Source organism: Niastella vici, assembly GCF_002077945.1.
GTDB classification, from domain to species: Bacteria; Bacteroidota; Bacteroidia; order Chitinophagales; family Chitinophagaceae; genus Niastella; species Niastella vici.
In genome coordinates, this window is sequence record NZ_LVYD01000002.1 from 57672 (window position 1) to 173014 (window position 115343).

Here is a 115343-nt window from a genome sequence, read left to right on the forward strand (position 1 = left end):
CCCTTCCCGCCCGAAAGCCCTGGCCGTAGTTTATATCATTTTGAAGTACTGGTGAACCCGCATCGCTTCGCGGTTAATGATGCCGATAAAGGCGTTTATCTCAGAGCGATGTATAAAACACCTTACCGCACTGATTATACAAAACCAGCACAACCCGGTGGCAATTTTCAATACGGTGATGAGTTGCTGGGACTCATTCAAACCATTCTCGATAATATCGGCAAGAAGCTTACGCAGAAATTGATACCACCACTGGTCACTAAACTGTTTCCCCTGGCATTTGCGGCCAATGAGCAGGCCACCGGTACCATTGGCGAGATCTTTACCAATACAAAATTCAGGGGCAAGGCAGCAAGTGCAGCTACCGCTATTGACACCAGCAATGCCAGCCGCGCCATTGAAGAAATTGTAGCGCTGAATAGGAAGATCCCATTCCCCGGCGCCCTGGCATTACGATTTGTAAAAGGCACCCAGGCCACGCTGGGCTTTACGAAATTCGAAAAGACCTGCGTACTGGAAATGGATGGCGTTGAATCGGCCACCAGCCGGAAGTTCTTTTCCTCCGTATGGGACCGCTTTGAAGCCATTGGCCTCCCCTATACCCTGCACTGGGGCAAGATCAACTTTAACCTAACAGAAGCGCGCATTCGCCAAATGTATGGCGACACGGCCGTGAATAAATGGCTTACTGCAAGACATAAATTGTTAGACAACGAGACGCAGAAAGTGTTTACGAATGAGTTTATGGAGAGAACGGGGCTGATGTAATCCCCCCAGCCCCCTAAAGGGGGAGTAAATACAGGTGCAGGCTAAAAACTAAAAGCCAAAAAACAAAATACGAATGGTATTTGCTTTTGGCTTTATGATTTGTACGACATTTTTATCGTACGATATTATTATCGTATAAACGTAAACCCAGGCAACTTCCTCCCCTTCAGGGGCGGGGGTTTACACTCTTACATAGATCTTCTTCTTATCCATCCAGTACCCCACAGCCCAACATAGTAGCATATAAAGTACCGCCTGCACCAGGGCGCCCACATATGGTGTGGCCAGGTGTACAAAGATGTTATCGTACAACCACCTGAAAACGGTAGTGCCCGAGGGGAACCGGAATACATTCCATAAGATCACCAGCACCTCAGACAGCAGATAAATGAACAATGGATTTTTTCCAAACACCTGGAAGAAGGGTGTCCAGGCTGTTTTTTGCTGAATATCGGCCACATAAACGATAGCAGAAATGATCAAACAATCCAGTCCCACTGTATGCAAGACAAAAGAGCTGGTCCATAATTTTTTATTGATGGGGAACGAATAATCCCAGAAATGCGCCAGCACCAGACAGGCAAAACCAGCCAGCATCAATTTGGTAAGCGCTTCATACGCACCACCTTTCTGCTGCAGGAATTTCCCCACCCAGTAACCACCCACTACATTGGCAATGGCCGGGAAGGTGCTTAAAAAGCCTTCCGGATCAAAAGGCACGCCTTCGCCATGGTATAAATGATCGGGACCAATCAGCAGCAAATCGAGCTTTAAAACGGCATTACCATGCAACGACAGGGGATCGGCCGCATCGCCAAAGAAATACAGCACCGGCCAGTACAATAACAAAATGGCAGCGGTGATAATGATGGTGGCGCGGAACTTCAGGAAATAGAGCATCAGCGAGGCAAAACAATACGCCAGCGCAATGCGTTGCAATACGCCGAAGATGCGCGTTTTTTCAAAGGCCATGAAATGGTATTCCCCGGTTGCTTTATCCATTCGCACAAAGGGAAACCAGTACATTAAATAACCCAGTATAAAGATCAGCAGTGTACGTTTGAAAATTTTAGCCAGTACAGATGCGGTGGAAGCCGTTTCCCATTTGGGCATCACAAAGCTCATGGCGTTTCCTACGGCAAATAAAAAGGAGGGAAACACCAGGTCGGTAGGGGTAAAACCATGCCATTTGGCGTGCAGCAGCGGTGCAAAGGTATGGTCCCCATCGGGCGAGGTATTTACGATGATCATGAAGCAGATCGTCATGCCGCGGAAAACATCCAGCGCCAGGAATCGTTTTTGTTGTTGCATGTCGGTTTTTAGTTGGTGTAGCAGTAGTTTACCTGAACAAACCGAAAGTAAACAATTCAAACGAATACACAAATTCCGGCATTGTTAATACACCTAAAACTTTTATGTACCCGCCTGAATTCGGAAGTAGGAAGTAAGAAGTATGAGGTATGAAGAACCCGATTATCGAAATTGTTGATTATTTATGAAATTTAAACTCTTCTTACTTCTTACCTCTTACTTCCTACCTCTGTATCCCTCACCGGGAGCCGAAGCGCCTGCATTATCTTGTAGAACAATTCCGTATTCTCATAAACGCCCCTGAACCGGAACGACTGTGGGCCGTACGCAAATACCGGAACAGGTATGGCCGTATGGTCATTACTTGCAAAACAGCCGCTTACATATCCATTCTGATAATCACCGGCCAACAACGACAGGCCGCCGGTTTCATGATCGGCGGTTACGATCACCAGGGTTTGCCCGTCGGCATCGGCAAACTGCATTGCTTTGCCAATTACCTGGTCAAAATCCATTACTTCACTCGCTACGTACGACATATTGTTGGCATGACCGCCATAATCGACCTGCGCGCCTTCTGTCATTAAGAAAAACCCTGTTTTATTGACCGACAATGTTTTTACTGCTTTTAAAAAAGCCTGTTCAAGCCAGTTCCCGCGGCCCTTCAGCACAGGCAAACCCGCTTTATTATCAACCACTACCCATTTTTTACCAGTTCCTGCCCCTACGCTGTCGAGACTGTGCGCAACCGTATACTGTGGCGCCAGTTCAAGCAATGCGGCATCGATGGCGCTGCCCTTCCCCTTCTCTTCCAGCAAATCAACATTCGATAAACTCTCTTTTCCGGAGCCTATCAACAGGTCAATGTTCGCTTGTTTGAGATCGCGCAAAATAGCGATGGAATTTTCCCGCTCGGGTTGATGCGCATAAAAATCGGCCGGCGTGGCATCTGTTATATCACCACAGGTGACCAGCCCGGTGCTGATATTCCTTTTCTTCAGGAACACCGGTAACAGCGGAATGGGCGCTCCCGTATGATCAACGCCCACATGCCGGTTATTTGTTTTTTTGCCCGATGAAATAGCCGTAGAACCAGGCGCCGAATCGGTGACGTAATTGTCGTACGAGCTGGTTTTAGAGATCCCGATATTGCGCATATTGAAAACGTTCAGGGCTCCTTTGTTGGCCGTATAGCCGGCATACAGCTGGGCCAGGCCGGTTCCATCGCCAATAAACAACAGGATATTCTTTACCGGTTTATCAACCCCATCGTTTTTAAAAGTGGGCTGGTATAGCTTATAGGCGCTTTTATTTTTCCAGGAACCGGCAGGTAATTTTTGCAGGAAATTTGACAGGGCTTTAATGCTGTCGGTATTGAGATAATCGACCTGCAGCTTCATCAACTGGTACCAGGCATTCGTAAAATCGGGCGTGGCCCAAAAACGCACCGGTTTCTTTAACGCATGGGCACGCGCCACCACGCGTTGCAGGGTATCCCATTCCGGCGCGGGGATATTTCCCTTTCCATTCCACTGGGTATATTTTTTAAGATCGGCGCTCAGCATTACGATACGTGATAGTGCTTCGGCGGAATACTCTTTATTGAGCTCCCCATCAAAACCTATAAAGGAAGGATAAGAAGCATAGGCCGACATTTCGGGCCGGTTACCACTGATGGCTATTTGCAGGGTGCTGCACTGCGTAAGTGCCGGATATTTCTGTAACAGTTCAACCAGCCTGTTCAGGGTAATGACCGAATCTGTTTTTATATCGATCATCAGTTGCAGGCGCCGGGTGCTGTCGGCATAAATATGGCCTTTGTTCTTTTCAACAAATACCTGCAGGGGTTTCAGGTATAATTCTTCCAGCGTGCGGTGCAACGCCAGTTCCTTCTCCGTATGCGCCACCAGTATTTCGCCGTTATGCCAGAAGATATCGGCCTCAATAGAACCGAACGCCTCATAATAGGCCGTAAACAAAGGAACCGGTTGTTCATAATCGTTGTGCGAATGGGCGTTGGCTACTGTATAAGAAACAGGTTGAGCCAATGATTTAGTGCTTAGAATAATCAAAAGAGAAAAAAGTAGCTTATTCAACTGAATAAATTTTCGTCAATGGAGAATGGTGAATGTTGCTGTTACCGGTTACCGGTTTCCGGTTACCAGGCCCTAAATCTCAGCATGCCTGCCAATGTTCAGCCCGTCCTTGATTTATGCCCCGGCAACTGGCGACTGGTAACTGGCAACCGATTTAAAACCCCGACAGGGTAACGCAAAGCTACCGCCGTCAGGGTTTTCACTTAAAATTATCTTAATAATTTAATGATAGCTTAATTACCAGCCGTTGCTTTGCTTTATAACGCCGCCGCTATTACTGATCTCCGTTGTTGGAACGGGCCAAACGTTGTGCACAGCAGGGTTAAAGGTACGGGCAGGCCAGATAACAGCGCCCGAAAAACCATGCAACGGTTGTGCATATACGGTTTGCGCATCGCCCCAGCGTACGAGGTCCCGGTGCCTGTCGGCCCATTCCCCGGCCAGCTCACAACGGCGTTGCTTTTTCAACTCGGCGAGGTTAGCACCGGTCACGGATGTCAATCCAGCGCGGTTACGGATGGCATTGATCTCTGCATCGGCATTCTTACCCTGCATCAATTCGGCTTCCGCTTTTATCAGCAATACCTCTGCATACCGTATTAATGGTGGGTTCAGGGCCGTGGTTGGGTGGTCGCCGTTCGGACTGATATAACTTCCTATTGGACTGGCATAAGAGAACGGTTCCATATATTTCCTGAACTGATAACCGCTTAAACTGTTGTTGGAACCGTATATGGTATCTTTTCCAAAGAATTTGAACGCATCACCGGGCTTCAGGATAGTGACTTCCCGGCGTTTGTCGCCGGTTTCATATGCATCGTACAATTCTTTGGTGGGTGTATAATATCCCCAGCCATTGTATTTGCCCCAGCCTTTGTTCTCGAGCATTACACCGGGCAGAATGCTGCCCCAGCCACCAGTTCCTTTGGGCGTGCTGAGGGCGCTCCAGATATATTCTTTCGTCCAGTTATTGGCAATGGTGAATACATCGGCAAAGTTGGTCAGCAAACCATGTTTATTGCTCTTTATCACCGAATCGGCGTATGATTCGGCACTGGCCCAGCTCTTTGTATACAGGTACATTTTCGACAGGTAAGCCCAGGCCGCTGTTTTATGTGCCCGGCCATAATCTTCGGCTTTATAGGTATCAAAATAAGGCAATAACGAAGCTGCTTTTTTGAAATCACTTTCTACCAGCTTATAATTTTCGCTTACATTGGCAGCCCGCACCACCGCGTCGGCGTTGGTTGAATTGTCTTCAGTTATTATAGGTACACCGGCATTATCATTACCATAGTTATAGGACAATTGAAAATACATCAGTCCGCGCAGGAAATACGCTTCGCCCAGGATCCGGTTCTTCAGCGTGGCATCCATATTAATAGCCGGCACGTGCAGAATGATATCATTGGCGCGCTTGATAACAATATACCGCATCTTCCATTGGTCGGTAAGATACGACACACCTGAAGTGGCGCTGTTGAAATTCTTTACATTCTCGGCCTTGGCATTGGAGCGGCCGGTAACCATATCATCACTGGCGTTGATATACCACATAAAACCACGGCCATAAAATTCTTCCCCGTCAAACTGCTCATACAGGGCATTGGCGCCGCTGACGGCATCGGCGGAAGTTTTCCAGAAGTTACCGGTCACCGGTGAACCTTCCGGTTCAATATCGAGCTTCTTGTCACAACTGTTCAAAACAGTAACAGCCATGCAACCTATAATGATATTATTGAGTATTTTTTTCATTTTTGATTTTCTTATGCTGTTAAAAATTAACATTCACGCCAGCAAATATTGACCGTGCCTGTGGATAGCGGCCGGTATCGATGCCGCCATTACTCATACCCACTTCGGGATCGAGCCCCTTATATTTAGTGATCGTTATCAGGTTATTCCCAGTAACGTACAGGCGCAGGCTATTGATCTTTGCTTTGCTGGTGAGTTTGCCAGGTAACGTATAGCCCAGTGTCACATTCTTTACACGGGCATAGGAACCATTGTCGAGGTACCAGTCGCTGGCGGTACTGAAGTTACCATTGGCATCGCTTAATGAAAGACGCGGAATAGTTGCATTTGGATTGTCAGGCGTCCACGCATTCTTCACATCGTTCAGCATATTGTAATTCTGACCGTTTACACCCGCCTGCATGGCCAGGTATTTAAGGCCGTTGAAGATCTTGTTACCCTGTACGCCCTGTACAAAGATGTTCAGGTCGAAATTTTTGTAGCTGGCATTGAAGCTGAAGCCCCAGGTGAAGTTGGGAAAAGCCCCCTTGCGCACAACGCGGTCGCTGTCATCGATCTTGCCATTACCGCTGACATCTACAAACTTCAGGTCGCCCGGTTTTGCATTGGGCTGAATAAGGCCGCCATTTTTATTTTTATAATTATTCACTTCATCCTGCGACTTGAATAAACCGTCGGTTGGCACTACAAAATAAGAAAGCAACGGATCGCCCACGCGCATCAGCAACGGCATAAGGGTGCTGCGGACATTGAAATCGGTAGTTGGGATGTAGGGAAGGTTATCGAGGTTGCTCAGCTTGTTCGATACTTTGGTCACCGTAGCGTTTATACTATACTGAAAAGCTGCTTTGGGGTCACCTTTATAGTCAATCCCCAGCTCGATACCCTTATCCTGCGCCAGACCCAAATTCATCCATTTGCCATCACTTACCCCATTGAGGCTCGATGGGGGGCGTTTATATAACATGCGCTCCGTCTTTTTGACAAAATAATCAGCAGAAAATGATAAGCGGTTATCCAGTACAGCTACATCTACGCCGCCATTATATTGACGGGAGTTGGCCCATTTCATGTAGGGGTTCGATAAAGCGTTCTCGGCATATCCATACACCTGGGCGGGGTCCTGTCCCAGGTAAGCCGTAGTAGGCGCCATCGGTACATTCACCGAGTTCACCGGCAAGCTGCCGAGGTTACCCAGCAAACCATAGCTGGCACGTAATTTCAGGTTGCTTAACCAGTTAATGCCATGCATAAATTCCTCGCGGCTTACAACCCAACCACCCGAAACCGAATAGTAATTCTCAAACCTGTTCTGTTTGGCCACCAGAGATGAACCATCGCGACGGCCCAAAACAGTAAGCAGGTATTTTTCCTGGTAATCATAGTTCACACGAGCCAGGTAAGATACAAGCGACTGCTCGTTTTTGTAACTGTATGGTTTAAAAATACTGTTGGCATTATCGAAGTACCGGTAAGCTACCCGTTCATCGGTAAAATTCTGCGCTTTGGCATAAGCGCCTTCGCGCTGTATGTCCTGGTAAACATAACCCGCTACAGCTGTAATATGCTGTTCGCCCAACGTTTTATTCCAGGTAAGCGTTTGTTCAGCCAGCACATTCTTGTAATTATCATTGCTGATAGCAAGCTGGTTGTAATCGAAGATCTTTCCTATTTCAAGTACCCGTGCAGTGAACTCTTTGGTGGTGGAAAAGCTTCTCGTCAAAGAGAAATTGCTGCGGAAGGTAAGATTGAGGGGCAGTTTGATCTCTACATATGGATTGATCAAAATACCATTAACAGGGTTCTTGTAATCGAGGCGGTTTAAATAAGCAACCGGGTTGATCACATCACCGTAGCTTCCGGCATAGGTAGCAGGTAAACCGGCATAGGTACCATCGGCATTATAAGGCGCTACGCTCGGGGGGTAAAAGATCGCCGAGAGTATGGCGCCGGTATAAGCGCTTTGCGTATTGGCGCCATTACCGTTGGTAAACGTGTATTGAAGGTTCTCCCCTACTTTTAACCAGGGTTTCACCTGGTGATCTGAATTGAGTCGAAAATTATACCGCTCTGTATAGGTATTCAGCAAAATACCTTCGGCCTTGCGGTAACCAAAACCCATAAAGTATTTCGACTTTTCGGTTCCGCCATTGATGTTGAGGTTATAGTCGCTCATTTGACCGCTCCTGAAGATATCATCCATCCAGTTGGTGCGGGTTATTTGACCATCAGGATAAATACTTGCATCAAAAGCCGGCGACCTTGGTTTGCCGGCATTATCAGCCGCCAGGTTCATTGCATCGGCATATTCTTTCGCATTTAATGGCTTCAGTTTGCGCCAGGCTTTTTGAACGCCATATTTGGCATCGAGCGTTATCGAAGCAGCGCCGTATTTGCCTTTTTTTGTAGTAATAAGAATAACACCACCGGAAGCCCTTGCTCCATAAATGGCAGCCGATGCATCTTTCAGCACAGAGATATTTTCAATTTCATTGGGGTTTACTACCGGCGTTCCTTCATTAACCACCCCATCAACAACATACAATACGTTCTCGCCGTTAATACCGCCCAATCCGCGGATCTTTACACTGGGCAGTGAAGTAGGGTCGCCGCCTTCATTTTGCACAATTACACCAGGCGCTTTACCCTGAATGAGCTCGGTAAAATTGTGCACGGAACGCGAGGCTACTTTATCGAGCTTTACATCTGTTTGCGCGCCTGAAACAGTGGCTCTTTTTTGTGTACCGTAACCAACTACCACAACGGTGTTCATTTGCGTTTCTTCCGGTTCCAGTTTGATCGTATTGGGAACACCAGCTTTAAGGATCACTTCCTTTAAAGTATAGCCAACATAAGATACGGTAACGGTAATGGTTTCGCCATCAGCATCGATCCTGAAAGCACCTTTCGCATCGGTTTGTGTGCCTACAGTGGTTCCTTTAATGGTGAGCGTTACACCTGGTAATGGGCCATTTTCGTCTGATACCGTACCTGTAAACACCTGGCTGCCCGATGAATAACTGATATGGTTGTTATCAGCCTGCAGACCGGTTGCATTTGACGTCAGCTTTGCTTTATCTTCTTTGTTATAGATGACGATGGTATTGGCGTGGCTTTCAAAATCAAGGCTGGTATTCTGTAATACTTTGCGCAGCGCCACTTCAATAGTAACCTCCTTTTTTTCATGGAGTGTTACGGTATACTGCTTTACTTCATTTACATCAAAAGCGAATTTCACCTGCGTTCTGTTGGCAATATCAGCCAGCACCTTTTCAAGCGGCTGTTGTTCCACATCGATCAGGATCATTTTCTTTAGCGGGTTGGCTGTTTGCGCCGGCACAGGTAATATAAATGCCAGCAAACAAAACAACATAGCGGCCCGTGAAAGCAAGACGATTGCTTTCCATCTGTGTGCAGAAGGACTCATAAAATAGTCGTTAAGATTAATTATTGAATGAAGACTGTCTGGTTATGTAACGAAAACTGAATATGATCTTTAGTGCCCAGCAGGTTCAGGATAGCAATCACTTCGGGTAAAGTGATGTCCCGTTTCACCTGCAAATAATAATCGCCTATATAATTGGTGCGCCTGTTTTCGACCTGTACCTTAAAATGATCCTGTAACCATTGTATCACTTCCTGTAAGGTGGCATTTTGCAGGAATTGTTCACCCTGTATCCATGCATTGGCTTCACCGGTTTGTACTTTATCTGTAGTAGCAGTTCCCTGTTGTTTTATATACCGCAACCGTTGACCGGGTAGCAGGTAACCTAATGTATCCTGTTGTTGATGCACCAGTACTTTTCCCGTAACCACCGATACTTTGATATCGCCGGTGTGTGCGATCATTTTTACGGAAAAGGAAGTTCCTTTTACGGTAGTGCTCACGTTATTCGATTGAACCGTGAACGGATGCGATGCATCTTTTTTTACTTCAAAGAAGGCTTCTCCTTTTCTGAGCTCGATATTCCGGTGGCGGGCAAAATTGCTGTAATACGCAATGGATGAATTATCGTTCAGCCAAACAGTACTGCCATCGGGTAAGATCTTTTTCTCCACTTTGCCGGGTGCGGCGGCTACCACTACTTCGTAAGGGCGGGTAAACCAGTAAACGGCACTGCCGCCTGCCAGTAAGAGTACCACAGCGGCGGCGTATTTTATCCAGCGGAACCGGTTCATCTTTTTCACCGGGGCGCCGGGCAGTACAGCAGCAAAAACAGCATCACGCAGGCGGCTCTTTAACAACTGACGAACAGAATCATTCGCAAATAAATAGCTTTCGCCGGCTGCAGATTGCTGATCGAGCCAGTTATACAATTCCTGCAACTCTTCTTTTGAGCAGGCATTCCGGCTGAACTTCTCCAGCAATTGATCGATATGTTCGGGATAATTCAACTTTGTTTTTTTCGAACTTCTCTATAAAGACAGGGAAAAGAGGAGGTCTAACTATTCCGCGGCAAAATATTTTCAAAAAAAGTAGCAGAGGATGAGCGTGAGCAGTTCTGCCTTCCAAACCAGGCTTAATTTTTTGACGGCGGTATTTAACTGGTTGCGCACGGTTTGTTCGGAATTGCCCGTAGCATGTGCAATCTCTGAAACTGATAACCCGTTGAACTGATGCAGTTCATATACCTGTTTCATTTTACGGGGCAGCGTATTCATCAGCGACCGCAAGGTTGATTCGGTATCTTTTTGTTCCAGCGGTGTAGCGGCGGAAAATTCGCTTTCATTATTATATAATGTATCGAGGCTGGTAACGGGGTATTTCTTTTTAGCGAGGTGATTGAGCAGGCGGTTCTTTAAGGCGGTGAACAGGTAGGCGGCCAGTGATTGCAGCTCGGGCAGTTCCTGGCGTTTATTCCAGAAGTGAATGAAGAACTCCTGCACTACTTCTTCAGCATCCTGCCGGTTCTGCAATACTTTAAAAGCGTACTGGAACAATGGTTCCCACCAGGTATCGAATAGAACCTGGAACGATTGCTGATCGTTGCAAGCAATTTTTCGCAGTAACAATTTTTCAGCGTTTCCCACTAGCAGCATTTAGTTATCGAATACCTAAGTTAATAATTGCGGCTGATTTCATGTAAAAAAATCTTATAATAGATTATATGTCCTACTATACATTTTTAGCAAGTACATGAGATCAATCATACCGGGTGCAAATTAAATCTGCTGCGGGATATCTATAATTAAGAAATTATTATCAAGACAAAACAATTGATAATTAGTTAATTTGAAGCAAGAACCCATCCCTGCCATGACAATCAACCGGCTCCTTATTATATTACTTATCACCAGCCTGCTAAGTTATTGTTCCAGCCCTACCAGACCAGGTAAAAAGGACATTATAGGTTATAGCGCAAACAATTATTGTAGGAAGTGTAATGAGAAGTTAGACTAAAGTCATGCCGGACCATGTCAAATTCCCGGGGGCAATTAATTTTAATACCTAGAAATTATAGGCCGCAACGATCACTCTTTTGTAGCTCGCTAATTGTTCGTAGGCATCTGGCGGCGGATTAAGCACTGTAGTGCGTTTGAACCCTACTGCCTTTAACAGCCATAATAAACCAGGCAGGGAAGGAACAATAGTAATGGGTGTAGTATTGGCTTCGGGATTATCAGACTGTAATTCCTGGGTTTCATCAATTATGGCCATACAACCTATAATTTCTTTATTAAACCTGTGTGAACCCCAGTCTATAACGCCTGTCATATTGGGAACGATCTGCGTTTCAATCAAACACACTTTTTCAGTTATAGCATGTGCAAAACGTAGGGCTCCCACAACATTTTCAAGATGGTATAGTATTCCGAAAAGCAGCGTAAAATCAAATTTTCCTATTTCCTGAGGTGTAAGTTTCTGAATGTCTCCTACCTTAAATTGTAAATTTTTATGCCCATACATTTGCCGGATCCAATTTGCATGCTCCACATGATCGGCTCTTGCATCTATACCTGTTACTTCCTTAACACCCTTTTGGATCAGCTGATGGGAGAAATACCCTTCATGACAGGCAAGATCAACACACCTTAAATCTTTCAATTGCCCGCCAAAAGTATCGAGGAATTCGTTCATCATTTGGGTACGCGTTGCATGAATAGGCAACGCATATTCAGGGAGGTAACTTTCTGTAACTTTTCCACCGGGTAGTTTAAACTCATAAAACCATTTGCGCCCTAAGATCTTTTCTTCCAATTGATGCAATTCGCTCATTGAACTATTTTTAAGATTTAACAAACCCCTGTTTTTAAATAAGTTGATCCAAATTACTACTATTTCCAATATGATCCAGACAGAGGCGATAAGCATAGCAACCGGATGAAGGTTCGTCATTGATATGACCTGTAGTGTAATGAGAAGTTGCAGGAGGAGCAGGGAACTGTTTACGAAAATATTATTTGAAATATTAATATCATATTTATACCTTAGCACTGCATCCAGACCTACCATTAATTCCAACCTCTTATTCTTATTCCTTTTAACCATTTTAAGAAAGCATTCCCGCCGGTAATTCTAACAACTAAACTGAAATGACTTTTGGTGTGCATACACGGCAAACCAGAAGGCAGGGTTTTTCATGTTCATACTTATTGTTATGACTACTTGTTACCTGTAACAATATGTCTAAAAGTGTAATTAAGTGAGCGTTTAAAAAACATTTTTTTACCCCCTAAACACCAGTATGAAAATCCTTAAACTCACCGTGGTGGCATCGCTCACCCTGGCAATCGTTTTATTCTTTGCCTGTAAAAAAAACGCAACCGATCCTTCTGTTGTCAGTGCCGGTAAAGTACAGAAGATCACTACCCCTGTCATTACCTGCGGTAATTCCACCCAAGCTTCCATTGAACTCCGGGTTTGCGCACCTTCCGGCGGCACTGGCCTTCCGGCAGGTTTTTCCATTCAATGGATGAGCAAGGCAGCCTATGCAGCCAATGGCAATCAGTGGTATTCTTCTGATGATGACCGGCTATGTAAAGCTTCTTTTTCAGGAAATGCTAATTTATCCAGGTATAATATAGCTGCCGGCGAATGTGTAACAGTAAGGGTTGGAGATTTTCTTTTAGATGAAGGCACTTCTACAAATTGCGGTGATAATTTGAATTGCGGAACCGAATATATATTCAGGGCTTTTGGTCATGCCACCAGTACTCTTAACAAAAGTGATGTTACCAATCCGCCACTTTCCTGTACTACCCTTAGCTGTGGCTCTACTGGCCAATGTACGTATACCCAGGGATACTGGAAAAACCATAACCCCACCATTTGTGTAACCGATGCCACAAGTCCTTTATGCATTCAATGGCCGGCATCCAGCTTTACACTGGGCACAGTGTCGTACAATGTAAATCAACTTTTAAGCATTTTCAACACCTCAGCTTCCGGAAACGGACTGATCGCATTGGCGCATCAGTTAATTGCTGCAAAACTGAATATAGCAAAAGGCGCAAATGGTACAGTTGTAGCCCAGACAATAACGGATGCAGACAATCTTATTGGCGGGTTAGTTATACCGCCGGTAGGTAGCGGCTATTTAGCCCCTTCACAAACAAGTGCATTGATAACTGCGCTTACTAATTTTAATGAGGGCGCTACGGGTCCTGGCCACTGCCAGTAGTAAAGCAACTTTTACGTGAAAAACCCATAAACCCAAAGCGGCGTGTCTTTTCAAACGACGCGCCGTTTTTTCTTCCACCGCGCACAAGCGCCATTTTTTCTTCCACCGCGCGCAAGCGCCATTTTGATAATTATGCTCAGGAAAGTTAGTGTGTATTTGCCGGTTCTTGTTTCACTTCTATTTACAGCGTGCCAGAAAGAATTACCTGTTTCAATCAATGATTACAAAACACTCGGCTCTTCTGCTCACGATCTCCTTTCATCTGCTGTTTATACCGCCCTGCGTATAGAAATAAATTACTTACCTGGCTATGAACCCGACAATGCTTCATTAAACAACCTGAGGATCTTTTTACAGAATTACCTGAACAAACCGGACGGCATAGTTATCGCAACAAACCTTATAGCTGCCAGTGGGAAAACCGCATTGAGCCTGAGTGATATTGTAGCTATAGAGAAGAAAAACCGGCTTGAATTTACTGAAGGCAATACCATTGCGGTTCATATATTAATTGTTGACGCTGATTATACCGACTCAAATGACCTGGGCATCTCTTACTGGAACACCTCTTTTTGTCTTTTTGGTAAAGCTATCTATGCAAATTCGGGGAACAGCGCACAGGTGAGCAGAACAAACTTACTAAGCACCCTACTTGAGCATGAGTTTGGTCATTTATTAGGATTGGTAGGCCAGGGCTCCCCTGAACAAAGCCCGCACCACGATGCATTGAATAGTTTACATTGCAGCAACTCCAATTGCCTGATGTATTCGTTAATAGAAACGAATCCTGTATCTGCCGTTATTCCCTCTTTCGACGCTGATTGCCTTGCTGATCTCAGGGCCAATGGCTCAAAATAATTCACAACGCCCTGTCAAGATGCGTATACCCGCCATCCACGTGGATCAGTTGTCCCGTTGTGTGGCCCGACCTTTCTGATAAAAGAAATACCACCATGGCAGCGATCTCTTCTGTTGTTGTCATTCTTTTTCCCAGGGGTATTTTGTCCTTAATGGATCGCAGTTTTTCTTCGGGATTGGGCAAGGACCTGATCCAGCTTTCATACAGCGGGGTATAACACTCAGCCACAATAACGGCATTTACCCTGATGCCGTAAGGCAATAATTCCACGGCCCATTCCCTGGTCAGCGCATTGCGCCCGCCGTTGGCAGCAGCATAGGCAGAGGTTCCCCCCTGCCCTGTTTCTGCTGTTTTTGAACTTATATTGACTATACTTCCCTTCGACCTTTTTAATTCGGGCAACGCAAAATGCCCCATCAGGTAATAATGCACCAGGTTACGATGCAAGCTTTCCATGAACTTTGTGTAAGAACCATCTTCCAGGCCAACCCCATCGTTCACGCCGGCATTATTGACCAATCCATCAATACAACCAAACTGTTTCACTACCATTTTAATTGCCTGCTCACAATCCTCGGGCCGGGTAAGCTCAGCCACTACCTGGAAGGCCTGTGCGCCCGCAGCTATTATGGCTGAAACAGCATGCTGATTATCCTCTTCATGATGGCCAACGATCACGGGTACAGCACCTTCTGCAGCCAATGTTTTTACAATTCCATTTCCTATTCCTCTTGCACCACCGGTTACGATGATGACCTTATCCTTTAATCCCAGATCCATATATTTTAAACAATAGTCTTTTTGTTGAGAGTATAATTTTTATCGCCCGAAGCACAGGCCACCCCATTTTACAGGACAAGGCGCGCAGGGAGATCGCTGATCTTTTCGCAACAAAGCTGCTCCATTACCTGTTTCAATTGCGTTTTCAGGATCGCAATGGTATGATCGCCGCCTGCCGTCCCCAATGCGGCCACCCCATACATGAACGACCGGCCCATGAAAGTAAATTCTGCACCCGCAGCCATGGCCCTTGCTACATCGGGCCCCGACCGAACGCCACTGTCCATCATGATCTTTATCTTTCCTTTGTATTTTTCTGCAATGGGTTGAAGCGATCTGATGGCCGATTGCCCTGCATCCAATTGCCGGCCGCCATGATTGGATACAATAATTCCATCCAATCCCATTTCAATGGCCATGGCCGTATCTTCTTCGCTGGCCACACCTTTCAATACAATTTTTCCTTTCCACTTATCTCTGATTGTTGCAATCTTCTCTTTGTTTAGCCGGCCTGAAAATGTGCGGTTCATAAACAACCCCAGCTGCTTCATGTTCAACCCTTTTGGCATATAGGGTTGAAGCGTGGCAAACCCGGGTGTTCCATGATATAACGTATTTAATGCCCAGTTGGGTTTACCTGCTATTTGCAACATATTTTTTACCGTCATCCTGGGCGGCATGGCCAACCCATTCCGGATATCCCTTGGCCGAAAACCAAATGAGGGTACATCGCATAGCAACACCAGCACTGAATAATTCGCCACAGCCAGTCTTTTTAAAATATCATCCCGCAATGGGTCTTCTGCCGGATGATACAACTGGTACCATGCTTTTCCTTCAGTGAGCTCACTTATTCGCTCAATGGAAGAAGTAGTAACTGTGCTTAAAATAAAAGGAATGTTATGCTGCAGCGCCGCTTTGGCCAGGATCTCCGGTGAATTGGGCCATATCAGTCCCTGCAATCCTACCGGAGCAATCCCGAACGGGGCATCGTACACATGGCCGAATAATTCTGTTTTAAGATCGGCATTTGCATAACTGTTAAGATAACGGGGAACCAGCTCTACCTGTCTTAACTCATCGGTGTTCTTATAAAGATTTACATCTTCATTACAACCCCCATCCAAATATTCAAAGGCGAATTTAGGTATGCGCTTTGCCGCTTTCTTCCTTAGGTCGTCTATTGAAGGATATTTTGTATTATATGGCCAGTTCATGATCAGTTATTCAGTTTATCAAAGTGAAACGCCCCGCTTCCAGGGAATAAAATCATCCTGCCCCAATTGCACCGCTTTAGGTATTTCTTCGCCACTGGCTGCCCTGATGCAATACTCCAGTATTTCAGCGCCCATTTGTTCAATGGTCTTCTCGCCCCTGATAATACTTCCGGTGTCAATATCAATGATATCGCTCATCCTGGTTGCCAGTGCGGTATTAGTGGCCACTTTAATGGTTGGGCACACCGGATTACCGGTAGGCGTACCTAACCCCGTTGTGAATAAAATGAGGGTAGCACCGGAAGCTGCCTTACCGGTAGTAGCCTCTACATCATTGCCGGGCGTGCATACCAGGTTCAATCCGGCCTTTGTGGCCGGCTCCGTATAATCCAGCACATCTTCAACCGGTGATGTTCCACCTTTTTTCGCTGCACCGGTTGATTTAATGGCATCGGTGATCAAACCATCTTTAATATTTCCCGGCGAAGGATTCATATGAAAGCCGGAACCGAGTTTTTGCGCCAGCTCGTTATAAGACTCCATCAGGTATATGAACCTGCTGGCAATTTCTTTATTTACACACCGGTCAAGCAGCATCTGTTCGGCCCCGCAAAGCTCCGGGAACTCTGCCAGCAATACTTTTCCGCCCAGCGCCGCCAGCAGATCTGAAGTATAACCAACGGCAGGGTTAGCCGAAATGCCACTGAAGCCATCACTGCCGCCACATTTTACGCCAATGGTAAGCGCACTGAGCGGAGCCGGTTTCCTTTCAATTTGATTGATGCGGATCAGTCCTTCAAAAGTTTTTTGAATGGCCTGGGAAATCAACTGTTCCTCACTTTCCATTTTCTGCTGCTCGAATACAAAAAGGGGCTTATCAAATGAAGGATTGCGGTTATGCAGATCGGTTAAAAAATTCTTTACCTGTAAATGCTGGCACCCCAGACTCAACACTGTTACGCCACCTACATTAGGATGGTCGGCATAGGCCGCCAGCAGGGCGCTTAAAGTGGCTGCATCCTGGCGGGTACCGCCACAGCCCCCGGGATGGTTGAGGAATTTAATGCCATCTACATTGGCAAATACCCGATCGGCACTATTGGTATTTACAGGATGAAAGCTGACGGATCCAGGTTCCTGTCCGGTTTTATAGGCTGTTAGCAGCTCTTTGGTGTAACGTTCGTACTTATTGCTTTGCGCATAGCCCAGCTCTTTGAGCATGGCATCTTTAATGATGTCGAGGTTGCGGTTCTCGCAAAAAACCATCGGTACAAACAGCCAGTAATTGGCGGTGCCCACCCGGCCATCGGAACGATGGTAACCCTGGAAGGTCCTGTTCCGGAACTGAGTTACATCCGGCGCCTGCCAGGGCTGTGTGAACCCATTATAAACATAGGCATTGGCCGCATGATGGGTATTGGCAGTTGTCATTAAAGAACCCTGCGCAACCTCGTGTTGTGTTTTACCTACCAGGGTGCCATACATGATCACATCATCTCCATGCTTCATATCATGGATAAAGAATTTATGCTTGGCCGCAATTGCATCAAGGAGCACCAACTCAACTCCATTGTGCTGAACAGCTGCACCTTTCGGCAGGTCTGTAAGCGCTACCAGCACATTATCGCCGGGATGTATTTGCAGAAATGACTGTTGACCGTTTTTATTATTCATACTCTTAACTATGTGATAATTGAACTTTTATATCCTGGGCATCCCTGTTTGCCACCAGGCGAAGCGCAAACCAGGTAACTGCCATAAAGCATACTGCCGGAACGGCATAGGCCATTTTAATGTTGAACAGGTCAGAAACCCTTCCCATCACCAGTGGCAAAACGGCTCCGCCTACAATTGCCATGATCAAAAAAGAAGAAGCCTGTTTTGTTTTTCCACCAAGCCCCGCAAGACTTAAAGAGAATATGGTCGGGAACATAATTGACATAAAAAATTGTAAGGCAACCAGTGCATAAATGCCGGCCATACTTTTATTCATGATCACTACCAACAGCAGGGTTATACCAATGAGGCTATAAGTCAACAACAGGCGGGCGGCGGAAATATATTGCATTAGAAAAGTCCCAATAAACCGGCCACCCATAAATGCAAACAAAGCTGCAGACAAATACATGGCGGCTACTTTTTCATCCATTCCAGTTACATATCCTGCATAGCGAATGAAAAAGCTGCCTACCCCTACCTGTGCGCCTACATAAAAGAACTGAGCCATTACCCCGCGAACAAAATTCTTTTCCTTCCATATACTGCCTTTATTGTCAATTTGGGTATTTTTTGATTCGGCAATTTCGGGGAGCGCCGTTTTCCAGATCAACAAGGCTACCAGTAAAACAACAACGCCTATAATAACATAGGGCAACTGAACAGCGCTGGCTTCTTTCGTAAGGTAACTGTTCAATGCTTCGGCCGGCATGCTTTGTTTCTCACTTTCTGACAGGCTGTTTCCTGATAAAATAAAAGTACCGCCTATCAGTGGCGCCAGGGTAGCCGCCAGCCCATTAAAAGATTGCGCGAAGTTGAGCCGCGAAGTTGCGTTGCTTTCATCGCCCAATGCATTGATATACGGGTTGGCGGCCGTTTCTAAAAAAGTAAGTCCGCTGGCTATTACAAACAATGCCAACAGGAACAGGCTAAAGTTCCGGATGCCTGCGGCCGGATAAAACAAAAAGGCGCCCAACGCAAATAACAAAAGCCCTAACACAATACCACCTTTATAACCATACTTCTTCATGAAAGCACCCGCCGGGTATGCAATAAGAAAATAGGCAATAAAGAAAGAGCTGTCGATCAGTGCCGACTGCATATCGGTAAGCTGACAGGCCTTTTTTAGATGTGGAATTAAAATGGGGTTCAGGTTATGGGCAAAGCCCCATAAAAAGAACAAAGATGTAATTAAAACAATCGGCAGTTTGTACTGGCTGCTTTTTTTCATATAACGTAATCGTTATCCAAAACTAGTCTTAAGTCGCTTTTTATACTACCATCATTTTACCCACTATTTACGCTATGTTATCATGCTGACGGCTGTTTTTGAATGCCGGAAGGTAGAATTATGTAAGTTTAAAAGACGATGGCAACCCCTCAGCCTTCTACCTTCTGATAAAATGCCCGGTATTGCAGCGGGGTCTTTTTAGTGATGAGCTTGAAATGCTTATTGAAATTCGAAAAACTGTTATAGCCGCATTCAAAACAAATTTCCGCAACGGGGGTTTCGCTTTCTGCCAGTAATTTACAGGCATGCCCTATGCGGATCTCAATTAAAAAGTTGGAGAATGATTTTTTGATCCTTGATTTAAAATACCGGCAAAATGCATTGGGACTTAAATGCGCCACTTCGGCAATTTCCTTCAGTGAAAGTTTATGATTAAAATGCCGCATGATATATTGACAAATGGCATTGATCCTTTCACTGTCTGAAGCGCTGAAATTTAAATAGGCATTTTGCCGGCAAATTGTTTTTGTATGCTTTGAATTGGCAATAAGGTCCATGATCTCAATAAGCAGCAGGATCCTTTTTGTTGAGGAGGCAGTCAGCAATTCCTGCATCAAATGCATAATGGCTGATTTTGTATTGCCGCTTATTCTGATGCCCTGTTTTGCCTTTTTAAATAATGTCAGTAAAATTTTATTCTCGGGCAAATTGAAAAAATCTTTACCAAAGCAGTTTTGCGTAAAATGAATAACATACGCTTCACAGGCGGAAGCTGCTTTTTTTGAAAAATATTTCTCATCACTTCGCCAAAGATGCGGCATATTTTCCCCCACCAGGATCATATCGCCGCTTTTGAAATAATGGATTGAATCTCCTATAAACTGTTTTCCGGTGCCTTTAATAATATATACCAGTTCTATTTCGGGATGATAATGCAGTTTGCTGAAAAAATACGGCACTACATCATGCCGGGCGCTGAACGAATGTTCAGGCTGCAGGTTAATTTTTAAGTGTTGTATATTATTGATGACCGTCTTTTTCATGCTTATTGGTGATCTTACATCTATTTACCCATTTTTTGATGCTATGTTAACCGGCTAACGGCGATCCTGCTTCAATCATTTTCCTGTATTCACTTGGTGTAACACCTTTTATTTCTTTAAAGAGCCGGTTAAAGTTTGACAGGCTGTTAAAGCCACAATCATATGCAAGATTTGCGATCTGGGTTTCTCCTTCAGTGATCAGCTTACACGCATGACCAATACGTATACTATTTACAAATTCTATGAAAGTTTTTTGTGTACGGCTTTTAAAAAAACGGCAAAAGGCCTGTTTATTCATACATACCAGCGCACTCACGGCTTCCAGCTGTATATCCTTATTAAAATTGGTGAAAACATATTTAAACACTTTATCTATTCGGTCATTATCTTTTTCCTTATAGGTGTTGATATATCCATCACCGGCAAGCAGTTCATACTCTTTGGTTTCACATAAAACTTCCAATAGTCTGAAAAAAACAGTTAGCTGCGGCATGCCGGTCTTCTCAATCATTTCAAATAACAACCCTTTAATTAAGTTCCTGGCCGCTCCATAAAATTTCATTCCGCGCTTTGCCCTGGCAAGTACAACACCCAGCTTGTTGCCGGGATGAAAACAGGCAAGCACGTCAACCAGTTTATCCGGATTAAAAAATAACGCAATGGAACGTGCGTGTACCTGTGACCTGTCCAGTTCAAAATAATGCTTATCATTATGCCAAACATGCGGAATATCAGAACCTAACAAAATAAGTTCGTCGCTTTGAAAACTTTCGATACTATCGCCTACAATACGTTTTCCCTCACTTTCCACCACATATACCAACTGGCATTCCTGGTGAAAATGAAACTCGGTTGAAAAATACGGCAGTTCAATAACCTTTACAGCAAAAACCGCCGCATCGCTGTTTTCGAATATTTTGGCAAAAACGGGCTTCATATCTCCTTAAAATTAGCAGAAATCCTACATCCAAAGATAGACAATTGCTAATATTCAGTAAGAAATGGTCAACCCAACGTTTGTACAACCGCCCCTGGCAGCAATAACTTTACAGGCATAACGAATTGCTTACGAATACAATTCCATGCTTTCCAACAAAATAATCCTTCTTACGGGAGGCGCTGACGGCATTGGCTGGGAATGCGCAAAAGCATACTCAAAAGCCGGTGCTATAATTTGCATTGCAGATAGAACTTCTTTAAGCGACGAAAAAATAAAGGAGTTGAAAACTGACAATAAATTATTTGTGAAATGCGATGTCAGCGACGAAGAGCAGGTCTGTAAAACAATTGAAACGGTCATTAAAAAATATGGCCGGCTCGATGCGGTACATAATAATGCCGGCATTGTTCATCCTTCCAGGCCCCTGCATGCAACAACGAACGATGAATGGAATGCTTTAATGAATGTAAATCTCAAAAGCATCTTCCTCACAACCAGGTACAGTATTGATCATTTAAAGAACTCAAACGGCTGCATATTAAATACAAGCTCTTTAGCGGGTGTTATAGGGCAGGAAAACCATGCCGCGTATGTAGCTACCAAAGGGGCTGTGAATGCCCTTACGAAAGCGATGGCCCTTGATTATGCACCATTTGGAATACGGGTAAATGCGGTGTGCCCGGCAGCCATAAGCACCCCGGCATTGGAATCGTGGAGTACGGAACAGCCAAACAAAGAACAGGTCCAAAAATATTTAGACCATCTGCAGCCGCTTGGTAAAATGCCTAAAGGCGATGTAATTGCCGATGCCTGTGTTTTTTTGTTAAGCGCTGCTGCCAGGTTTATAACCGGCTGTATAATGCCGGTTAGCGGCGGCGCCGAATTAGGATATAGAACCATAATATAAACAGCTATTTCAGCATGATCAGGAGTGTTACCAACAGGGACCTGCGCTATTCATTGGAAAATGGCGCCGGCAGCGATGCCATACATACCAATCCGCATTACTCGTATGCGGTTACCAATCTTATTAGCGGGGACCACACAGGCACCGGGTTTGCTTTTACCCTGGGCGCCGGCAATGAACTGGTTTGCCAGGCTGCCGCATTTTATGCACAGCAATTAATTGGAAAAGACATCGAAGAGCTAATGCACGGTTATGGAGAGGTATTTAAGAAGTTAGCCAATGAACAGCAATTCCGGTGGCTGGGGCCGCATAAAGGAATAGTGCACCTGGGCCTGGCCTCGGTAACCAATGCCTGTTTTGATCTGTGGGCAAAAAAGAGGAATGTTCCGCTTTGGAAATTATTGACCGGTCTATCGCCTGAAGCGATTGTGAGCCTGCTCGATTTTTCTTACGTAGAAGATGTATTGACCAAAGAGGCTGCATTACAGATGCTGCAAAATGAGGCTGCCGCTAAACAGCAAAGAATGGCTATCCTTGAAAAAGGCTATACCGCTTATGATACGTCTGTTGGCTGGTTTAATTATTCAGATTCAGCAATTGTGCACAATGCAAAAAAAGCGGTTGCCAATGGCTTTAAAGCCCTGAAGCTGAAAGTAGGTTCGGCGGCTGAAGAAAAGGATATCAGGCGGGCAAAATTGATACGGGAAGCCGTTGGTAATGATATTAAAATAATGCTCGATGCCAACCAGCAATGGGACCTGCAAAAAGCTATCCGCATTTGCAATGAATTAAAAAAAATAGATCCTTACTGGATTGAAGAGCCAACGCATCCCGATGACATCCTGGCGCACAAAACCCTCGCTGAAACAATAGCACCGGTTAAGCTTGCCCTGGGCGAGCATGTTCCCAACAGCGTATTGTTTAAAAATTTCCTGCAAACCGGCAGCGCAGGATTTATACAGGTAGATGCAGTACGGGTAGGCGGCGTTAGCGAATTTATTTTGGTGAGCCTGCTTTGTAAAAAATTTGGCGTGCCTGTAGTGCCGCATGTAGGTGATATGGGGCAACTACACCAACACCTTGTTTTGTTCAATCATATTTCGCTTGGGCATGAAGCGTTGTTTTTAGAACATATCCCCCATTTAAAAAAACACTTTGTTCACCCGGTAAAAATTGAGAATGGAGTTTATTTAACTCCACAGGAACCCGGCAGCAGTTGCGATCTAAAGTAATGAAATGATAAGCATAACAGATACTATTATAACGATTGCCTATGTTGTAATTATTGTTACAATTGGCTTATGGACAGGCACCCGCAAAAAAAAGGGAACGGCTGATTCATCGGGCGAATATTTCCTGGCAGGAAAAACATTGCGCTGGCCTATGATCGGACTGGCCTTATTTGCCACCAATATTTCCTGTCTGCATTTGGTAAGTCTTGCACAAAGCGGCTTCGACACCGGATTGCTTAATGGCAATTTTGAATGGATGGCCGCATTTACATTGATCCTGTTAGCCGTATTGTTCATTCCGTTCTATATACGGTCTGGCGTATCGACACTCCCCGATTTCCTGGAGAAAAGATATAACAAAGCCTGCCGCGACTGGCTCGCCATCATCTCTATTCTGTCGGCCATTATTATTCATATTGCCTTTTCATTTTTGGCAGGCGGCATTGTACTGAAAACATTGTTTGGGGTGAATATCTATACCAGCATCATTGTTATTGCCGCATTCACGGGGCTTTATACAGTTGTTGGCGGATTAAGAGCAGTAGTGGTTACAGAAACCATTCAAAGCATCGTCTTAATAACAGGCGCTATTATCATAACTGTTTTTTCCTGGAATAAATTGGGCGGGTGGCAGCCCCTAAAGGAAGTGCTTGCCAAAAACAATGCGCTGGATAAAATAAGCATGCTGCGCCCGATTGGCGATGCGAGCGGCATGAGCTGGCTCGCCGTATTTTTAGGTTACCCGGTTTTAGGCATTTGGTATTGGTGTGCCGATCAAACTATTGTTCAACGCGCCCTGGGAGCAAAAGATGAAAACCATGCAAAAGCAGGCGCTTTGTTTTGCGGTTTTATAAAAATATTACCCGTATTCATTTTTGTGATGCCGGGGTTGTTTGCTTATGCATTGTATCATTCAGGCGCCCTGGACCTCAGCAGCCTGCAACAGACAGGTGCAAACGGAGCACCTTTGCTCAACACAAAAGGAATTTACACCCTGATGATCACACAACTGGTGCCAAAGGGATTGGTGGGCATTCTTGTTGCGGCCTTATTATCGGGGTTGATGAGCCAGATAGCAGGCGCATTAAATTCCATTGCCACTTTAGCAAGCTATGATCTATACAAAAGGTTCAAACCCGGAACTTCCGATAAAAGACTGGTATCCGTTGGCAGGATATCCGCCGGCATAGCTTTAATTTTTTCTATCTGCCTGCTTCCATTGCTCAATCAATACCAAAGCCTCTTTGAAGGCATCAATGATGTAATTGCGCATATTGCGCCACCCATTACCTGCGTATTCTTAGTGGGGGTGTTTTGGGGAAAAGCCTCTGCAAGATCGGCGCAGCTTACGCTATGGCTGGGTTCCGTTGTAGGCGTGGTGGTGTTTATTCTGAACAAGTTAAATCCAGATACTGTAATCGGTAAAATTCCATTTATGATGATGGCTTTTTATCTTTTTTGCACCTGTGTATTCATGCAAATAATTTTCTCTTATGTCTATCCGGCCCGGCACACAGCTCAAAGCAATAAACTGTACTGGAGATCTGTTTGGGAGCCGCTGCACGCAAAAGGCTGGAGTGGTATCGGCAATTATAAAACCTTATCAACCCTGCTGATCGTATTAATGGGTGTATTGTATTGGATCTTCAAATAATTAAAATAATCTAAGAGAATGTATAAAAAATTCGTTTACTCCGCTTTGTTAATATTACTGTTCACAACAGTAAAGGCACAACTAAAAACAAGCGATGCCGTAATGAAAGATTTTATGAGCATGCGTTTTGGTATGTTTATCCATTGGGGGCCTGTTTCGTTAAGAGGCACTGAAATTGGCTGGAGCCGGGATAAACAGGTATCAAAAGAAGAGTATGACAGTTTATACAAAGAATTTGACCCGGTATTGTTTAATGCCGACGCCATTGTAAACACAGCAAAAGCTGCCGGTATGAAATACCTTACCATTACAGCCAGGCACCACGACGGGTTTTGTTTGTGGCCATCAAAGTTTACGGATTACAACATTGCCAATACCCCTTTCAAAAAAGATGTGGTTGGCGCTTTAAACGAAGCCTGCAAAAAGCAGGGAATAAAATTCTGTATCTATTATTCGGTGCTCGACTGGCATCATCCCGATTACCCCATACACTCAGCCCACAACCAAACAATAGATCCCAACGCGAGCATGAGCCGTTATATCACCTACATGAAAGATCAATTGAAGGAATTAATAACAAAGTATGACCCGTATATGCTTTGGTTCGACGGCCAATGGGAAAGCCCCTGGACGGGCGAAATGGGAAAAGACATCTATGCCTATCTTAAAAAATTAAAACCCGATGTAGTTATTAATAACAGGCTGGGAAAAGAATTTGGCGGAGTGGAAAATAAAAATATAGACCTTACAAAAATGGTAGGCGACTATGATACACCTGAACAGGTTGTTGGCCGTTTAAACATGGCAATGCCCTGGGAAAGCTGCTTCACCATTTGCGACCAATGGGCATGGAAGCCAAATGACAAAATGAAATCGCTGAAGACCTGCTTAAGCATCCTTTCAAAAACAGCCGGCGGCAATGGAAACCTCCTGTTAAACGTGGGCCCTATGGCCGACGGCAGAATTGAAGCAAGACAGATAACCCGGTTAAAAGAAATTGGGGATTGGCTGCAATTAAATGGCGCTGCTATTTATAATACATCTGGCGGACCCTATACCCCTACTGACAATTATGCAACAACCAGAAAAGGCAATAAGATCTATCTGCATGTTTTAAATACAGACACCGCGGCTATTGCATTAAAAAACCTCCCTTCACGAAAAATTGTAAAAGCACAAACAATGAAGGGTGAGGCTGTTGCTGTTAAAAACGAAAGTGAATATACTACCATAGCCCTGCCACCCGGCCTTGCCCATACAACAGAATATATTATTGTGCTGGAGCTGGATGGCAATGCGGAAACAATTCCGGTAATTGATTGATGGTATAATCAAATATGGTCTTATTTAGCGGATCACGGTTACGGTTCCTTTTATAACCTGAACCGAACCATCTGCATATTCCAGGGTGGCCAGGTAAACAAAAGTGCCCATATCAACCCGTTTTCCGTTGATGGTTCCATCCCAGCCATATTTGCGATCGTTTGCCGGCGAATTGCGGCTTTCAAATACCTTTTGTCCATACCGGTTAAATACCGACAGGTTCTTCACCTTCTTTATGTCTGAGCCGCCAATTACATAGAAATAATCGTTCTTCCCATCTCCATTTGGCGAAAAGGCATTGGGCATGGCAGTGGAGGCATTCACATAAGTGTAGATATTTATAGAAGCAGTATCTGTGCAATAGTATTCATTGGTAACCGTAACCAGGTACTTCATGGAGGAGGTGGCCATCGTTACCGGCTCTGCACAGGTATCGCAGGAAAGCCCCGATAATGGTTTCCATAAATATTTAGTGGCAATGCCACCGCTGGCGGTGGTTTTCAGGGTTATAGCCGTTTGCCTGGGCACCGTGATCGCTGCCGGGTTTGCCTTTATATCAAAGGGTTCATAATTCAGGTTGCTCCTGTTATTGTTATAATCAGTTTCTTTAAATTTCAGCTCCTCATTTACCACCGCCACCAGCTTACTGGTGCCGGGCGCACTGAATACCTGGGTAAACTCGCGGCAATCGCCAAACACCGGTACCGGCGTATAATACCTGGGCGTTAACAATACCGTTTGCGGATCATCCCGTTCGCCATTGTACAATGTGATGGGTATATTCTGGAAAACCGTATCATATCCATTATTCATACAAACTTTGAACTTTGCCAGGATGTGTTCATTATCGTAACAAACTGCCGACAATAATTTAACGGTCATATCGGGTGGAAAAATATGCACAAACGTCTCCCCTTTTAACTCGCAACCATACTGGTTCGTCATTTTCAGGCCAACCAAACCACTGTCGAGCATGGTGGCTACCGGCGAAGCACAGGTATTACAACTCAATGTATAGGCATTGCTGCTGCTCCACAGGAATGATGTTGGCGTAAGCCCTGTTACGGTATAGTAGAGATTGAACGGAGCTTTCCGGAACACCGTAGTATCTTTTGGAAGAACGGTCAATACCGGCTCAGCATAATTCATTGTATTGGTGTTATTGCTATATACGGTCTCGTTTAAACCGGTTGCCGGTGGGTATGCCAGCTGGTCTTTGTTAATTACCGCAAACAGTTTACCTGTTGCCGGTTTAAGGACGTCCTGTTCATAATTATCGCAAACGCCAGCCGAAGTGGATGGGGTTACAAAAGTGCCCAGTTTTACTGCAGCCGGGTCGCCGGGCGAACGGTCATAGAAATCAAGGGGTAACGAAGACGGAATATTTCCCTGCGGGTACGCGTTGCACAATGAGAACTTCACATGAACATTGCCGTTTCCCGAACAATCGAGGGTGTTCATCGTTACCGTATAATCGTCTACAACCGGGATATGCACCTTTACGGGCAGATCGTTATAACAGCCGTATTGTGTGGAAGCCCGCACTTTAACTGTAGTAACGGTGTCCTGGCGGTACAATGCAGTGAATGTAGTATTGATACAATTGGTGCAATTCAAATAGGGAGAAAGATCCCAGGTTCCACTGGAGATGGTACCGCCACTGACAGCAACCGGTTTCAGCACCGCCTGTTGTGTGGGCGCCAGCGTATACTCATCAGGCGTAATGGACGCCCGAAAACTAAAACCCTTTTTGATATTGATGTTATTATTAAAAGTTACTTCCTGTAACCCTGTATTGGGCAGGGCCAGCGGAATAGTTGTACCGTTATCATTCAACACCATCACCAGCGTATCTAAACCCGCGCGGCCAACATCAACTGTAGTCGAATACAAATACGATGCACATTTCCCGGGCAGGTCATCGGGCAGCAGGAAAGAATTTCCCAGTTTTTTCCCTTTACCCGTGCGGGGATCATCATCATAAAAAGATACCGGGGTGTTCTTGGGAATGGTCACATAGCCCCAGTTCTCAAACCAAAGTTCCACGCGTACTTTATTTTGCTGATAACACTCTACTTTATCCACGTGTATCACGCCGTCGGCAGTAGGATCGTCAACCACAATGGTGACGGGGTTGGTAGTATCTTCACAGGTACCGTTGGTAGCGTACAGGCGCACTTTATAAGTGCCGGGTATTTTAAAGGTGTAATCCAGTTGTTCATTGGTACTAACCACCGTTTCGGCCATTCCTTTATTATTGCTGAACAGCCATTTCCAGGAAGTGGCATTGCGCGATCGGTTGGTAAAAACAATATGATCGGTTTGTATGCCATCTTTTGAAGCGATCTTGCGTTTATCGGGGTAGAACCGCGCCACTACACCGCAGCTCACCTGGAATGCATCGGTGGTGGAAGCGCGGCAGCCGCTTGCGGCATCGGTTATCCGCAATTCAATTTTGTAGGTCTTCTTTTGAGTGACTGTCAGTTGTAATGTTTGTGCAGTACCGGCGGGCACCTCATCTACCAGCCATTGCAACGTTTGCCCGGCGCCGGTGGCAGCGGTAAAAGTGACCACATCGCCGACTACCGGATAATCTTTATCGCGGGTGAAAGCAGCAGTGATCGCAGCACCACAGGGATCATTGCAAAGCGTGCTGTTCAACATCAGTGGTAAAGCGGTGGTAATAAAATTGCGCATTCTGTCTGCCTGTCCCTGGGTAAAACCCAGGATACAGCCTGTTCCTGAACCATAATCCATAAAATTATCGGGCAGATCGGGCACATCAGTGGTAAACGGACCTGAAAGGGAATCGGTATTGCAGGAATTTTGCGGCGCGCTGCAGGCATAACCACCAGTGATCGTTCTTTCAGGCGGCGTATCACATACCATGTCGCCATCGGTTAAACAATTATCATTCTTACAATCCCTGTTGGCAAACGTATGAGCGAGGCTGAGATAATGCCCCATCTCATGAGCAACCAGATCAGTTCCCAATCCGGCCACCACCACATCGCCGCCGGCACCGGCATAGCCACCCATGGTGAGGCGGGTCCAGCTGCCGCAACTAAAGTCCTGCATATATTCAGACCGGATAGCAGATACCACCCAAATGTTTATATAACGGCTGCGGTCCCACGCGCCCAATGCAGTAAGGTCGTCACCCTCCATGTCATAATCAAAATCAGACAAATAGGAATAGGTACGCAAAATACCTGTGGTACGGCCGCCATCGGGAGCGGTTTTGGCTAAACAGAACTGGATCCGGGTGTCGGTGCGGCCACCGGCATAAGCACCCGATGCACTGTACGCTTCATTGAGCGACTGGATCGCCTGAATAACGGCAGCATCAGTATAAGCATTCGGATCTTCATTGATAATATGTACCACAACAGGAAGTGTTATGACAGCGGGGGGCGCCAGGGCGCTGGCCGTCGTATAATGTTTTTGTAGTATAGCCTGATTAATGGCCCGCTCCTTTTCGCGGTAAGCAGGATCTTTTCTCAATTGTTCGGCAAATCTGTCTGAACCACAGGGCCGTACAGTTACAGATATGGGCATACCCTCCTGGGCATAGGAGATAATAGGCAGTACGCAAATCAGGACCCAAAGCAGGATTTGGCTTTTTAACATAGGAACGGTCATATAAAGATTAGAATTGCTATTCTGGCAAAAGACGGGCCAATGATGACCGTATGGGTGATTTCTTCTGTAACTATTTAAACAATACCTGGTTTTATATTATCATGTTGGGCAAATAACGGCCTGTAAAAGCAACCCATCGGTTGAAAATAACGCACCCGTTTGCGCTGCCATTGTTTTATTATTATCGTTAGTATTGGATCATGAAACTGATATTTACCGGATTGTTATTAGCAACTCCGCTTTATTTCTTTGCCCAAACCATACCGTCAGAACTGCAATCACCGGAAATTACTGCTGTCAACCGCCTTCCCATGAAGGCATCTTCCTTTGCCTATGAGAACAGGCAACTGGCAGCCGGTGGTGAAAAAGAAAGCTCCGCTAATTTTCTTTCCCTGAACGGACTCTGGAAATTTAACTGGGTACAGGACCCGTCGAAAAGACCGGTTGATTTTTACCGGACTGATTTCAATGATGCGCAATGGACAAATTTTAAAGTGCCGGCCAACTGGGAAGTAAATGGATATGGATTGCCCATTTATGTAAATCAGCCGTATGAATTTGCAGGCCGCCAAAAGACTGGTGAAGACCTGCAGCCTCCTTTTGATATTCCGGAACATAATAACCCGGTAGGATCTTATCGTAAGCATTTCACCCTGCCTGCCGCCTGGAATGGCCGGCAGGTTTTCATACACCTTGGCGCTGTAAAGTCGGCTTTCTTTATCTGGATCAATGGGGTAAAAGTTGGTTACAGTGAAGACAGTAAGCTGGCAGCTGAGTTCGACATCACCCGGTATGTGCATGCAGGTGAAAACCTCGTAGCACTGCAGGTATATCGCTGGAGCGATGGCAGCTACCTGGAGTGCCAGGACATGTGGCGCATCTCTGGCATTGAACGGGAAGTGTACCTGTACTCCACCTCCATACTGGACGTTTCAGATTATAAAGTGATTGCCGGCCTCTCCAATAATTATACAACCGGCGAACTGCAACTCGATGCTATTGTCAACAGCTATAAAATTGACAAAAACACTTCGCACAGCAAGCCCGATACTTTTTCTGTTGAAACGGAACTCGTCGATGCGCAGGGAAAAACAGTGGCACAATCAGCAAGCCTGGGCGTACAAACCGTACTGGGAAATTATTACCGGGAAGTTCATATTCAGCAGCAGGTACCCAATGTACATCCCTGGTCGGCCGAAATACCATACCTCTATACGTTATACATTACGTTAAAAGACAAAGATGGCAACATACTGGAAGTTGTTCCCCAGCACGTGGGTTTTCGCAACATAAAGATCGAAGACCGGAATTTACTGGTGAATGGTAAAAGAGTATTTTTGAAAGGTGTGAACAGGCACGAGCACAATGCCACCCAGGGGCACACCCTTTCAAGAGCAGATATGGAGAAAGACATGGAGATGATGAAAAAGCTCAATGTAAATGCCGTGCGGCACTCTCACTACCCGCCCGATCCCTACTGGATGGAGCTTTGCGATAAGTATGGTTTGTATGTGATTGATGAAGCCAATATAGAATCGCACGGCAGGTATTATGATCTTGAATGGACCTTTGCCAACGACCGGCAGTGGTTAAAACCTCATCTCGACAGAATTCAGCGCATGTACGAGCGCGATAAAAACCACCCGGCTGTTATTACCTGGTCACTGGGCAATGAAGCAGGCAATGGCGCCAATATGTATACCGCTTACGACTGGCTGAAACAAAAAGACAGCCGGCCTGTACAGTATGAACGGGCCGAACATGATTACAATACAGATATGATCGTTCCGCAATACCCCGACCCCAACTGGCTCGAAAGGTATTCGAAACGTAATCCCGACCGGTTGCTGATCATGAGCGAATATGCGCACATCATGGGTAACAGCCTTGGTAATTTCAAAGAATACTGGGATGCCATCGAAAACAATCCTTACCTGCAGGGCGGCTTTATTTGGGAATGGATAGATCAGTCAATTGACACGGTTAAAAACGGAAAGCGGATCATGGCGTATGGCGGCGATTTCCCGCTGAGTGGGCCGGTTGATGACAACTTCAGCGATAATAATTTCTGCGTGAAGGGCGTGGTTACCGCTTACCGTGGATTAACGCCCATGGCCATCGAAGTAAAAAAAGTATACCAGCATATCAAAACCAGCTGGAATGGCAATAACCAGCTAACGGTTCGTAACAGTTATTTTTTCAAAAGCCTGGACAATATACAGTTGAACTGGGAACTGTTACAGGATGGACGGCCCGTTGAAAAAGGCGCCATAAACAGTCTTGCTGTTGCTGCGGGAAATGCTTCCACCATCAATCTCCCGTTAAAAACAACTTTATCAAAAGCGCACGAATATTTCCTGAACATCGGCTATACACTTAAAGAAGCCGAGCCCTTCCTGGAAAAGGGATATACGATTGCAGCCGACCAGTTCTTACTGAATGAAAAAGCAACGCCGGCAACAACTACACGCGCGAAAAGCGGCACGTTACAGGTAATAGAAAACGGCAAACAATTAACGTTGAAAGGCAACGACGTCAGCATTGAATTTGATCATGAAAAAGGCGTATTGAACAGTTATATGCTGAGGGGACAGCGATTATTGCAGCAGGGACCGCAACCCGCTTTCTGGCGGGCGCCTACCGACAATGATATTGGCGCGGGTTATAACCACTCGCTGCGCAACTGGCGTAATGCCTACGAACAGGGCACTGAATTAAAAGCTTCCTCCCGGAAAATTGACGGCGCATACGAAGTTATTTTTACTAAAAAGATGCTGAATGGCGACGCCCTCGCTGAACAAACATTTACTGTTTATGGAGATGGCGCTATTAAAGTGGAGAACCGGTTCAAGGCGCTGGGCGGAAAACATAAAATATTATACCGCGCCGGGAACGATCTGCAGGTTAACCAGCAATTAAACCAGGTACAATTTTATGGCCGTGGCCCCGGGGAAAATTATTGGGACCGCAAAACAGCTTCTTTTGTTGGCATCTATAAACAATCGGTCGATGAGCAATATTTTCCTTATGCACGCCCGCAGGAAAGCGGCAACAAGACCGATGTGCGCTGGGTTGCACTTACCAACCAGCAAGGCAAAGGATTGCGTTTTGAAATGGCCGACAGTCTCCTGAACTTTTCGGCCCTACCCTATAGCCTGGATGATCTTGATCCTGAAAAAGACAAGAAGCAATACCATTCCGGTGAGCTAGTGAAACGAAAAGAGATCTACATGCACGTTGATTGGCAACAGAGTGGCGTGCAGGGAATGGACAGCTGGGGGGCGCAGCCGTTGATACAATACCGGATACCCTATAAAAATTTTGAATATAGCTACTGGATAAAACCCATACGCTAAACACAAAAAGGAACCCCATGGCAGCGGGCCAATTCAATGGGCGAGGTTTGAAAATAGCGCACCCGTTTGCGTTGCAAAAGATTAATAATTCTTGTTAGTATTGTTGCTGCTTATTACATCAAACTAACTTAAACGAACGATACATGAGTACGAACAGAAGAAAATTCCTGCGTAATATTTCGCTTAGTACCGGTGCGCTGGCCATAGGTTTGCCTTCACAGTCGGCTGCAAAGGAGAACGATAAAAGTTTGTCGCGTGTTTATGAATGGAGCGCCCGGCCGCCACAATTTAACATGTGCGGATACGCCGCACCCAAAATAGACAAAGTACGCATCGGCTTTATTGGTTTGGGTATGCGTGGCCCCGGAGCAGTGGAACGCATGTCGCATATAGAAGGAGTAGAAATTAAAGCCTTATGCGATAAAGATCCGCAACGGGCAACCAAAGCACAGGCCATCCTTGAAAAACAGGGATTGCCCAAAGCCAAAGAATATTCAGGTGAGAACGGCTGGAAGGACATGATCAATAATGAAGAACTTGATCTTGTGTACACCTGCACGCCGTGGAAATTGCACACCCCCATTGCTTTATATGCCATGGAACATGGAAGACACGTGGCCAGTGAAGTGCCTATTGCATTAACACTGGACCAATGCTGGCAGCTGGTTGAAACTTCCGAAAAAACAAGAAAGCATTGTATGATGCTTGAAAATTGTTGTTACGATTTTTTTGAAATGCTCACGCTGAATATGGCCCGCAATGGGATGTTTGGGGAACTGGTGCACGCAGAAGGCGCATACATCCACGACCTGCGCGATCTGAATTTCAGTAAAACAGGTTATGCCGATATGTGGCGGCTCAAAGAAAACTTCCGCAATGGTAACCTGTATCCCACGCACGGGCTCGGTCCCATTGCACAATGCCTTAATATTAACAGGGGCGATAAAATGAGCCATTTGGTGTCCATGTCATCCAACGATTATATGATGGGTGCAATGGCTAAGGAAAAAGCAGCGACTGATCCTTTCTACAACCAGTTTACCGGAAAACCGTTCCGTGGAGATATGAATACCACGCTTATTCATACGGAAAAAGGCAAAACTATTATGGTACAGCATGATGTTACCACTCCACGTCCTTATTCGCGTATTCATTTGATCAGTGGCACCAAGGGTGTCGCCAGTAAATATCCCGAACCGGAGCGCATTGCATTTGGACATGAATGGGTAAAACCTGAAGAATTAAAAGATCTGTACGATAAATATACGCCGGCTATAATAAAACATGTAGGTGAAATAGCTAAAAAGATAGGCGGTCATGGCGGCATGGATTTCATTATGGACTGGCGGTTGATCGATTGTTTGCGTAACGGTTTGCCGCTTGACCAGGACGTATACGATGGCGCTTTATGGAGTTCCATTTCTCCTTTAAGCGAACAATCTGTTGCCAACCGCTCACGCACTGTTGATGTGCCTGATTTTACCCGGGGCGCCTGGAAAAATAATAAACCGGTAAACCTCACACTCGAAAACGGTGGGAATACCGAAATACGGGGAGCAGCCACGAAAACTGAAAGACAATTATAGACACACAAAAGAGGCTGTAACTTCAAGTATGATGCAGCCTCTTTTTATTCGGAACCTGATGGAGCCCGTGGTCGTTTAAGTGGTTCTCAGGTCCTTCGTTTACTTTTGATACATCCTCATACGCACCCTCGCTATAATTGCCATTACTGTGCAGACCATCGCCTGAAAATAACGCACCCGATTGCACTGCCCAGCGCCCAACGAAAAAGATGCTTCACTTTCTAAATTGGAAAAGGTTATGAAGTTATAAGCACACAAAAATAAAAAGGAACCCCTGGCGCCGGGGTTCCTGCTTTTACGACATAACCTCTCCTAAAATGTGCTCCTCACCACCACCATAAAATTTCTTCCCGGCGCAGAGAACCCGGAGGCAAAATAACGATAGTTGTGGTCAAGGATGTTTTCGACGGCTACCTGTAATTCAAGATAGCCTGTAACCCTGACGGCAGTTCTGCAATTGAGGGTCATCCAGGAAGGCATGCCATCGGCAGTGGCATATTGCGCATTGTCTTCCCCGTCGGGATTGTATTCACTCAATCGCTTCCAGCCATTGCCATGCACAAAAACCTCTGCGTTTACTCTTTCACTTCTGTAGTTCACGCTCACCTTACCAAAAACAGGCGGTATATGGTCCAGTGGTTTTTCTTTTACGGCAGCCTGCACTATTGCATAGGTTCCATCAGGCTGCTTCTGATAAATTGCTGTTGTTGCTTTGTCATTCGTTTTAAACCTTCCCTTTGTATAGTTAACAGCGCCTTGTAAAGAAAAATGCGCATTCAATGCAGCAGTTATACCTGCATTGAATCCATATACATAAGCCTTATCACGGTTCTGGTTAGCCACTACCTGGCACATGGCTCCATTATATAACATAGAGTCTTTTGCGTTTAACTGAAACGGAGCCAGCGTAATAGCATTGCGGAACAGGGTATAATAAGCAGTTGCCTCCAGTTTTATTCCTTTAATGGTATGATTTATTCCCGCATCTGCACCATATGTGTATTCCGGTTTTATATCCGGATTTGGCACCACTACCCTTTGCAGACTGCTGCTTGACTCAAACACTCTGGCCAGGTCATCGATATTAGGAGCCCGGAACCCCGATGAGATATTGAGCGATAGTTTTGTGCTGGCGGAAGGTAAATGAACAATGCCTATATTACCGGTGATGGCAACCGGATGCTGTTTAATATCTGTAACCGGCAGGTTGAAAAATGAATTGTCGGCAATGATAGAGTGAAGCTGCACGGCCTGCAACCGGATGCCATCGTTCAGGACCCATTTGTTTGGCTTTATTTTAAACACATGCTGCGCAAAAACACCATAATAATTCATCTGGTTCTTTCCATTGGGATAGCGGCTGTCGAGTTTTGATACGGCGCCTGTTTGCAGGTTGGTTCTGTCGGCCACTGACCGTAATTTATTCCACTGTGCATCGGCGCCAACTGTCAATTCATGCCGGCCGATTATTTTTCTTGCATCTGCAACAGCTCCCCATACTTTAACATGTTCGCGGCGGCTGTCGAAGCGGTCGTACCTTTTGAGCTCCCTGGTTTGCCTGCTTTCTTCTATATCCTGGTAATTGACCGTTGTTCTCAATTCATCTATGATACCATTCAATTTCGTTGCATTGAAGGTATAAGCAAACAGATCTCTTTTCTGCGGGCCATAGTACCACTCCGCGTAGCGAAGCGTGCCGTTCCTCATATCCTGTAACCGGTCATATCTGGGAATATTGCTGCTGTTGGAAAATTGCATATTGAAAGAATGGGACAGCTTATCGCTTTGCTGAAACATTACCTTTTGAAGAATGTCCCATTGCCGGTAGCCCGAATACCGTTGTACCCGGTCATTCTCATTCTTCACCACTGTATCAACAAACGAACCAGGGTCCTGCCTTACATATTGTGCCCTTCTTCCAAAGTCCGGATATTTATCAGGATACCTGTTCCCCATTTTCATGTCGCCGAAATCACTGTACGTAAAAGAAGTAAGCAGCCCCAGGTGCCTGAAACCCAGGTTAACATCACCGTGTGCCGACTTTTCATTATTCACTGTGCTGTGGCGAACGAAGGCATTCCCCGATGCGGTAAAAGCTTCCCCTGGTTTTGACAATTTAACTTCCTTACTGATCAAATGAATAGCGCCGCCCAGCGCATCGCTGCCATAGAGCGTGGAGGAAGGGCCATACATCACTTCGGCCCGCTCCAACATATTTTGATCAACAGAAATAACGTTCTGCAAATGACCTGCACGATAGATCGCATTGTTCATTCTCACCCCATCAACTATCAAAAGCACCCGGCTGGCTTCAAAACCTCTTATCACCGGGCTCGATCCGCCCTGCTGGCTTTTCTGAACAAAGATATTGCCGGTGCTTATCAGGAGGTCGCCGGTGTTCTGGGCATTCACATAGCTGATATACTTTGGTGAGATCACCTCTATCTTCTGCGCAACGTTCTTTTTTTGCTCGTTAAATTTTGTGGCTGATACAACAACCGCGTCATAAGATACGGTATCTGTTAATTGCGCATAACTGTTGCTGCCAGCAACAAAAAATACAGTAATGACTAACATGAAATATTTCATTTTACATTATTTTTTAGTCATTATTATAATTTTACCAGTCGAACCATTTTGCGAATAGCACGCTGCTGTACTTCTACGAAATAAACACCTGCTTTAAGATCCTGCCCAAAATGAAGCACTTTGTTGGCGCTTGTGTTTATTTGTTTTACAAGCTGGCCATCAATATTTCGAACCCGCACCTGCACCTGCTCGTTGCTGCGGCTCTTGAGTTGGATAGAAAAATCTTTATCACTCGGGTTGGGCCAGGCATTAATGTAAAGCGGATCATCATTTTGCAAAGAATCGGTTCCTGAAGGGCCGGTATTTTGGGTCACAAGCGCAGGAACACCATTTACCGTGAGCGTATAACAGTTGCCGGCATTGAAAGACCCGTTTTTGCCAATAACCCTGATGTAATAATTGGTGCCTGCGGTTAAGTTCTTCGTCACAGATTCATTAGTGGTCCCTGAATTGACAGACGAAGCCATCACATTTCCATTGGCCCGGTGCAAATACAGGTCGTAATCGGCCGGCAGCGTTGTGAGGGTAATGGTGACATTACCACTAGCCGAAGGGGTGATCTTATACCAGTCCACATCTGCAGACGTAGCTATTTGCGATGTAATGGCGCCGCTGTTAGCAATCGCAACGGCCGTGGCCTGGGTTTCATTGGGCTCGTAGTTATTAACACATAACGCATTCACTGTGATGTTCACCACTGAAGAAGCAGTAACGGCTCCGGCATTGTCAGTAGCTTTTGCAGTTAACGCATAGTTGCCTGCTGAAACATTGCTCCACGTAAAGCTGTAAGGCGCTGTTAAATCTTCCCCCAACAGCGCAGCTCCCTGGTAGAACTCCACTTTCGCTACCGTTCCATCGGTATCACTCGCTGTGGCATCAATGGTTACTGTTGCAGGTGCGGTATAATTTGCTCCATCAGCCGGCGAGGTAATGGATGCTACAGGAGGTGTATTTGAGGCGCCGCAAACACCTACATTCAATTCTGCAGCCGAGGTATACTGCTGTCCATTTGCTTCCGTTAATGCACGGAAGCGAACATAGCTGGCCTGCGTTGCAGTAAAGTTTACCACTTTCTCAGCGGCATCATTTGCAAAGGTACCGGTGGCAACAGGAGCGCCCCAGTTCTGCGGATCAGCAGATACATAAATCTCGTACTGACCAACCCTTCCATTGCTGCCGCTTTGACGTGGCAAATATTTAAAGCTGTTCACCGTAAAGGTCCCGTTCAGCGATAATTGTATTTCATGCGGCAATGGATCGGTGCCGCCATACCATTTGGTGTGCCAGATGGTTCCTGAATTTCCGTCAACGGCATTAGTGGCGGCTCCGTTTTCGCCCACAGTCTCCTGGCTGTCGAAATAAATCACCTGTAAATTTCCACTGGACATATAGGTAGTACCCGGGCAGGCGACAGCAGCCACTACACCTGATGTTGCATCAGTGTAAGCGCCGCTGTTATCGACGGCCCTTGCTTTCACTACATAACCACCGGCCGCTACATTGTTCCAGACGTAGGTGTAAGGGGCGATAAGATCTTCACCCACTTTTACTTCGTTTATAAAAAATTCCACTTTGTTAATCGGTCCGTCTGCATCACTGGCAGATGCGGCAACCTGCACATTTGACCCAATTGGAATGGTATTGCCGGGCGATGTAATTGACACCACAGGAGGCGTTCCACCTGCGCTTTGCAAAGAAACCTCCCACAATCCTCTTCCGTAGGTGGAGATGCGTAAGGCACTGTTAGCCGGATTACCAGCATCATAAAAAATATCCATGTCGGTAATGGCGGCAGTGGTGGGCAGATTGTCGGCGCCAAGATATGCCCAATCGGTAATCGTCGTTTTTTTATAATAAACGCCCTGGGCAGTAATGGCATACACCACCTCTTGTGCAGCCTGGGAGGTATCAGCAATTATTTTTTTAATTTTTTGTGCGTTGAGGGTAGTGGTAACTGCACCGGTTCCAACAGCAGTCCAGGTTGCACCCTGGTCGGCTGAGCGATATACGTATCCATCGCCTGACATATACACCACCCCACTCTTCAGCACGGTTAACCCGCCATTGGTTGGTGTGCCCGATGGTTGCGGTGCAGGCGCCACGTTGGTAAATGTGCCCGATGTGAGGGCATCGGTGCTTCGCACAATGGTTTTGTTAGTTTGCAAAACATACAGCACATTGGCATCGGCCGGTGACAGGGCCATGGCCAGCATCTTAGTGGTCGGGTTAAAGCCGTTCATGGCTGTCCATACGGGCGTGGCGTTCTGCAGGTTGGCAGTTTTATACAGCGCATACACGGCACCCGAAGTATTGCTTTGCGCATAAAAGCCCACGTTGCCATTCTGGTACGAAGCTGCGTACAGGTCGTTGTTACTGGCCGTTCCGGGAACACCCAGGAGCGTTTCCGATCCGGAAGGGGCATTCATCAGATCGCGGTATTTAGCATTCTGCACATAAACAGCCCTGTTAGCATTGGTATTATCAAAGAAATATTTACTGGTAAAGTCACCGCCCCGGTTCGTTTTCCAGGTATTGTCTTTATAAAACACTTCTCCGTTATCCTGGGTACCCCCGCCGATCAGGTATTTGTAACCATGGCTGTTGCCAGCGGAGTAAAATTCAGTACCGGCTATCCCATTCGACCTGGGAACCCAGGTGTTGGTGGCCACACGGTCCCTGTTGATCCAAACACCACCATCATTGGCATTAAATAACTGGTTATAGTTATTTGGATTAAAGACGATATGATGCTGATCAGTATGCAGGATATAAGCCCAACTGCTTTGCGATTGCATCCAGGTAGTACCGCCGTCAGCAGTTTTCCATATTACATGCGCACACAAATAGAGCGTATTTGCGTTGTCAGGATCAGCTTCTATATCAAAATTGTAATTACCCTGACCGGTTTGCGTTCCGCTATAGCCAATAATATTCGGAGAGGCATCGCCTTTCATTAAGGTAAAACTGGCGCCGCCATTGGTTGACTTGTATACAATACCACCGGCAGTGGTTGTATTGCTGCCTATATAGGCCACATACACCACATTGGGATCGGCAGGGGTTACAGCCACCCGGCCGCCATTAGAAGGCAAAGTGCTGCTTAACGTAGTCGTTGTCCAGGTGCTGCCAAAATCGGTGGAGGTATAGAGATTCTGATTTACGCTGGATACCGCAAATAAGGTGTTGCCGGAACCTGACTTCTTACACATATCGGTCATTTTTGAAACGGGAGAAGTCAGCGCCCAACTGGCGCCTCCATTGGTACTTTTATAGATACCCGCATCGGTAGCAGCTACCAGGGTATCGGGGTTGGTGGGCGACATAATAATTTCTATCACCAGCCTGTTGCCCATACCGGTATTGCTCAGGGTAAAGGAAGCACCGCCGTCAGTGGATTTCCACACACCGCTGGCTGTACTATAGTAATTGGCGTCGCCCGTACCCAGATACAACACATTATTGTTTGTGTGGTCAATACAGATGGAAGCAAGATTGGTGTTGGCAGGCAACTCATCCGTTCCACCCAATACAGCCCAGGTGCCTGCCGTATCATTGCTTCTAAATACACCATGCGGACCTACCGCATACATCCGGAGAGGATTCACAGGATCAAATTTGATTTGCTCCATCCGGCCAATGCCGTTGATCTGTCCGGATATATTTGTTGGAAACGCGATAGGCCCAACCTCGTTCCAATTGGCGGACTGACCCCGGGCAGAAAAGTTGGTTGCGATAGCCAAAATGGCTATACACAGGAGAGAATATATTTTTCTCATGGTGTTTTGTTTTGGTTGGATACTTAATTCTTTTTACCAGAATCAGACTGTCCTTTAGTCTTTATTGCCTGCTCTTTCTTTTGCTGCTTCTGAATTTTCCATTCGGCAATTCTTTCATCCATGGACTTTATACGGCCATCAGGCTGTACAAAAGGCTCTGTTTGTTTCATCCACCAGAGAAATTTCCTGTATTCAAAAGCATATAATTTAGCGGGGTCAGTAGCTGAGATCCTCCTGCTTTTTGCCTTCAATTCCTCTTCCTTTCGTTTGTCTACAGCCGATTCAAAGATCTCATTTTCTTCTTCCGGCTTCTCCCGGTTTTTCCAGTAGGATTCAAAAGCTTCTACCGCCTTAAAATAATTTACGTTTGGGTCGTCCATCATTGTAATCCAGGATGGTGTCACTGATCCGGTTTTATTTTGTGCCATAGAAACATGGCTCAGCAACAGGATTGGTATTACTATTACCAAACCCTGAAGAAATTTTAAAATTTTCATACATATTTGATTTGGTTTTTTGATTTAAAAACGGGCACAGATCTTTCGCAGGAGCCTATACGCTATCAAATACCCAAAAACTCCTTCTCAAACCGGGTCAGCCAACTATAGCCATCAAGCTTCCAGTCTTCTTTAATTGGAATACGCAGCCAGTACATTACAATTTCGAGAACTGCTTAACAATTCCATGCTGCTCAATAGAATAAATGCCTTTGGCCAGTCCTTTCAGGGAAATCGTAATGGAAGCATTACTGGTCTTTATTTTCCGTATGGTTCTACCAGCCTCATCACGTATGGTTAGCGTAACAGCACCTTGCTGATTGCTGATGCCGGTGACCCGTAATGTTTCACCGGCTGGATTTGGGAATAGCGTGAGCGACCTTTCTTCCAGTGGTCCCGGTGTTGCATTTGTTTTAGTTTCCATCCTGGCAGTTGTGCTCACGGGTTCAAGCACCCACTGCTGATTGGGGGAACCTGTACTGCCATTCGCCGCATAAATGATCATCTTTGTTCCTTCTGCCGTGCTACCTGCAGGATCATCCAATACATAATGGTTCGACATATTGCTTTGAATGAGGTAGGTATTGTTACCAACCGGCACCAGGTTCCATTGTTGATTGAGCCCATCATTCTCGGTGTATTGAATGGGATTCACACCAGAATTTTGATTGGAATTGGCCAAATCGATTACCTTGTTGCTGTTGCGGTTTACCAGTACCGTGGCATTGTTTACGGAATTGAGCTGCCATTGAAGATTATTACTGGTACTGTTACTATACTGGACAATAAAAGCGAGGTTGGCTGTGCTGCTGTTTTCGACAGCGAGATACTTGTTACTGTATACATTTTTTATTTTATACCAGGCCGCACCGGAAGTTTTTGTGAAAGCTGTTGATTTCACAGCGGCCAGTTGATTGAAAATATCTTTTACCTGGATGGTCACATAATAAGTGCCCGAAGGCAAGGTGGATGAGAGAGCAACCGTTTCTGAACGTTTATCGGGCCTTATAACCGTTTTGGCAGCCACAGGCGTTCCCGTAAGGCTGCTGTTATCATACACATTGATGGTGTAGGATAATTGAGGACTTTTGGATTGGTCCATTGTCCAATTGACCATTACCGAATTGTTGCTATACACAGCTCCCAGCGTTAACACGTCAGGCGTAGTCGCTGTTGCCGGTTTGGTACCGGGTTGATTGAGCGTGAATTGCGGCGAAGTGGCGGGCCCCGGTGTTGTACCGCAACTTATTAATTTAACAGCCGTGTTGTTGAAGGCCGCTTCGGCGCCCCAGGAGCCGGTGCCGGCTGATGCCTGGTAGATAGTAGGTTTAGACCACACATTGCTGGCATTCATGATCCAGAAATTGCGGTAATAACCGCAGCGCGTGGCTTTACTGGCTGCTGAATTCCAGTTCTCTAAAAAACCACCCACTTTATTGCCTTGCAGGTAAGCATTGTTTTCGGGTGTTACAATGGTGATGTAATGTGTCCATTTCTGCGTTCCATAATCATACATAAAGAATGCGATCCTTGTTTTACCATCACCAACCGACCAGCGGCGGGTTACAGTCGCATACCACACACCAGGGGTCCAGTTCATTACATAATCTGAATGCAGCCCGGTACCTTCACCACCGAAACCGCCCACATTCATACCGGGGATGGCATATTCGGCTGTGCATTGGGGAACAGTGGTGTCCTGTACATCCCAGATTGAAAAAATATTATTACGGATATCACCTTGTTTATTCTGAATGCCGCCGTATCCACCTCTGGGCCCAAGATTGAAATTTAACGTTGACCAGTAAGTATCGTATTGCATGCAGGCTGCATCTGTCATCACTTCTGAATACATCAGTTCTCCATTCCCCGCAGTACCCATGTTAAGTCCTTCAACATAGGGCCCCCACGAAGGGCAGGAAGCCTGCTGTGCGTTGGATGAATAAGAAGAAACCAATCCTGCGATCAGCAGGACCGTTAGGATAATCTGTTTCATGATCGTTAGATTTAGTGTTAGAAAATGCCGACTTATGAAGACCCGGAACAGGACAATGAGGAGGGTATTATTTAAAAATTCTTTTGAAGGAGGCAAAACAAAGAAGGCAGGCAACCGTTTGCGTTATTTTTTTAAAACATATAAAAATAAAAAAGGAACCCCATGGCACCGGGGTTCCTGCTCTGTCGCTCTCCACAATTGCTATATGAATGTAACCTAAACTAACTGCCTGGTTGGGGCTAAGATGGCGTAACAAATTCAGTGGGTGTTACTGGTCCCTCATTTACTTCTTTGGCTGCGACAACAATAAGAGCCAACCCTTTCCTTTCGATACCGGTAAGGCCTCCCCCGGCAAAAAGGAACGGGCAGGCTGAAAGTTCTTAATGGCCGGCGCCGTGATCGTTGCTTTTGCCGGATCGAGCCCCAGCTTTTTCCAATCGATCACCAATTGCACGGTGGTATCTGCAGCCGCCCAACTGGCAATGGCTACCAATGCAGCGCCCTGCTTACGGTACACCGTAGCCGGTACTTGTGGAGTGCCCGTAGTAACCGGACAATTGGGACTCCAGTAGCCGATCATTTCAGAGTTTTCCATTCCGAATGCATCCCATTCGGCCCATATCGGGCGCGGATCAGCGTTCTCGGTCCAGGGCATCCGGTTCGTCATTCCATATACCATACCCCTGTACGGATTACCACCGCCTTCCAACATTTCACCCATGAGGCCGAAAGGAATGCCGCTTACTTCGGTCAAAAAGAAATCGGGCGTATTTTTTTCATAATCGAAATATTCGCCGAACCAGAGGCGGTTGAGATAGGGAAAATGCTCCATGTATAAATTGGCGCTGTTATTAAAGCCATCGTACTTATTATACTGGTTAGCCGAATGCAGATCGATGATACCGGGATGGCCAGCTTGCGTTAATACCCGTTTTATGCGTTTCATGGTGATGCGGTCGAACGCCACATCATCGAGGTAAATGCCATCTATGCCTACATTATTTACCAGCCAGTTCATGCCTTCCACATAATAGTTATGCCAGCGGTTCATCCCACTGTTTACAACAGCCGCATCCTTTATTTCAGGCACAAACCAGGCAGCAATATAATCTGTATCTGAATGCTCCTGCAACCAGCTGAATCCACCACCGGGGCCGGGCGAATATACTTCGTGCCCCAGGCTTTTAAGCGCCCATATTTCCCAGGCACGGTTACTGAGTTCGCGAACCGTGTTATAAATTTTCACTTTCAATCCTTTCTCATGCGCCTCATTTATGTAAGCCTTCATTTTTTCATGCTCAATAAAGGGATAGTTGATCCAGGGATTAATGGGTGTTGCATGGTGAATATTTACTACCGTGGCGCCGGTGGCCTTTATGCTGTCAGGATTATTGTACCGGTGGTAAAAGCGGGTACGCCATTGAAAATTTGTATTGAGGGGATGAAAAGGCGTAATGAGCAAATTAAAATTATAAAACAGCACCTCCCCTTTTTTCATTGTGCGTGCACCGCTGTAATTATTAGCCACCACACCATTAGCAGTTTCATGAATAGAGATACCACCCTTACCATCGTTACCCCAACTGGAAGGCAGCAGCAATGGTTTGGTAAGGTAGAAATTGGTATTCAGCGGCCGCACATATTTTTCATCACGGAGTGAATATTGTATTCCTGCATTTACAGCGCCTATCCAGGCGCCATCCTGGTTCTTCTTCGCTACATCCCATTTCCATTCCAGATCAGCCGGACGATTGCCCCCTTTTTGCCCCAACCCCATCATATAGGTAGCAGCATTTTTGTTGAAGGGAATTTGCAGCGCCAGCTCCTGCAGCGCAACTTCTTTCAATGCGGTGACCCGTACGGTATAAGCAATAAAGCCATCAAACTCAAGCGATCCTTTCACCTCCATCCGTAAATCGCTGGAGAAACTGATAGCTGTCCACTCCACGGTGCCGGGTTCAACCCTCGAAAAATTTACGCCGTAACTTTTAAAAGCAATGTGCTGACCGTCATTTCCTTTCACTACAAATTGCAGCGGTTCAGATAAAATGTTCTTAGGAGCTTTTGTATAACCTGTCATTTCAGGAGTGAACCAGGTTTGCACCTGCCGGGGCAGGCCGTTCGTATTCAGCTGAACGGTTCTGCCCAACAGATCGATGGTATTTCCTTTTACTTTTAACGGCGTATATGGCGCAATTACGGTATTGTTCTGTGCTATGGTAGAGTTAAGCCAGGTAAGCCGTGTCATTTTCGAGGGTTCATCAACGCCGCCATGCTTCGCCAATTGATCGGTAACGGTAAGTGACACCTCAATAACCTGAGGCGAGGTGTTACGGGCGCCCACCGTCACTTTGCCGTGGTAGGTTCCGGGTACAGCCGATGAAGGCACATTCATCAGGCACCACAGCGCCTGTACCTGGTCTTTATTTATGTGCAGGTTTATAAGGAGTGGCTTTCCATCATAGGTAATACCGGCGGTATTTAAACACGAGATATTTTTCGCCGCAATACGGTTGCCTGCAGCAGTGGTAAGATCACTGAACGATATTTTTAGTTCGTCGAGGTTTTCCAATGCATATAGCCCCAATTGCCAGGTAAAATTTTCACCTTTGGCTGCTTCGCCTTTGAATGCTGTGGTGGGCCCATTCTGGATCCATCGAAAAGGAAGATCGCTTTTCATGCGAATGGGATGCGCCCGGTCTTCAGGAAATACGAGGAATGCCCGGCCCGCATTATGCTTCACCAGTTCAGCAGTCTCCTGCTGCGTTGCAATCATTTCCATTGGGTAAAAACTGTTGAACTGGTCAATACTTTGCATGTCGCTTACCAGCACATTGGGTGGCAGCTTATCATCGACTGTTTGTAACCATGCGCCGGATGCAGTGGTATCGGGCTTCAGGTACTGGCCTTTCGGGTAATTCGCGCGGCCTTCGTTTTTATAAGGCATGTAATACACGTAATAAGTTCCCTTTCCCGATGCCGGCTCAAAGAAGATGTCGCCTGTTTCGCGTGTAAGCGATTGTATTTTAACATTATTAATTCTGAGCCCTGTGGCAGCATCCTGTACTATGATCCGTTTTTTACCGGGATAATTATCACGACGGCGCCAGGGAATTACGGCTCTTGCCAGTTTTGCGTTCTCTTCAACCTGCAGCACTACCCGGTGATTGCCGAGTGAATCGGTATTCCAGCAACCGGGACAAACGCCATATTGTATATTTTGTGCAGTTACCGGCAAAATCAGCAACGACAGGATAGCGGCAATAACAATTTTTTTCATTCGTCTGTAATTAATCTCCATTCCAATCCAGGGTGTTCAAAAAATAATTTTATGTGCTTTATCAGTAATCTACAGCCAGCTTGTTTGCCTTACGGTAATCAATGATCGGCTGAAAGGGACCAAATTTATGTTGAACAGCAGAAAATGTATCGGAAAATGGACGATGGTCATAATCGATGGGCTTGGTGGTTGAATCAGGATAATCAAAGGTTTGGGGGTTGGGCCGGTCGTGAATGGCATCGTCATTTATGAAGGCAGCCACATCGAGCGCCTGCTGATCGGTCAAAAAAGTTTTGCCAGTGCTCACTTTATCGTATGGCATATTGGCCTTGAGCCACCTGGCCATTTTAATAATGCGATGCATGCTTGAGCCCGGTTGATAAGCCTGGGAACCCCACAAGGGCGGATAAATAAATGCAGTGGCATCGGCATTAAGCTGTCCCTGCCCGTTACCTGCATGGCAGCTGGCACAATGCTGTGTAAAGATCTCCTTCCCCCGTTGCGGGCTCGCGGCTGTTGCGGGGAATTGAATTGTCATATTCTTCAGGCCTTCCACAGCAGCGCCTTTCGGCACAAAACTATTGATCCATTTCAGGTAACTCAGGATGGCTACCATTTCCCGGCTGTCTAAAGGCAGCGGCCTGCCATTATGCGGCCGCATGATACAGTTGTTGATGCGCTCGGCCAGCGTAAGGATCTTTCCTTCGCGGGCCCGGTACTGCGGATAATTGTCATGCGAGCTAATTAAATTAAACGAATAGGGTTTTGTTCCTGCATCCTGGTGGCAATTGGTACAATTCATTTTATTACCCAGGTACTGGCCATTGGTGCCATTGGGACCAATATAGTAAGCGGTATTCAGCAACAATTGCCGGCCATACCGGACTTCATTGCCAAACACATCATTTGGAATAAGGGCGGTATCAGGTACAATAAAACCGGCATTAACCGGCGCTACCAGATCCGTTTTTTCTTTTCCCGATAGCTCACAGCCCGGGACTAAATACCCTGCTACAAAAAAGATCAGCAACAAAAAGATCACGGTCCTGTTAGTCATATATATTGTTGGTTTAACTTGCTTACAATTCAATTCAAAATAAAGGGCTTCACCATTGCTGCCGGAATAAATTCCACCCGGTATGGCGGCATGGCGGTATCGAGCGTCCACAGCAAAGTCCCGTTCTTATTGGCCAATACGGTGATATGTTTTTTTGAACAGCAACATAACACCAATGAGTCGTTGATCATATAAGCGCTTCCCATGCGGTCGTTATATATTTCTGCCGGCAGGTTAAAATGCCAGTCAACCGTGGCCGCCCGTGCGCCTGGCTGCATGTTGAAGGCAAATACCCCCGATTGTTTTTTATCGACCCCATTATCGAACAGCATTAAACTGCCATAGGGATTAATATGTACAGCGTGTGATTGAGAAAATACGCCTGCCGCTGGTAAAGCCATCGTGCCGCCTTTTCCCAGTTTCCATACTATTTTACCTGTGTGTGCATCTACCTTCCATACCTGCGCGAGGTTATAAAAAGAGATCAGGTAATTGCTGTCGATATCGAAACTGAGGCTGTTGGCATGCGTCCAATCGCCTTTATTTTTCAGCAGTGCCGGGTCGGCCAACGGATCGCTGACATCGAACACCGACCATTTCCAGAGCTGTTTGCCCTTACTGTCGAACACCTGTATTCCGTCACCTTTTACCGTATCTTTTTTACCGCCGCCAATGTGGCTCAGATCCATTATGCGTGATTCTTCATAGATGGTCACCACATTGCCTGCATGGTTTTTAATTATCTCGTGATGAATGGTATACCTGAAATCGCCCTGGCCTTTTTTAAGATGCAACAGGGTATCGCCCAACAGGTTTATTTCCAGTATTTCGCTGCCATAGCTGGTTGGCTCATCACTTTTGCCAAGGATCGAGATAACGCTGGCGTCGTTCGTAAAATGAGCGACTTTTACGCCTGTGCCATCTACCATATGATACCAGCGCAATTGTCCCTTCGTATCTACGATATACATCAGTCCGGGCGCTTCGCGTTTGTTCATTAACAGGAAGCCTTCTTTAAATACAGCAGGTAACAGGTTTGGCTGGGTGCAGCTATATTTAAACTGGTCCTGTAACCACATCGGAAGCGTTCCCGACTTGAATGTATAGGTTTTGCTCACATTTTGTGTGCCGTTGTTGTCAGTTACCAGGCGGAAAGAGTAACCGGTTTGCGGGTAAATATTACCCAGAACCAGGGCATGCTGAAGGCCTGCAGTTGATACAGATGAGATGAACTTTTTGGCTGAGTTGCTATCTGACCAGTATTCTGCATACACCTTCGTGGGGGTTGCAGTAGTTACATCTAACTGTATCTTCAGTTGATTATTATTATGCAGACCAATGCCGATTTCGCGGATAATATTTCCGCCCCCGTTCATACAACCTGTAAAGGCCAGTGCAATAATGATTGCAAATAACTTTGCGCTTGTTCTTTTCATACAAAATCATTTATCAGCAGTACGGGGAAACCGGCTATTCCTCTCCGTGGCAGTATTCCTCGCTAAAAATTTACCTGTCGGCATTATCCAGGTTAGGGTTCAGGTTAACCTGGCTTTGTGGATAAGGAAAATACCTGTTCCTGGGCATAACGATATTCGATGGCTGACCGATGCGATTGAGATAGCCATTTACAATTACATCGTATTTACCCATCCTGATAAGGTCGGCCCGGCGTTTCCCTTCATAAAAGAATTCCCAGCCCCGCTCTTTTAAAATGGCATCCCGTAAAGAGGATTGATTATAATTAGCCAGCACCAGCGGCTTTGCATGCGCGCGAGCCCGTACCTGGTTTATCAATGCAATACTTTCGGCTGTGGGGCCGCTTACCTCATTCAGCGCCTCTGCCCTGCTCAGCAGCACATCAGCATAACGCAGCACATCTACACTATGGCCGTCGTAATAGGTTGTAGACCCCAACGAATCGGCATATTTCTTGGTAGCACAGTCCGCCATATAACTTATGCCTGTTGGCGGATTGGCGCCTAACGAAGGCGGTTGCATATACACCAGGTTATCGACCCCGGTATAATTTGGATAAAAACATTTTTTGCGGTCATCGGCATTATCGAACGTATTATAAAAATCCCACGATACGGCATAATACTGCCAGCGGTTTTGCAATGCAGGCGCGGGATGATTCAGGGGGCCAAAGTGGTTCAACAGTTCTGTTCCGTTGGTATTGGCATCGGCCAGCACCGAAAAAATATTTTCGACACACCATTTATTCGCCTCTGCAAACAAACCGGGATAATCGGGATAGAGGTCGTATGTTTTAAGGTCCATTACCTGTTTGGTGAACGTGAGCGCCTGTTGCCAGTCGTGCCGGCGCAGATACAATTTGGCCAGCAGCGTCAACGCGGCGCCTTTGGTGGCACGCCCCACATCGTTGCCGGAATAAATGGGATTGTTTACATAATTAAGGGGCAATACACCAGCCGCCTCGTTGAGTTCGGTGATCAGCAGCGATTCAATATCGGCCACCGGCGTGGGTTTGGGCTGACTGGTAAAGGAAGCATTTGCCACATCTTTTTCTGTCACCAGTATTACCGGACCAAATGCATCGGTGAGATCGAGATAGGCAATAGCGCGCAGGAATTTCACTTCCGAAATAAACTGTTGTTTTTCCCCATCGGTAATGGAAGTCATTGCTGCAATATTGTAGATCGCATTATTGGCATTGGCAATGAGCTTATAAATGTATTGCCAGTCCGACGCGATCAGTCCGTTTGTTGAATTCCATAAACCCAATGAAAGCTGACCGGGATCGCCACCGTAATTACAATGGCCAATATCGGTGGTAAGGTCGGTCAAGGCAAAATGGCGCACCGTCCAGTAAGTAAAGTTATCGCCCACAACAGGCCCTTTCAACCGCGCGTATACTGCATTTACCGCAGCTATAGCATCGGATTTTGTCTTGAATGCATTGGTATTGGTAAGTGAACTGTATACTTTCGGCTCCAGGCTTTTATTGCAGCTATACTGCGTCACCAATGCCGGCGCCAAAAGAATTGCTATAATAAGTTTGTTCATTTTTCTAAGTTTAATGTTTTACATCACCTGCCTGTGTTCCTTTTTTAATGAATGGTAAGCTTTACCCCGGCCACAAAAGTTCTGAAAGCCGGGAAGGCATTGAAATCAATTCCACCTGCCAGGTTGCCGCCATGTGTATTCACTTCGGGATCGGTGCCTGAATAATTGGTGACCGTGAACAGGTTTTGAGCCGATGCATAGATGCGCAGCCCATCGATGATCTTTGTTCTGTTCAGGATCTTTGCAGGCAAACTATAACTCAATGCAACCATTTTTAACCGCAGGTAGGATGCATTCTCCACAAAACGCGAATTCACATAACTACCATAGGTGCTCAGGAAATAGCCTTCGCGCGGGATATCTGTATTCTCGTTTTTACCCGATACCCAACGACTCAGGACATCAGTGCCGGTGGTTGACTCAAGCACCAGCCTGTTCATGTTATACAGGTGATTGCCAAATGCGCCCTGGAAGAATACATTCAGATTAAAATTCTTATACTGAAAATCGTTACCCAGGCCTGCAATAAGGCGGGGATTGGTATTACCCAGGTAGGTTCTGTCGTCCTGGGTTAATTTACCATCGCCATCGAGGTCGGCATATTTGGGATCACCGGGTTTTGAATTGGGTTGTGGCGCATAGGTTTCACCCGATTTTATAACGCCGAGGTATTGAAACCCGTAGATCACGCCGAGTTCCTTACCCGGTTCCAACCTGGTAAATTCACGCGCCGATACAACACCGCTGGGGTTGGCCGTATTGGTACTGATGATCTTTACATTATTGGCCAGCGACAAACATTTTTGCCGGTTATAAGCTATGTTGAAAGAAGTGCTCCAGGTGAAATCCTTTCCTTTTATGTTCTCAGAATTTATAGCCAGTTCAATGCCTTTGTTCTCTATAGAACCTGCATTCAGGATCTGGGTGCTGAAACCCCACCATTGCCCAATTGGCACTGCGAGCAACAGGTCGCTTGTTTTTTTGCGGTACAGATCAATGGTGGCATTCAACCGGCCAGCCAGAAATCCCATATCAATACCCACATTCGCCTGGCTGTTGCTTTCCCATTGGAGATTACTATTGATCAGCGAAACGGGTTCAATACCACCCGATAAATTACTGCTTTGATCGAGTGAAGTGCCATAGTTACTGAAGCGGCTCATGTAGGCATAATCGCCAATGCGGTCGTTACCGGTTATTCCATAACTGGCGCGCAGCTTCAAATTCGAGAACACATTGAGATCAGCGATAAAAGGCAGGTCGGCCATTTTCCAGGCAAGGGCCCCTGAAGGGAACACCCCATACTTATGATTGGAAGCGAACCGCGAAGAGCCGTCCCTTCTGAGGGTAAAAGTGGCCAGCACCTGGTCGTTGTAAGCATAGTTCAGCCTGCCAAAATACGAGGTAAGTTTTGCTTCCGACCGGCTGCTGCCGGGTGTATTGTTTGAGCCGGCTACCTGTGGAATAGAACCGGCGTTGAGGTTGTAAAACAGGTACAGATCGGTAGAGAATCCGCGGCTTCCGGCGCCGAGTCCTTCAAATACATCCTTTTGATTAGAGGTACCCAGCATGGCGGTAAAGGCATGGGCATTCCTGTTATACTTATAAGTAAGGTATTGTTCAACCAGCCATCGCAAGGCGGTGTTCATTTGTTCGGCGCCCACGCCGTTATTGGCCTGGCCGTTCACCAAGGTACGGGGCGTGTATTGCCCGGCGGTAGTTTGGGAATATTCGGCACCGGCACTGAAATGATAGGTAAGCCCTTTGATGAGCTCATAATCGGCAAACATGTTGCCATTGATCAGTTTGTTTTGTGATACGTTGGTAGGTTCAAGCAGCAAGGCAAGGGCATTGTCTTTTCCAAGATACTGATAGTAACTGCCGTTCGCATTGTACACGGGAATGCTGGGCGGCGACGTAAGCACGCTGAACAAAGGAGCCGTAATATCGGCTACATAGCGCTGCAGGTGACTGCTGGTAGCGGCGCCATAAAAGTTGGAACCTACTTTTACTGACTCGCTGAATTTTTTCTCAGCGCCCATCCGAACAGAATATCGCTCCATATCGGTGCTTTTTAACACACCGGTCTGTTTCATGTAATTACCCGATAAATAGTATTTGTTATTCCTGTCATTGCCGCTTAAGCTTACAGAACGGTTCAACACGGAAGCCTGCTGCGTGGCCAGGTTCCACCAGTTGGTATTCGTTACCGGAAAACTGGCCGGGAAAACCGGCGGCTTACCATCTTCGTTGGCTATTGCATTCTGTACGGCGGCATACTGTGGCCCATCAACCAGCGAAGGTTTATAAGTAAGATACTGGTACCCGTTCGACACATCAGCCTCTATCTGCATTTTTCCGGGCCGGCCTTTTTTGGTGGTGATCAGCACCACGCCATTACCGCCACGTGCGCCATAGATAGCGGTTGCTGAGGCGTCCTTTAATATTTCAATATTTTCAATGTCATTCGGGTTAATATACTTTCCATTGTCGGTAATAAAACCATCTACCACAAACAAGGGTTCATTCGTTGTATTAATAGAGTTACCACCACGGATAATCACAGAAATGCTACCGCCGGGTGAAAAGTCAGATTGTTGAACGCTTACCCCTGCCGCGCGGCCCTGGATCGCCTGCGCAATATTGGCAGTAGTTCCACCCAGGTTCATATGCTCACTGTTAACCGAACTGATGGCGCCGGTAACATCTTTCTTTTTTTGCGTACCATATCCTACTACCACTACTTCTTCCTGCACTTCAGATTTTACTGCAAGCACCACGTTCAGCTCATTTTTACCGGCTACCGGCACTTCCTTTGTTTCGGTATTCACCGAAGAGAATACGAGCGTGATATTATAGTTAGCCACTTCCAGCTTATACAGGCCTTTATCATCAGTAACCGTACCAAGGGAAGCATTGCCTTTTACATATACCGAAACACCCGATAACGGCTTACCCGCATCATCTGTAACCTTTCCATGGACCAGCATTTCAGGAGCAGCGGCGGGTTCATCGTTTTCGTTGAGGCGCACCACTTCTTTTCTTTTAGGGAAAACAAGAATGGTATTGTCATTCTGTTTAAAATCGAGCTCCGTGCCCGATAAGATCAATTGCAGGGTGCCGGCTACTGACCGGGTATCTTTTGGCAGGCTGATGTTCCTGTAACGGCCAACCTGTTCCAGCAAATAAGCCATCCGAAAACCTGAGATGCTTTCAACGCGGTCGAGCGCATTGCGAAGCGATACGTTGCGCAATTCAAGTGTGATGAGCTTGTCCTCCATTTTCTGGGCGTAGCCTGCATTTGCCGTAAGCAGTTGCGTGCAAAGCACCAGGAGGATAGCAGCCAGTAAACTCACTTTCATAATGAATGATAGATTTTGGTTCCCCGGCAGTCGGGAAAAACGTTTCCCGTACGGCGGAAAGCCGAATGCAGTAGTTTTTTGCATAAATTGCAATTGTTTAAAATGATTACCAGATTGTTTTAAGCGAACCCCTCCAACTTTCCACGGCGAGAGGGGTTTTTTATTTAGATCTTGAGATTAATTGATTGCGGGATTTTGAGATTTCTTGAGGTGCAGCATTGTACCAAATTTCAAAATCCCTAAATCTCAAAATCAAAAAATCATTCTACGCAACCTTCCCCATCCAAAAAAACTGTTTTATCATCGGGCATACTGTAAGTGGCATTGCTTATTATGGACAGCACGTCAAGCACTTTTTCAAGCGTTTCGGTACCACTGAAATACGCTTTGATGCTGCATTTTTTCAATCCGTTCTTTTTAAACCGGATATCCACTCCGTAGCGCCGGCCCAGCAATGCAGCCACTTCTTCAAAGGTTTGCCCTTCAAACCGCATCTCGTGCTTCGTCCAATCGGTTACCAGCATATTTGCATTCACTGTATCTTTTGATACCGCGGCCGTTACGGGCACATAAACGGCCTGCTCATTGGGTGTTAAAACGGCCAGCAGTTTTTTATCATCCTCCACTTTCACTTTGCCCCTTGTAACCGAAACAATTATTTCTTTCCCATCCGGCAGCGCCTTTATATTAAATGCGGTGCCCAGTACAGTCGTACGTATTTGGCCGGTATGAATAATAAATGGCTTCTTTGCATCATGCGCCACATCGAAGTAAGCCTCACCCGATAAAATAACTTCACGGGCATTACCGAGGAAATTTTCGGGATAATCGAGCCGGCTATTGGCCTGCAACACCACATTGGTGCCATCGGCAAGGGTAATATGTCTTATAAAGTCAGTTGACTTATCAACCGCTGCTTTATTAACCCGGGGGGTTACTGTAACTGTAGCGGGTATTGAAGGTTTGGAATTTGTAATAAAATACCAGGCCAAGGCAGCAGTCAGTACGATAACCGCTGCGGCCGCAACCTGCCACCACCGCATGAAAGCCGTAGTACCGGTTTTGCCGTCGCCTTTTAACTCCCTGCCGATCCTGCTGTAGATCCTGTTCTGTAATTCTTCTTCCGTTTCGGCGCCCGGCCATTGTACGTCTGGTGCCTCCCGTTGATTGTACCAGCGTTCGAAAATGGCCCGCTCCTCTGCTGATAAGGTGCCCTGCATCCATTTTTCGGCGAGCGCTTTTAATTCGTCTTTTGAAATACCCTGATTCATGGAAAAAGTTTCTGTTATTATATAGCGGGTAAAAAAAGACGCTTCCCCTAGCGGGATAAAAAATTTTTTTTGGCGGGAATTAATACGGGAAGAAATAGGGTACGGACTTATAAAAAACTGAATAATTGTTGCAAGGAGGCCCTTAAGAGTTTCAGGGCTTTGTTCATGTGGGCTTCTACTGTTTTGGGAGAAATGTTGAGCGAAGAGGCAATCTGTTTACCACTCAATCCTTCTTCGCGGCTAAGGCGAAAGACCAGGCGGCATTTTTCAGGCAAGGCCGCTATTGTTCTTTCCATATCTTCCTGAAGCTGTTCATAATCGAGCCATTCCAGGGTACTATGGTCTTCAGCCGGCCGGCTCGAGATCAATACCTGCTTAAGTGTGCTTTCTTTCTTTTGCCGGGCCAGGTGTTCGATGATCTCATATTTAAGCATGGAGGCAATATAGGTGGCAAGGGTAAAGCGTAGTTGAAGCGTGTGCCGCCTGCGCCAAAGGTTTATAAATACCGTTTGCACTATTTCTTCGGCTTCTTCGGCCGACCCCAATTTTACCAACGCATGCGCCAGCAATTTCTTCCAGTAACGATCATATAACACATGAAAGGCATGCTCATCATCGTTTGCGATAAGCGATAGCAGGCATTCATCATCATATAATTGATACTTTCCCTTCACAAGCAGTTGTACTCAAATTTAGGCAAATCACCTACCAATAGTTCACGCAAACGGTTGCGCCTTTTTTGCAAGCAGCACCAACGCAATAAAGATCACCGGTGTGTTGTATTCAGGATCCTGACGTTTATCTGGTAAGCGCCAGGCACTTGTATGCGCATGGGTATTCTTAAAGAATAATCGTAGAGATTATCTTTATAAACACCCAGATAATGGCTGTCGGTGCTGCCTGCATAATATTTTCCCGCGGTATTGGCCGACCAGCTTGAGGTACTGTCAATATGAACATATTGTGCGGGAATGCGATAATACATATTGAATCCATTACCTAACGAAACGATCGGAAAAGGAACCAGCGGGTATTTAATGGAAATGGCGGTATCACTGGCAACATACGTATCAGGGGCATAGTCCTGCAGATTCTGAAGAAAAGGTGGTTGTGGGTTTAAACCGGAGTTTGGTCTTTTCGCAAATTCACCGGCCTTCGGATTAAACGGCACCCCATTTCTATCGGTCACTTTAAGGATAAGTACATTAGGGGTATCGGCAAACCTGGTTACGGTCACCAGATCGAATGGATTGTTTGCTCCATTGAACAATGTTCCTTTGCCTGTAGGGGTGTTCGCAAATAAAAGTGAATTACTGAAAGCGCCCGTTTCAGGAGAAGTTTCCAGCGGCTTTCCATCCTTTATTACTATTTGCATGATCCTGTTCAACGTTTCTGTACCGGCCTCGTTTGACACTTCCATATCCATAGTATAAGTACCGGTTGGCAAATAAATGGTGCCGCTATTGGCCTCGAGGGTACCGCTTTTTTCGTTTATTACAATTGGCTGCAGGTTCTGCACCGTACGTTTTGCGGAGATCGTTGCAAAGTTCGTATCGGTTAAAGGATTGTAGGCCGCTGTCCATACGCCAACCGGATATTGTTTGTTGAACAGGTCATCGGCACTATGGCCCAGCGAATCATACACGTGCGTCCATTTAATTCGCAGGGGCACACTCGATCCGTCGGTGATCATTGAGTAAGAGGTGGCTGTTCTTCCCCTTACCACGCCAAACTCGCTCACGGCATATTGCATATACGGGCTTAAGAAACCTTTCCCATATTTTGTACAACCCGAAAAAACGCCGGCTGTAATAGTTATCGACAATAATATAGTGGTGATTATATAGGTGAATTTTCGGATACCCATTTTATTAGTTTTTGGTTTATTACTTTTTTGTACCATAGAAGAACAGGATGTGTGAATTATCCAGGGCATTCATGATGCCGGTTTGCGTAATAATGCCCGATGTTTTGCATAAGGTGTGTACCCCAATGTTCGGTGGTACATCACCCGCAGGGGTAGCTTCGCTAACATCGTAATGATGCCATAGTTGCGTAAAATACACCAGTTGGGGAACGCCCGATACCAGGGAGCTGTACCCCAGGTTACTGTTTCGGGTAAATTCCCAGGAAACGATCGCAGAATCACCTGCCAGCTCCGTTGGGTATACAGCGCCGGTACTGGTAAGTACAGAAAAGTTTAACGGTTTATGGATAAGATATAATCGCAGCGAATCGGCCGTTCCCTTTATGTTATTTTTCAAATAGTAGATCAGGGAGTCCATCCCCCACTGCGCATACTGATTAATGGCCTGGGCTGCCAGCGTGCGCTGGTTTAAATAGCTGCGCACTGAATAATCTGATGGGGCGAAGAATGTATTATTCGATTCATTGATCTTGCTTTTTAAACCGGCAGCGTCGATCAACTGCACCAGCGTGTCGTACAAAGCATTACTTTTCAGTACATCGTAAGTGGTGGTGCGTGTATATTGATCTACGTCCTGCACCGATCCGCCGGTGATATAATCTTTTTTGCATTCTGTAAATAGGACAATAGCCGTTATAAATAGCCCTGCAAGCAGTATTGCTTTTCCTGTTTTCATACTCATTGAATATTTTAATTGGTTCAATTATTTGTGAGTGGCCCACCATGGGTTTTGCGTGAGCAAATTATCCTGCGGAAACAAATTGCCCATATCAAGGGGCCAGTAATAGCCTTTGTTGGCTGCAGTAACCCGGGCGCCCAGGTAGCCCACATATTCAAGCCATTGCTGTGTTTGTTCGGTGCGTATAAGATCATAATACCATTGTCCTTCCCCAATGAGCTCCCGCCCTCTTTCCATTACCACTTCATCTAACATATCATATTGAGTGGTGGGGTTTTGATACGAACTAATGCCGGCCCTTCCTTCTGTCAACGCCAGATCATTGGCAGCACCGGCCAAATCACCGGTAGCAGCAAGCGCTTCCGCATCCAGTAAAATAATATCGGCCAGTCTGAAAAGCACCAGGTTATTATTGATATAAGGCTGCGTTTTGATATCGGGTTTCTGGTAAAGGAAATTGGTGTACTTAACCAGCATATAGCCGGCGCCATCCCCCCCTGAGGCCGGCAGATGGGTGAAGATGGCTTTATAACGTGCATCAACAGCTGTATCCATAAACTGATCAACAAAACCGCCATCCGGCGACAGCCAGCAGGCAGAATTCCTGTTATCAACAACGGGACCTTTCAAAAACGTGCCGAAGAAACCCATGGTAGCTTCGGCCCAACTGTTCTGGTTCACAAAATTTGGATCGTTCGCATTGTACTGCATCGACAGTTCAAAAATGCTTTCTGCGGAGGATTGTCCTTTCCAGATTTTTTTGTAGCTGGCCATCGGCTCCAGGGAATAACCGCCGTTGTTCATTACCTGCTGACAGTAAAAATGCGCACTGTCGTACTGGTGTTTCCAACTGTAAATATGCGCCAGCAAAGCATAAACACTTCCTTTATTGGCCCTTACCGCCCGGGCAGCATCACCACCGGCAAACTTCATGTAGGATGCCGCCGTTTTGAGATCGGTAATGCAACTGTCGAGCACCACCGATTCGGCAGTTCTTGCCAAAGGGGGGATCTTACCATAGTCAACATCGTTATAAGTGCGGTTAACATAAACAGGATCGCCCCAGATCCTTATCATATAGAAATAAGTAAAGGCCCGCACAAACAAGGCTTCGCCCAGATAATTGTTACGGACCGAACTATTGCTAAAAAGCCCGGCATTCATTTGAGGCACATTTTGCAGGATCTGGTTTGCCTGGGCAATGAGCTGGTAAAAACGCGACCAGTTCTGCAGATCATCTTCATAGTAAGGAACATAAGAAAAATTAAATGCAGGAGACGCACTTGCTTTCATCGTTGCCAGGTTCCATTGACCTGAATTGGGCAGAAAGTTTCCCGAGGCAAGGTCGCCATTGATGAAATAGGAATTTCCGCTTCGAAGATTGCTGCGCAACTGGCCATACATAGCCAGGGCAGCCTGCTCAACAGAAGACTGGGAGGTCCAGAATGCTGCTTCATACGTGGAAGTAATTGGTCCCTGGTAGATATATTTTTTACACGAGCTGCCTGCGACAACAACAATTATAATAAGCAGCATGGTGTAACTGTATATAGAAGATCGATTGTTCATGCCGGTAGTTTTAAGAATTAAAATTGTATATCAATTCCCAGGGTGAATTTCCTGGGCTGCGGATATAGGCCGCCTGTATAAATACCCAATTGATCAACTGATTCCGGATCGGGCATAGTAGATTTCTTGAAAGTGAGGAAATTGTCAATGATGCCATACACCCTTGCGCTGCCTACTTTCAGTTTCTGCGTAAAAGTGCGGGGCAACCGGTACCCCATAATAACTGTTCTTATTTTGAAATAACTGCCATCTTCATTGAACTGGCTCGAGAGGGGAATGTATTGATAATAGCTCGGGCCGAAAGGATTTATAGAGGGAAAACCTGCTTTGTAACCGGCTTTGGCGGAAGCTTTTTGCGGTGTCCAGTAATCCAATTTACTCAGATCGGGTAACCGGCTGCTGGCAAAAGAATATATGCTGCTGCTATAGCCGCCGGTGATATTGCTGATCTGTTGCTGAAAGAATGTATTCACCACATCTCTTTTCCAGGTAAATACGCTTACAAGGCTCAGGGAAAAATTTTTATAGGTAAAATCATTGATAAACCCACCGGTAAATTTAGGATTGGGATTGCCCATGGGAACGCGGTCGCCATACTGGTTGCCATTGTCTTCATCAACCCACACATCGCCGATCTTGTTTACATCTTCCCAAATGGGATCGCCGGGCACTACCGTATGATTGCCTTTAAAATAGGTGATGGCTTTACCTGTTACAGGATTGAAAGGGATATCCTTTTGATAATTGTACACACCGCCATACTTCAACTGGAACATTTCATAAATAGGCTGCCCCACGGCAAAGATCCTGCTTACCCCATAGTAATCCGTAATTACAAAAGTGCGGTTATTATTGGGCAGTTTCGCAATAGCATTTTTATTATAAGAAACAGTGAGTTGGGTACTCCATTGCAGGGGGCTTTTTTGCGGAAGTATTTTTGCGCCGATCATAATATCTGCTCCGCGGTTGCTCACCCACAGGTCATGGGCATTGAAATTAATACTTTGAAACCCGGTATAAAACGGCAATTGGAAATTGTAATAATCGTCCCGGGAAATTTTATCATACAGTTCAAGGGTAAACCATAGTTTGCTTTTTAACAACTGCGCTTCGATAGCAATATTTTTCTGGGTGGTTTTGGCCCAGGTGAGGTCATTTTTGGTGAGCCCATTATTATAACTGGGCTGAATAGCCACAGCGCCGTTATAGGTGCCAGGCACGATATATGAGTTGTAGGGCGCATAAAAGTCGCCCGATTGCGATCCTGAAACACCCCAACTCCCACGCAGTTTCAGAAAATTTATATAATTGCTTACCGGTTCCATAAACTTTTCTTCAGAAACTATCCAGCCGGCGCCCACTGCGGGAAAGTAACCCCACTTGCTGTTGCGGCCAAACCTCGACGACGCATCGCCCCGGTACGAACCATACAACAAATACTTACCATCAAAATCATATTGCAGCTGGCCCACAAACGAAAGCAATCCATCCCGGGCATAACCTGAGCCCCCAGACAGATCAGCCTGCGGAATGCCGCTCACTACCTGGATGTCGTTTGAAGGAACATTGTAACCGCTAACATAGCTGTTGCTGGCAATATCTGCATTAAACTGCTGCGATGCAGTAACCACAATATTGTGCGCATGATCATTGGCCATTTTCAGCTTCTTTGCAAAATTCAACGAGTTGGAAACAAAATAGGTTGTATACGTTCCCTTATCCGCTTCTGCATAAGAAGCCTGGGGAGAAGCATTATCGGCCAACAGGGCTACCTGGTCAATATTCGATGGTTGAAAATAATCGCGGTTTGAAGTTGAAATATTTGCCGCCCCCTGGAAGGTATATTTCAGAAAAGGAAAGAGGGTATAATTTGTGGTCAGTGAAGCGCTGTACAGATCGCTGATATTTTTATTTCGCAGCTTATTGTATATGCCCTGGAAATTCAATGAGTCGAAGCTGGTTAACCGGTAAAGGGACGATGGCTGGCTGGAACCGCTCACCGGCGTATTGTCATCGCTGTTATTGTAATATTTCCGGCCCCGCTTTCTGTCGCTTTTCGACATGGAGAAAACGAACTGGCTGTTTAACCTGGGCGAGATCCTGAAATCAAAATTCCCTCTGACGCTGTACCGGGTATAACCAAAAGCCTCGATAATTCCCTTTTCATTATAATAGTTCATGCTCAGGCGGTAGTTTACGTTTCCGCCGTTGGCCGACATGGTAGCATCCACATTTTGAACGGCCCCGTTCCGGTAAAAGAGTCCCTGCCAGTCGGTAGCATTATTAAAATAAGGGTTCATGCTGTCTGTTAACAATTGTGGCAGGTTCCCTAACTGTGCAGGCGTGGCATACTGGTTGATGATACTCATTTTTTCCCTTCTTTCATCGGCCCCGGTTGTAGTTTTCAGTAACTGCGGCTGCCGGGTAATGCCACCGTAGACATTCACCCTGAACTCTGGCCTGGTCGACCGGCCTTTCCTGGTTTTAATATAGATAACGCCATTGGCCCCACGTGAACCCCAGGCAGCAGCGGCCGCCGCATCTTTTTGCACATCGATGTTCTCAATATCATTTACATTGATGCCGGCCAGATAATTGGTACCCGTTGCATCGATGCTATTGGCAATATCTTCGGTATTGACAGGAATGCCATCGATCACATACAAAGGACTGCTCATGGCCTGCGCCTGTGCAACGTAATTGCCGCTATTGCCACCAATCCGGGTATTGATCCTTGTATTTCCACGTACGACCATCGTTGGGGCTACCCCGGGCTCGCCTGAATTTACCTGTATGTTCAGGCCCGGTACCCGCCCCTGCAGTAATACGTCAACACTTGGCGCCGGAATGTTTTCAATGTCTTTGCCCGAAACGGAAGAAACAGAAGTAGTGGTAACTCTTTTCAATTGCGATTGTACGCCCACAACCACTACATCATCCAGCTTATCTAAAACAGGGACCAATGACAGCGTTATTACGTCTGTTTCGGACCTGATCTTATACTGAACAGATTGGAAACCCACCGAGCTGACAACCAGTGTTTCGCCAACTGAAGCCGCAATACTGAATTTCCCATTGGCATCTGTAGACGTTCCTTTATGGGTACTCTTAACCATTACTGAAACCCCGGAAAGCGGCTTTCCCGCAGTATCTGTTATCCGGCCCTGAATTTCAGCAAACGTTGGCGCCGCCATTGCCACCGGTTGAATGGGCGGCACAGCAGCTTTTAAGATATATACGATGCTATTATCGATGCGGTAAGTGAGAGAAAGCGGCTTCAGGGCCAGTTCAAGCACTGTTTGCAGGTTGGCATCAGCAATATTGATATTAATTTTCTGATCGGGTGAAACAATACCTTCTTTAAACAAGAAGGAGTAGCCCGTTTGCTTTTTTAATTGATAGAAAAACTGTTCAATGGAAATATTATCCGATGACATGGTGATCTTCTGTGCAATTGTTTTGGCAGAGAGATGCAGGGAAGCGACCAGGATTATCAAAGCAGTTATACGCATAATCATCCATCCTTTTTGAACACAAATAGAATAGCGATTCCGAGCAGTTAATTTCATAACTTCGTGAAGTTTGGGTTTTGATGTAGATCTGGTTTTAGCGAACGCAGGTTTTGCAGGGTAAACCCAACGCTGCCGGAAATGCCGTTAACATTTCCGGTTTTTTATGGTTACCCTTCCATGGCTATGTGCTGATCTGTTTTGTTTGCATGATGGACAATTTAGTTTTGGTTTTATTTTCAAAATACAATGAGCTTTTTTCCATTGAGCCGGGTATCGATGCCATAGGCTTTCAATACATTCAGCAGGGCACTCAGGGGAACGTTCCGGTTTACAGAGCCGGAAAATTTCCCATCGGGAATGGCGCCCTGGTATTCAATATCTACATTATACCAGCGGGAAACCTCGCGCATCAGTTTTTGCACGTTTCCATGACTCAACGCCATTTCTCCGTTCTTCCAGGCCATTACCTCATCTGTCTGAACTGGGATAGGTTGGGATAATTGGGACGTATGGGATATGGACACCTGTTCACCTGGTTTTAATATTGCCGATTGCCGATTACCGACTGCCGATTGGTTTTCCACCTTCACCCGCCCTTCCAGCAAGGTCGTTTTCATTGCTTCTTCATCACCGTAGGCATTAATATTAAAATGGGTACCCAGTACTTCCACGCTTATATCCCCTTTCCGTACCACAAAAGGTATAGCAGCATTATGGGCTACTTCAAAATATACTTCGCCGGTAATGCTCACATTCCTTTGTTTTTTTGAGAAACAAGTGGGGTAAGTAATGGAGGATTCAGCGTTTAGCCATACGCGGGTTCCATCAGCCAGCGTAACCTGGAATGTACCGCCGCGGGGAGTTGAAAGCACGTTCAGACCATTGCCGGCAACATCGGCGGGGCCGGTTGATTTACACAACAGCTTACCGCTATCGGTTTTTATTACATGGCTATTACCCATTGTAGCCAGCACACCAGGTTGTGCGCTATCCAGCTCAACCTTGGTACCATTGGCCAGCAGAAGCACCGCTTTGTTACCACCGGGCGCCATATCATAATGGCTGTTCTTACCGGTGCCTGCTGTTGCTTTACTACCCGAACGATGTACCAGGCGATATACGCCCATAGAAGCACCCAGGAACAAGATCACTACAGCTGCATACTGCATGAACCGTAGCCATTTAATGCCACCGGATGTATTTGTTCTTTGCTGAAGCCATTGCAGATACATTTTCTCTGCCTGCCCGGCACTGCTCGCACCATGAAATGTTCCCCCCTCAACCTGGTGCAGTATGGTGTGCTGAAGTTGTTGCTGAAAATCCTGGCTTTCAACCGCCTGAAAAAACAGCTCCAATTCCTCCGGAGATATTTCGTGCCGGAGATATTTTTCGAGTAGTTCCTGAAATTGCTCTGTTGAAAGTTTCATCATAAGCGCCGTTTTTTACCAGGCTGGCTTATGAAGACCGGGAACCAGACAAAGAGGAGGGTATTATTTTAAAAAATATTTTTGAAGAAGGCTACATAAAGCAATAGCGAGATGAGCTGGTCTTTGTATTGTAGCAGGCATTCGCGTATAAAGTGTCTGGAGTTTACTATATATTCTCTTACTGTTGGTTTTGAAATATTCATCACCTGCGCTATTTCCTCGTACGACAGTCCCTTTTCCCTGCTTAACCGGTAAGCCTCCTGTTGCCGCGTTGGCAATTGATTGACCGCTTTTTCCAGGATTGCCCGCTCCTGTTTCCGGATCATCATCTCCTCTGAATTAACCAGTTCTTCTTCAAATAATTCGCGAACATATTGGATGTTCTTTCTTTGCGTAGCCAACCTTGAGAACTGATTGAAGATGGCATTCCTTGCAATAATGAACAGATAATTTTCTACATTTTCAACTTTAACCAGTGAATGTCTTTTTTCCCAGATCTTTAAAAACACCTGTTGGGTAATATCTTCGGCCTGTTCATGTACTTTCAAATAGGCCAGTGCGGCTGAATAGATGCGATCGAAATAAGAGAGGTAAAGCTCGCGAAAAGCAGCTTCATTACCTTCCGCAAGTAAGTTTATAAGCATTTTCTCATTGTGAGCATACAGTGGCTGTATCGACACGGCGTTCGAAATTAGTTTTGGTTTGCAGATATATTCAAATATAATTAAATGAGCTGGCAATATCGCAGGCAAACGATTGCGTGATTTTTTTGTCCCTGAACAAACATTTTTCGTTTATTTAACCGGGTTATACGCTATTAAAAAAACAAGAGGCTGCCTTTCGACAGCCTCCACAATATCAGGTAATAGTCGCCCTGCTTACCGCTATGATCTTTTACTCATACGCCAGGGCCTCCCTGGTAGTGATCTTATTTGCCCGGCGGGCCGGGAAGAAGGTAGCAAAATAAGCCCCGGTAATTATTATCAATACCCAGATAATGATGGCCGGAAATGAAAGCGTTAATGACAGTGGAGTACGGAAGGCCATACCACCGATCATTCTGCCCATATAAAAAGATAATAGCAGTGATAACAGGAACGCAATAAAAATGCTGATCAACCCCACTAAAAATCCTTCCCCGGCAATCAGTCGCCTGATCTTATTGGGGGTGGCGCCAATAGCGCGCATAACACCTATTTCCCGGGTCCTTTCCAGTATACTCATACTCATGGCCGACATCAGGCCGAGTATGCCCACTATGCCCATCATCACAGCCATAGACAGCAAGGTATTAACCAGCACTTTCATATGCCCGGCAATAGCATTCTTTAAAAGCCATACCGGTATGCTGGCGCTGACAGCAATATTTTCACGCTCAAGCAAACTCTCCACTTCCTTGTTTTTTTGAATGGCATACGCTTTCGACCGGTTGGCATAAGCAATTTTAATCATGTTGATCTTACCGGTCGTGTGCAACTGATCTGTAAATGCATTCAGCGATACATAGGCCCCGGCCCCCATGCCATAATCTTTTGAAAAACCGATCACCCGCCATAGCGTGGTGTGGCCGTTCACCAAAAGAGCAACGGGATCACCGATCTTCACAGCAGGCGACAATGCCCTGGCCGATTGATTTAATACAACATCATTGGCGCCTGTTGCAGTTAACCATTGCCCTTCTTCTATGGTAGTACTTAATAACCTGGTAGGAACCGGCAATGCCTGCAGCGTGAAACTTCCATGCCCTTTATCGGGATAAGTGCGGGTTACTTCATAATTGTTTTCTTTTACAAAAGAAGTGGAGGCATACTGCCAGCCTTCGGCGATACGAACACCGGGTATTTCTTTTATTGCATTCACTACGGTATCAGCATGCACCGCACTTTGTAATCTTACTTCCATGTCGAACAACCGCTGCTCATATATTTTCTGCAAGTCTTTATTCCAGGCTTCTGAAACATTCAGGGCAGTCATGAACATAGCGCCGCCCGCGGCCAGTAACCCTACTGTCAGCATAAGCCGGGCACGCTGGCGAAAAATATTCCTGATAGAAAGCATAAATATTTCACTGCTGCCTGCAATACGGGAAAGTTTCAACAGCCAGGAACCCGCTACCGGTCTGTTTTTGGAAACGCCATAATTATCCAGGGCAACCCGTACAGGTATGCGGCTTCCCCGTATAACAGGAATAGCTGCTGCCAGCAGCGGAATAATAATACCTGAGCCTATTTGTATCAGGGGAACCGAAAAAGGAATATCCTTATTGTTGATCTCGAGATTGAGCAAGCCTGCTATTTGTTTATAAAAGGCAGTTGCCGTGAGTTGACTCAGGGGTATACCAATTAGTAATGCCAATACACAAATGATGAGCATCATTAAGCCATACAACCTGATAATCTGGAACGAACCGGCGCCTATGGTCTTCATAATTCCAATTTGCCTTACCTGCTTTACCATTAAGGTGGCCATTGATTCAGCAACAAGGATAGCCCCCAACACGAGGATCATAAAAGCGAAGATGATAAATATCGTCATAACCGCATTCATCTGGCTTTGGTGGGGATGCTTTCCCGGTGGCGGCACCTGAATTTCATGAATGGGATGTCCATTAGTTTTTAGCCAGTTGGCTATAACAGTTGCTTTATTGGTTATGTATTGTGCTGAGTGCTGGTTGCCGGTCACCAATATACGGAGCTGATCAAAACTTTGTGGCTCGCCCAGCCAGTGCAAGGTCGAGAGGGTAATATACCCATAACCAGTTTGTTCCTGCCAGGCCGGGGCCAGGCCCGCATCCTGCACCGTGCCCGTGAGCTTTATTTTTTTAGGTTCCCCATGTGGTGCTTTAATAATGAGCTCATCGCCTTCTTTTGCATTCATTACCATATAAGCCGTGCGTTCGGCCAGCATGGTTCCTTCGGCCGGCGTAACAGCGCCGGAAATATGGTTTATTTTATTGGTGCGTTTGGTGGCAAAATCATCTATTACAAATAAGAGTAAGGGATTCCATCGATCACCTACTTTCATGCGGGCCAGTACAGTAGCATGCCGTTCGGCTTCTTTTATACCGGGGAGCTGTTTTACACTATCAATCAGGCTCACTGAGATGCTATCTTCCAGTTCAATAGTAGCAGAAGCGGGTACAGTTCCCATATAATTATCCCTCATTTCTCTTTTAATTACCCCATAACCGCCGAGGATGGAACCAATGCCCCAAATGCCGATCGTTATTGCCAGTACAAGCAACAAATTTTTTGAATAGTCATGCGTAAGGTCGCGTACAACCTTTCGGTATCTTGTTTTCATAATCTCAATTAAGAAGTTTGTTAATGAACAATAGCGCCGTCAAGAAGGGAAACAGTGCTGCCGAAGTAACCGGCAAAGTCTTTTTCATGGGTTACAATGATCACCGTTTTGCCAGCTTTTACCAGCCCGGCAAATAACTCCATGATGGCGGCGCCGGTATGAGAATCAAGATTCCCGGTAGGTTCATCGGCAATCAATACCGGTGGATCATTGGCCAAAGCCCTCGCAATGGCTGCCCGCTGTTGCTGACCGCCACTCAGGGCCGAAGGCAATTTGCTTGCCTGATCTTTTATATCAACCAATGACAATAATGCCAGCGCCCGGTCGCGTCGTTCCTTGCGCGGATAGCTATTACAAAAATCCATCGGAAGCATTACATTTTCCAGAATGGTTAAGGTGGGCAGCAATTGAAAGAACTGGAATACGACACCAATATTCTTCCCCCGCCAGGCCGCCAGTTCGCTTTCAGTCAGTTTATCGACCCGTATTCCATTAATGAGCACATTGCCGGCTGTAGGCTTGTCAATGCCCGACATAATATTGAGCAAGGTAGATTTTCCGCTCCCCGATTTACCGGTAATGGCCACTAGCTGGCCTTTACTGATCTCCAGATCTATATCTTTTAATGCCTGGAAAGATCCCGCCGCCAGCGGAAATGTTTTGCTGATATGACTTAATTGTATCAGTGAGGTGCTTTGCTGGTTCATCGTACTATTTTTTATTCAGCAATAGTACAGAACCTGGTATCGTTGATGGTCTAATAGCATCTGCCGGACGTCCTATGCAGAGATATTTTTCCTGTACTCGGTGGGTGTTAAACCAGTGAAGCGTTTGAAGATGAGATTGAAGGTTGATTTGGATTTAAAACCGGCTTCAAATGCAATACCCAGCAAATTATACCCGGCCATTCCGGGATCTGCCATTAACCGCTTCACCTCCTCCACCCTATACTTATTTATAAAGTCGTAAAAATTTTCGCCCATGCCATCATTTATTAATTGCGACAACTGGCTACGGCTCATTTTCAACTCTTTTGCCAGTGTGCTTAATGAAAGTTCGGGGTCCAGGTAGGGTTTCTTCTCCGTCATACAGGCTACCAGTTTATCAATCAGCAGCTGATCGGGTTTGGTAAGAACGGGCGTCTCCTGCGGAGCAGGTATAACTGGTTCCGGCCCACTATTTATTTGAATGGTATCAAATACATCCCGTTGCAATATTCCCCTGAACCCAAGCACATAAACCGCCGATGAAAAAACAACAGCGGTTGCCTTTGCCAGCCAGCGGCTGTTTTCCCAATGAATGGCGATAAACAGGCTAAGCAGGAAGAACAGGTTAATAATTAAGAAAATCCCTGAAAAAAGCTTTACCCAGCCTATATTAACGTTTTCGGTATTGGACATTTCCTGTTGCAACAATCGTTGATGGGCCTGCCACGTTTTGTTTATGAAATATTGATAGCCTAAAAATTGGCCAACCACCAATACGCGGAAAAAAATATACAGCAACCGCCGATGTTCATTAATAAAAGTTGACATTGCGCGGGGTAAACCGGAACCAAAAGACACAGACAGGCATATTACCAACAGAAATGGAACAAAATGCGATAATAGCTTCCCGGAAAATATTACCCGCCTGCCGGTAAGTTCTACCGCATAGAACCAGGATAGTGGGGCAATGAGCAGAAACGTAGGGTCGCCGGGCGAATATACATTATTTGAAAAATGACGAATGACACTGCCGGCGTACATAATATGAACAATACTGAACGCCAGGGCAATCAGCAAAACAGAGAGGAACAGGTTGGCCCTGCTTAGCCGTACTCTTTTATGGTTTAATAACAACACGACAAATATTGCCGTAGCAATGGCGCCATTGCAAAAGATCATGAAAACCTGGTTATCCAATTCAAACAAGTTTAAGATATTACCGTTCTGAATTGATGCAAAACTACACTAAATCAACAGTATAGACGTCCATAGGGATGTTTATGGACGTCTATGGTGCGATAATCCTGAAAAATACAAGAGGCCGCCCTTCGACAGTCCCTAATTATTGGTTATATGTTGGTACTTTCTTTTGGCGGTGAAAATACATCGGCAAGTGCACTGGCCAATATGCTTTTAATTTGAATACCAGATCATTCCCGGAATATTGTATATTGGTACACGTTGGTAAGTCAAAAACCTTTCTTAATCAACTATTCAATACAGGAACTTGATACAATACTATATTCAATACCACAATGCCGACGACATGGGTTATTTACCGGATATGGATAATATTCCGGATACGGGAAATATTGACATTAGCGACATCCGGTTTGACACGGCAATAAAAGATGACTTTAGCTTTTTTACCCGCAAACAATCGGTAGAAAAAGCAATTGGCAATTATTCTTTTCTCATTACAGGTATAGGAGGGAAAAGAAAAGCGTATTACCTATGGTCATTCATTATTATTGACGAAGTTGAAAAAGAAAGAGATCATTTTGTTGCCTACGGAACAGGCTTCAACTTTGCCCGGCCTATTTTGTTAAACGACCTGCCGGATTTTGATCACTTCAGAAACTTTTGTGGCAACTTCGGTATTGGTTTTCAAAATATTTCCAATCATCCATTTTGTAATACACTTGTTGGGTTTACAAACGGCGTAAAGCCTCGAATTGACACTTCCCAACAAAAAGAGACCGAACAAACTCTTTTGACAACCCTGGAAAAGCTGAATCGGAAAATGCAGCAAATAACGCCAGAGAAGCGGGTTGCTACAATTGAACTTACACTTCGAAAAGACAGAGAAATAGTTACCTTATTGAAAAAAGCAGCCAACTACAAATGCCAGTTCCCCGCCTGCCATTCGGAAATAAAAACAAAAGCCGGAATGAATTATGTTGAAGTGGCTCATGTGTTACCCGTAAACAAAGGGGGACAAAGTGTTTTAGGGAATCTGCTTGTTTTGTGTCCTAATCATCACAAGGAATTTGACTACGGCGATCTAAAAATCATTGAACAAACAATTGGTAAATTAAGCGGCTCATTGAATGGGAAAGATTTTAAAATTGAGGTCATTAAACCGAAGCATTGAAAAAATCTATAACACATGCCTTATAACCCATGCCTTATAACCTATGCCTTTTAACCTATAGCCGCCATTTTAACACACTCCCCTGCCACACCACCACTTTATTTCACCTGAACAAACTGATTTATTCTTCAGGCAAATAAAAAAATCATAAAAGAACAAACATTCTTTTATATTTGCGTCGTTATGCGAACAAAAGATGCACAAAAGGAAGTACTGATAAGGCAAAAAACGATGGAGATCGTTGTAAAGGAAGGCCTTGATGGGTTCAGCATGCATAAGCTGGCAGCCAGCGTTGGCATATCAGTCAATACCATATACCTTAATTTTAAAAATAAGGAAGACCTGATCATAAAAGTTTACCAGGGCGTGGTAAAGAAAATGGAGCAGGTATTGCTCGAAGAGTTCAACCCGGAAATGGACTTTGCAACCGGTTTAAAATTGCAATGGAAGAACCGCCTGCGGTATTTCACGAAATATCCGCTGCATATTGAATTTACCGAGCAAATAAGGCATTCGCCCATCTATGAAAAAGTGATGCAGCTTCAGGGTAAAAAATTCACCGCCACCATGGCGCAATTTTATGAAAGGGCCATAAAGAACAAAGAACTGATACGGTTTCCCCTGGAAATATACTGGTCACTCGCCTATGCCCCTTTGTTCCAGCTGCTTAAATTTCACCGCCAGAACAAAAGCTTTACCGGTAAAAAGTTTGTATTGACAGAAAAGAAATTCAACCAGGTATTCAGCCGCGTATTGATCTCACTTACCCCATAAATTTTTTTAACTAAAAAAAGAACAATTGTTCTTTTATAAAACCTGTTACTATGCAAATAAATCATTTGAATTTTCCCGTGACCGATGTAGCCCAAACAAAGTCCTTTTTTGAAAAGCATTTCAATTTTAACTGCCGGGAGGTTAAAGGCGATAATCTGATGGCCATATTAGAAAGTGAGGAAGGGTTTGTACTGACCCTGATGTCAACCGATTTTAACAGGAATGGCAATTCTACCTACCCCGATGCCTTTCATATGGGCTTTCTCGTAAATGACCGGGATAAAGTACAATCCATTTGGCAGCGCCTTCACAACGACGGCGTGGTACTGGAACAGGAGCCACATAATATGCGGGGCGTGTATGGTTTTTATCTCCATGCGCCGGGAAATATCTTAATAGAAATAAGTACTATTGGTATTTAAACCAAAAAAAGTTTGTTATAAAAATCACCAATAACGCTACTGTATGGATCAAATTATATAATAAGATGAGCGCATGCACTGCATTTTATAATGGGCATACACAGCTATTGAATACCTGTGTATGCCCTAAAAAAATATTACCTGAGATGCCTTACTTTAAAAATAAGACGGTCAGGGCAGTTTTTTAATTAAAAGATTCCTGAATTGCACCCTCGATGTATCATGGTGAGCCTGTAATGCAATATACCCCGTTAACTGCCGGTTACTTGTATACGTATTCACCAGTTGACCGTTTAACGTTACCTGTATTTGCGGCCCGTTCGCTTCAATGATATAGGTATTCCATTGCCCCACCGCATTGGATGCCAGCCGGGCAGGCGCCTGCAAATCGTAAATGGCCCCATTGATCTTTATCCAGTTACCTTCTGAGTTATTCTGAGAATCAAAACCTCGTTCATCTATTTCAATTTCGTGCCCCTGGCTATCTGCGCTTTGCAAAGCATTAGGAATGTTGAAAGCAGGTATACGAATATAGATGCCTGAATTATCGTCCCTTCGTCCTGTTCTCCAATCAATTTTCAAGATAAAATTCGAAAACTGTTCCTTAACATACCAGTACAACCCATAACCATATATTGTCTCCAGTACTTTCCCATAATTTTTCATAAATGGAGCCGTATTTGCAGCACTGACCATCTGCCAATCTTTGGCTGCCAATGATAGTGGAGTAAAGCCATTATCGACAATTGGTGTATTTTTTCTATTTATTTCCTGCACTGTTTTTCTTGCCAGGGAAAAAGCAGTAAGTGAAGGATTGGCTGAACCCAGACTGGGAAAAACAGCAGGGCCTGCTACATATACATTATCGGTATTATGAAATTTTCCGTTTGTATCTGTAATTGAACTTCCGGGAGCACCCATAAATAATGTGCCTGCTTCATGATGGGTTGTACCAAGTTTATCCTGCCAGAACCCCTTCCCATTAGCATCTGGTTGCGGACGTTGGGGCTGCCAGCTTTTAGTGAGGCTATTCCAGTATTGAATATTAGCTGCGTTGCCTGCTATAACAGATGCCAGGTCAAAAGCAGTTTTATCCATTTCCGTCCACAACTTTCTGTCGTTTGCGGTAACAACCAGATGAACATATGCTCTTCGCTTTCCCCACCGGTCTGTTTCATTACTCAGGTCAATCCAGCTTTTATTGGGATCAGGGGTAAGGCTTTGATCATCTTCCATTTCACCGATGCCTCTGAAAGTAATTACCATCCAGTCGGGATCCTGGTTAGCAAGCATGTTTGCCTGTAAGTCAATATCAGGCACCATGCTCCACATATTCTTTTCCGGATCGGGACCTGCTATTGCCGCAGCCGTTACCTGCAAATGAAATCTTCTGCCGAATGCTTCCCCCTTAACAATATGAGCAGTAGTTTCAAGATTGGTTGCAGGTGTTGGAAGCCCCAACGCAGACCGCTTAATTCTTACAGTAATATTGCTCCTTAAATGTGCCATTAAATTCCCAACGCGGGGAGCGCCAAATTGGGTAGAACCAATTCCCAACGACTCCAAAGCTATTCTGGTTGCTTCAATTGTTCCATTTGCCAGGATAACTGAACATGAATCAGCCAGAAAAATAGTCTGTCGCTGGCCATTCGTGCTTATATCTATACTGGTCACTTTACTGCCGGTTTTGTTTAATTGCAAAACCTGTGTTTTGGGCAGTAAAAAGATCCTTCTGCTTACATCGCCATGACTATTATTACTTGCAATGTCATCTCTGATGGCGTCTATTAAAAACGGGCAACTGCTAAATTTATCAAAAGGAAAAAGGCCGGGGCCAGGTGATGATCCCTGCACAGCAAGTGGCGCTTCTGCAACCGCTTTTATAGCTGGTATACCCGGCATGGCATTTTTTAATGCGGTATCTAATGTATTATAAGCACTTGCCTGTACAATGTAGTCGGTGCTGGGGTTAACCCCAATTTCTTTTTCAGTATATGTGTATGCACCAGCAACCGGGGAAACACCTTTGAGGAAATCTGAAACATCGGTGGGCCAGTTCAATAAGTCGTTATCTGTTAATCTTGGCGACCATCCACCCCAAAATATGGATCTACCACCTACACAGTAAGCCAGTCCGGGAAATGCTTCATTACTGATCCACGGCATGCCCCAGATCACATTTTGGGCATTTCCATCATCAGTATTCCTCAACCCGTCTGGGCCGCCAATCTTTCCACCCAATTTTTGGGGTAAATTCTGAATGTGTGAGGGAAGTAAAAAATCTCCAGCTTCTATAACAAGGATCCGTAAGCCCAGGTCCTTGCCCGTTCTGAAAAATTTTTCCGCAGCATAACTGCCAAACATACCGCCCCCAATTATAACAACATCAAACGGATAGCCGCCGCTATCCAGGCTTGCTTTTATTTCCTGCCATGTGTTACATACATAGCGTCCTAAAACATCAAAGGAAAATGTGGTACCCTGAATATCAAAATTGGCAGGGGTTTGGTTTGGGTCAACAATCAATTTTGTTAGCGACATAAGTTTAAGTTTTATATCAGAAAAAAGATCCGTTAAGAAAAAGATGATTTCGACAACAGTTCCTGGTTGTCATCCTTATGCAGGATATTGAATTATGACAGCGATTTGTAGAATGCGGACACAGATACGAAGACTTCGTATGTGCAAAGTTTGGTTGGCTTATTAGTTACCAGAAAGAAAGACTTACATTAGAAATCAACAGGGAAGAAGATATATTTCATGCGAGGGTACCAGGCTTGCTGCTATCTGTCACTAAAGGTATACTTAAATTTTTTATTACCAAATACCGTAAACGGGGTATAGAAGAATATTTATAGTCAGGCAAAATGTGGCAAAAATGCGTTTAGGGCTACTGATTAAGTATATTGACAAAGCCCGTAGCTTTGAACCATGTTACCAATTAAACAGGTTCATCATATTGCCATTATTTGTTCAAATTATGAACGATCCAAATGGTTCTATACCCAGGTGCTGGGCTTCACCATTGTGCAGGAAGTTTACCGCGAAGCGAGACAGAGCTACAAGCTGGACCTTGCCATAAACGGTTTGTATCAGATAGAGCTATTTTCTTTTCCCAGCCCCCCACCCCGCCCCAGCCACCCGGAAAGCTGCGGATTGCGTCACCTGGCTTTTGCCGTAACAGACATTGATTCCGCCGTTAGCTGGCTGCAATCGTGCCAGGTAACGCCGGAAGCCATCCGGGTGGATGAATGCACGGGCAAGCGGTTCACTTTTTTCGCTGATCCCGACGGATTGCCGCTGGAACTTTATGAAATGTAAGATTAAAACCGGTTGGTATTCGTTTCGAGCATCAATGGTTATAATTTATATTTCCTTTAAGGTTCCTCCATTCTGGCTGTACTCCGACTAGGGAAAGGCCCTCTTTGTATTCTGGATTTTGCACCGGTGTAGGAAATATTTAATTTTTCCGACAACTGTTTTTGTGAAAGCCCTTCCAGTTCTACCATTATCAACGCTTCGCTATATAAAGGTGGCAACGCCTTTATAAAAAATAAAAGACAGCAATCAGCCAACCGGTATGCTGATTGCTGTTCTTCTGCCTGGGTATAATCAGCTTCTAAGGACTTTGGTGTTTTCTTTTGTAATCTGTAATAATCTATTACGGCATTTTGCGCCATTTTGATTACATAAGAAGCCGGCTGCTCAACCCATTTAATTCGCTCTTCATTCTCTGTTATTTTCAGAAATACATCATGTAAAATATCCTGACAACTGTCGTCGCCACTTACTTTACTGCAAATAAAGGCTTTCAGTTTCTCTTCATGTTCCTGCCAAATCTTATTCGATGTATTACATGAACCCATAAATAAACCTTATAAATTCTCAGCAACAAATTGCTGACTGTATTTTTTGATCATTTCCCGCACATCTCTAAACTGTTTCCTGATCTCTTCTTCGGTTCCTGTTGCCTTTGCCGGGTCTGGAAAATTGTAATGGAACTTTTTCGCATTGGATGGAAAGAATGGACATCTTTCTTTAGCATTGTCGCAAACAGTGATCACATAATCAAAATCAATCTCCCTGTATTCGTTTACGTTGTTTGAAGTATGCCTGGAAATATCAATACCATCTTCTTTCATTGTTTCAATCGCTCTGGGATTCACACCATGTGTTTCTACCCCTGCGCTGTATATGGCTGCTTTATCGCCTGCAAAATGTTTTAAATAACCTTCTGCTATCTGGCTACGGCAACTGTTTCCTGTACAAAGAACCAATACTTTTTTCATTGAACCTGTTTTGTAAGTTGTTTATTGTTATGAAGAATTTTATGGATCGGGATAGCAAAGGCGGCTCCTGCAGTGGGTGCAACTATATAAATCCAAAGATGTTCAATATGCCCTGAGATAAAAGCCGGAGCCATTGAGCGCGCCGGGTTCATGCTTGCGCCACATACCGGCCCTGCAAACATAGCCTCCAGTAATACGGTTGAACCTATGGCAAGCCCGGCAAACATTCCCTGTTCCTTACTGCCTGTTGCTACATTTATGACAACAAGCATTAAAAAGAAAGTAAGCAGGAACTCCAAAACGAAAGATTGCATTTCTGAACCAGCTGGCAATGTCACCCCCAGTGTTTCATTTCCGGGAAAGAGGCAGTGCAGGGTTATACTCGCCAACAGCGCCCCTGTTACCTGGCTAATAATATAAGGCAATACCTGTTTTACCTGAAATCTTCCGGCAATTGTAAAGGCAATAGTTACAGCCGGGTTCATATGCGCTCCGGAAATATCGCCCAGGGCATAGATCATCGCCATTACAATAAATCCCCATGTTATTGCAATCCCGGCATGCGTTACCGCTCCATTAAATTGCTGATCGATGATAACAGCACCAGTTCCACAAAACAGGAGAATAAAAGTTCCCAATAGCTCGGCCAGGTATCTATTCATATGGCTTTAACAGTTATATTCATAGCAGTGTGACGATCTTATTTACAACAATCGGGGCCGCAGCAACTTTTATTTTCCTCCACGGGTTTCTCTGCATAAACAGTAATGCTTCTGACACCAGTGCCGGAATTATTAAATGCCGTAATTTGTTCGGCAGATAAATACTGGCTTAATATATCATCAGGAATTATGATGGCTTTATCTTTTTGAATAGTGAGATTGTTAAACCCATTGGCTTCAATCAACTCAACATACACCTGCTTTTGAATTGCACCCGCTACACAGCCGGCATACATTTCGGCAGCTTCCCTGATCTGTGTGGGCAACTCCCCTTCTAATACTATGTCAGAAATTGAAAAGTGACCGCCTGGTTTTAATACCCGGTACATTTCTTTGAACACGCCGTCTTTATTTGGAACGAGGTTCAGTACACAATTGCTTACAATTACATCGGCCACGTTTGCGGTTACCGGCATTTTTTCAATATCGCCCTGGCGAAATTCTACATTATGAAAGCCAAGTTTTTCAGCATTGGCCCTCGCCTTTTCAATCATTGCCGGTGTAAAATCAATTCCGATCACTTTCCCGGTTTCGCCGGTTTCATGGCGGGCAATAAAAGCATCGTTGCCGGCGCCGCTTCCCAGGTCAATAACTACATCTCCCTTTTTGATCTTTGCAAATTGTGTTGGCAAACCGCAACCTAAACCTAAATCAGCATCTGCGTTGTAACCTTCCAGGTTCGAGTAATCGTCGGTCATTATGTTATATACCTCTGTTGAACAGCAGCCGGAACCACAGCAGGAGGCCTGGTTATCCGATTTATCCTGCAATGCGATCTCGCTATATTTTGCTTTTACTATTTCCTTTAATTGTTGATCGTTGGTCATACTATTTGATTTATTGTATTATTGCAATATTGCGATGAATCGGGTCAAAAAATTTTAGCAGCAGGAGCTGCCATTTTCAAAAGTGACAAAGAACGCCTCAAAAGCGGCTTTGTATTGCTTCCACACTTTTGGATCAATGCAATAGCACACACTGGTACCTTCAATAGTTCCCTGAATTAAACCGGCAGTCTTCAATTCTTTAAGATGTTGGGAAATGGTAGCCTGTGCAAGTCCTAACTCATCTACCAGGTCACCACAAACACAGGCCTGTGATTTTATCAGGTGTTGAATTATAGCGATCCGAGCCGGATGCGCCAAAGCTTTCATCATTTGAGCCAGCTTATTCTGCTTATCTGTAAATATTTCCGCTTTTGTTAGTCCCATATCAATCGCAATATTACGATAAACTAATTATTCTCCAAAAAAAATCGTCCTTTTATTAAATTCAATAAAAACCGGCTGTGCTTACTTTATTTCTTTGAACTGTTTAGTAAAGACCAGGGACTGACACAGAAGGGGTTGGGAAAAAATGCTAACAACGCATCCAGCGGATCGCCATCTTCACCAACAGTACCGGAAATAAACCCGAAATCATAGGGAAACACCATGCCTAATGGCAGTAGCCGCTTCAGCTTAAAGATCTTTTCTTTAGGGTCAAACTTATATTTTGCCTGGGTGGCCCTTGGTGATTCAATAACAACTTCAATGGTTTGCATATGCCTTTTTCAATTTTAGTTGCAAAAATCTTTCCGGCGCCATGGTGCATTTTTTGATGTGTATTTTTTATGGATTGGCTTTTACATTTGTTCGGGCAGGGTAAAGACCTCACGGCCATTCAAATGAGTATGCGGGGTATTACAGCTTTTGCACTGGCGCTGTTCCAGGACCAGGCACCTTCCCTATTTCCTGAATACCAAAATTTTTACCCTTTTTTAATTGGCAATATTTATCTTAGCACCTCATCGCAAGGCGAATGTCTCCTTTGGTTAGGCCGTATTGTTTAATAACAAGACTGGACAAACATGAATTTTCCCAAAAAGGTGTTACTTATCGATGACGATGAGGATGAGTATGATATATTTACCGCTGCCCTGAATGGCTGTTGTAAAGGAGTGGAATTAATATACGAGAAAAACGCAAGATCCGCACTCGTGCAAATGGCAAATGATGAGGCCGATACCGTTGCCGAAATGGTGTTCCTTGACTGGCACATGCCACAGATCAGCGGCAAAGATGTATTGACCAGCATCCGGAAACTCCCCTGTTACACCCAGGTCCCCATAGTAATTTTCACTGGACTTCTCGACCCGTTTTATCTTAAAGAAGCAAAGGAGCTGGGCGCCACCTTTCTCATGGAAAAGCCTTTCGACCTGGCAGACTTAGGCCAGAAACTGGAATACCTCTTTTCACTCGACTGGAAGCAAATTAAGCATACCGGTCAGCAAATTTAGAACGCGAAGAGGGGATCGAATCGATCACACCCATGAAGTGTCTGTATTGGCCATCACGGCTTTACTGGCAACATCAAAGTCATCTGTATTACTATTTACATAATAAAAACTTAATAGGGCTACACACATTTCGAGATTGCGTGTAGCCCTATTTTATCTTTACTACTTATAACTTACTTCCAGATACTAGCGCCCATTCTATTTATTTCGCTTAATAAAAATTGCTTAAACCCTTCTGCGGTTGTAAAACGCGTATCACTCTTTTCCCAGCCGGCATAAAAACGATAAACCACTGGTTTAGCATTAGTGATATTCGCTTTTATTACATAGGTGTTCTGCACATCGGTATTGGCATTGGGCGTTGTTGCAGTTGCTGCCACCTGTACAGCCGGCATTACTACCGCCATGCCCAGCTTATCTTTATTTTCTGACTGTACATCATAAGTGTAAATGGCTTTTGAGCCTTTCGCATTGAGCTCATGCACTTGTTTACTATGCAGGTTAACAATACCTGTTACCAGTTTGGCATTAGCCGGCGCACCGGCTACTGTTACCCTGCTTTCATAAAAGTATTGTCCGCCCCAGATATGTATTTCTTCAGTTACTGATACAGGCGCCATGCCTTCAGCGATTGTCCAGTTCTTGTAATGCAACCGGCAAATAGCTCTTACCGAACCATCGGCTACTTTTTCATAGGTTACCTGTTCAATGTGCTGACCGCCCAAACGCACCAGGGTATCTTTTCCATTGGGCAATTTCACTTCAAGGGCTAAAGAGCCAGCCCCCAGGGAAGCGCCTACTTTTAAGATGTCCATACCCCAATCGGCCTGGTGGTGATAGTTTTTAGCTGTATCTGCCCCCACTTCATCCAATACCATGCGGGTGGTTGTTTTACCCCAGATATCTTTTCCATTGCGTACATCAAAGTATAAGCGAAAACCCACTTTATCATTTTCCCAGGCCGGCCCTTCGGTAAGATAAGGCGGCAAAGCCTGTTTTGAAAAATCGGTTGGTTGTGCATTCACCGGCATGGTGTCTTTATCAACTGCAGGGCCAAATGTATTATCGGCATTCTTTCTCATTTGCCGTACATGCGCCCGCACCACTGCTTTTACCGTTGCCGGTGCATCGGTGATCACCGGTTTCAACACCAGTTTTTCATTTGGCTTGAATGAATACAGGAACGCCGCTTCATCCCAACGGCCATCGCCATTCAAATCATCGAACTGTATGACCATGGGAACACCACCCGCCTTTTTAATGGTAATGTATTTACCGGAGGCAATGGGGCCGGTCTTTTTCTCCAGGTCTGTTCTTTTTAAAACAACCAGCTCATCAGGCAGCTCGAGTTTTACAGGATTTGTCAGCGTTATTTGGGCAGAAGAACGAAAGAATACAAGGGCACTTATTAAAGTCAGCGTTACTTTGATTCTCATTGTATGACAGGATTATTCTGCAATGATAGTTATTAACGAACTAAAAACTGACAAACTAATAAACTAAAAAACTATTCCTTCACCAACTTCTTCTCCAACTCTTCCAAAGAAACTCCCTTGGTTTCAGGGACCTTAGTCAGTACCCAAATCAATTGCAACGCCATCATGAATGCGAAAAAGCCGAAGATGGGCCAGGGGTTATCCTTAAAGATGCCGTCTTTTTGATCGAGGAAAACCGGTGTAATGAGTGTGATGAGCGCAGCAAACACCCAGTGCACACTGGCGCCAAACGATTGGCCCATCGCCCGCACTTTGTTGGGAAAGATCTCGGCAATAAAAACCCAGATCACTGCGCCCTGTCCAATAGCGTGAGCTGCAATAAACATTAACAAGAATACCAATAGCATTCCGGCGCTGGCTTGTGCATAAAAGCACCAGGCTACCATGGCCAGGCTAACAATATATCCCAACGAACCAATGATGAGCAACGTTCTTCTGCCCAGCCTATCGATCAGGTATAAACCTGCGAAGGTGAATAACAGGTTGGTGCCGCCAATGGCAATTGAATTTAACAGCGATTCCTTAGCAGCTAATCCGGCCCTGACCAGTATTTCCGGCGCATAGTATAAAATAAAATTGATACCCGACCACTGGTTGAAGAAGGCCACTAAAAAAGCCAGCCAAAGGATCGATTTGTATTTTGAGCTGAAGAAGCGTTTACTGTCGTGCCCCGCATGTGCTTCGTGCTGCGCACTGGCGTTAATCAGGTTTATTTCTGCATCAATATTCACCATGCCAAGCCTTTCCATCACTTTTCTGGCGCCCGCATCGTCTTTTTTCACGGAAACCAGCCAGCGCGGACTTTCAGGAATACCAAACACCATAACAGTATAGATCAACGAAGGAATGGCCATAACACCCAACATCCAGCGCCAGTCGTTACCACCGCCTACGCCCTGCAGAAAATAATTGGAGAGAAATGCGATCAAAATACCAAATACAATATTGAACTGGTACATAGCTACCAACCGGCCCCGTGTCGATGGTGTTGAGATCTCCGACACATAGGTTGGCGCTGCTACGGAAGAAACGCCGATACCGAGGCCACCAATAAACCGGAAAAAGGAAAACACATAAGGATCAGTGGCAAATGCGGAACCCAATGCCGACACACTGAACAAGATGCCGATCCATAACAACACTTTCTTGCGGCCATATTTTTGTGTGGGCAGTCCGCCAAAGATGGCGCCAACCACGGTTCCCCACAATGCCATGGACATAATGAAAAACCCATGGAACCAGGGCGAGGTATGCCATAATTCTTTGATGGGCAAATTTGCACCGGAGATCACTACGGTATCGAAACCGAAAATAAAACCGGCAAGGGCTGCTATCAATGAAATACCGAACAGGTTGGCAGTGGAACCTGCCGCTGCGGTTTGTGCTGTAGCCTTGCTATCGAATGAAACTTGCATGTTGTTGGTTTTATAATTAAGTGGTTAAAGTTGGTTTATGTTGCTATTGGGTTTTATCTATGATGCACCACTGCGCCGATCAGGGCGGCCTCCTCACCGAGGACCGCTTTTTTGATCACCGGCACTTTACCCCCGGCTGGTAATTGTTTCAACACCTGATCAATAAACAGTGGATACGCATTTGAAATATTGCCTCCGATGATCACCACATCCATCTCAAAGACCTGCTGGCAATGGCGCAGCACTTCTCCAAAGTTCACGCTAAATTCTTCAAAAACAAGCCGGGCTGTTTCGTCCTCATTATATCGATCGGTCAGTTCTTTTACGCCGCTGATGGCTTTGCCGGCGTACTGCTGATACGCTTTTATAAACCAGCGGGTACTCAGGTATTCTTCGGCCATTCCGTTCTTAAAAGGTAACACATTTAATCCGGCATCGCTAATTTCTCCTTCCTTACATACACAGGAACCCAAACCGGTACCGAGGGTGATTCCCAGCGCCCGGTTATAACCCTGTGCGGCTCCGGCAAACAACTCCCCTTCCAGGAAAGCATCGGCATCATTGCGGAAAAAGATTTTTGCAGGCGGCACACCGGTGCGGGCAGCCAGTTCTTCCCGGATGTTCATCTCATACAATGCTTCGTATTTATCGAATCCTTTTATCAGGCAAACGCCATTGGGATAATCAAACGGGCCCGGCATGGCAAAGCCAACAGTGGCTGTATGCAGCTGGTGTTGATGCAACCGGTCGTTAATGGTATCGGCCCACACAGCCAGGATCTCCGTGGCCGGTGCATGCCGGTCGACCATTCGCCGCACTACCGAACCTTCAATAACTTTCTTTTGAATAAGGTCTATATGCCCGGCTGTAATATGTGAACCGCCAATATCAATTCCCAGGCATGCGTTTCGTTTATCCATTATCTTTATTTAAAATTACTTTTTTATAACAGGTGTCAGCCAGATGGCCTGTCCACCGGAAGGTTTCAATTTCACTTCCAGCAGGGTGGCAGCATTTATTACCTTTTTCTGAACTCCTACTTTTGTTTTTGTCTGCACCGAATCGTCATCGCCGTAAATGGTAGCGGTATACTTTTTCCCTTTAGGCAGAAAATCAAAAGACAATTGTAACGTACGTGTGTCGTTGTTAGTTAACGTGCCAATGAACCAGTCGTCCCCTTTTCTTCTGGCAGTAGTAATGAATTCACCGGGCTTGCCCTGCAACACTTTTGTTTCGTCCCAGGAAGTGGGGATCTTATCCCAGAATTCCAGCTCCGGTTCATTATTACTAAAGGCAGGTTTATCGTACCAGTACATGGTTTGAATGGGGCTATAATAAACCGCAGCCATTGCCAGTTGGTGTGCATGCGTGGTCTTGATGCGTTCGTTGTAATAACAAAGGGTATAATCAGCAGCGCCGGCAATAAAGCGGGTGAATGGCAATACGGTGTTGTGGGTGGCTTCGGGCATTTCTTCATTGCCGCGAATGCCTTCGGCCGTCATCAGGTTGGGCCAGGTCCTTTGTTCACCGGTTGGCCGCCAGTCGTCATGGATATTCACCATCATTTTGTTGGCTGCACATTTCCTGATCATTTCCTCCAGCCAGGTTGTCCAGCGGTGCGAACCGGCCTGTACAAAACCAAACTTCACGCCCTTCACGCCCCAATCGTGGTACACGCGAAACAGGGAATCTGATTGCGCATACAAACCCTGCAGGTTACAATACAACCAAACACCGATGCCTTTTTCTTTTCCGTATTTGATAATGCCAGGCAGGTCAAAATCAGGAATGGCCACTTTGGTTGCATCGGAAGTAAATGTAAAGGCCGGGCCATACCATTTCCAGTCGAATAAAATGTATTGCAGATTATGCTTTACAGCAAAGTCAATATTTTCATAGGCATCTTTGGTGGTTTGGGTCATTACCCGCATGATCTTGCCGGGTTGTATAAAGCCGGGGTCGGCTATTTTAGAGGGGTCGTTCAGATTAAGCAGCAGGTCATTGTGCGTGATGAGCTCACCCGGGGTTTCAGCGACCATCATCACCCGCCATGGCGTGGCCACGGGCGATATGAGGTCGGCCGGTGTGTACATAGACGTAACGATCGTATTAGGGATCTCCTTACTTAGTTTGAATTTGGTGCGGGCATAATCAACCAGCTGCGCTTCGGCCAAACAGGCATACCAGCCATTGGGCAATTGCAGGGTCAATGGCCGCTCACTTTCATCGGGCCAGTTCTGCAAGGGCAGTAATTGATACGGCGCCTGCGCCCAGGCCGCATGCCAGGCTTTGGTGCCTGCGGGCAGGGTGAAGCTGGTATTTTCTGCCACCACCCGGTAGTAAGTGCCTTTTATATTTTCGGGAAAGAAATACCTGACGGCCGCGCCTTCATTGTACACGCGCATTTCCACATGCATCCAGTAAATGGAGTTATCATCTTTCACCATTTCGATGGTGACTGCGTTATAGTTATCCCGTATCACGGCCCGTTCGCCATACAGGGGCTTCCAGCTGGTGTCTTTGGCTGTATAACGGATCGCTTTAACCTGCAGGTTCTCGCACCAGCGGGCATGGCTGTCGACCTTCAGGGCCATGGCTCGTTCTGACAAATGGTTATCCAGCTGAATATCCAGTGACGATTCGGTGATCACCGGTTGCTGTTTATAATTCAGGGTATAGAACAGGCTCCGCGTTCCATCGGCATTTTGCTTCTGGTAAAAGCTTACCACATAATTCTTATCGGGCGAGGTAATGACTGCCTTTGTTGAATCAATAATATTTTGTGCAGCCACATTTGCCAATGTGCCAAACGAGGCCAATAGGGCCACAACCCTTTTCATCAACCGTTTACAGTTTGTCATAAATACTTTTTCCTTCCGCTAATTTTTTTAACCGCAGCAATGCTTCTATATAATAGTAATCGGCATAAATGATGGAAGCATCTATTTCGCCGCCATTGGGCTTATGACCGGTGCTGTGTAACAGGAAGGCGTTGTTCACCTCACGGCTTTGGTAAACTGCCGTTGACAGGGTTTGCAACATTTGCTCTGCCTGCTCTCTGTAATAAGTTCCTTTAGCTTTATCTGTCACCAGCGTACTGAGTTCAAGCAAAGCCGACGACGTTACTGCCGCAGCCGAAGCATCCCTGGGTTCATCCGGAACCTTCGAGGCGTTGAAATCCCAATACGGGATGCGATCAGCCGGCAGCTTTTTCAGATACACATCGGTTACCTTTTGTGCGAAATCAAGAAAGCGTTTGTCCTTTGTTTCGCGGTACACCATGGTAAATCCATAAATGGCCCAGCTTTGTCCGCGGGCCCACATACTACTGTCACTAAAACCCTGGTGGGTAATGTCTTTTATTTTTTTACCGGTTGCAGTATCATACACTACAACATGGTAGGAAGAATAATCGGGTCGAAAATGATTTTGCATGGTGGTGGTGGCATGTTGTACGGCAATATCATACAATTTTTTATCACCACCGTTCTTTGCAGCCCAGAACAACAGTTCAAGATTGATCATATTATCCATGATCGTATTATGCCGTAAGGGCCAGTCTACCCCCGGCACTGCACGCGGCCACGAAAGAATGGTGCCCACTTTTGGGTTGAACAGTTTTGCGAGGGTGTCGGCAGCTCTTAACAGGATAGTTCTATATACGGTATCATGGGTTAACCGGTAACCGTTGCCAATGCTGGTAAATACCTGAAATCCCAGGTCATGATCGATGGCAGCAGAATCAACCAGGGGAAACAATGCCCGCGAATACCTTTGCGCAGCCAGCTTCCATTTATCGTCATGGGTGTATTCATACGAATACCAAAGAATGCCGGGCCAGAAACCGCATGTCCAGTCACGGTAGTTCACAAAACGCCAGTCCGTTTTACCATTGGCAATGCTGCGTGGTATCATGTCAGCATCCGCTGGCAAAGCTTTCAGCGTTTTACCGGCCTGCCCAATGCAATATCCCAGCACCTCGTTTTGCGGCGGCGCAGCGGAACGGCAGCCTGTAACAAGAGCCACCACAACAACAATGGGAATTACCAATTTTTTCATCCACTTTTATTTAGTATACAAGGGTGGGCCCTCCGCCATGCGGAGAGCTCACCCCCTGTAAAATTTGCTCAGAACCCGGCTTTTAGCCCGCGGAAAACGGGCTCAACTATAGCCTATTTTCCAATCAACAATTTAACAGCCTTCCGGTCATTCAACTGAACCATATATACACCGGTTGCCAAAGGCTTATCTATCCTGATCTCCTGTGCACCGGTTCTGCCCGCAATTACTTTATGTAAAACAAGCGTGCCAAACATATTGTACAACTTCACATGCACAGCCTCATTCAACAATTCATTATCGAGTGTTACATAAAAGCTGTTGGTATAAACAGGATTGGGATAGATCACCCCGTTGTTTACCGATGCTTCGGGAACTGCGGGGCTGGTAGTAGCCATTCTGCTGCCGGTATAGGCGCTTACATCACTCAGGCTCTTAAACGTCTTTATCCACTCTACCGGGTAACTGGTTTCGCCCGAAGTGATATCGGCTACCTTGAATTGAAAGGTAGTTAGCGTAGTAGGCGACGTTGTTGACAGCATCGTATTGCCCGAACCAAACCCTGTTGTGGTAAGGTTGTAATAATAGATACTGTCCCCTACCTTACCGGTCCATTTATTACTGCCATTGCCATAAGAACCCAGGTTGGTATCGAATATAAAATTACAGGTAGTGGGTTTCTTCATTTTCACCGCAACAATAGGATACGTGGTGGGATACAGGCTGACGATCCCGTTCCGGCGAATATCGCCACGCAAGGTACCATTGGTTTGGGTAGCGGTTGTCACCACCAGCCGGTCACTCTGCACCACGGCCGATGCATTGGTGGTAACGGCGTTCCAGCAATCGTTGCTATAGGTAAAATTGCTGTTGAGCAATCCATTAAAAGCATGATTCGAGGAACTACCGAGATAAAAGAACAGCGAGCCATAACCCGGGTTATCAGCACCAAAAGGAGCGCCTTCGGGGCCCATGGCCGCCAACACTTCCATTGTAGAAGGCATTGACAAACCCTTGCGATAAACATAATGATTATACGCTATCTCAAATACGGCCCTGAACTGGCCACGGGCAGTGGCCGAGATCGATTCGGGTGTATAATCCTGATAATTCTTCTCACAATATTCATAGCTGGTTTGAAAGGGAACTGTATAACCCATATTATACTTCGATGTGTATTCAAAACCTCGCATGATGGCATTGTTCGAAGCCGAATACAGGTCAACGCCTTGCTTCCACGCCATTTCCGACAATTCGGCCAGTGAGCCGATGGCCAGCATCACATGCGCCTGGTCGCGGTTGCTCTCCTGCAACTGCCCGTCAGCGGTCAATACATAATTGTCGATGCTGCCATTGCCTTCGCCATAATAAAAATAGTTCACTACTCTATTGAACATGGCGGTATCATCAGTGAAAATAGCTATAGACATCAGGGCCTTCATACAGATAATATCCCAGTTGCCATGGGCACAAGGTTTAAAATTCTGCAAGGTGGGATAAAAAACCGACTGCAACATAGTTTTGCATTGGTTTATATTAGCCTGCGGCCAGCTGCTATATGTAGAACGCATGAGCTCTGCAGCATTGGCAAACATAAAACCATACAGGCCATTCAGCTCTGCATCAGCACCTATTATGCCTATGGTCTTTGTAGCATACGCATCCAGGATCTCCACCGCTTTTTGTGCATGCGCTACATCCCCATCGATACTATACATTAAGGCATTGTAATAAGCAGCGAGGCAATCGCTTTCCACGCGGTCTTTTACGGCTCCGCCGCCAACACCGTCAACCGTTACCGAAGCATCGCGGGTTAAATACGTAAACCCACCATATTTCGTGTAGGTGACCGATGCTTTAGTATTTGCCTGTAACATCTTATAGCTTTCGTAAGGCCGGGCCACCTGGCTGCTTACCTTGCCGGCTATCCTGGTGAGGTCAGCAGTATTGTGCAGCAGACCGGGGTGACTGAATGTACCGGTAAATGCATAGGGAGTGGGTTCTACAATACCTGCGAATGAACGCAACGCGCTCACCGAGGCGAATGTTTTCACCCATTCTATTTCAAAAGAGTAATCATTTGCCGCCAGTTCGGCCTGGGTCAATACCACATCGGCTACCTTGAACTGAAAGGTCGACAAGGTAGTGGATGATGTAGTTGACAAGGTAGTAGTCCCTAACTTACCGGTTGAAAGGTCCCAGTAATAGATGTTGTACCCATCATCCATGGCAATCTTGGTAGCGTTGTTACTGCCACCGTTGTAAGATCCCAGGTTGGTATCGAAAAAGAAATTACAGGCCGGTGGTTTTTTAAACCGGATGGCCACGATGGGATAGGTACCGGCATGAACGGTAGTTCCACCGTTCTTTTTGAAATCGCCCCGGTATTTTCCACCACTCTGCAATGCCATGGTAATTACCAACTGGCCATTTACCAATGAACTGGTGGCGCCTGACGTGTTCGCCACCCAGTTATAGGTATTGCCGGTAGAAAAATCATCATTCAGCAAGCCAACCTGCGCCCAGGTGCTTATACCTGGCAAAAGCAACAGGATCGTTGTTAGTTTTCGAAAAAAAGCGGTACGCATACGCGTTGGTTTTGGGTTTAATTAATGAACAATTAGTGATCAATGAGCCGGTCCGGTTTAGCTCGCGCCGGGTCAGGGCAAGCCTTACAGGTCCAGGTGTGTATAGGGCAGCGCCGGCAACTGAAATGTTACCAGCATTTTACCGCTCACCATTTTTTTAATCCCCGTCACTTTTTTTCCATTAACACGTAACCCGTTCGGGTTTTGGGACACCGCTTCCAGCGGAAGCGTAATTGTTACCGGTTTTGTGCTGGCCACGAACCACTGACCGCTTTGTTTGCACAGCACCGCCGATGCACTGTCGGCTGTCGTTGTTAAACTGAAACCTCCGGTTGACAGCTTACGCCCATTTCCCAGGAACAAATACTGTATTTCATGGCTATACTCACTGATCACGGCATAGGTACCGCGAAAATTAAACTCCTTATAATTGATCTCGTTATTATCAACTGATGTAGAAAAAACGGTTTGGGTGCTGCCGTTCTTGTTTTGCACCTGAACACCCGCAAAATCAGCGGGGGCTTTGGCCGGCACGAAGGCCGTAATGGATGCCACCGATGCTGGCTGCGTTTCGGAAGACGGTTCAAACACCGCAACAAATGGTTTTGTGAATGCTTCGCCGTATTGCCGGGCTACAATGGTGGGCAAGGGCAATTCGGCAATTTCTTTGGGCACCAGCCCGCGGTCAATGGCGGTTGACTTGGGCGCTTTCACGGAAAATATTTCGCGCCCGGACGATCCTTTCATCCACATATTCATGAAAACAGAATCGCGGCCCGGCATTTTTAACCCGAACCTGGCTTTTATATCCTCACCGGTCTTCACTGATTGTTCATCATAGAAATAATCATAGGCAAACAGATCGCCATTGGCAAAAGCAAGCTTGTCAACTGGTTGCAGGTTAAATGCTTTGCCGCTATTGTCGCTCACGCTGAGGCCCTGCCCCATGTTGTGATAAAAATAATCGTGGTATTTATCGCCGCCATCTTTTTTGGCTGAGCGGAACACATCCAGATAATAACCGCTTGTATCGCTGGTGCGAATGATGCTCATCAGCCGCTGCTGGTTGGCATTGGTTTCCGGTTCCAGAAAATACAGATCGGTAAATGTGATGTTGGGGAAGATATCCGTTTTCACGCCTGAAGCCGGGTAACAACTTTTTAACTGAAAGCCATGATTGCTGCGCATTTCGGGATAAGCCGAAATACCATCTACCACCACGGTATTATGCGCGGGGAATTTGGAATAATATTCTGCATAATCGGGTTGAAAATAGGAAGTGCCAATGCCAGCTTCCGGCGCCAGCGGCAATCCTTTTCCATACAATTCCAGCGAAATGCCATTGGCATGCATGTGATTGCCCTTCGATCCGTTGAGAGAAAGGGCCAGCGCCCGTTGCGGATCGGTGCCACTTCTTTGTATCAGCCAGCTTACATTGGGTGAATAAAATAAGGGGCTGGTGAAATCGGCTATTGTACCGGCCGGGATGTTTTCTTTTAGTTTGAAATCGGAATAACTAACCAATGATAACAGATCGCGCCTGTCATCTGCATTAGCTGCCGATTGCCCCAGCATCTTCAACATTTTTGTAAATACTTCTTCCTGTTCAGGCTTATTATTTTTGCGGGCATTCATTACTACCGCCTGGGCCGGCGTTGGTGACAACCGCCCATAATGCGAATCGCCAAAAGATATTGTATAGCCATTGGGAAACAGGTATTGATTGGTGCCCAGCACCGCCTTTTTCAGAACAGGCAATTGTTCAAGCAGATCAAAATCAAGCACGCGGTCGAACAGGGTCACAAACTGCATGAACTCGCCGATGACCACCTGCGAATAACCGGGCGATTCGTTCCAGATGCCGGTATTGGGGTCATACCCTCTTTTGATGAGTTCGGTCAGCGACCATTGGCGTACCGCGGTTTTATTCAGGATCTGATCGAGATAATACTGGCAACCCCGTCCATCTGTATACGCACTGTTATTCTCCAGTACCAAAGCGATGATGGCCACAAAGCGGGCTTCAATGAGGTCCCAGTTATTGAAGGGGACGCCGTTCTTTATAATAAGATCGGCCCATTTTTTAAAAGCACCCGCATATATAGACATATTAGCGGGTGCGTGCAACTGAATGTACTTGAACAGAAAATCGTAACAAACCGTCAATTCGTTCAGAATATCTTCATGGATCACTTCAAATGAAGTTAAACCGGCCAGCGTTTGATTATGTCCGTGGTTGAGATCGTAGGGCTCCTTGCGGTAATAGATGCCCTGCATGTAAGTATTAAACAGGTCGTACGCAAACTTCGCATATTTTTCTTCACCGGAGTACCAGTATACAATGGCAGCATTCTGGGCCATCCCCATGATCTGGCGATTGATGGCTTCCACCGTACGACCTGTTTTTGCCTGTTCAACCCACTCGAGCGGTTGTCCGGGCTTTGCGCGGTTCACATAATACAAACCACGCGGGTCTTCCATATAGGGCATAATATCTTCGAGCTTTGGTGCACCAAAAGAAGTAACGGCATCGCGGGTACCGGTAAACCTAACAGTAGGCACGGGCGCTTCTCCTTCTGCATGATCATACACCCCGCCTTTTATGAACACATCGGTTGCCTTGCTTTTCCAGTACATCTGTAAACGCGAAACGATCCACGCGCTATCCGTCTGGTGACGGTTCACCAATTCTTCCAGGTTCTTTTTCGCCTGTTCCAACGTATTGCGCGCCCAATCGACTTCCCCAATCAATTGCTGCAGGCGGGGTTTTTCTTTATCATTGGTAAGCAATCTTGGATGAAGCGGTGTGATCGCCGCAGGGATCTTTATTTCCTGCCCATGTATAGTTAATGCGAAAAACAGACTGACAAAAACAACGCCGGTACTTTTCATTACTTCTGGCTTGATTCTCTTATAATAAGTTTTGTCTGCAATACAATGGTCTTTTTGGCCGGCGCTTTCTCTGTACCGGTTAAACAGGCCATTAATTGTTGCATCACGTGTTCTGAAATTTCCTGGATAGGTTGTGCTACTGCTGTTATGGATGGCGAGAATAAGGAGAAATGAGTATTGTCGTCGAACCCGATCACTGCCACATCGCCGGGGATCGATAACCCCAATTGTTTAATGGCTTCCAGGCCGCTTATGGCCAGGTAGTTGGTGGCAAACAACACGGCATCGATCTGCGGATTTTCCTGCAGGAAATGTTTTATTTCTGCTGTCAGTTTTTCAGGACCGCTTTTTCCGTCGAACCCGATCGTCTTTAGGATGGGCGTAAGGCCGTATTCGTTTATGGCATGATGATAACCATTCAACCGGTCGCGCATTTGGGTTTGGGCAGCATGAATGGTCACAAACGCGATGTTCTTATATTGATGCTTTACAAAATGCCGCATGGCCTGGTATACGCCATCAAAATTGTCGACCACGATATTGCAGGTTGCCAAACCGGGAAAATAACGATCGAAGAGAACGACGGGAAAATTATCATCCATCAATTGCTGAATATCTTCTTCAATTCCGGGTGTGGGCACTATTATATACCCATCAACCTGCGTGTCGCGAAAGGCGCCAATGACGTCGCGGGCGACCCGCGTGTCATTTTCGGTACTCGCATAAAATATTTTATAATCCAGCTTGTATGCCTGTTCTTCCACAATACGGGCGATGGCTGCAAAGAAGGGATCGGCAATGCCTTCTACCAGCATACCAATGATCTTGCTTTTTCCGGTGCGCAAACTTTTGGCTACCCGGTTGGGCCGGTAGCCCAATTCTTTCACATGGTTCAACACCCGTTGCTCCATTTCTTCGCTGATGCGCTTTTCGGTAGCCTTTCCGTTCAGCACAAATGAAATGGTGGCAGCCGATACGTTTAGCTGCCGGGCAATATCATGTATGGAAACTTTCTTTTTCAAGGAGTTATAAAATTTAATCGATTAAGCTTTGGGCTTAAATAAAAAGGTACCGCCCCAGGCTGCAAACACCGCAGTGCCAAGAAAACAAAACGTATCAGATACAGGTAAAGAATAGGAACAAATCCATTGCTGGAAGGGAAAGTAACTGGTAAGGCCCTGATAAACACCATATAACAATGTCGAGGGCGCATTTCTACAAAAACAGGCAGTGGTTGGCATAGCAATCTCGTTTTGCAGGCGGGGCAGCTCATTAAAAAAATAGGTTATATTTTTTTTCTGCTAAACCCGTCTTTTAGTTAATCGATTAGGCAAATGCTGTAAATTGGTGTCAAATTAACGCTTCTTCATGATTGCGACACCCATATGCCTGTCTTTTTTTGTGCAAACGTTGGCACAGGAAGAAGAGTTGCCGGTTCCCGGTTGCCAGTTTCCAGTATCTAAATGCGGAATGCCTGCCAATAATCAAACTGCTTTTAGTTTGAGCCTGGTAACCGGAAACTGGTAACAGGTAACATCCCCTTAAACGATTGATGCATGAAGACCGATAACATTACTTTAAAAGATATTGCGAAGGCCCTCAACCTCTCCTACTCTACTGTTTCGCGGGCACTGAAGGGCAGCTACAAGATCAGTGAAGCCACCCAGCTACTGGTAAAGGAATATGCCGAAGCGCATCATTACCGGCCCAACCTGATGGCGCAAAGCCTCAAGAACCAGAAAAGCCGTTGCATTGGCGTGGTGCTGTGCAGTATTCCCAATAACTTTTTTGCAGAAGTGATCAGCGGTATTGAATCTATTGCTTACAGCAAGGATTACCTGCTGATCATTACACAAAACCTGGAATCGTATGAACGGGAAGTAAAGAACCTGCAGAACCTCACCTGGCGTTCGGTTGATGGATTGCTGATCTCTTTATCGACCGAGACTGAAGACGTGAGCCATTTTCAAAAACTGCACGACCAGGGCCTGCCCATGGTGTTTTTTGACCGGGTTACCAATGCCATTCCCGCCCACCAGGTAATTACAGATAATATTGGCGGCGCCTACCAGGCTACCCGTCATTTGATAGAGCGTGGTTATAAACGCATTGCCACCATCACCAGCTCGCCATTTTTATCTATTACCCGGGAACGGCTCGAAGGATATAATAAAGCATTGACCGAAGCGGGCAGGCACCTTCACGGCGAATACATTCAGTATTGCCCCCATGGCGGCATGATCATCGGGGAAATAGAATCGGCCCTGCACAACCTGCTGCAATTACCCGAACCGCCTGATGCGTTGTTGACGGCCAGCGACCGCATCACCATTGGCAGTTATTCATTGATACAACGGAAGGGATTGCTGATCCCTGATGAAATAGCCGTAGCCGGCTTCAGCAATTTCAATGCGCCGGAATTGTTCAATCCGCCTTTAACGACGGTTCGGCAAAATGCCTTTGAAATGGGTAAACTGGCTACCGAATTGCTCATTGATCAGGTAGAAAGTAAGCGGCCGGTGAGTGTTTTTGAGAAGAAAGTGTTACCTACCGAGTTAATTGTTCGTAGTTCTACTTAGCAGGTGAAAGTTATACTTTTTAATACATTGCCCGCCGTAGCATTAGCGACGGCGGGCCTTTTTGTAAATATTATTACAGGCTGAATGACCGTTGTACGAAGCTGGTTACCGGGATGGTTACCGGATCGTTGGCCTTTCCGTTGACGGTCCACTGAACAACAACCGTATAGGGATAGGCGGAAGTAGTGGTGCCTACTATCGCCAGGTTGCCGCTGCTTATGCCCTCAGTGGCTTCCAGCGTAAGGACGCCGTTTTGAAAATCGGATGCGCTGAACGAAATAGTATTTTCACCCGAACGAAGAACACCGTTTACTTTCCACGTAGCGAACTTTAGATTAGGTAGCAGGGCATTAATGGAACCGCCGAATGAGCCCTGGTTGCTGGCTGGTACAGGCGACAAAGTAAGTTTGTACACGACAGTTCTGGTGGTTGGATTATTGTTATTTCCACCATCACTGCTTTTTTTGCAGGAAATTGCACCTGAGATAAGCAATAGAGTTGCCAGTACCGTAAGGACTGCCGCGGCTCACCCACCGCGAAAAACAGGTGATTCAATTGTTGTCAGAAGGCAAAACCAGCCTGCAGATTGGAAAAGAATTATCGGTAAGCGCCCTTACCATCGACACCCACCGGCGCAATCTCATGCAGAAGTTTGCTGCAAAGAATACAGCAGAACTAATAAAAACTGCTATGCTTCACCGGTTCATATAGCAGCAGTGGGCAAATTCTTTATAAGCTTTAATTTCAATACTCCAATTCTTCGAACTTCAAAAAACCGGGCTGGAGCCCAACATTCAAACTCTTCTTACCTCTTACCCCTTACTTCATGATTTTCCGGGCACTATGTACCAATTTTCACTATCCACACCTGTGCAAAAATGATTCTCCACAAGTGCGACGCCCCCCCTATTTTTGCCCATTTCCCTATAAAGCAATCAATCTCAGATGATATCTACAAAAAGCGATCAGAAAAATGTGTTATTGTTTCAGCCTCATCGTTTATTGTCGGATCATAACCTGCTCGAATGTTTACAGATCACCAAAGAAAAGGGCATTCCCAAATATGTAAACAGCGAACTGAGCCCTACCGAACTCAATAAAAACTTTCCCAAACTTCCCAAGGAAGTGAAGGATGTGCTGTTGTGGTTCGGCAAGGAACGCATTGGCCTTTTGAAAGAGGAGATCCAGAAAAAGTTCACGCAGCAACGCGCCGGCGTTTCTTACGAAGTATATTATAAAACAGCCATTACCCGCCGCCTGCATGAACACATGGAAAGAATGAAACCATTTGCCGCGCTGGTGAAATGGTATCATAAAATTCCGGGCGAGAAGGGAAATTTTAAAACAGCGCCCGGCAGTTTCAGTACCTTCAAACCGCAATTGCAATTTGAGGTCACCAAAAATGGAAATAACCTGCAGTTACATACCACTATTTCCATCAATGGCGCTCCTTATCCACTCGATCAATTCAGCCGTTACCAGTTCTTGCTGCTGAGCGGCAACGAATATTTTATTCTTTCTTATAAAGATTATCAAACCCTGGAATGGTTGCAGGATAATGATCCGCAACAATACAGCCAGAACCCACAGGAATTTTCAGAGACCATACTGGCCAAACTGGAAGCAGATTATACCGTTAACCGCAATAACCTGTTCCAGAAACATGAGATCCGCGAAAAACCAGTGAACCGCGTAATGCTGAGTGAGATCAGTCAGTCTTTTTTGGTGCTTACACCCCAATGGGAATACGATGGGTTTATTACCGAAGGGCCATGGAAAGAAACCTATGAACTCACCCGGAACGGACAGGCTTTTGCCATCTATCGCAACCAGCAGGATGAAAAAGCACTTTGGCAGCTGCTGGAAGGCCTGCATCCCAATTTTGAAAAACAACTGAACGGCTATTATTACGTCTCCTTTGAGGAAGCGCAGAAAAAACAATGGTTCCTCAAGGTATATCATAAGCTGCTCGAGCTGAACATTCAGGTGATCGGGATGGATATGCTGCAACATTTCCGCTATTCGCAGCACAAAGTAACAACCGATGTTATCATAAAAAAAGAGATCACCGATGCGCTGATGCTGAATATGGTAATCGCCTTTGGCGAAGAAAAAGTGGCCCTCACAGAAGTGCAAAAGATCATTCAGGCGGGGCAACGCGCCATTCTGTTGCAGGATGGATCGTTGGGCATTCTGCACGAAGAATGGCTGCAAACCTATGGCACCATCATCAGGCATGGAAAGATCAGTGGGAACGAAATACAGGTGCCGCGCTGGCTCGCATTCAGTGAAGAAGAAACGCCTGAGGGCGAAGCGATATTAAAACCGGTTTTACACAATAGCTGGTTACAGAAATGGCAGCAATGGCAACAGGATGGTGAAATGGTATACGAGGTACCTTCTTCTATACAAGCTACCCTACGGCCTTACCAGCAGAAAGGATATGAGTGGATGTTGCTGCTGGCCGAAGCAGGCGCCGGCGCCTGTTTGGCCGATGACATGGGTTTGGGTAAAACCCTGCAAACGATCAGTTTGCTCACGCACCAGCTAACGCAAAAAGCGACAGAACGGCATTTGATCGTTTGTCCATCCTCGCTTATCTACAACTGGTCGCAGGAGTTGCAAAAGTTTGCCCCGCATGTGAAAGTGTTGATCTATCACGGCGCCAACCGGGCGGTGCAGGATGTTGCCACCGGCGATTACCAGGTATTCATTACCAGTTACGGCACCGTGCGGCAGGATATTGAGGAACTGTGTACCATTAACCTGGGCACCATTGTGCTCGATGAAAGCCATAATATCAAAAATCCGGCGGCGCAGATCACCAAGGCCGTTGACCGGCTGCAATCGAATTTCCGCGTGGCCCTCAGTGGTACGCCGGTCATGAACAATACGTTTGATCTGTATGCGCAAATGAATTTCCTGTTGCCGGGCATTTTTGGCAGCCGGGAGTTCTTCCGCCGGGAATATGCCGACACCATCGATCATCACCGCGATGCAGATAAGATAAAGACCCTGCAACGCATTACAGCGCCCTTCGTATTACGCCGCACCAAGGAACAGGTGGCCAGCGATCTGCCAGCTAAAACCGAAATGGTGATGTGGTGCGCCATGAGCGATGCCCAAAAACGCTTATACGACGAGGTAAAGGACAGTATTCGCCAAAGCGTATTCCTGAATATTGAAACCGAAGGGCTGGGTAAAAGCAAACTGGCCGTGCTGCAGGGCATGTTGAAGCTGCGCCAGATCTGTAACTCGCCGCTGTTGTTACCCGGTGAAGAACAAACCTGCACCGATTCGGTGAAAACGGATCTGCTGATGAACGAACTCCAGAACAATCTTTATAATCAAAAGGTGCTGGTGTTTTCCCAGTTCACCACCATGTTGAACCTGCTGGCAGAAAAATGCCGCGAACAGGGCATCTCCTTTTTCCATCTTGACGGTTCTACCCCACCCGAAAAACGGATCGAGATGGTGAACCGTTTTCAGGAGGAGGGCAATACCACCAATGTATTTTTGATAAGCCTCAAAGCCGGTAATGCGGGCCTGAACCTCACGGCTGCAGGTTATGTGTTCCTGTTCGATCCCTGGTGGAATACCGCCGTGCAGCAACAGGCCATTGACCGTACACACCGCATTGGGCAAACCAAAAATGTATTTGCCTACAAGATGATCTGTAAGGATACCATTGAAGAAAAGATCATTCAGTTGCAGCACCATAAAAAGCAACTGGCCGAAGAGCTGATCTCCGAAGATGAAGGGTTTGTGAAATCACTTACTGAAGATGATATCAAGTACTTGTTTAGTTAAATACATGCTAACCTGTCAGCACCGGCCCCTTTACTTCGGGATCAGAACACAGACAGGTTAGCATGTATATTATAACTTTATTTCTTACGTACACTTACCGAAATTCTTCTATCCATTCTTCTTTTTTCATCAGAAGCATTGGCCGGAGCTTTTGCAAATTTAGAACCGTACCCTTCAGCGCCGGATAATTGCGCATCAGTAATACCGTTATTCTTCAGTTCGGCTACCACCGCTTCTGCTCTTGATTGTGATAATTTCCGGTTGGCCGTTTCATCGCCGGTTACATCCGTATATCCACCTATTTTGATACTGGCATTAGGGTATGCTTTCAAAATGGCAGCAATATTCCTGATCTGCGGCATGCTTTCAGTGGTAATAATTGAACTGCCGGTCTCAAAATTCAACCTGTCAAAATCAAACCAGGTGCTATTATCCACCTGTCGTGTATTATCATTTAGAAAATTAACCAACTGTTGCTCTATACCATTTTTATTTGAGTTGATCTCAACACCATTTGGCAACTTCACTTTTACGGATCCACCAAATGGCGGTGGGGTTGCAATGACGCCAGGCTCTGCATTTTTGCGGGTGGAATTATTTCTACCAGCAAAATACCATATTATACCCAGGAGGGCTAGTACCAATATTGCAGGCACCAGCCACTTTGACCGGGATGATCTTCTCATAGTCTGTGTCATATCCCTGGCCTGAGTCGTAGCGCCTGTTACGGCGCCCGTTACCTGATTACCGATGTTACCAAGACTGCTTAACCCCAATGCACCGGCCAAATTAAGCCCGGATGGCAATGCATTCAGTATGCTATCTTTTTGACTGCGCAGGTAAGAAAGAAAAGTTCGCTCATTCATGTTCGTTGACATAGCATGTGTGCCTAAAGTACCCATCGCAGCCGGTGCCGCCATGCTCATTAAAGAAGATGCGGACGTAGATCTGATGCCTGCAAAATTCGAGATCATATTGATAACGTCGTTCAGGCGGTTACCAAATATCCCTTTCAGCAGATCGCTTCCTCTTTCGAGCAAACTGTTATTACCTAAAAAATTACCAATTCCCGATAACATACCGCTATTCGCTGTATCCTTTGCCATTGAAAGAATGCTACCGGCATTGCCCGACCCGGCTTTATTTAAAATACCTGATAGCACAGAGGGAACAATTCCCGACACAGCATTTTGCACCCTGGTTTCATCTTCATTTAATGAGGTGCTGGCTTTTGAGATGAGATCACCACTCAAAAGACTCTTTACTGAATCTATGAGATTGAGTTCCATAATTTTAAATTTTAAAATTATTAATTGATTTCCCCGGGGAGTAGATTAAAACAGGAGTGACAGGATACAAACTGAGGGGTTAAAAAGGAATTACCGGATACGAGTTAATGAGGAACGTATTAGCTACTAAAGGTAGGTCATTACATATTCTATTCAAAAATTATTCAAGTGGGAAGAAAACACAGCAATATGGGGTCATCTTTACACATAAGTTCTTAATGAATAGAGTGGTTTTTTTTGAAGAAAATATTGATTAAGATCAAAACCTGACGTTCCCCTGCACCAGTTAACAACAATATCCTTATTTTTATCCTATACGTTAGTGTTAGTACATACCAAAAACCTTACTAATTATGGGAAAATTTGTAATCACCAAACAAGTGAACGGGGAGTTCAGGTTCAGCTTAAAAGCCGGCAACGGCGAAACCATTCTCACCAGCGAAGGCTATACCACAAAATCAAATTGCCAGAACGGTATTGATTCAGTAAAACGTAATGCGCCGGACGAGAACAAGTACGACCGCAAAATATCCTCCAACGGTAAATTCTATTTCACCCTGGAAGCGGCCAATGGCCAAACCATCGGGGTTAGCGAATTGTATGAAAATGAAACCGGCCGCAATAATGGTATTACGTCTGTAAAAACACAGGCGCCCGATGCCGTTATACAGGATGCAACGATCTAATAAGCAAAGCACAATTCAGCTAATGCGGGCCCTTGAAAAGGCTCGCATTTTTTTACAGGAGAATGCCTCACATTACACTTCATCTTTCAGTTAAACGACTGCCTGAATGCAAGGGGCGACAGATTCGTTTTTGTTTTGAATAATTTGTTGAACGACTGCGGATGTTCGAACCCCAGCTCGTAGGCAATTTCGCTTACCGATAAACTGGTGGTTGATAATTTTTCCTTGGCCTTTTCAATTAACTTATTGTGAATATGCTGCTGGGTGCTTTGCCCCGTCAGCACTTTCAACAACCCGCTTAAGTAATTGGGCGACACATTCAACTCGCCGGCAATTTGTTGAACCGTTGGCAGTCCTTTACTGGCCAGCACCTCATCATTGAAATAGTGTGTCAGTAATTCTTCGAGGCGATGCAGAATGGTATGGTTCGCGATCTTCCTGGTAATGAACTGGCGATGATAGAACCGTTCTGAATAAGAAAGCAATAATTCCAACTGGGCAATAATGATGTCCTGGCTGAATTTGTCGATATTAGTGTGATACTCCTGCTCAATATTTTGCATCAGGGCTGTAATAGTAGCTTCTTCTTTTTCTGACAGGAAAAGGGCTTCATTAACTGCATAATCAAAAAACTCATATTGTTTTATTGTTTTGGCCAGGCGTGTATTCCAAAGGAAATCAGGATGAACGAGCAACATCCATCCTGATTGTTTAAATTCCTGCTGGCTTTTAGATTCTATCTTAAACACCTGCCCCGGTGAAACAAAGAACATTATGCCTTCATCAAAATCATATTCCTGCTGACCGTATTTCATGCGGGCGTTAAAATTCCTTTTTAGCGAAATGGCATAATAATCATTTATCCAGCTTGTTGCTGCGGGCGGCGGTGTTTTCAACAGTCCCAGGTTAATTACACTGATCAACGGGTGCTCCGGCTTTGGAAGCCCTTTAAACTGATGAAACTCCGCTATTGTTTTAAACCGGTGCGGTTGTTTGTTCGCCATATTTCAATATAATCAGTTTTGTTTATATGCAGCTGCAAAATCCCTGGCAAAATCGGTCATCTTTATTTTTCCGGTTACGGGCGGTTTTTCGATAAAATAATCCCGCAATAATTCGCCCGAATGAATGCTTGCATTCAACTCTACCAGGCCTGCAGCAGCCTGGGGCGCAATACCGGCCGCTTCCAGCTCGCTTTGCAATTCCTCGTTGGAAATAGTGAGCCATTGCAAACCGGGTTTTCCAATAGCAGCTCCTAAAATACGGGCCACTTCGTTGCAGGATACTTCATCACTGACCACATACCGCACTTTTATGCCTGTTGCAGGTGTTACCAGCTCTTCCGCAACTGCTGCTGCAATATCAATGGGCGAAACCCATGATACCATATCGGCGCCCCCATAGTTCGAAATGATATTACCAGCATGCCTTATAACAGTTAAAAAGTTAAATAAGTTGTAATAGAAAGAAGTAGGCCGCATATACGTAATGGAAATGCCGGGAATTTCTTTCAGTTTGTTTTCCAGGTAATTGACAGAAAGAATGAAGCCGGTGCCTTTATCAAGGTGCGCGCCAATACTGCTGAGTGGTATTACCCGCCGCACACCCGATACCTTTATGGCTTGTGCATAACTATTGCTGATCGTACGGTGATATTCCATAATATCCAATGTGTGATTGAAAAGGTCAGGGGGCGGCAGCATACAATACACAGCATCTGCACCGGTAAACGTGGCAGTTAAAAATGAAGTGTCTTCTAACCGGCCAATGGCTGCCCTTGCGCCCAGCGCTTCAATTTCTTTTTGCTTTTCCGGTTTACTGCTGATCACGGTAACGGTATGTCCCTGTTGTATCAATATGGTTGCGAGGGGTTTGCTGATGTGCCCCAAAGATCCTGTAATAACTAGTTTCATTTTGCTGTTTTTTAATAGTGCAAAGCTTCGCAATGCTTTACAAACAACGGTAGCCAAATCTATCATTGTTGTAGTCAAATATAACGGGGGCAACCCACCCCACTGTCGCATTCACCCCCTGAAATTGTCCCAACCACACCCCGCCCTGAGTTAAAAATTGTATGAACTTTATAACATAAGCAAACCCAATTTTTTAATTATAGAAATTGATCACCATGGAAAAACAGGAATTTAAAATAGCCATTGACGCCCCCCGTGAAAAAGTATGGAAGGTATTATGGGCCGATGATACGTATCGCGCCTGGACGGCCCCCTTTTCGGAAGGATCGCATGCCATCACCGACTGGAAAAAAGGCAGCAAGGTATTGTTCCTCGATGGAAGAGGTATGGGCATGGTATCAACTATTGATGAAACCATCCCCAATCAATACATAAGTTTCCAACACCTGGGCGTTGTTAAGAATGGGGTTGAAGACACCGATAGCGAAGAAGTAAAACAATGGGCCGGGGCACATGAGAACTACACGCTGAATGAGGATAACGGAAGAACGGAACTCGTTGTTGATATGGATATTAACGATGCCTTCAAGGACTACTTTTCGGCCACCTTTCCCAAAGCATTACAAATGGTGAAGGAGTTGGCGGAAAGTTAGTTTTTTAGTTTACAGTTCAAAGTTCCTGGTTAACGGGAAGTCAAAATTGAAAACTTTGAACTGTTAACTGTGAACTTTGAACTTTAAACTTTTGAACCCGAACTTACCAAAGTGAACCATTTTTATCAGATGGTTCACTTTTTTTTACAATAGCCCCAAAAACTAACCTTAATTAGCACTACATTCAACTTTTTGCGCATTGTTACAACCGTCCTTCACAAAAGACCGTCATTTATAATTGATTCACTAACTTTATCAAAACCAATATCATGGCTTCCTATACAATTACCGTTAACAATAAACAACACACCGTTGATGTTTCGCCCGATACGCCGTTGCTATGGGTGTTGCGCGATGAACTGAACCTGGTAGGTACCAAGTTTGGTTGCGGTATTGCCCAATGTGGTGCCTGTACGGTACTGATGAACGACAATGCCATCCGTTCCTGCTCCTACCCTGTTTCGGCAGTGGGCGTTAACAAGATCACCACCATTGAAGGGTTAAGCGATAACGGCGATCACCCGGTGCAACAAGCCTGGGATGAAATGGATGTGCCCCAATGTGGTTATTGCCAAAGCGGACAGGTTATGGCTGCTGTGGCGCTGCTAAAAAGAAAGCCCCACCCCACCGATGAGGACATCAATGCTGCCATGAGTAATATTTGCAGATGTGGTACGTATGTACGGATACGTAAAGCAGTTCATATGGCTGCGGAAAAAACGAAGTAACACCACATTGGCATTCACTCATCAACTTATCAATCATGAAACAGGTTCCTGCTAATATATCCCGAAGACATTTTTTAAAAATAACCTCTCTCGCCGGCGGCGGCGTGTTGTTTGGTTTTGAACTGCTGGCGAACGTAGCGCCGGAAACGGCAGCCGATGCGGCGCCCCTCTTCTCGCCCAATGCTTATCTCTCCATAGATCCCAAAGGCATTGTAACACTGATGGCGCCCAATCCCGAGATCGGCCAGGGTGTAAAAACTTCTTTGCCCATGTTGCTGGCTGAAGAGCTGGATGTGGATTGGAATAAAGTGGTGATCAACCAGGCTGCATTCGATAAAGACAAATACGGCAACCAGTCGGCCGGTGGCAGTGGCGCCATTAAAGGCCGGTATGAACCGATCAGAAAAGCAGGCGCCGTAGCGCGCATGATGCTCATAGCAGCAGCAGCGCAAACCTGGAGTGTACCGGAATCGGAATGCAGTACAGAAAACGGTTTCGTCATTCATGCCGCCAGCGGAAAAAAACTCAGCTATGGCGAACTGGCTACCAAATCGGCTTCCATGCCGGTGCCGGAAAACATCAAACTGAAAGACCCGTCAGCTTTCAAAATTATCGGGAAACGCATTAAGAATATTGATAACAGGAATATCCTTACCGGCAAACCGCTGTTCGGCATCGATACCCGGCGCGAAGGCATGCTGTTTTGTATGGTATCGCGGCCGCCGGCCTTTGGCAAGAAATTAAAATCGTTCGACGATACCGAAGCCCGCAAAATACCCGGCGTCAAAAACGTCGTGCGCACCGATACGGTGGTGGCCGTGCTCGCCACCAATACCTGGGCAGCCAGAAAAGGACGCGATGCATTGAAAGTTGAATGGGAAGATGCCGGTAAACTGGAAAGCACTACCGAACATATAGAAGCTTTTAAAAATCTGATCCAACAAAAAAGCGAAAAGCCCGATCGCAATGATGGCGATGCAGACAAAGCATTGAGTGGCGCTAAAAAAGTGATTGAAAGCGTGTATGAAGTGCCGGTGCTGAGCCATGCACCCATGGAGCCCATCAACTTTTTTGCCGATGTGCGCGATGGCAAGGCCGACCTGTACGGCCCCACCCAGGTACCCGGCCGGGCCCGCACCGATGTAGCCAAAGCATTAGGTATTCCGGAAGATAACATCACGCTGGGACTGCCCCGCCAGGGCGGCGGTTTTGGCAGAAAACTACGCAGCGATAATGTGGTAGAAGCGGCACAGATCTCTGCCGTTGCCAAAGCGCCCATACAAATGTTATGGACACGCGAAGATGATATGCAGGGTGATTTTTACAGGCCCAATGGCATGTACCGCTACCGCGCTGCCATCAACAACAATAATGAGCTCGATGGCTGGTACCTTACCGCCGTGGCCCTGAATGGCCGCGCCGCCGCTGCTGATAATTTCCCCGCCGGCGCACTGGCCAATTACCGGGTAGATGGACAAGGCCTCACCTCGAATATACAAACCGGCCCCTGGCGTGCGCCCACGCATAATGCCATCGGGTTTGCCGAACAAAGTTTTCTCGATGAAATAGCGCATGAGCTAAAGAAAGACCCCATTGCATTCCGCCTCGAACTGCTGGAAAAAGCAACAACCAATCCCGTTGGCAAGGTGAACTATAATGTAGAGAAGTTCAAAGGCGTTATTAACCAGGTTCGCCAAATGAGCAACTGGGACAAAAAAACACCGGGCCGCTTTAAAGGTTTTGCCGCGTATTATTCTTTCAGCACCTATGTAGCCGAAGTGGCCGAGGTTTCTATAGTGAACGGTAAACCCAAAGTACATAAAGTGTGGGCAGCTGTCAACTGCGGACAGGTAGTGAACCTGAGCGGCGCCGAAAACCAGGTGCAGGGCGCTATCGTTGATGGCCTGGGCCATGCCATGTATACGGCCATCACGCTCGATAAGGGGGCCGTTCAACAGAAAAATTTCAACACCTATAAAATGATGCGGATGCAGGATGCCCCGCTCGATGTGGAAGTGCAATTTGTAGCCACCAACGAGGCGCCTACAGGTTTGGGTGAGCCCGCTTTGCCACCGATAGCCGCCGTGGTATGCAACGCCATTTTTGCCGCTACGGGGAAAAGGATCCGAAGACTGCCATTTAATGAAGCTTTTACAGCGAAGTAAGTAATAAGGGGCTCAGAAAAAACGGACATTAATGGGCTATTGATTATTTTTATGGGGTATGAGCAAACTGTCATCCTGGTTCAACCTTATTAAAAATAATATCCGCACCGGTCATTCGAAAGACGCCGAATCCTTTTCGCGGTTCCTGTTCAAAAATGCCGACAACAAGCGATACCTCGATTGGGGTTTTGCCGCCATCATTATTCAGTTTGTCATTTTCAAGCTTTGCTATCCGTTTGCGGATTTCTTTGCAGACAGCTACACCTATATTAATGCAGCAGCCCATCACCATAACATCAGCTTCAGGCCAATAGGTTATTCCAGATTCCTGGAAGGTATACATTGGGTAACAACATCAGACACCTCACTAACTTTTATTCAATACTTTATAATACAGGCGGGCGCATTGACCCTGTTCTTCACCATCCGGTATTTTTATCCACTTCGTAAGGTCATTAGCAATATAATGTTTATTGTATTGGTTTTCAACCCGGCGAACTTGTATATCAGCAATTATATCTGCAGCGATGCCGTGTATATAGGATTATGCCTGATCTGGTTTTCTCTGTTACTCTGGATCATTAACCGGCCGGCCTGGATACAGTTAATACTATTGAGCGGTTTGATGTTCCTTATATTCACTCTGCGTTTTGCAGCTATCTTCCTGCCTGCCATTGCATTATTTGCTTTGCTGCTAAGCAATCGCAACCTGTTATTTAAACTAACCGGCACCGTATTAATGGTTCTGCCCATTTCGCTCACCGTGCAATACATTAAAAACATTACCGCAAAAGAAACCGGCATCCCCATATTTTCGGCCTTCGGCAGCTGGATGTCGATGAACAATGCGCTGCATATGTACCCGTATATTAAAGTACAGGATGCCGATCTTCCCTCAACAGATTGTAAAGAACTCAATAGAATCGTAAAACAATATTTCAATTCGCATGCTGCGAACAAGCCGTATCCTACCTTAACGTTTGATTATTTATGGGCATTGAATTCGCCATTGAAGGAATACCAGCGTTCGGTACAAGCCAGCAAAAAGATCAGTAACTATTTCTGCGCCTGGCATGCAGTGGCGCCTGTTTTTTCACAGTACAGTAATAGCCTTTCGCTGCAACATCCCGCTGTTTTTGCGCATTATTATCTTTGGCCCAATATCAAATGGTATTGTCTGCCGCCCCTTGAATCCTTCATTATTTATAATGTGGGAAATGATACGGTAGATTCTGTCGCTATTAAATGGTTCAGGTATAAAGGGGAGCGTGTAACCTGTATCAATAAAACCATTCAGGCTACAATTCTGCAACCGCAGCCTTACTGGTTCCTGCTGGTAAACATTATTTGCTGCGGAGCGCTGGCCGTTGTGCTCGTAAAAGCAAAACGCTATGCCCTGCCACCGGCCTTATTAAGAACACTCCTTTTGGCCGGCGGTTTCTGGATCGTTAATTTCTGCTTCAGCATTTATGCCGCCCCCATCGTATTCCGGTTCGAGCTGTTCCCGGCAATCGTTTTCACCGCATTTTCATTATTACTGATTGACCGGCTATTGAAAAAAAACACTCACCATTCAGCATTGCAGTAAGCCTGCGTCCATAAGGTCACATGTAATAACACGGCTTTGCACCAGGCTTTGTACATTTTTTCAATAACCCCCAGGCTATGACCTTTTTTGACCAGAAAAGGTTTTATGGTATCGTTCACCACTGCCGTAAAAGCCAGCACATACCGCATAGGAATATACGGAGCGGCATTGGCCCCGTCGGTCTTGTTTTTCTTTTCATGCATATGCCGCAACCCGATCTCATGCTGGTAATTCAACCAATCCTGATCATACGGTTTGGTGCATACGTCAATGATCCATTGCTTGAACCGTTCCTTTACTTTTGATTTATATTCTTCATCGGGATTGCCCTGCGCATCTTTGAAATAACAGGCCAGATGCGGCATTGAGTTGATAACGCCCCGCCATAAATTGACGATTGATTCCGTTTGGTCTTCCAGCACACTCCCTGCCACTCGTAAATATCTTGCATCTTCTGAATCAAATGTTATGGTTTGCTTTAACAGATCCAGCTCTTTCATAGTTACGGGCGAGGTGGCCAACCCGGCTGCCCCATAGTCGTACCCGGCAACATGGTCCACTGCATTTTGCATAACTAATTGTTTTTATTCATTTTAAAAAAGCTGAAAAAACCGTACCACCCCGTTTTACCACACATTCCGCGGACAGGTATCCCCATAACGGTTGCCGATCAGGAAGCCGATCATTAACTCATGGGTACCTTTACTATAGGTACGCAGGTCGGTTTTTGTGATATCGTATGAATATCCAATGTTGAAAGTATTGGCCACATTGAGGCCCAGCATGGCAGCATACCCATCGAACTGGCGGTAGCTCCCTCCTACCCACAACAGATCGCGGTATTGCAACTTAACATTAAACTCAGCCTGATAATCATTCTTAAAAGCTCCATTGATATATTTAACCATCACCGAAGGAAGTGCATTGATATCTTCTGTAAGCAGGAAGCGATAACCGGCCGTCATAAATAAATGCGGCACCAGCTTTCCGGTTGTTTTGAACGTGGCATCATCAACAAAGGCCAGCTTTTGCGGTACCAGTTGCTGGGCCGATACCCCAACAAAATAATCGGCCGAATACAGCCAGAGCCCGGCAGAGAAATCGGGTTTTAATTTCCGCAGGTCCTTTGCCACCGCCCCGCCAATGGCGGGGTCGGCCGGGTCGGAACCGAAAAAGGCCTTGCCATTTGCATTCAACCCCACCGAAGTGATACCGCCCGCAAAACCGGCTGCCAAACTCGTTCTTGGGCTTAACCCGATATGATAAGCATAACTAATATTGACGGTGAACCGGTTGAAATTCCCTGTTCTGTCATTGATCACACTCATGCCAATGCCATGATGCGGTTCCGATGCGGTATAGCTTTCCCAGTAGGCACTGCCCCTGGGGTTTTCGCCGGGAATTTCAAATGAGGTGGCAGTTGTCTTCAGGTCCTTTTTCCCCAACGGCGCATGAATGGTAAGGTAGGCCGTACGCGGTGCGCCATTCAACCCCACCCATTGATCCCGCGCACTGATCTTTACATCGGTATAATTCTCAATGCCGGTAAGGGCCGGGTTCAGAATATAATTATTCAGTATATACTGGGTATAATGTGATCGCTGCTGTGCAACAACAACCTGACACAAATACATTCCTGTCACCAACAACAATATCTTCTTCATTGTATATCGTTATTAAATTTGAACTATTTTATCGAATGATGTCTATATATCCGGTTACTGGCTTTTGACCGTTCTTCGGATCAATTATATAATAGTAAGTACCAACCGGCATATCCTTGCCGTTCACCCGGCCATCCCATGGCGTGTAGTTGGTCATTTTAAACACTACCTGTCCGTAGCGGTTATAGATCTGCACCACATTACCTGGATAATTCTGCAGGTTCTCGATCACCCATTTATCGTGAATATTATCGCCATTGGGCGAAAAGATATTCGGCACAACCAGGGTTTGCTGAAACACGGCAGCGGTAAAGCGCGTACTGCAGCCCTGTGAATTGGTTACCGTTACCCAAAAATCACCGGTTGCTTTTACGGCTATCGATGAAGCGGTTTCACCGGTACTCCAGGCATAGGTGTAACCAGGTGCGGTGGGCGCCGTTAACTGCACCCCACTGGTAAAGCCGGGTGTGGTTATTACAGCAGGCCCCAGTTGTGTTTGTGTTATAGCACCTGAGGGCACTGGCTTAACAGTGAGCTGTGCGCTTACATAATTAAAGCTGTAATTGTTTGATGAACCACCCGATGGTGTTAGGGTATAATTGCCCGCTGCAGTATAATTGGGAATGGCTACAGTTGGCTGCCGGGTGAGGTCATTGGCATCATCGCCATTCTTAAACCCGCTGTAGTTTATCGTTCCTGCGGTAAGTACATCACGCAAACAAATGGTGGTATCCCTGGCAGTAACCGTTAACACCGCTTTGTTGATGATGAGGTTGGCCGGTACATAGATCAATATGTAATTGCTGCTTAATGCCAGCGTGCTTTGATTAATGGTATAGCTGCCTGCATTTTCGCCCGGTGTTCTGCCGATGGCGCCGACAAACACATCGGTTCCAACCAGGGCCGGCGTATACTTATAAGTAAGCGCAGGGTCAGGATCGCCATAGATCTTCGTTTGTGCATCAGCAGTTGCCGTGATTGTTTTCGGCGTAATGGTAAGGCTGTTGCCATTAAACGTAATAAGATAATTACCGCTCAACGTCAATGATCCCTGATTAATAGTATAGACGCCCACATTCTCACCGGCAATACGCAACAGCGAACCGGTAAACACATCAGTTCCAACAAGGGCTGGCGCATACATATACGTTAATGCAGGGTCTGCATCGCCATAGGTCTTTGTTTTGGCATCCACCGTTACCGTGATCGCTTTTTTGGTAATGGTAAGGTTGCTGCCAGTATATACAATTGTATAATTCGCGCTCAGCGCCAGGGTTCCCTGGTTAATAGCGTAGGTGCCCACATTCTCACCAGCGGTCCGCGACAGTGAACCGGTGAACGCATCGGTTCCAACCAATGCCGGCGCATAGGTATAAGTAAGCGCCGGATCGGCATTGCCATACACTTTTGTTTTGGCATCGGCCGTAACGGTAATTGTCTTTTGGGTTATGGTGAGGTTATTACCAATATAAGTTATGGTATAGTTGCTGCTCAACGCCAGGGTGCCCTGGTTTATAGCATAAGTGCCCACATTTTCACCCGGTGCGCGGGTCAGGGCGCCGGTGAACGCATCACCCGGAGCAAGGGCTGGTAAATTGGTATACGTGAGGGCCGGATCGGCATTGCCATAGGTCTTCGTTTTTGCATCGGCCGTAATGGTAATGGCCAGCGGTGTAATAACACCCACGGCGGCGCTTATATCGCTCGTGTTGCTGATAATATAATTAGCGGCGGCGGTACCGGTAAGGCTGATGTTCGCCAATGGAACGGTGATGGTTTTACCGGTGCCCACATCTTTGGTATCGTATAGGGCATTGTTGCTGCTCAGGGTAATCACCACATTATCGGCGCCCACGATATCGCCTGCTGCAAACTGCAAATTGGCAGCGTTGATGGTAGCCGTGGTATTGCCATCATATACTTTGGTAACCGGCGTAGCCGTAAGGCTGATGGTCACCGGTTTGGGATTTACGGTCAGCGTTACCGTTACATCGGGTGTTCCATTCACCGTGTGCGCGGTTATAGTGGTAACGCCTGCTTTCAGAATATGCAGATTACCGCTTACCATAGTGGCAATGGTGTTATCGGCAATAGTGAATGTAACTGGCAGGCCTGAGCAATTCGTAATATTCGGCACGGCTGCATCGGGATCACCATAGGTCTTCACCACATTGGTGAAACTCATTGGTGTGAGGGGGGCTTGCAACTCATAAGCGCCCATATCAACCGTTGTATTGAAAATACGGGCATTACCGGCCATGTCGGTTGTAATGCTGCCGGGCACCAGCGCATTGCTGCCCATATTGGCGGCCGGACTGCAAGGAGTTAGCTGTAATCCATCATCGGCGGTGCGCCAAATACCATCGGCGCCGGCTGTATTGGCAGCATCCACAAATTGGGGATCAAGATCGAGATTAGGCAATGCCGGCGCCGTGCCTTTCACCAGCGAGTGATCATTATTGAATGTTCCCTGGTTATTCAACTGTTGTGCAGGCGTACCCCAGGCAATACTGTTATAAAAATTTACCGTAGAACCGGAATAAATACTGATGCCATTACTGTTGGTTTTGATAGTACTTTGCGTGGTGTTGCCCGACAAGGTAACATTCGCACAATTGAAGATACCGGTATAGGCCATTAAAGCGCCACCACCATCATCATTGGCGCCACCGGCGATATTGTTTGCCAATACGCTGTTGTTAAGATTGATGACACCGCCACCGCCCATCATCTGCAAGGCGCCACCGGAACCAATATCGCCCAAAGCATTTACGCACACATTGCCATCAAATACACTATACGTTATGGTAGCCACAGCACTACTGCTACCACATATGGCTCCTCCACCGCCGGTCGCTCTGTTTGCCGTAAATATGCAATTCGTCAATGTTGTATTCGATCCTGTATTGTTAAACATAGCACCACCATAGGTATATCCGGTGCCGGGCGGATATGGTACCGCATTATTGGCGATAAAGCTGCAATTGGTAAATACAGGCGTACTCGTATTATTTTGAGTAAATACAGCCCCACCGAGGCTGTAAGCCGTATTACCGGTAAAATTACACCCGGTAACTACCGGACTGGCCTGGTTATCGCATGCCATGGCACCGCCATAGGCCATGCAATGGTTATTTGTAAATGTGCAATTCTCAATTAAGGGAGAAGAGATATCCATCTCCAAACCACCGGCCAGTATTTTGGAAGTATTGGCGGTAAAGGTGAGGTTACGCAAAGCAGTTTTCTGGCCCTGGGCATTATTTTTCACATACAAGCCCCCGCCATGTCCCTGGTATACCGGTGCAGTACCATAACTCACCGTTCCGGTTCCATCGGCATTTCCTTTTGTAAGGGTAAATCCATCAACCACAATACTATCGACCCCGGCAAAAATACCCCCTATCACCATTACGTGGTAACTGTTATCGAGCGTATCATTCAACGTACCTATGTCGCCGCTCAATACCGTAGCGTTGGCGGCAACATCACGAACACCGCCGCCATTGGGATAGCCCCCGTATAATTTCAAGCCACCGCGCAGGATCGTAAAGCTGCTATCGCGCTTAACGCCATTCTGCGCACCAGTGGGATAATACGTACCTTTCGCTACCCAGATCTCCTGCACATTATTGCTATACTTCGCTATATCCATCGCAGTTGACAGGGTCTTTAAAGAACTGGTCCAGGCATCGCCGCAATTGGCGTCATTGCCGTTGAGGTCATCTACATACAAAATATTGTTCGCCGGTTGTACGGTAACGGTATAGATTATTGGCGAACCATCGCATCCATTCGCCTTGGGCGTAATGGTATATACAGCGGTACCGGGTATGCCGCCGTTATTGGTTAACTGTTGTGCAATGGTGGTACCGCTGCCGTTGCTGGCGCCAGTAACATTGGTTTGCACCACCGTCCAGGTATAGGTTGTTCCACCAATAGTTGAGGAAGGAGTTATATTGGTAGTAGCGCGATTACAGATGGTGATACCCGCTGAACCCAATGTGGCCACCGGTAATGGTTTAATGGTAAACGACTTGCTTACCTGTGCCGATGTACCACATGCGTCCGTTGCATCGGCATAGATGGTGTACGCACCTGGCGCGAGGGCAGCACCCGCATTAATGCTGGGTCCTGTACCCAATGAAGGTGTTCCAGAAGCGTTATAGCTCCAGTTGATGGCCGAAAAAGGTCCAACGCCATTGGCAGTGGATGTGCTGAAAGTAATATCCTGATTCTGGCAAGCCGAAGCTGCAGACACGTTAATAGTTGTTAACTCTGCCGTATGGCCCTCTATCATAACCGACAGTGGATTAACCAGGCCAATACAGGTATTGTCGCAGCCAACGGGTCCGGCACATTTACGGAATAATTTGTAGGTTATGCTCATGGGCGAAGGCGTACAGGAAGGCGCGGGCGCGCAACCCATTAAACCGGGAAACGCATAATAACCGGCCCACATAGTGCCCGGACCGGTAGCGCTTCCATCCCTCCACACCTGGCCGGCGCCAGGGCTGTAACAGGTACCGCTTTGCATCTGCACGGCAAACTGTTCCAGCCCGCAAGGGGCGTTTGCCACTACATATATTTCTGATGCAATGGAGGTGATGGTAGCATTGGCAGGCGGTGTAACCGCAATAATATAATCGCAGTGATTGGCCCAGCCACAACTGGCATTGTACATGGTACCTACTGCTGATTGGGCAATGGAATTGGTACTTTGCACCAGCGGATCTATCACAACATCACCTGTTGCCAGATTATTAACTATGAATTCGGCAGGTACGGCTACACCAATCTTATTACCCGACACATGATAAGGAAAGCTGGTAACAAAGCCCGGATTTTTTTTAGCAAACCCGAATGCAGGTGCAATTTTAATAGCGGATGGTTCGCCGGTTACATCGGCATATACCGCTTCTGCCCTGTCCTTTTCATTGTCGCCATTTTGAAAGAACAATCCTTTTTCGGTCAGTCCTATAAAGGCGTCTTCAAAATACAATTCGCTATACTGCGTATAGTTGAATTGGTGAATGACAAAGCTGGTCTTTATACCGCCGCGGCTTACCCGCATTTCGGCATCAATACCGGGAAAGATATTTATGATCTTTATTCCATCGGCGCCTACTGTGTAATTGCTCCAGTTGGCTTTGGCCAGTTCGGTTTTGTTGGTTCCATTGATGCCATAGAGTGTCCAGTCGTTGAACTGCACTTTGGCCGGCGCGCTTATCCAGGTTTTATGATCTTTGACCTGAATACCCACGGGGTTCCACTGATCGGGCGCTTCATATACATTATTACCCGTTTGCCTCAACTGTGAATTAAGGGGTATCCATTCGCCGTTCCGTTGAAAATTTATCGGGTACAACCCCTTCACTATTCTATACGTGGAAGGTTTATCGGGATTGATATAAAAACTTTCAAACGCATTACACTTGCCAATCACTTCTGCAAATTTCACAGGGTCCTTGCCGAAAGTTTTGTAGCAGGCCCGTTCATTATAGGGCTGGCCGGGGTTTACCTGCTTCCACAATTCGGGAGACATTTTATTGGCAGAAGGGAAGCCGGTATAATTGGCCTCCACAATACCACCGTTGTGCGACTGTGCATCGGTGATACCGGCCACCTGTGGGTCCTGCGCCAGGGCACTCAGGCAAATCAACAGCCACATTAGTAGTAAAGAATAACGAAGGCAGGTGTGCTTTCGCTCAATCAGGTTGGTGTTTTCCTTCCATACCAATAAGAAGGATCGCAGTGTACGTTTCATGGTTTATGAGGGGTTGTAAAAGACAAAAAATAACCATTGCGAGCCCGAAGAGTATTCAGTATCGCTTCAACAGCCGCCGCGCAGACTATACTGTTGCATTAAAATAGCAATGGCATTTCTACAGGGAAATTCCTGCTCACATTAATAGACGCTCAACATTTTTGGGAATTCGTCTGCA

General features: G+C 45.9%; 79 protein-coding genes (1 of these 79 only partly in view). 23 read left to right on the forward strand and 56 right to left on the reverse strand.

The window, feature by feature from the left end:
* On the forward strand, window positions 1-768 hold the 3' end of the coding sequence (locus tag A3860_RS03810) for an FAD-binding protein (RefSeq protein WP_081145229.1). Its footprint begins 825 nt before the window's first position; only the last 768 of its 1593 coding nucleotides appear in the window; the start codon falls outside the window, past its left edge; the stop codon is at window positions 766-768.
* A 180-nt stretch (window positions 769-948) separates the two neighbouring features.
* Here the strand turns inward: A3860_RS03810 and A3860_RS03815 are convergent, their stop codons facing one another.
* The 7 genes from A3860_RS03815 to A3860_RS03845 all read right to left on the reverse strand — a co-directional run bounded on the left by A3860_RS03815 (window position 949) and on the right by A3860_RS03845 (window position 12147).
* Window positions 949-2079 (reverse strand): acyltransferase family protein, encoded by a 1131-nt coding sequence (locus tag A3860_RS03815; protein WP_081145230.1) that lies wholly within the window; start codon window positions 2077-2079, stop codon window positions 949-951.
* Between the two features lie 209 nt (window positions 2080-2288).
* On the reverse strand, window positions 2289-4175 hold the full coding sequence (locus A3860_RS03820) for an alkaline phosphatase (protein ID WP_143773928.1): 1887 nt from the start codon (window positions 4173-4175) through the stop codon (window positions 2289-2291).
* A 237-nt stretch (window positions 4176-4412) separates the two neighbouring features.
* Window positions 4413-5930 carry a RagB/SusD family nutrient uptake outer membrane protein gene (locus A3860_RS03825; protein WP_081145531.1) on the reverse strand — a complete coding sequence of 506 codons (1518 nt, stop codon included), beginning with the start codon at window positions 5928-5930 and terminating at the stop codon, window positions 4413-4415.
* Between the two features lie 19 nt (window positions 5931-5949).
* A complete protein-coding gene (locus tag A3860_RS03830; RefSeq protein WP_081145232.1) occupies window positions 5950-9357 on the reverse strand; it encodes a SusC/RagA family TonB-linked outer membrane protein in 3408 nt (1135 codons plus the stop codon).
* Window positions 9358-9377: 20 nt separating this feature from the next.
* Complete coding sequence (locus tag A3860_RS03835) at window positions 9378-10325, reverse strand: FecR family protein (protein ID WP_081145233.1); 948 nt, start codon at window positions 10323-10325, stop codon at window positions 9378-9380.
* 72 nt (window positions 10326-10397) lie between these two features.
* Window positions 10398-10961 (reverse strand): RNA polymerase sigma factor, encoded by a 564-nt coding sequence (locus A3860_RS03840; RefSeq protein WP_158085130.1) that lies wholly within the window; start codon window positions 10959-10961, stop codon window positions 10398-10400.
* Between the two features lie 418 nt (window positions 10962-11379).
* Window positions 11380-12147 (reverse strand): class I SAM-dependent methyltransferase, encoded by a 768-nt coding sequence (locus tag A3860_RS03845; protein WP_158085131.1) that lies wholly within the window; start codon window positions 12145-12147, stop codon window positions 11380-11382.
* 469 nt (window positions 12148-12616) lie between these two features.
* On the opposite strand from A3860_RS03845, the gene A3860_RS03850 reads away from it, so the two are divergent.
* Entirely contained in the window at window positions 12617-13552 is a 936-nt protein-coding gene (locus A3860_RS03850) for a hypothetical protein (protein WP_081145236.1), read from the forward strand.
* 132 nt (window positions 13553-13684) lie between these two features.
* Complete coding sequence (locus tag A3860_RS03855; protein ID WP_143773929.1) at window positions 13685-14410, forward strand: hypothetical protein; 726 nt, start codon at window positions 13685-13687, stop codon at window positions 14408-14410.
* A 1-nt stretch (window position 14411) separates the two neighbouring features.
* On the opposite strand, the gene A3860_RS03860 is transcribed toward A3860_RS03855, so the two are convergent.
* The 6 genes from A3860_RS03860 to A3860_RS03885 form a co-directional block, all read right to left on the reverse strand.
* A complete protein-coding gene (locus tag A3860_RS03860) occupies window positions 14412-15191 on the reverse strand; it encodes an L-fucose dehydrogenase (protein WP_081145238.1) in 780 nt (259 codons plus the stop codon).
* Window positions 15192-15259: 68 nt separating this feature from the next.
* Window positions 15260-16408: an alpha-hydroxy acid oxidase gene (locus A3860_RS03865; protein WP_081145239.1), complete on the reverse strand. Its 1149-nt coding sequence runs from the start codon at window positions 16406-16408 to the stop codon at window positions 15260-15262.
* 18 nt (window positions 16409-16426) lie between these two features.
* Entirely contained in the window at window positions 16427-18082 is a 1656-nt protein-coding gene (locus A3860_RS03870) for a UxaA family hydrolase (RefSeq protein ID WP_081145240.1), read from the reverse strand.
* Window positions 18083-18086: 4 nt separating this feature from the next.
* Window positions 18087-19355, reverse strand: a complete 1269-nt coding sequence (gene fucP / locus A3860_RS03875; protein WP_081145241.1) for an L-fucose:H+ symporter permease — start codon at window positions 19353-19355, stop codon at window positions 18087-18089.
* A gap of 149 nt (window positions 19356-19504) precedes the next feature.
* Window positions 19505-20398, reverse strand: a complete 894-nt coding sequence (locus A3860_RS03880) for an AraC family transcriptional regulator (protein ID WP_081145242.1) — start codon at window positions 20396-20398, stop codon at window positions 19505-19507.
* Between the two features lie 46 nt (window positions 20399-20444).
* The gene (locus A3860_RS03885; protein WP_081145243.1) at window positions 20445-21335 is read right to left on the reverse strand and encodes an AraC family transcriptional regulator; all 891 of its coding nucleotides are present in this window, start codon (window positions 21333-21335) and stop codon (window positions 20445-20447) included.
* Between the two features lie 145 nt (window positions 21336-21480).
* On the opposite strand from A3860_RS03885, the gene A3860_RS03890 reads away from it, so the two are divergent.
* The 4 genes from A3860_RS03890 to A3860_RS03905 are packed head-to-tail and all read left to right on the forward strand — an operon-like array spanning window position 21481 to window position 26454.
* Window positions 21481-22245 (forward strand): SDR family NAD(P)-dependent oxidoreductase, encoded by a 765-nt coding sequence (locus tag A3860_RS03890; protein WP_081145244.1) that lies wholly within the window; start codon window positions 21481-21483, stop codon window positions 22243-22245.
* A gap of 14 nt (window positions 22246-22259) precedes the next feature.
* Window positions 22260-23477, forward strand: coding sequence for an enolase C-terminal domain-like protein (locus tag A3860_RS03895; protein WP_081145245.1), 1218 nt, complete (start codon window positions 22260-22262; stop codon window positions 23475-23477).
* Between the two features lie 4 nt (window positions 23478-23481).
* Entirely contained in the window at window positions 23482-25131 is a 1650-nt protein-coding gene (locus A3860_RS03900) for a sodium:solute symporter (RefSeq protein WP_081145246.1), read from the forward strand.
* 18 nt (window positions 25132-25149) lie between these two features.
* Window positions 25150-26454, forward strand: coding sequence for an alpha-L-fucosidase (locus A3860_RS03905; protein ID WP_081145247.1), 1305 nt, complete (start codon window positions 25150-25152; stop codon window positions 26452-26454).
* Between the two features lie 24 nt (window positions 26455-26478).
* Here the strand turns inward: A3860_RS03905 and A3860_RS03910 are convergent, their stop codons facing one another.
* A complete protein-coding gene (locus A3860_RS03910) occupies window positions 26479-30084 on the reverse strand; it encodes a T9SS type B sorting domain-containing protein (protein ID WP_158085132.1) in 3606 nt (1201 codons plus the stop codon).
* 212 nt (window positions 30085-30296) lie between these two features.
* Between A3860_RS03910 and A3860_RS03915 the strand changes: the two genes are divergently transcribed.
* Together A3860_RS03915 and A3860_RS03920 are read left to right on the forward strand one after the other, a co-directional pair.
* Window positions 30297-33452 carry a glycoside hydrolase family 2 TIM barrel-domain containing protein gene (locus A3860_RS03915; protein WP_081145249.1) on the forward strand — a complete coding sequence of 1052 codons (3156 nt, stop codon included), beginning with the start codon at window positions 30297-30299 and terminating at the stop codon, window positions 33450-33452.
* A gap of 143 nt (window positions 33453-33595) precedes the next feature.
* The gene (locus A3860_RS03920) at window positions 33596-35038 is read left to right on the forward strand and encodes a Gfo/Idh/MocA family protein (protein ID WP_081145250.1); all 1443 of its coding nucleotides are present in this window, start codon (window positions 33596-33598) and stop codon (window positions 35036-35038) included.
* Window positions 35039-35350: 312 nt separating this feature from the next.
* Here A3860_RS03920 and A3860_RS03925 read toward each other — a convergent pair whose 3' ends face one another.
* The 20 genes from A3860_RS03925 to A3860_RS04020 all read right to left on the reverse strand — a co-directional run bounded on the left by A3860_RS03925 (window position 35351) and on the right by A3860_RS04020 (window position 70196).
* Entirely contained in the window at window positions 35351-37627 is a 2277-nt protein-coding gene (locus A3860_RS03925) for a TonB-dependent receptor plug domain-containing protein (protein WP_081145251.1), read from the reverse strand.
* Window positions 37628-37650: 23 nt separating this feature from the next.
* Complete coding sequence (locus A3860_RS03930; protein ID WP_081145252.1) at window positions 37651-41403, reverse strand: Ig-like domain-containing protein; 3753 nt, start codon at window positions 41401-41403, stop codon at window positions 37651-37653.
* A gap of 23 nt (window positions 41404-41426) precedes the next feature.
* A complete protein-coding gene (locus tag A3860_RS03935; protein ID WP_081145253.1) occupies window positions 41427-41900 on the reverse strand; it encodes a hypothetical protein in 474 nt (157 codons plus the stop codon).
* A 157-nt stretch (window positions 41901-42057) separates the two neighbouring features.
* On the reverse strand, window positions 42058-43896 hold the full coding sequence (locus tag A3860_RS03940) for a DUF3472 domain-containing protein (protein ID WP_081145254.1): 1839 nt from the start codon (window positions 43894-43896) through the stop codon (window positions 42058-42060).
* A 283-nt stretch (window positions 43897-44179) separates the two neighbouring features.
* Window positions 44180-47176: a glycoside hydrolase domain-containing protein gene (locus tag A3860_RS03945; RefSeq protein WP_216823370.1), complete on the reverse strand. Its 2997-nt coding sequence runs from the start codon at window positions 47174-47176 to the stop codon at window positions 44180-44182.
* A 61-nt stretch (window positions 47177-47237) separates the two neighbouring features.
* Entirely contained in the window at window positions 47238-48233 is a 996-nt protein-coding gene (locus A3860_RS03950) for a c-type cytochrome (protein WP_081145256.1), read from the reverse strand.
* Between the two features lie 29 nt (window positions 48234-48262).
* Window positions 48263-49669 carry an aryl-sulfate sulfotransferase gene (locus A3860_RS03955; protein ID WP_081145257.1) on the reverse strand — a complete coding sequence of 469 codons (1407 nt, stop codon included), beginning with the start codon at window positions 49667-49669 and terminating at the stop codon, window positions 48263-48265.
* A gap of 70 nt (window positions 49670-49739) precedes the next feature.
* Window positions 49740-51260, reverse strand: coding sequence for a RagB/SusD family nutrient uptake outer membrane protein (locus tag A3860_RS03960; RefSeq protein WP_081145258.1), 1521 nt, complete (start codon window positions 51258-51260; stop codon window positions 49740-49742).
* Between the two features lie 44 nt (window positions 51261-51304).
* Entirely contained in the window at window positions 51305-54622 is a 3318-nt protein-coding gene (locus A3860_RS03965; protein WP_158085133.1) for a SusC/RagA family TonB-linked outer membrane protein, read from the reverse strand.
* Window positions 54623-54882: 260 nt separating this feature from the next.
* Window positions 54883-55893, reverse strand: a complete 1011-nt coding sequence (locus A3860_RS03970; RefSeq protein WP_081145260.1) for a FecR family protein — start codon at window positions 55891-55893, stop codon at window positions 54883-54885.
* A 107-nt stretch (window positions 55894-56000) separates the two neighbouring features.
* Window positions 56001-56567, reverse strand: a complete 567-nt coding sequence (locus A3860_RS03975; RefSeq protein WP_158085134.1) for an RNA polymerase sigma-70 factor — start codon at window positions 56565-56567, stop codon at window positions 56001-56003.
* Window positions 56568-56659: 92 nt separating this feature from the next.
* Window positions 56660-57760: a DUF5007 domain-containing protein gene (locus tag A3860_RS03980; protein ID WP_158085135.1), complete on the reverse strand. Its 1101-nt coding sequence runs from the start codon at window positions 57758-57760 to the stop codon at window positions 56660-56662.
* 19 nt (window positions 57761-57779) lie between these two features.
* Window positions 57780-58496: a hypothetical protein gene (locus tag A3860_RS03985; protein ID WP_081145263.1), complete on the reverse strand. Its 717-nt coding sequence runs from the start codon at window positions 58494-58496 to the stop codon at window positions 57780-57782.
* Window positions 58497-58523: 27 nt separating this feature from the next.
* Complete coding sequence (locus A3860_RS03990) at window positions 58524-60068, reverse strand: RagB/SusD family nutrient uptake outer membrane protein (RefSeq protein ID WP_081145264.1); 1545 nt, start codon at window positions 60066-60068, stop codon at window positions 58524-58526.
* 17 nt (window positions 60069-60085) lie between these two features.
* On the reverse strand, window positions 60086-63580 hold the full coding sequence (locus A3860_RS03995; protein ID WP_158085136.1) for a SusC/RagA family TonB-linked outer membrane protein: 3495 nt from the start codon (window positions 63578-63580) through the stop codon (window positions 60086-60088).
* A gap of 236 nt (window positions 63581-63816) precedes the next feature.
* Complete coding sequence (locus tag A3860_RS04000) at window positions 63817-65010, reverse strand: FecR family protein (RefSeq protein ID WP_081145266.1); 1194 nt, start codon at window positions 65008-65010, stop codon at window positions 63817-63819.
* A 65-nt stretch (window positions 65011-65075) separates the two neighbouring features.
* Window positions 65076-65651, reverse strand: a complete 576-nt coding sequence (locus A3860_RS04005; RefSeq protein WP_081145267.1) for an RNA polymerase sigma factor — start codon at window positions 65649-65651, stop codon at window positions 65076-65078.
* Between the two features lie 250 nt (window positions 65652-65901).
* Window positions 65902-68310, reverse strand: coding sequence for an ABC transporter permease (locus A3860_RS04010; RefSeq protein WP_081145268.1), 2409 nt, complete (start codon window positions 68308-68310; stop codon window positions 65902-65904).
* 20 nt (window positions 68311-68330) lie between these two features.
* Complete coding sequence (locus tag A3860_RS04015; RefSeq protein WP_081145269.1) at window positions 68331-69017, reverse strand: ABC transporter ATP-binding protein; 687 nt, start codon at window positions 69015-69017, stop codon at window positions 68331-68333.
* A 72-nt stretch (window positions 69018-69089) separates the two neighbouring features.
* Window positions 69090-70196 carry an AraC family transcriptional regulator gene (locus A3860_RS04020; RefSeq protein WP_143773930.1) on the reverse strand — a complete coding sequence of 369 codons (1107 nt, stop codon included), beginning with the start codon at window positions 70194-70196 and terminating at the stop codon, window positions 69090-69092.
* 328 nt (window positions 70197-70524) lie between these two features.
* On the opposite strand from A3860_RS04020, the gene A3860_RS04025 reads away from it, so the two are divergent.
* The 3 genes from A3860_RS04025 (at window position 70525) to A3860_RS04035 (ending at window position 72587) form a co-directional block, all read left to right on the forward strand.
* On the forward strand, window positions 70525-71391 hold the full coding sequence (locus A3860_RS04025) for an HNH endonuclease (protein WP_081145271.1): 867 nt from the start codon (window positions 70525-70527) through the stop codon (window positions 71389-71391).
* Window positions 71392-71574: 183 nt separating this feature from the next.
* A complete protein-coding gene (locus tag A3860_RS04030) occupies window positions 71575-72165 on the forward strand; it encodes a TetR/AcrR family transcriptional regulator (RefSeq protein ID WP_081145272.1) in 591 nt (196 codons plus the stop codon).
* 50 nt (window positions 72166-72215) lie between these two features.
* Window positions 72216-72587, forward strand: a complete 372-nt coding sequence (locus A3860_RS04035) for a VOC family protein (protein ID WP_081145273.1) — start codon at window positions 72216-72218, stop codon at window positions 72585-72587.
* A 171-nt stretch (window positions 72588-72758) separates the two neighbouring features.
* Here the strand turns inward: A3860_RS04035 and A3860_RS04040 are convergent, their stop codons facing one another.
* Window positions 72759-75128 (reverse strand): family 16 glycoside hydrolase, encoded by a 2370-nt coding sequence (locus A3860_RS04040; RefSeq protein ID WP_081145274.1) that lies wholly within the window; start codon window positions 75126-75128, stop codon window positions 72759-72761.
* A gap of 390 nt (window positions 75129-75518) precedes the next feature.
* On the opposite strand from A3860_RS04040, the gene gloA2 reads away from it, so the two are divergent.
* Window positions 75519-75908: an SMU1112c/YaeR family gloxylase I-like metalloprotein gene (gene gloA2 / locus A3860_RS04045; protein WP_081145275.1), complete on the forward strand. Its 390-nt coding sequence runs from the start codon at window positions 75519-75521 to the stop codon at window positions 75906-75908.
* Window positions 75909-75964: 56 nt separating this feature from the next.
* Here gloA2 and A3860_RS04050 read toward each other — a convergent pair whose 3' ends face one another.
* From A3860_RS04050 to A3860_RS04075, 6 genes are all read right to left on the reverse strand, one after another.
* Window positions 75965-76453, reverse strand: a complete 489-nt coding sequence (locus tag A3860_RS04050; protein ID WP_081145276.1) for a sigma-70 family RNA polymerase sigma factor — start codon at window positions 76451-76453, stop codon at window positions 75965-75967.
* A gap of 9 nt (window positions 76454-76462) precedes the next feature.
* Window positions 76463-76876, reverse strand: coding sequence for an arsenate reductase ArsC (locus A3860_RS04055; protein WP_081145277.1), 414 nt, complete (start codon window positions 76874-76876; stop codon window positions 76463-76465).
* A complete protein-coding gene (locus tag A3860_RS04060) occupies window positions 76873-77538 on the reverse strand; it encodes an aquaporin (RefSeq protein WP_081145278.1) in 666 nt (221 codons plus the stop codon). Before A3860_RS04060 ends, A3860_RS04055 begins: the two co-directional genes overlap by 4 nt.
* Window positions 77539-77576: 38 nt before the next feature.
* Window positions 77577-78425 carry an arsenite methyltransferase gene (locus A3860_RS04065; RefSeq protein ID WP_081145279.1) on the reverse strand — a complete coding sequence of 283 codons (849 nt, stop codon included), beginning with the start codon at window positions 78423-78425 and terminating at the stop codon, window positions 77577-77579.
* A 54-nt stretch (window positions 78426-78479) separates the two neighbouring features.
* Window positions 78480-78809 carry an ArsR/SmtB family transcription factor gene (locus A3860_RS04070; RefSeq protein ID WP_081145280.1) on the reverse strand — a complete coding sequence of 110 codons (330 nt, stop codon included), beginning with the start codon at window positions 78807-78809 and terminating at the stop codon, window positions 78480-78482.
* An 86-nt stretch (window positions 78810-78895) separates the two neighbouring features.
* Window positions 78896-79141, reverse strand: coding sequence for an inorganic diphosphatase (locus A3860_RS04075; protein ID WP_081145281.1), 246 nt, complete (start codon window positions 79139-79141; stop codon window positions 78896-78898).
* A 69-nt stretch (window positions 79142-79210) separates the two neighbouring features.
* Between A3860_RS04075 and A3860_RS40425 the strand changes: the two genes are divergently transcribed.
* Entirely contained in the window at window positions 79211-79429 is a 219-nt protein-coding gene (locus tag A3860_RS40425) for a hypothetical protein (RefSeq protein WP_143773931.1), read from the forward strand.
* Window positions 79430-79447: 18 nt separating this feature from the next.
* Window positions 79448-79876: a response regulator gene (locus tag A3860_RS04080; protein ID WP_081145282.1), complete on the forward strand. Its 429-nt coding sequence runs from the start codon at window positions 79448-79450 to the stop codon at window positions 79874-79876.
* Window positions 79877-80049: 173 nt separating this feature from the next.
* On the opposite strand, the gene A3860_RS04085 is transcribed toward A3860_RS04080, so the two are convergent.
* The 8 genes from A3860_RS04085 to A3860_RS04120 form a co-directional block, all read right to left on the reverse strand.
* Complete coding sequence (locus A3860_RS04085; protein WP_081145283.1) at window positions 80050-81312, reverse strand: DUF4861 domain-containing protein; 1263 nt, start codon at window positions 81310-81312, stop codon at window positions 80050-80052.
* Between the two features lie 71 nt (window positions 81313-81383).
* On the reverse strand, window positions 81384-82787 hold the full coding sequence (locus tag A3860_RS04090) for a sugar porter family MFS transporter (protein ID WP_081145284.1): 1404 nt from the start codon (window positions 82785-82787) through the stop codon (window positions 81384-81386).
* A gap of 53 nt (window positions 82788-82840) precedes the next feature.
* Complete coding sequence (locus tag A3860_RS04095) at window positions 82841-83707, reverse strand: ROK family protein (RefSeq protein WP_081145285.1); 867 nt, start codon at window positions 83705-83707, stop codon at window positions 82841-82843.
* A 15-nt stretch (window positions 83708-83722) separates the two neighbouring features.
* Entirely contained in the window at window positions 83723-85648 is a 1926-nt protein-coding gene (locus tag A3860_RS04100; protein WP_245843470.1) for a glycoside hydrolase family 97 protein, read from the reverse strand.
* Window positions 85635-86846 carry a glycoside hydrolase family 88 protein gene (locus A3860_RS04105; RefSeq protein ID WP_081145286.1) on the reverse strand — a complete coding sequence of 404 codons (1212 nt, stop codon included), beginning with the start codon at window positions 86844-86846 and terminating at the stop codon, window positions 85635-85637. Before A3860_RS04105 ends, A3860_RS04100 begins: the two co-directional genes overlap by 14 nt.
* 113 nt (window positions 86847-86959) lie before the next feature.
* Window positions 86960-89434 carry a DUF4979 domain-containing protein gene (locus A3860_RS04110; protein ID WP_081145287.1) on the reverse strand — a complete coding sequence of 825 codons (2475 nt, stop codon included), beginning with the start codon at window positions 89432-89434 and terminating at the stop codon, window positions 86960-86962.
* 84 nt (window positions 89435-89518) lie between these two features.
* A complete protein-coding gene (locus tag A3860_RS04115) occupies window positions 89519-92326 on the reverse strand; it encodes a heparinase II/III domain-containing protein (protein WP_081145288.1) in 2808 nt (935 codons plus the stop codon).
* On the reverse strand, window positions 92326-93348 hold the full coding sequence (locus A3860_RS04120; RefSeq protein WP_081145289.1) for a LacI family DNA-binding transcriptional regulator: 1023 nt from the start codon (window positions 93346-93348) through the stop codon (window positions 92326-92328). The genes A3860_RS04115 and A3860_RS04120 overlap by 1 nt, the downstream gene beginning before the upstream one ends.
* A gap of 534 nt (window positions 93349-93882) precedes the next feature.
* Here A3860_RS04120 and A3860_RS04130 point away from each other — a divergent pair.
* On the forward strand, window positions 93883-94905 hold the full coding sequence (locus A3860_RS04130; RefSeq protein ID WP_081145291.1) for a LacI family DNA-binding transcriptional regulator: 1023 nt from the start codon (window positions 93883-93885) through the stop codon (window positions 94903-94905).
* 73 nt (window positions 94906-94978) lie between these two features.
* Here the strand turns inward: A3860_RS04130 and A3860_RS04135 are convergent, their stop codons facing one another.
* Window positions 94979-95320, reverse strand: coding sequence for a hypothetical protein (locus tag A3860_RS04135; RefSeq protein WP_143773932.1), 342 nt, complete (start codon window positions 95318-95320; stop codon window positions 94979-94981).
* A 101-nt stretch (window positions 95321-95421) separates the two neighbouring features.
* Between A3860_RS04135 and A3860_RS04140 the strand changes: the two genes are divergently transcribed.
* Complete coding sequence (locus A3860_RS04140) at window positions 95422-95616, forward strand: response regulator transcription factor (protein WP_081145293.1); 195 nt, start codon at window positions 95422-95424, stop codon at window positions 95614-95616.
* A gap of 234 nt (window positions 95617-95850) precedes the next feature.
* A complete protein-coding gene (locus tag A3860_RS04145; protein WP_081145294.1) occupies window positions 95851-98715 on the forward strand; it encodes a DEAD/DEAH box helicase in 2865 nt (954 codons plus the stop codon).
* Between the two features lie 77 nt (window positions 98716-98792).
* Here A3860_RS04145 and A3860_RS04150 read toward each other — a convergent pair whose 3' ends face one another.
* Window positions 98793-100004 (reverse strand): OmpA family protein, encoded by a 1212-nt coding sequence (locus A3860_RS04150; RefSeq protein WP_081145295.1) that lies wholly within the window; start codon window positions 100002-100004, stop codon window positions 98793-98795.
* A 353-nt stretch (window positions 100005-100357) separates the two neighbouring features.
* Here A3860_RS04150 and A3860_RS04155 point away from each other — a divergent pair, with 353 nt between their 5' ends.
* Window positions 100358-100690, forward strand: a complete 333-nt coding sequence (locus A3860_RS04155; RefSeq protein ID WP_081145296.1) for a YegP family protein — start codon at window positions 100358-100360, stop codon at window positions 100688-100690.
* A gap of 86 nt (window positions 100691-100776) precedes the next feature.
* On the opposite strand, the gene A3860_RS04160 is transcribed toward A3860_RS04155, so the two are convergent.
* Window positions 100777-101694 carry a helix-turn-helix domain-containing protein gene (locus A3860_RS04160; protein WP_081145297.1) on the reverse strand — a complete coding sequence of 306 codons (918 nt, stop codon included), beginning with the start codon at window positions 101692-101694 and terminating at the stop codon, window positions 100777-100779.
* 12 nt (window positions 101695-101706) lie between these two features.
* Window positions 101707-102603 (reverse strand): NAD(P)H-binding protein, encoded by an 897-nt coding sequence (locus A3860_RS04165; RefSeq protein WP_081145298.1) that lies wholly within the window; start codon window positions 102601-102603, stop codon window positions 101707-101709.
* A 215-nt stretch (window positions 102604-102818) separates the two neighbouring features.
* On the opposite strand from A3860_RS04165, the gene A3860_RS04170 reads away from it, so the two are divergent.
* The 4 genes from A3860_RS04170 to A3860_RS04185 all read left to right on the forward strand — a co-directional run bounded on the left by A3860_RS04170 (window position 102819) and on the right by A3860_RS04185 (window position 107737).
* The gene (locus A3860_RS04170; protein ID WP_081145299.1) at window positions 102819-103256 is read left to right on the forward strand and encodes an SRPBCC family protein; all 438 of its coding nucleotides are present in this window, start codon (window positions 102819-102821) and stop codon (window positions 103254-103256) included.
* A 269-nt stretch (window positions 103257-103525) separates the two neighbouring features.
* Window positions 103526-103984 carry a (2Fe-2S)-binding protein gene (locus tag A3860_RS04175; protein WP_081145300.1) on the forward strand — a complete coding sequence of 153 codons (459 nt, stop codon included), beginning with the start codon at window positions 103526-103528 and terminating at the stop codon, window positions 103982-103984.
* 35 nt (window positions 103985-104019) lie between these two features.
* The gene (locus A3860_RS04180; RefSeq protein WP_081145301.1) at window positions 104020-106149 is read left to right on the forward strand and encodes a xanthine dehydrogenase family protein molybdopterin-binding subunit; all 2130 of its coding nucleotides are present in this window, start codon (window positions 104020-104022) and stop codon (window positions 106147-106149) included.
* Between the two features lie 58 nt (window positions 106150-106207).
* Entirely contained in the window at window positions 106208-107737 is a 1530-nt protein-coding gene (locus A3860_RS04185; protein WP_081145302.1) for a hypothetical protein, read from the forward strand.
* Here A3860_RS04185 and A3860_RS04190 read toward each other — a convergent pair.
* From A3860_RS04190 to A3860_RS04200, 3 genes are read right to left on the reverse strand one after another with little or no spacing between them, the layout of a single operon-like run.
* Entirely contained in the window at window positions 107716-108309 is a 594-nt protein-coding gene (locus A3860_RS04190) for a protoglobin domain-containing protein (RefSeq protein WP_081145303.1), read from the reverse strand. The genes A3860_RS04185 and A3860_RS04190 overlap by 22 nt on opposite strands.
* A gap of 54 nt (window positions 108310-108363) precedes the next feature.
* On the reverse strand, window positions 108364-109401 hold the full coding sequence (locus A3860_RS04195; protein ID WP_081145304.1) for a PorP/SprF family type IX secretion system membrane protein: 1038 nt from the start codon (window positions 109399-109401) through the stop codon (window positions 108364-108366).
* A gap of 28 nt (window positions 109402-109429) precedes the next feature.
* Window positions 109430-115165, reverse strand: a complete 5736-nt coding sequence (locus A3860_RS04200) for an MBG domain-containing protein (RefSeq protein WP_081145305.1) — start codon at window positions 115163-115165, stop codon at window positions 109430-109432.
* Window positions 115166-115343: the final 178 nt, after the last annotated feature.

Excerpts from the sequence above, each read along its gene's own strand:
- A3860_RS03880 (WP_081145242.1), bottom strand. The coding sequence starts at position 20,398 with ATGAAAAAGACGGTCATCAATAATATACAACACTTAAAAATTAACCTG.
- A3860_RS03855 (WP_143773929.1), top strand. The coding sequence starts at position 13,685 with ATGCTCAGGAAAGTTAGTGTGTATTTGCCGGTTCTTGTTTCACTTCTA.
- A3860_RS03950 (WP_081145256.1), bottom strand. The coding sequence starts at position 48,233 with ATGACTAACAGGACCGTGATCTTTTTGTTGCTGATCTTTTTTGTAGCA.
- A3860_RS04195 (WP_081145304.1), bottom strand. The coding sequence starts at position 109,401 with ATGAAGAAGATATTGTTGTTGGTGACAGGAATGTATTTGTGTCAGGTT.
- A3860_RS03915 (WP_081145249.1), top strand. The coding sequence starts at position 30,297 with ATGAAACTGATATTTACCGGATTGTTATTAGCAACTCCGCTTTATTTC.
- A3860_RS03935 (WP_081145253.1), bottom strand. The coding sequence starts at position 41,900 with ATGAAAATTTTAAAATTTCTTCAGGGTTTGGTAATAGTAATACCAATC.
- A3860_RS03910 (WP_158085132.1), bottom strand. The coding sequence starts at position 30,084 with ATGTTAAAAAGCCAAATCCTGCTTTGGGTCCTGATTTGCGTACTGCCT.
- A3860_RS03895 (WP_081145245.1), top strand. The coding sequence starts at position 22,260 with ATGATCAGGAGTGTTACCAACAGGGACCTGCGCTATTCATTGGAAAAT.
- A3860_RS04100 (WP_245843470.1), bottom strand. The coding sequence starts at position 85,648 with ATGACAAACTGTAAACGGTTGATGAAAAGGGTTGTGGCCCTATTGGCC.
- A3860_RS03825 (WP_081145531.1), bottom strand. The coding sequence starts at position 5,930 with ATGAAAAAAATACTCAATAATATCATTATAGGTTGCATGGCTGTTACT.
- A3860_RS04130 (WP_081145291.1), top strand. The coding sequence starts at position 93,883 with ATGAAGACCGATAACATTACTTTAAAAGATATTGCGAAGGCCCTCAAC.
- A3860_RS03965 (WP_158085133.1), bottom strand. The coding sequence starts at position 54,622 with ATGAAAGTGAGTTTACTGGCTGCTATCCTCCTGGTGCTTTGCACGCAA.
- A3860_RS04175 (WP_081145300.1), top strand. The coding sequence starts at position 103,526 with ATGGCTTCCTATACAATTACCGTTAACAATAAACAACACACCGTTGAT.
- A3860_RS03830 (WP_081145232.1), bottom strand. The coding sequence starts at position 9,357 with ATGAGTCCTTCTGCACACAGATGGAAAGCAATCGTCTTGCTTTCACGG.
- A3860_RS04035 (WP_081145273.1), top strand. The coding sequence starts at position 72,216 with ATGCAAATAAATCATTTGAATTTTCCCGTGACCGATGTAGCCCAAACA.
- A3860_RS03995 (WP_158085136.1), bottom strand. The coding sequence starts at position 63,580 with ATGCGTATAACTGCTTTGATAATCCTGGTCGCTTCCCTGCATCTCTCT.
- A3860_RS04020 (WP_143773930.1), bottom strand. The coding sequence starts at position 70,196 with ATGATCTTTTGCAATGGCGCCATTGCTACGGCAATATTTGTCGTGTTG.
- A3860_RS03955 (WP_081145257.1), bottom strand. The coding sequence starts at position 49,669 with ATGAAAAGAACAAGCGCAAAGTTATTTGCAATCATTATTGCACTGGCC.
- A3860_RS04005 (WP_081145267.1), bottom strand. The coding sequence starts at position 65,651 with ATGCTTATAAACTTACTTGCGGAAGGTAATGAAGCTGCTTTTCGCGAG.
- A3860_RS04080 (WP_081145282.1), top strand. The coding sequence starts at position 79,448 with ATGAATTTTCCCAAAAAGGTGTTACTTATCGATGACGATGAGGATGAG.
- A3860_RS03990 (WP_081145264.1), bottom strand. The coding sequence starts at position 60,068 with ATGAACAATCGATCTTCTATATACAGTTACACCATGCTGCTTATTATA.
- A3860_RS04095 (WP_081145285.1), bottom strand. The coding sequence starts at position 83,707 with ATGGATAAACGAAACGCATGCCTGGGAATTGATATTGGCGGTTCACAT.
- A3860_RS04160 (WP_081145297.1), bottom strand. The coding sequence starts at position 101,694 with ATGGCGAACAAACAACCGCACCGGTTTAAAACAATAGCGGAGTTTCAT.
- A3860_RS04145 (WP_081145294.1), top strand. The coding sequence starts at position 95,851 with ATGATATCTACAAAAAGCGATCAGAAAAATGTGTTATTGTTTCAGCCT.
- A3860_RS40425 (WP_143773931.1), top strand. The coding sequence starts at position 79,211 with ATGGATTGGCTTTTACATTTGTTCGGGCAGGGTAAAGACCTCACGGCC.
- A3860_RS04165 (WP_081145298.1), bottom strand. The coding sequence starts at position 102,603 with ATGAAACTAGTTATTACAGGATCTTTGGGGCACATCAGCAAACCCCTC.
- A3860_RS04010 (WP_081145268.1), bottom strand. The coding sequence starts at position 68,310 with ATGAAAACAAGATACCGAAAGGTTGTACGCGACCTTACGCATGACTAT.
- A3860_RS04055 (WP_081145277.1), bottom strand. The coding sequence starts at position 76,876 with ATGAAAAAAGTATTGGTTCTTTGTACAGGAAACAGTTGCCGTAGCCAG.
- A3860_RS04110 (WP_081145287.1), bottom strand. The coding sequence starts at position 89,434 with ATGCGTACCGCTTTTTTTCGAAAACTAACAACGATCCTGTTGCTTTTG.
- A3860_RS04015 (WP_081145269.1), bottom strand. The coding sequence starts at position 69,017 with ATGAACCAGCAAAGCACCTCACTGATACAATTAAGTCATATCAGCAAA.
- A3860_RS04185 (WP_081145302.1), top strand. The coding sequence starts at position 106,208 with ATGAGCAAACTGTCATCCTGGTTCAACCTTATTAAAAATAATATCCGC.
- A3860_RS03885 (WP_081145243.1), bottom strand. The coding sequence starts at position 21,335 with ATGAAGCCCGTTTTTGCCAAAATATTCGAAAACAGCGATGCGGCGGTT.
- A3860_RS04000 (WP_081145266.1), bottom strand. The coding sequence starts at position 65,010 with ATGATGAAACTTTCAACAGAGCAATTTCAGGAACTACTCGAAAAATAT.
- A3860_RS03870 (WP_081145240.1), bottom strand. The coding sequence starts at position 18,082 with ATGAATAATAAAAACGGTCAACAGTCATTTCTGCAAATACATCCCGGC.
- A3860_RS03905 (WP_081145247.1), top strand. The coding sequence starts at position 25,150 with ATGTATAAAAAATTCGTTTACTCCGCTTTGTTAATATTACTGTTCACA.
- A3860_RS04180 (WP_081145301.1), top strand. The coding sequence starts at position 104,020 with ATGAAACAGGTTCCTGCTAATATATCCCGAAGACATTTTTTAAAAATA.
- A3860_RS04060 (WP_081145278.1), bottom strand. The coding sequence starts at position 77,538 with ATGAATAGATACCTGGCCGAGCTATTGGGAACTTTTATTCTCCTGTTT.
- A3860_RS03860 (WP_081145238.1), bottom strand. The coding sequence starts at position 15,191 with ATGGATCTGGGATTAAAGGATAAGGTCATCATCGTAACCGGTGGTGCA.
- A3860_RS04200 (WP_081145305.1), bottom strand. The coding sequence starts at position 115,165 with ATGAAACGTACACTGCGATCCTTCTTATTGGTATGGAAGGAAAACACC.
- A3860_RS03920 (WP_081145250.1), top strand. The coding sequence starts at position 33,596 with ATGAGTACGAACAGAAGAAAATTCCTGCGTAATATTTCGCTTAGTACC.
- A3860_RS04065 (WP_081145279.1), bottom strand. The coding sequence starts at position 78,425 with ATGACCAACGATCAACAATTAAAGGAAATAGTAAAAGCAAAATATAGC.
- A3860_RS03925 (WP_081145251.1), bottom strand. The coding sequence starts at position 37,627 with ATGAAATATTTCATGTTAGTCATTACTGTATTTTTTGTTGCTGGCAGC.
- A3860_RS04150 (WP_081145295.1), bottom strand. The coding sequence starts at position 100,004 with ATGGAACTCAATCTCATAGATTCAGTAAAGAGTCTTTTGAGTGGTGAT.
- A3860_RS04105 (WP_081145286.1), bottom strand. The coding sequence starts at position 86,846 with ATGAAAAAATTGGTAATTCCCATTGTTGTTGTGGTGGCTCTTGTTACA.
- A3860_RS04170 (WP_081145299.1), top strand. The coding sequence starts at position 102,819 with ATGGAAAAACAGGAATTTAAAATAGCCATTGACGCCCCCCGTGAAAAA.
- A3860_RS03970 (WP_081145260.1), bottom strand. The coding sequence starts at position 55,893 with ATGAATCAGGGTATTTCAAAAGACGAATTAAAAGCGCTCGCCGAAAAA.
- A3860_RS03850 (WP_081145236.1), top strand. The coding sequence starts at position 12,617 with ATGAAAATCCTTAAACTCACCGTGGTGGCATCGCTCACCCTGGCAATC.
- A3860_RS04085 (WP_081145283.1), bottom strand. The coding sequence starts at position 81,312 with ATGAGAATCAAAGTAACGCTGACTTTAATAAGTGCCCTTGTATTCTTT.
- A3860_RS03945 (WP_216823370.1), bottom strand. The coding sequence starts at position 47,176 with ATGAAAAAAATTGTTATTGCCGCTATCCTGTCGTTGCTGATTTTGCCG.
- A3860_RS04115 (WP_081145288.1), bottom strand. The coding sequence starts at position 92,326 with ATGAAAAGTACCGGCGTTGTTTTTGTCAGTCTGTTTTTCGCATTAACT.
- A3860_RS03890 (WP_081145244.1), top strand. The coding sequence starts at position 21,481 with ATGCTTTCCAACAAAATAATCCTTCTTACGGGAGGCGCTGACGGCATT.
- A3860_RS04030 (WP_081145272.1), top strand. The coding sequence starts at position 71,575 with ATGCGAACAAAAGATGCACAAAAGGAAGTACTGATAAGGCAAAAAACG.
- gloA2 (WP_081145275.1), top strand. The coding sequence starts at position 75,519 with ATGTTACCAATTAAACAGGTTCATCATATTGCCATTATTTGTTCAAAT.
- A3860_RS04075 (WP_081145281.1), bottom strand. The coding sequence starts at position 79,141 with ATGCAAACCATTGAAGTTGTTATTGAATCACCAAGGGCCACCCAGGCA.
- A3860_RS04090 (WP_081145284.1), bottom strand. The coding sequence starts at position 82,787 with ATGCAAGTTTCATTCGATAGCAAGGCTACAGCACAAACCGCAGCGGCA.
- A3860_RS04050 (WP_081145276.1), bottom strand. The coding sequence starts at position 76,453 with ATGGGTTCATGTAATACATCGAATAAGATTTGGCAGGAACATGAAGAG.
- A3860_RS03985 (WP_081145263.1), bottom strand. The coding sequence starts at position 58,496 with ATGAAAACAGGAAAAGCAATACTGCTTGCAGGGCTATTTATAACGGCT.
- A3860_RS03900 (WP_081145246.1), top strand. The coding sequence starts at position 23,482 with ATGATAAGCATAACAGATACTATTATAACGATTGCCTATGTTGTAATT.
- A3860_RS04155 (WP_081145296.1), top strand. The coding sequence starts at position 100,358 with ATGGGAAAATTTGTAATCACCAAACAAGTGAACGGGGAGTTCAGGTTC.
- A3860_RS03980 (WP_158085135.1), bottom strand. The coding sequence starts at position 57,760 with ATGGGTATCCGAAAATTCACCTATATAATCACCACTATATTATTGTCG.
- A3860_RS03930 (WP_081145252.1), bottom strand. The coding sequence starts at position 41,403 with ATGAGAAAAATATATTCTCTCCTGTGTATAGCCATTTTGGCTATCGCA.
- A3860_RS03845 (WP_158085131.1), bottom strand. The coding sequence starts at position 12,147 with ATGAGCGAATTGCATCAATTGGAAGAAAAGATCTTAGGGCGCAAATGG.
- A3860_RS04070 (WP_081145280.1), bottom strand. The coding sequence starts at position 78,809 with ATGGGACTAACAAAAGCGGAAATATTTACAGATAAGCAGAATAAGCTG.
- A3860_RS03960 (WP_081145258.1), bottom strand. The coding sequence starts at position 51,260 with ATGAACAAACTTATTATAGCAATTCTTTTGGCGCCGGCATTGGTGACG.
- A3860_RS03865 (WP_081145239.1), bottom strand. The coding sequence starts at position 16,408 with ATGAACTGGCCATATAATACAAAATATCCTTCAATAGACGACCTAAGG.
- fucP (WP_081145241.1), bottom strand. The coding sequence starts at position 19,355 with ATGAAAAAAAGCAGCCAGTACAAACTGCCGATTGTTTTAATTACATCT.
- A3860_RS04040 (WP_081145274.1), bottom strand. The coding sequence starts at position 75,128 with ATGTCGCTAACAAAATTGATTGTTGACCCAAACCAAACCCCTGCCAAT.
- A3860_RS03940 (WP_081145254.1), bottom strand. The coding sequence starts at position 43,896 with ATGAAACAGATTATCCTAACGGTCCTGCTGATCGCAGGATTGGTTTCT.
- A3860_RS04190 (WP_081145303.1), bottom strand. The coding sequence starts at position 108,309 with ATGCAAAATGCAGTGGACCATGTTGCCGGGTACGACTATGGGGCAGCC.
- A3860_RS03815 (WP_081145230.1), bottom strand. The coding sequence starts at position 2,079 with ATGCAACAACAAAAACGATTCCTGGCGCTGGATGTTTTCCGCGGCATG.